Source organism: Iodobacter violaceini, from assembly GCF_011601265.1.
Classification (GTDB): Bacteria; Pseudomonadota; Gammaproteobacteria; order Burkholderiales; family Chitinibacteraceae; genus Iodobacter; species Iodobacter violaceini.
The window spans coordinates 1-115,343 of the sequence record NZ_JAAOLX010000007.1; the positions used below are offsets into that span (position 1 = coordinate 1).

The window sequence follows — 115,343 nt, forward strand, 5'->3', positions numbered from 1 at the left end:
TTACTAATGCAAGCACTTGTTTCGCTTCCGAATCAAGCACTCACACTCATCGACTGTATTTTTTTAAAGATCGTTTCGCTGCTTCTGCATCACTTCGTTTCCGTGTGTGCTGCAGCGAGAGGCCGAAATATACGGGCCTTGCCGTACCAGGTCAACCACCACCAAGCAATAAAACCGTAGTAATACGCTAAGTTATTGATTTAGATAAGAAGCAATATCAACAAAAAACGTCGCATTTTCTGCAAAACAAAAACGTCGCGCTTAGCCCGCAGCGTTTTTACTCATGACCATGGCAAACTAAACAGCCAAACGCCTTCATAAATTCAAATAGTGCCTCTTTGGTGCAGGCCTTTTTCAGCTTTTATTCTGACATTCTCACTTTTGCTTCACGTTCACATTGCCAGAATTTTGGCCGCTGCAATGAATTGATCCGGCAGATGGCGATCAATGATGCCATCGCCGATAGCTAGTCCAGCCGCTTTGAACAAGGCATGGCCACCATGATCAACGCCTATTGCCTTTAAGTGGACATATGCATCACGCACAAAATCAATGGCGCGGTTGTCTTTGCTTAGTCTTGCTGCACCATCGTCGCCAAACAAAATGATGATGGCATCGGGCATCACAGAAGGTGTACCTGCGAGTTGCCTATCAACCATAAGGGTTGAACCATCGCTTAATAACTGCCTTGCCGATTTTTTGCGCAACTACTTTTACCTTGCCCCCTGCCTTGATGACCACCTTGGCGCACGCATGGATACTCGCCTGATCTGATCCATAGTCGATAAGTCAGCCGACTCTGGAAAGTTCAAATATAAAGACCGAAGCTATATGTGCTTGCTCATAAGCACTCTGGCTGAGATAGAACTGCCGGGGCTGACAATGAATAATTCTTAAGCCCCATACCCAGGGTCAAGAAAGCTGGCGCGATATCGCAGGCTAAACTCCACTCACGTCAGATGATTCTGTGTCTGACCCGTGCGTATCCAAACCGGCGTAGCCTCGGCTGACGTATCGAATGAAACAGGGAAAGAAAAGCGACTCATGGAAGGCTCCTAAGATAAATCATGGCCAAGCGCAGAACGAGGATTAATTCTGACCATTTCAGCCCATAGGAAAGCGCAAGCATGCTCTGTACGCTTCCCAACATAGCTAAAGGCGCATTCTTTCATTGGCCAGCAATGCCGCTAGTGGATCAGCGCCACAAAGAAAGATTCTTTGTACACAAAAAAACGCCGCGAGATAGCTCGCGGCGTTTTTATTACTTTATGGACTTAAATCACAGCTGATTTAGCGTTTGATTCCATACACTTTGCCATTTGGCAGGGTGATGGTGATATCGCTTGGCACAGTCAGCGGCATAAATACGCGCATGCCGATGGTGATGGTCTTACCTGCACTAAAATCTGCTACACCCCAGCCTGATTCTTTCATCGCATAGGTCAGACGATGGAAGCCATCTGGCAGCCCCCCCACATTGCCTGTTTTTGTACCGGCGGTTGTCGCAGTCCAGGTGCCACCGCTATAGATATCCACTAAATTCTCTACGCCATTGCCTGCTGGTGGATCACTTGGCTTGAGGTATTGAACTTCAGAAGGAATCAACGGTGTAGATGGTGCAACATTAAATGAAACCTTGGCACCGGTTAAGTCGACTGTTGAGTTGTTTTTCAACTTCAGGCCAATCGCAAGTGGATAGTTATCATCCCCCTTAGGCTTATAGCCAACCATATCAACCGAGACATCCAGCAAATCTGCCGGACGAACAAACTTCTCATCACCTGCTTTTGTGCCATAAGGTGCAGCTGCACGCATCTTCGTTGCTGCCAGTTTGGTCAGTGTGCTGCCCATGGAGTAATAACCCAGACCATTTTCTGATGGCTTGCTGTAGTCCCCTGCCATTTCCCAGAACATGATACCGCCAGCGCCCTGATCAATTGCGTACTGAACTTTGGCAGCAAAAGACTGCTCGTTTTCAGTTGACAAGAACACTTTGGTGGTTGGATTCCACAACCAGGAAGCTTTAGCCACGTCGTCGTAGTTTTCCTGATATGTGCCACGCACTTTGGCTTCCGGACGGCTTTGGTCATGGCCATACTGAGTAAAGTAAGGCGCACTCAGACCATCACGCAGATTATTAACGTGCCACAGCGGGTTAACCCCTGCATACATTTCATTGCCATCCGCATCCCGGTCGAACCAGAGATTATCAATCCCCTGAGCACCTAAACCGCAAGGTGCACCTGCTTTGGCGCTCAATGCATCCGGACCTAAATTACCACCCGTGCCGAGATAACATTTTTTCTGATCGGCCAGAGCAGAGATACCCCACAGACCATTGGTGCCGCCAGCTACATTTTGCGAACCACGGGTGTAATAAGGCAGACCGATATTAATACGACCACCAGCAAGCGCGGTGCGGAAGTATTTATAAGCCCAGTCAATATTCAGATAGCCTTGCGAGTTGTAATAATGCGCATCGCCACCGGAGTAAATCTTGGCATCGGCGATCTCATTATCTTTACCTGTATCGTAGAGCGGTGCATTGTGCCCCACGAAGTGGTTCCATGCCCCGTGCAAGTCGTACGTCATCATATTGACGTAATCCAAGTATTTAACAGCCTGCATGGCTTCCATGCCACGCAATAAATAGCCAGATGATGGGGACGCAATCGTCAGCATGTAGTACTTACCTTTTGCCGCCGCCGCCTTATCCAGCTCAGTACGCAATGTTTTGGTCAGGGCCATATAGCCTTTCCACAACTCACCACGGTGAGCGTTACCGATCTTCCAGTCTTCCGGATTACCCGCATCATTCATTGAGGTTGGATATTCATAATCCAGATCAATCCCGTCAAAACCATATTTTTCCAGGAAGGCAACAGCCGACTTAGCAAAAATGTCGATCCGGTCCTGACGCACTGCGCCTGTTGCAGCATCGTTGGTCAGGGCATAGTAGCCACCGCTCACGGTACGGCCATCGGCATCGTTAAAATAACCGCCTGTTTCAGCCCAGCCACCCACTGACAGCAGCAGCTTCACCCCCTTAGGTGCGTTTTTGTGCAGCATATTAAAGTGGCCTTTGTACGGCAGGCTGTTATCCAGCGCGTATTTAGGATCACCTTTTTTATCATCGAATGTGATGCCGACTGCGGAGTTTTTAGGGTCTGCTGTGTTACCAACCGAAACTTGCCAATTGCTATCAATATGCGCAAAAGCGTAATTGACGTGGGTAATGTCATTCCACGGGATATCCGCAGCCAGATAAGAATTAGGCCCGGAATTACGCCAGTTAGTGAAGTAGCCAATAGAGCGGCGTTTCATATTGTTTGGCAGCTTCTCACGGCCATTTACATCGTACACATCGCAATAAGGCACATTTGCAACGTCAGTGACCAAACCTTCAGGCTGACAAGCAACACTTGGAGCTGGAGTAGGCACCGGGGTTGGAACTGGCGTTGGCACTGGGGTAGGAACCGGTGTTGGTACTGGCGTTGGCACCGGAGTAGGAACCGGAGTAGGAACCGGTGTTGGTACTGGCGTTGGCACCGGAGTAGGGACCGGTGTTGGTACTGGTGTAGGAACCGGAGTAGGCGTAGAACCGCAAGCTCCCAGATCCAGCCAAGGCTTACCTGCGCCTACATTGCTGGACGGCACATCGCCCTGAGTCCACCACTGCGCTTTATAGTTGCGACCTGCGTAGGTCACACTTTGGCCGCCCGAATAAGCGGTCGTTGACGACCATGCTAAGAAACAGCCAGCGGGAGTCGGTGCTGGTGTTGGAACCGGTGTTGGAACTGGCGTCGGCACTGGTGTCGGTACTGGCGTTGGCACAGGTGTTGGAACTGGTGTTGGCACCGGTGTTGGAACTGGTGTCGGTACTGGTGTTGGCACCGGTGTTGGAGCTGGCGTTGGTGTACCACCTGCAATCAACTCCCAAGGCCCCCACTGCTCAGCACCTGGCACATTGCCCTGAGTCCACCATTTAGCTTTCCAATCTTTCCCACCATAGCTTACGGTCTGCCCAGCAGTATATGTACCGGAAGCCGTCCACGCGGGTGCAGAAAACGCTTGGGCGGCAACAAAGGCGGCCGGAATGGCCGCCAGCATAAAGCGACTAAATTGCGACATAGTTTTAAGTCTCCATCCATCTTATGAATTGGCGTTATCTGTCAGTATCAAGTGGTATTGATGCTGCAAATACGGATCTATTGTTTTTGTAATAATTACGTAAGAATATCGTTCGCAGAATACTTCTGAAAACAACTAAATAATACGTAGCTGTGATTAGCCACCAGCGTATTTACCATGTCAATAGCCTCTTCTCTGCACATCAGCAGAAAAAACAAACTGCTTCTGCCCCGATATGCAGAAACTACACGACCCATCACTTTTCTTTTAATTCCATCCAACACATAGAAACGTAACAAACTGATTTTTATTAACAATTCAAACAAAAAAACCATACAACAAAGAAAATGACATTCAGTTCATGTAGTAATCAATCGACACCGTATGTAGTTTAAATCAGAAAAAAAGAGGTTTTTTTGATACAGAGCTTGCCGCAGCCAGCGTTAACCCCTGATAAAACACTTGAAATACTTTCCCAATTCTTTCGTTGGTTGTTGCTTCGGATGGGCAACACCATCCCCGCAAAACTTCTTACAAAAATCAGTAATTTCTTATGAATGGACTTAAAAAAAGTTCCTAAGTGGACCTATACAAAAAGCGATTGTGATCAATACCTTGCTGATCTGCGCTGCATCTGATAGAAACCGAACTGACTCTTTGACCTGCCATTCATTATGCTAATTCGTAAACTGTTTAAATTTGAAAACGCGCATATCGTGCGCAACTGCTCCAGCGAGCGCTGCCGCAGCTCGATTCACGGGCATAGTTACCGTGTTGAAGTACTGCTGGAGGCAAATGCACTGGATCATGGCCAGATGGTTTATGACTTTGGCCTGATGAAAGGCACGATCCGCGATGTAATCGATGCCTTTGATCACGCGGTGTGTTTTTGGGATAAAGACGACGCGGAATATATCCGCCTGTGCAAACAATTCTCCACCCGCTGGATTGCGATGCCGGTATCGCCATCTGCCGAGCAATTTTCCCGCATGTTTTTTGTGATTATTGATGCCCTGTTGCAGCAGACAGTAATGGCCAATGGTGAAGCCGATGTCACTCTCCACTCCGTCATCGCCCACGAAACCGATACCGGCTATGCGCAAGCTTTCCGAGCCGATGCCATCAATGAACGCATGGGCATTATTCGTCTGGAAGATGTGGTGTTTTCAGAGCAGTGCCAGGCTGAATGGAAAGATCCTGAAATGTATAAAAAGCTGCTCGACGGCCAGCGGTTTATTAACCCGGCAGTACCCAGACAAGTTGAAATCTGAGCATTTATGCCTCAAATCAGCAGCAAGTAAAAAGCGCGGCCCATGGGCCGCGCTTTTTTTGATCTGAGCGAGGAAAGAGCGATTAAATCTCTACCTGCATCCCCATCTCAACCACCCGGTTGGGCGGGATCTTAAAGAAGTTAGTCGCACGCGTTGCATTACGGCTCATGATGCTGAAGAGATTTCTGCGCCACCAGCTCATCGCAGGATATTTAGCCTCGACAATAGTTTCCCTCGAAAGGAAATAAGAGGTCTGCATGCTGTCAAACACCAGCTCTGGCTGTAATTGCTCTACCTGAGCCAAAATAGCCGGCACGCTTGGCTCTTCTTTAAAGCCGTATGTGGCAATAATCTGGCAGAAGCTCTCACCTAATTTACGTACCACCACCCGCTCTCTGGCTGCGACATAAGGAATATCTGTTGTCAGCACGGTCATAAACACCACGCGCTCGTGCAGCACTTTATTGTGTTTCAGATTATGCAGAAGAGCATGCGGCACCGAATCGGTACTCGCCGTCATAAAAATAGCAGTGCCTTCCACGCGCTGTGGCGGGCTTGCTTCCAGGGCTTCTACAAAACCAGCCAGAGGCAGCTCACCATCGTGCATACGCTCACTCAAGAGCTTGCGACCGTACTTCCATGTTGTCAGCAAAGCAAACACCATCAGCCCGATCATCAGCGGGAACCAGCCGCCTTCGTGCAATTTAAGTAAATTGGCAGAGAAAAAGGCGAGATCAATGACCAGCAAGAACGATAGAACAAACCAGATCAGCAAGCGATTCACTCGTGATGCATCACGCCCCAGCACAATAAATGCCAGTAACGTGGTAATGACCATTGTGCAAGTTACGGCAAAACCATAAGCCGCAGCCAGATTGCTGGAGGTGCGGAATGCCAGCACCAGCAGAATCACTGAAACCAGAAGAAACCAGTTAATTTGCGGGATATAAATCTGACCAATCTCATTCTCGGATGTATGCTGGATATCCATACGCGGGCAAAAGCCCAACTGCACAGCCTGGCTGGTCATCGAATACGCACCGGATATCACCGCTTGCGATGCAATCACTGTAGCGCAGGTTGCCAGCACCACCAGCGGCGCTAAAGCCCATGCGGGAGCCATCAGAAAAAATGGATTCTTAATAGCCTCCGGGCTGTGTAAAAGCAAAGCCCCCTGGCCAAAATAATTTAAGACCAGCGCAGGCAGCACCAGTAAGAACCATGCATAGCGGATAGCAGGCCGGCCAAAGTGCCCCATATCTGCGTACAACGCCTCAGCACCTGTCAGAGACAGCACCACAGCCCCCAGCAACACAAAAGCCAAACCGGGCTCTGCCGCAAAAAAATGTACTGCATGAATTGGATTCATCGCAGCCAGCACGTCCGGAGATTTAATGATATTCCAAATACCAAGCGCTGCAAGGATGGTAAACCAGACCAACATAATCGGGCCAAACAGCTTACCAATGCTGGCGGTGCCCCTTGCCTGCATCATAAACAATGCAATCAGAACAATAATGGTGACGGGAATAATATAGGCATCCAGCTGATGCGAAATCACACCAATCCCTTCTAAGGCTGAGAGCACCGATACCGCAGGGGTAATCATGCTGTCACCGTAGAACAGGGCGGCTCCAAAGAGGCCAAGACCCACAATGATCGCGTATTTTCTTGACCCGGGGGCTGCAGAGCGCAGTGCTAAAGCCATGAGGGACAACACGCCGCCTTCGCCACGGTTATCCGCACGCAAAATGAAAACAACGTATTTCAAAGACACGACCAGCATCAGCCCCCAAAAAATCAGGGATAAGATGCCCAGAACATTAAAAGCAGACAGAGTCAGCTCTGCGTGGTTAAAACATTCTTTAAGTGTATAGAGCGGGCTGGTACCAATATCGCCATAAACGACACCGATCGCTCCGATGGCCAAACCGGCTATTTTTTTTGGATCGCGATCCAAACTTGATGCTGAAGACATATTTTATTGTGGCCTAACAGAAGGTCGGCGGATTATAACGCTGGCTTTTGCAAAACAGCTGACTTTTTGGACAAATCTTGCGGCAGTGCAATACGACTCCAATCAAAAAAAGGCCCGGGATCGCTTTTTCTATCCGGTGCAATCTGGCTGTGCCCCAGCAAATGCTCTATTGGGTATTCTGCCGCTAAAACTTTGAGCAGCGCGTTTAGCTGCTGATACTGAGCGGCTTCAAACGGCACAAAATCAGAGCCTTCCAGCTCGATGCCTATCGAAAAATCATTACAACGCTCCCTCCCCTGCCAGCTGGAAACACCGGCATGCCAAGCTCTTTTTGAGCAGGGGACAAATTGCAACAACTCCCCATTGCGACGAATCAGAAAATGAGCTGACACCCGTAGCTCAGACAACTCACCATATGACGGATGTTTGCCAGCATCCAGGGAATTCGTAAACAAACGCTCAATATCATCCCCCCCAAAGGGCTGGCCCGGAGGCAAATGAATATTGTGAATCACCACCATATCCACGGCCATCCCGGGAGCGCGGGCATCGCAATTGGGGCTGTGCACAATACGAGCCTGATTACACCAGCCTTGCGCATCAAAATGCATGTTTTACTTCCTTATCCGGCTTACAGTCCGTAGGGCGCGCCTGGTAACGCATCAATCACTGAATTCCCAGCCGGTCTAAGCGATAACGCAGGCTGCGAAACGTGAGGCCCAGTATTTTAGCGGCCTGAGTACGATTAAAACGTGTTTTTTCAAGCGCCTCTAAAATCACCTGCTTTTCTACCCTGTCCAGGTAATCCTGCAAGGGAAATTTATCCCCCAAATCCAGCCCTTCTTCAACCTCATGATCACTCAGGCTGAGCTGTAAATCGGCTGCCGTAATCGCATGGCCATCGGCCAGCGCCAAAGCCCGCTCCAGTACGTTTTCCAGCTCGCGCACATTACCGGGAAAATCGTAACGCTGCAGTGCAGTGAGCGCATCAGGCGCAAAATCAGGTAATTTTTGCCCGTTTAATTTTGCCACCCGCGCTAAAACATGCCGGGCAATCACTAAAACATCGCTGCCCATTTCCCTTAAGGCGGGCATACGCAGCTCAATCACATTCAGCCGGTAATATAAATCCTGCCTGAAACGCCCCGCTTCCACACACTGACTCAGACTTTGATGCGTGGCAGAGATAATCCGCACATCCAGCGCCTCCTCAACGGTGGCGCCTAATTTTCTCACCTTACGTTCCTGAATAACCCGCAATAATTTAACCTGCATGGCAAGCGGAAGATCCGCCACTTCATCCAAAAACAAAGTGCCACTATTAGCGGCATGAAAGAAACCATCCCGGTCTTCATTTGCGCCAGTAAAAGCCCCTTTTTTATGCCCGAAAAACTCGCTTTCCATGAGATTTTCCGGGATAGCGCCGCAATTTACCGCCACAAAAGGCTGCTTGGCACGGCTGGAGCTGGCATGAATCAGACGTGCAGCCCGTTCTTTGCCTGAGCCGGACTCCCCTGTGACATAAACAGGAGCCTGGCTTTTGGCTAATTTAGCAATCAGCTCTAACGTATGCTGCATGGCCGCCGACTCACCCAATAAAGGACGGTCACTCGCCTGGGATGCCGGCATATCGTCAAGCGCTAAGGCAGATTTCACCAATAAACGCAGCTGATCCAGGGCAACCGGCTTAGCCAGATAATCAAATGCGCCCGCTTTGAGCGCGGCCACGGCATTATCTGTACTGCCATAGGCAGTAATCACCGCGACAGGCACATCCATTTCTTTATCCTGAATATGGCGAATAATTTCCAGACCCTCCCCATCCGGCATACGCATATCCGTCAGGCACAGGTCATACGCTACGTTATCCAGCCGGGCACAGGCATCCTTAACGCCATAGGCACAATCAACTTCTAAGCCCATTTTGATCAGCGTAAGCTCAAGCAGCTCAGCAAGATCATGCTCATCATCCACCACCAATACACGTTTACTGTTTTTATTGATTTTTTTAGCCATTACCACTCCTGACGCACAACAAGCCGCAGATTTTAGGGTACTAAAATGACTCTGGCGATCAGCCCAAGGCAGAACCCCATATTACAGAGAAGAAAAGGCCCGCCCTCCGGGGACGGGAGCACAATCCGCTTAAATCAAATTTTTTTGCCCGTAGGTATAGCCAAACACAATTCTGAAACAGGTCCCAGTTTCAGGCGATGCAACGTATTCCAGTACTGATCCATTGGCAGCACAAATTTCACGCGCAATATATAAGCCCAAACCGGTGCCCTTGGTTTCCGTGGTAAAAAAAGGCTCAAACAACTGTGTTTGCGCATCTGCCGCGACTGGCGGCCCGTCATTACGCACATCCAGAACCCAGTGCTCGTTTTCCCGCCATACTTTAAAGCTCAGGCTGCCCGCCCTTTTTTCACAATAACGCCAGCCATTGCGGGACAGATTCCACATCACCTGATGCAAATGCCCCGGATCAAAACGGATCTCAGCATGAGCCGGGCACTCTAAAGCCAGCTCAACATGAATTTCCTCCTGCATACTGAATTGCTCAATAAAAACTGCCAGCCAGTCTGCCAGCTTAATTTGTGTCATTTGCACGCGATCGCGGCGATTAAGCTCCAACACATCTTTCACCATACGCTCTAAGCGCTGGCCATTATCATCAATAATGCGGGTCAGCCGCCTGATCAGCGCATTATCCTCAGCCTCTTCACCCAATAACTGTGCCGCATGCGTAATTGCGCTCAAAGGATTTCTAATTTCATGCGCCAAATTAGCCGTTAAACGCCCCAGCGCTGCCAGCTTTAGTTGCTGAGCCTCCCGGCGCAATTTATCTAAATCTTCTAAATAAATCAGCACATTGCCATGTGAATTATTTGAAAGCGAAATAAAACGCGGCCTGAGTGTTTTACGGGTTAAAGCTGTAGTAATTAAATTGGGGCTCTCTGAGGGATTGCTCCGCCAGCGGGCAAGCGCCACTGCAATCACCGGCATTGCATGTAATAACACCCCTTCTGGCCGCATACCCGCCAAGCGAATCGCCTGCTCATTACACTGGCGGATCACACCATTTGCATCCACTACCAAAACGCCATCAGACACATCTTGCAAAATTCGCTGATTAAGCTGGCCCAGATTAGCCAGATCAACTCCACGCTGTTCAGCCAAAGCCTCGCTGGCCTGAGCAAAGCGGGCCAGGCGATGCGCCAGCCACGCCACTGCAAAAGAAGCCACACATAATAAAGCAGGCGGTAAGTAATCACTGGCGCTCGCATTCCCCTGCCAGATTTGCCAGGTTTGCTCACTTAGCAGCGCAATACTTGCCATTGCGGCATGAAATAAAGTCATCCTACCGCGCGAAATCAGCCCTGCCGCAGCCAGATAAGGCAGCAGCAAAGTGCCAATACCACTGCGCAAGCCGCCAAACAAATGCATCAGCCCCACAATAAACAGCACATCCGTGGCCACCTGAATACTCAGCTGTATTTCAAAACCAGGCCGCCGGTGGCGGATACCTAAAGCAAATAACAGAGCTAAAAAGCTATCCACACCGGCAAGGGCAAGAAATGAATACCAGCTGCTGACATCATTCAGCGGCTTATAAGCCAGCCAGAGCACGCTGCAAAAAATGCCGATATTGGAAAGCAGGCGAAAAGCATTCAGCAGCGCTAAAGAGCGCCAATGCATTTCAGTATGAAAAGCGGAGGAGGAATTGGGCATGGGAGCGGAGGGAGATACGCGGGCTAAAAAAACCTTAGCCCGCGTTGGGTAAGCACTAGTGGCCTGAAAAACGCATGGCGCGAGCCACACGCTCAGGTGCTTCTTCAAAGAAACGCGTCAGTTCAAAAAGGGCAGATTCATACACCGTACGCTTGAATTCAATCACCGAATCCAGTGGTGACCAATATTCTGTCCAGCGCCACGCATCAAATTCAGGATGCGTAGTGCGGCGCAAGCACACATCAGAATCGTGCCCTGTCAGGCGAAGCAAAAACCAAATTTGCTTCTGCCCCCGGTACGTACCGCGCCATTCGCGGCGAACCCAGTTTGTCGGCACATCGTACTTCAACCAGTCCCTTGTGCGGCCAATGATTTCAACATGCTGAGGGCCTAATCCGACTTCTTCCATCAGCTCGCGATACATCGCCTGTTCGGGTGTTTCACCCTGTTTAATACCGCCTTGCGGAAACTGCCACGAATGCTCTCGCACTCGTTTACCCCAGAACACCTGGTTTTGCCGGTTGATGATGATGATGCCGACGTTAGGCCGATAGCCATCACGATCGAGCATATCCTTACCTGCGTAAATTGCTTAGTTAACTCGATTTTTCCACATCCTACCCTGCTTGGAAACAGGTATTGCTCGCAAACTGGAAGTTAATCGCAGAATTTATATAAATAGTTTTCTGTCATTGTGCGGATTCATCCGGGCCAGATCACTCACAAACTCAGGGAACTCAAGCCCCAGCTGGGTTTCAAGCACTTTGGCACGCTCTGCCAGCTTGTCCCATGTTGGGTTGCCCTGCCCCGAACAAAATGCAAAAGCAATCACGTTTCCCTTCTGCCTTGCAGGTAAACACAGCACCCGCCCTTCAAAAACTTCTCCAAGGCGTTCTAAATAATGGTTAAAGCGACGATCGGCACCCCATAAATTCACCGCCAGCACACCATTATTGGTCAGCCTTTGCTTGCACGCATTGAAAAAATCAACCGTGGCGAGCGGCTCTGCAATGCCTGTCGCCGAGTAAGCATCCATCATAATCAAATCGCTTGAATCCTCTGCCATATTGTAGACATAGGCAGCACCATCCGTGCACAACACTTCTAAGCGATCATCATCGGGCGGCAGACAAAACATTGAGCGGGCCACCGAAATCACCTGCGGGTGCAGCTCAGCGCAAGTCAGCCTGGTATTCTCCAGCTTATGATGTACCCATTTAGCAATCGATCCGCCACCCAGGCCAATCAAAAGTGCCGTTTTAGGCAACTCGGTAAACAATAAATAACCAAACATGCAGCGCGAATACGAAAGAATCATTTCGTTCGGATCAGATACCCGCATCGCGCTTTGCGTATCATCTGCACCAAAATGCAGTTTACGAATACCTTGCGATTCGGACACATCGATCATAATTTCATCGCCACCACGGCGGGGAGTGCGTCGGCCCAGCATTATGCTTCTCCACAGGATGCTTCAACCTGGATCGGCTTGCGGCTGTCCATAATTGAAATACGCGCCGGATCGCTAAATACTTCCTTATCAAAAGCCTTATCACCATCCTCACGCGGCAGGCCGTCGGCCTTGATATTGGCAAAGTCATAACGCTTAGGATCGGCCAGATGCGAAGGCACTACATTGCACATGGCAGTAAACATGGTTTCCAGGCGACCGGGGAATCGTTTATCCCAGTCGCGCAGCATGTCGGCAATAATCTGCCGCTGCAAATTGGGCTGAGAGCCACATAAATTACACGGAATAATGGGGAATTCACGGGCATCGGCGTAGCGAATGATGTCTTTTTCTTTACAGTAAGCCAGCGGACGAATCACCACATGCTTACCATTATCCGACACCAGCTTAGGCGGCATGCCTTTTAGCTTGCCACCATAAAACATATTCAAAAACAGCGTACTGAGAATATCGTCACGATGGTGGCCAAGGGCAATCTTGGTTGCGCCTATTTCTTCCGCCACGCGATACAAGATGCCACGACGCAAGCGTGAACAGAGGCTACAGGTGGTTTTGCCCTCTTCAATCACCCGCGTCACAATGCTGTAGGTATCTTCTTCGATGATCCGGTATTCAACGCCAATGCCTGCCAGATAGGCCGGTAGAACATCCTCTGGAAAGCCTGGCTGCTTCTGATCCAAATTAACCGCAACAATGCTGAAGTTAATCGGCGCAGATTTTTGTAATCCCAGTAAGATATCCAGCATGGTATAGCTGTCTTTACCGCCAGACAGGCACACCATCACCTTATCGCCTTCCTCAATCATATTGAAATGATTGATCGCATCGCCCACATTGTGGCGTAAGCGTTTGGCGAGCTTATTAAAATTGTACTGCTGTTTTTTTTCCGCTTCGGAAAGAGTTGAATCAGTCATACGGGGCACCAATGCAGAGCAGGGCGCATCGCGCCCTGCTGTAGATTCTTGAATTAATGCGGATTTTACCCGATTCAGGCGAATTGCCGTAGATTCAGTGCTACTTTTTCTCAATAAATATCAACCGCCACCACCAATAACCGCAGCCACCCCGTCCTGTTCAGCCCCTGAAATCTGTGCTGATCCAAGGCTTCCTCTCAGCGTGAAGTGCTTACTCGCTCAAACTGCTGCTAATTTCAATCGTGCCGGTCAGCAATTTATGCACCGGGCAGGCATTGGCGATTTTCAGCAATTGCCCACGCTGCTCTTCACTTAAGTCCCCGGTCAGGGTGATCTTGCGGCTGATCACGCTGTGCTGCGGTGCAGGCTTGCCATCAGGATTAAATTGCAGCTCAACATGCACATCAGTAAGCGGCCACTGCTTACGTTCTGCATACATTTGCAAAGTAATTGCGGTACAAGACCCCAGGCTGGATAAGAGCAAATGAACCGGCGAAGGCCCGGCATTGGCCCCGCCCATTTGAACAGGCTCGTCAGCCAGCCAGTGATGGCCAGACTCGTCTGAAACTGAAATGGTGTACGGCGTTCTCCCCGTCTTGGCTGTAACGACGATCAAGCTTTCCATAGTTAACTCCCATTTTGCAGTGCGATGAAGGGGGCACGATTAAGTGCCCCCTTTTTTTAGGATTACTTAGCTGCAGCGGCCTTGCTATAGCTTGAAATCAAATTACGATAATCAGGGATATGCTTGGAGAACAAAGCACCCAAGCCATCAATATCATTACGCCAGTCACGATGTAGCTCACCTGCCACGCCAAACCATGTTGTCAGTTGCGCTCCTGCTGCAGACATCCTATCCCAAGCTGCCTGGCGGGTAATATCGTTAAATGTGCCAGACGCATCTGCCACAACAAACACCTCATAACCCTCAGCCAAGGCAGATAACACGGGAAATGCAACACAAACCTCGGTTACAACTCCTGCAATCAACAACTGTTTCTTGCCCGTAGCCTTAACCGCCTTAACAAAATCTTCGTTATCCCAAGCGTTAATCTGGCCGGGGCGGGCAATATAAGGCGCATCAGGAAAAATCTCTTTTAGCTCAGGAACAAGCGGGCCATTTGGGCCGTCTTCAAAGCTCGTGGTTAAGATAGTTGGCAGCTTGAAATACTTAGCCAGATCAGCCAAAGCCAGCACATTATTTTTAAATTTATCCGGATCAATATCGCGCACCAAAGACAATAATCCTGCTTGATGATCGATCAAAAGAACGGCAACTTGGTCTTTATCTAGGCGTGCGTAAGATGTGCTCATGGTGTTTTCCTTAAAATTGATCATATATTTTCATTAATTAAAAAAATAAGCGCTGCCGTTAAACAGGCATTTGCCCAAATTTGCCGCTATTGAAGTCAGCCATGGCCTGCATGATTTCTTCCTGTGTATTCATCACAAACGGCCCATGCCCGACTACAGGCTCATCAATCGGCTCACCACTAAGCAGCAGCACCACGGCATCGCTATTGGCCTCGATCGCCACGCTGCTGCCAGCGCGATCCAGCAGTACCATTTGTGTTTCATTCGCCACCGTATTGCCATTGACCGTTATTGAGCCATGCAGCACAAACAGCCCCGCGTTCCAGCCATCAGGAATCGCCAGTTCACTGATTCCGCCCTGATTCAGGCGTAAATCCAGCACGTTCATCGCGGTAAAGGTGTGGGCCGGGCCTTTTTGGCCATCGTACTGGCCAGCAATAATCCGCATCGTGCCTGCGGCATCCGGCAGGGCCAGCGTTGGAATCTCCTGGTTTACGATGGCCTGGTAGGCAGGATCAGTCATTTTGTCTTTGGCAGGCAGATTCACCCACAGCTGAACCATTTCCAATACGCCGCCCGAGCGGGTAAACGCTTCGGAATGAAACTCTTCATGCAAAATACCCGAGCCCGCTGTCATCCATTGCACATCTCCCGGGCCAATCACACCGCCATTGCCTGCGGAATCCCGATGCGCCACTTCGCCTTTATAAACAATCGTCACCGTTTCAAAACCACGATGAGGATGCTGGCCAACCCCTGCTGGCTTGGCAGATGCAGGAAACTCCGCAGGACCTGCGTAATCCAGCAGCAAAAAGGGGCTTAAATGTTTGCCATGATTGGCATAAGAAAACATGGAGCGCACAGGAAAACCATTACCAACCCAATGCTGACGGGGTGCGCTGTAGAGGCCGAGAATCTTTTTCATGTAAATCTCCTTGCTGGACCAAAGTTGAACGATGCAAGAAGCATAAACTGGGCAAGTTTGGCTGAATAGATAGTAAAATCTAACCTCATAGTCCTATTTTTAGAACGATAAGGCCGATATGCAGGATTTAAATGACCTTTACTACTATGTACAGGCTGTCGATCACGGTGGCTTTGCCCCTGCCGGGCGGGCACTTGGGATACCCAAATCCAAATTAAGCAGAAGGATTGCCATGCTGGAGGAGCGATTAGGAGTAAGGCTGATTCAGCGCTCCACAAGGCAATTCTCTGTAACCGAGCTGGGCCAGACTTACTATGAGCATTGCAAAGCCATGCTGGTAGAGGCAGATGCGGCGCAAGAGGTGATTGAGCAAACGCAGACCGAGCCATGCGGAGTCGTGCGGATGAGTTGCCCCATTGCGCTGCTGCAAGTAAGCGTAGCCCCGATGATTGCAGACTTTATGGCCCGGCACCGCCGTGTCAGCGTGCAGATAGAAGCCACCAACCGCCGGGTTGATCTCATTGAGGAAGGGATTGATTTAGCTATCCGGGTGCTGCCGCCCCCTATCAAAGACAGCGATCTGGTGATGCGGATACTGGGGGAGCGCAAACAGTGCTTAGTGGCCAGCCCTGCACTGCTGGCTGAAAAAGGCATACCCGCTGTTGCAGCAGACTTATCCGGCTGGCCCAGCCTTGCTCTGGGCGTGCCTCAGCAGGAATTTATCTGGCGCTTACTGGGGCCGGATGGATCAAAGGCCGAAATCCATCACCGCCCAAAGCTGATTTGCAACGATATGCTGGCTTTGAGAAACGCGGCACAAGCGGGGGTTGGTATTGTGCAGCTGCCCATGATGATGATGCGGGAACAGCTGGCAGAGGGCTCTTTGGTGCAGCTGATTCCGGGCTGGGCCCCGAAGCAGGAGATTATTCATGCCGTGTTTCCATCCCGCCGCGGATTATTGCCATCCGTTCGGGCCTTGATTGATCATCTGACGCAGTATTTTACTCAGCTGGATGAGGATTAGCAGCCCCCCTTAACTACAGCACCACACTCCTGCCGCCATCCACCGGCAGGATAACGCCGGTTAAATAGGGGGCTTCCAGCAAAAAGTGAATCGCCTGGGCCAGATCTTCGGGGCTGCCGTTGCGCTCCAAAGGAATGGTATCGATGATGCGGGCACGCTCGGCATCATCAAACACAGAATCGCCCTCCGGCCAGATATTGGCACCGGGGGCGACGGCATTCACGCGTACATCAGGGGCCAGGTCTCTGGCCAAAGACTTGGTCATAGCCACCAGCCCTGCCTTGGCAATGGTATAGATAGTGTGATTTTTATAAGGCCGGTCGGCGTGGATATCCGTAATTGAGACGATCACCCCGCCCGTTTTTCTAAGCTCGCCGGCAGCGGCCTGTGCTAAAAACAAAGGGGCTTTTAAATTAGAGCCAAGTAAATCCAGCCATGCCATTTCGCTGAATTCACCCATCGGCGTTGGGAAAAAAGATGAGGCATTATTAACCACGGCATCTAAGCGGCCAAATGCACTAATTGAAGCAGATACCAATTCTGGCAAGCGCGTGGTGTCGAGCAAATCTAATTGCACCAGCGCAACTGATGCCGGACGAGTGTCATTCAGTTCATCTGCCAGTTGCTTTGCCGCCATGGCAGAAGAACGATAGTGCAGCAGCACGTTCCAGCCACAGGCATGCAGATAGCGGGCCAGCCCCGCCCCCACCCTTTTTGCCCCGCCGGTAATTAATACGACTTTATGTTGCATACTCACCCCTTGCCCCATGCTTCATTTCCCGCACCAACGGCACTCAATACCACTTTGTGCTGCATATTCTCCCCCCGCCCCATACAATATTGTTTTTATGCCCGCGATTTTCCCGCCCTCATGACTAATCCGCAACTCCCAACGCCATCAGATGAGGCGCTGCAAGCCAGCCAGGCCTTAATCTTACATATTCGCCAACAGATCAAGGAATCAGGAGGCTGGATTTCTTTTGCCGACTATATGCGTATGGCGCTGTACACACCAGGCCTTGGCTATTACAGCGGCGGCGCGGCTAAATTTGGCGGCGCGGGCGATTTTGTTACCGCTCCGGAAATATCACCGCTGTTTGGTACCTGCATCGCCAATACACTGGCGCATGCTTTACAAGAATGCGGCGGGGATGTCTTAGAGATTGGCGCAGGAACCGGCCAGCTTGCCGCACAAATCTTACTGGAATTAGAGCGCCTTGAAGCCTTGCCCAGCGAATACCTTATTCTGGAGCTATCAGGCGAATTACGCGAGCGCCAGCGTAAAACCCTGCAAACCCTTGTCCCACATTTAGCCCATAAAGCGACATGGCTGGATGAATTGCCCAAACAGTTTATTGGCGTCATGGTGGGCAATGAAGTGCTGGATGCCATGCCTTGCGAACTAGTGCGCTTTGACGGCTATAACTGGCTGCAATGCGGTGTGGTTGAAAATGGCATCGATCTGGCATTTGAGCACCGCAGTATCGAAGACCTGCGGCTGGAAGTGGCCTGCGAACCTCTTCCGCATATCCCACAGTACACCACCGAGATTCAGCTGGAAGCGCAGGGTTTTATTAAATCGCTGGCTGCAAGCTTGCAATTTGGCATGATTTTACTTATCGATTACGGCTTTCCGGCCGCCGAGTTTTATCACCCGGAGCGCAGCATGGGCACGCTGATTGGCCATTACCGCCACCACAGCATTCACGATCCTTTCTTTTTGCCTGGCCTGACGGATATCACTTGCCACGTTGATTTCTCAGCTATTTATAATGCGGCCGATCAGGCGGGCCTCAGCCTTGAAGGCTACACCTCGCAAGCCAGCTATCTGATCGATGCAGGCATTTTAAACCGCGCCGCACAAATGGAAGTTGGCAGCGTGGAATACCTGAGAATGTCGACTGCCTTACAAAAACTGACCAGCAATGCAGAAATGGGCGAGCTGTTTAAAGTAATTGCCTTCTCAAAAGAGCTGCAGGGAAAAACAGCACCTGGACTGGGCGGGCGGGACCGCTCGGGCGAGCTTTAAGTAAAGTTTGCCCCTATATTGAGGAGAGGTAACCATGGAGCGCTCCTCATGAAAGGCATTATTTTTACTGAGTTTTTAGAGCTGGTTGAGCAAACCTGGGGCGATGCAATGGCAGATCAGTTGCTGGATGAAACTGATTTGCCATCTGGCGGCATTTATACTGCGGTGGGCACTTATCAGCACAGCGAAATCATCAGCCTGGTTAACGCGCTAAGCGAAAAATCCCAATTACCAGTCGCTAAGCTCTTACATCTATTTGGCGAACACCTCTTTGGCCGGTTTGTAGCGCTCTACCCTTCGTTTTTTACCGATGTACAAGACCCTTTGGATTTTTTACAAGGGATAGAGCAAATCATTCATGCTGAAGTGCTGAAGCTTTACCCTGATGCGGAGCTGCCCCACTTTAGCGCCGAACGATTAAGCCTCAATGCCCTCACCCTTAAATACAATTCACCTCGAAAAATGGGCGACTTTGCCCAAGGCCTGCTCACAGGCTGTATCCGCTATTTTGGCCAAGCTATTTCTTTAGATACAGAAAATCACGCTGATTACGATCTGTTTAAATTAAGCCGCCATGGATGAGCATGAATTTCAGCGGCTGCAAAAACGCAGCCAAAGAGAAAGATTAGCCCGCAAAGAAGCCGAAGCGCTGCTCGAAGCCAAAAGTCTGGAACTCTATACCGCCAACCAAGCCTTACAAAAGCTGGCCGATCAGCTGGAAGCAAGGGTTGCACAAAGAACAAAACAGCTTGAAGCCGCCCTTGATGCAAGCCAGGCAGCCACACGGGCCAAAAGCAGCTTTTTGGCCATAATGGGCCACGAAATTCGCACGCCGCTAAATGGCATTTTGGGCATTGCCCAATTATTGGAACACAGCCCGCTTAACAAAGACCAGGCCAGTATGCTGGCCACACTCAGCCGTTGTGGCGATTCCCTTTTAACGCTGATTAACGAGATTCTGGATTACTCCAAGCTTGAAGCCAGCCAAATGACGCTGGAAGCTACCCCGGTAAACCTGCCAGAATTACTGCACGATATTGTCAAGCTCTACCATCCTGTCGCCAGCAAAAAACAGCTCTCACTCACATTAGAAATCAATAGTAATGTAGAGCAGTGGGTTAAAAGCGACCCGCTGCGCCTGAGGCAAATTTTACAAAACCTCTTAGGCAACGCCATCAAATTTACCGACCACGGCTACGTTTCCATCCATGCAGAGCAATCACAACAAACGCTGACGCTTAAAGTAAGCGATAGCGGCATAGGCATCAGGCAAGAACAGCTCAGCACATTATTTAAGCCCTTCTCACAAGCAGACAGCTCAATCACCCGCCAATACGGAGGCACAGGCCTGGGGCTGGCGATTGTCGCGCGCATTATCGAGCTGATGGGCGGCGATATTCAGCTAAGCAGCGAATACGGGTCGGGCAGCGTTTTTTTAATCCATTTACCGCTGCAAAGCAGCGATCTCACCACGCCTGTCCGGCCTGAAAAAACCGCCCCCACCCAACTTCCCCCTGATTTACATGTGCTCATTGCTGAAGACAACGCCGTCAACCAATTTGTAGCCCGGCGCTGCATTGAGCAAGCTGGCGCACGCGCCACCGTGGCAGATAACGGTGAAGCGGCACTGCAAATACTAAAAATCATGCGTTTCCCGATTGTGCTGATGGATTTATCCATGCCCATCCTGGACGGACTAAGCGCCTGCCGGGCCATACGCGCCCAGCCAGAATGCTACGGCCAGCCATGGATTATCGCGCTTACCGCCAATTCACTCACCGATGATCGCGCGGCCTGCCTTGAAGCTGGCATGGATGATTTCATCGCAAAACCTTTTAATTTTGAACAAATTCAAGCAGCTATCAGCAGAGCCATCACATTTCAGCACAGTACAAAAAAATAAAATAACAAAATATCGCCAAATTCTCATAAAGGGTGTTGACAGCTCAATTAAAAGCCACCATAATGCGTCCCTCTTTAAGGCTATGTAGCTCAGTTGGTTAGAGCACAGCACTCATAATGCTGGGGTCGCAGGTTCGAGTCCCGCCATAGCCACCAGATACTTCTCTGGTTAGCGCCAGAGAGAAAAGCCCCGCAAATCTAACGATTGCGGGGCTTTTTACATTAGCCGTCATTCACACAAGTACCGGGAAAGCCAGCCACCATTGTTGGTATATTTGTTGGTATCAAATCTACCAACAATCAACGTTTGGGGCCATTCCCCCATCAAATCGCGCTGTTAGATAATCGCGTTGCATTTTAGCTTTTAATAGCCCCCCCCCCATTTACCCCAATACATAGCCTATCTCTACGTTAAGAACGACCATGTGCTTATGGTATGACCTGTATGCTTAACATATCTCACTTACTTCAGAAGCAGCCCCTCAGACGTAATGATTGCTCTCGGTTGTGCGTCCGCAACATTCACGATTGCAGGCACTCAAGCCTTCAGCAATTCTTCCGCTCCTCGGCCTTAGCGGACTATCAAAACCTCTTTGTCTCTGATCAAAATCAGTTCATCACTACATTCAGGAAAGCCTGCTTGAATTCATCAACAGTAAAACTGGTTTTCATCTCAGTTAAGTTCCATGTACATGGTAGAGGCAGTTAGCTAAGCCAGACTAACAACACAGAAACGCATGAAGAGCTATTCGCTCAACTAACTTGCTTGCGGCCTCGGATCGTTGGTTGCCGCGTTTTCATTTCGAAACCGCTCAACAGCGTCTGCAATCGCCTGTTCCGCAGACATTGTCATCATCATGTTTACGGGAATCACGACTTCACAATCCACCGGCTCATTTTCGCCGCAAGTGAGTTCGGCAATACCGTTGCTAAAGACTTTGTAGAAGAACGTGGCATACGCCTTTACATCATTCTCGGTAGGTTTACTTTCGCCATTGAGCAGTCCGCCATCTTCAAGGTTCGTGTGTATTCGCCCGCTTCGATAGTCAAGAAAGAAAACCAGCAGTATAGTTTTTCGGTCGTTGATAAGCACAATCTTGACTACACCGCTTTCAACTGCGACGGTATGCATTGTCATTCGTTCAAGACCAGGTATTGGCCCGTCTGGCCACAGTCCGATGGACACGATGTGTCCTGTAAGTGCGGACACCTGGTCTGGAGCCCCTCCGTTTTTTAGTGACTCTAATACTTCCTGTGACAGTAGCGAAGCCCAAGGCTCTAGGCGATCCCGCTCCCGATAAAGTGAACGTGAGTCAAGAACTCGAAGCTCGTCGCGTATAAAGATGCGCGCTAGTTCTTTCATGATCACAAGATCTGCGCTTAGGCGTCGTCTGTCTTCCGGAATGTCTGGATCAACAATTTCACCATCTAGCGACGCGTGAGCCACAGCGCAGCGACCACTGTCAAATAGATGACGGCTCACATCTGTACCAGCAGCTCTAAGTTCTGCCACGCGTATCGCGGCACGGTCAGTCAGTTTGTCAATGTGCGCGGTTATCCATTCTGCTTTCTTCTTGCCATTGGAAAACTGTGATTCTATGACCTTGTAAAAACTCAAAAATGCATAGCTATCGTGGATTTCATCGAGCCGCTCTCCCTCTCGCCAAAATGCCAGTGCCTTGCGCACGTTTTCCTGTTCGACGATGGGCATGTGATTGCAGTTGAACGATTTGTCGCCAGCGATTCCCATAGACGAGTAAACGGTGCGTCCGCCATAAAGGATAGGATGGCTGCCCCATATGTAGCCTGACACATCTACATACCCCCCTTCGAACCAGCTCAGTATCGAAGTGAATCTGTAAATCTTGGCAATCGCATCATCGACACCACCATCCTTGCAAGCGATGGTTATGCAAGGAGGTGAAGTATTGTCGCCGTTTTTTGTTCCGCGCAGGAAATACTCGTCGCCTGCATAAACGACGCATACGTCCAAGGATGGCCAAGGAATTGATGATGCGACACCTGCTGTGAGCCAGCCTAGGCGACTGGTCAGCTTTCGCTCTACTTCCTCTCCGAAGATGTGGGGCACATAAGGTGTTTTCATATAAGCGATTTTATTCCTGTTGCTTGGTGTGTAGTGGCTTGGTAATTTCGGGCATCAACAAAGAGGCAAACTGTTCGCAAAGGCCGAAGTGCAGAAGTGCAGAAGTGCAGAAGCTCAGCATTGGACACTGTACGGCAGCTTCACTTTCGATACCTGCAACTCATAGCAAAGCTTGCTGAGTCTCGGTAGTGGGTCGGGTACTGTCACTTAAGTCCACGGAATAAATTGATTAGAATCCGCAAAAGCAAAAAAAGGAATATAGCCTTGCTCTCTTTGAGCCGATACTAGGGAGAGTTCAGACCTCTTGGCCATAGAGTCACAAGGAAACAAGGCCTCTTATAATAAAGCACAGTGTGATACTTCTGGGGGCATGATGGCCTTGAGCGTATTACAGACCTAAAAAAACCGCTCTGCCCGGAGCGGTTTTTACGTTTATGGTCTGTATTGCATCCGTTTGCTTATTCTAAGCGTTACCCCAAAGCCCCCAGCGTCGGGAATACGGATTAAGGAATGGGCGGCTCTATCATTGCCAATGATTGGGCCGGGACCAGTTGGTAGCCCTTCGCTGTCGCCAGCACCGCCGACAAGAAGCCGAGATTTTCTATTTGGGCAAACAGAAACACGTTGTCCTCATGTGAACACGCTAAAAAGTCCGCTACGTTGTTCAGCACTTGCCGCCACATCGGCCACACGGGAAGTAAGAAAGCTGGTTTTAATTGAGCAGGTGGCAGGGCCTGAGGGGGGAGCAGACAGGAACGCTGCCAGTGCCGCAGCGCCTGCCGGTGGAATTTCACTTAAGCCGCATTCTGGCTGGGCAGAGAGGGCGTTATTCATCCTCCGCTCCCACTCCGTACAGCATGGATAGATTGACCACATACACTCCCGGCGTCAGAGCGGCCTCTGCCCGGTAAGCTACTGGACAGCATGGCCTTGCCATCTTTAGCCAGGTAAGTGCACCCATTTCAAGCAGCAGCTTATTGCCCGCTTTAAAACATGGTCTTTCAGCAAATCATTGGCCCATGATTCGCGGGAAACTTCTTGTGGCTGTTAGCGCCATTAATTCTGCGCCCCCAGAAAATGTACTTAAGTCCTCTGTATTTCATCCGATATAGCGGATGACGGTGGCTTTAATTTCGTCTTTTATATCAAAGCCATCCGGCGGGTTGATTGGGCGGTTTTCCTGATGAAAGCCAGGTAAAAACGATTCAATACGATGCTTGTTTATGCTTGCCTGATCACAACGATTGAATGGCCCTGCCCGGCTCAATGTTTGCTTAGTTTTATGCGGCATTTCACTGAGAGAATCAGGATAGGAAAATGGCGATAAGCCTGAATACCAACCTTACGGCGATCAGTACTCAGCGCAGCCTGAGTATGTCGCAAAGTGCTTTGGCTATTTCCTTAAATCGCCTTTCATCCGGCCTGCGTATCAACCATGCACAGGATGATGCTGCGGGGCTGGCAATCAGCAGCCGTATGACTTCACAAATCAATGGCACAAGCCAGGCCATCCGCAATGCCAATGATGGAATCTCGATGGTACAGACTGCAGACGGGGCGATGAGCGGAATCAGCGACAGCCTGCAGCGTATGCGTGAACTGTCTGTTCAGGCGGCCAATGCGCCTGTTTCAAGCACAGACCGCAAACTCATTAATGATGAAGTTCAGCAGCTGAGTGCAGAAATCCAGCGCATCGCCAGCTCTGCTCAATTTAATGGCATTCGTTTATTAGACGGCAGTTTTAATTCACATTCATTTTATGTGGGCGCAAATCAGGAAGATGTAATCAGCATTGCTTCGATTAGCAATATGCAAACATCGCATTTAGGCAGTACCGGCTCATCATTTGAGGCCACGCTAAAGAGCGAAACAATAAGCACCCAGCTGAATACAGGGGATTTATTACTGAATAAAATATCGGTCAGCGCGTCAACGCAAGGCGCTGCCGCAGGGCAATCTGCAGACAGTGCTTTTGCTATTGCCGCAGCAATCAATGAAACCACGGCCACCTCTGGCGTAAGTGCCAAAGCCAATGCCACAAAAATCACCACCGCCGCGCCCGGCTCATTCACAGCGATTGCCGCCTTCAGCATCAATGGCGTGGATATTGGCCCGGTCAGTGCGGGGACAGATGCAAGCAGCCAGAGCACTAATTTTGCAAATGCGATTGCCAATTTTTCGGCTCAGACAGGCGTAACCGCCACCGCCAGCGCAGGGATAGTCACAATCAGCGCAGCCGATGGCCGCAATATTAATATCGGCCTGAGTGGTACAGCGGCCAATACCGCTGCTGCTGCAGCAAATAAAGCAGCCTTTCTTAACCAGACAGGCCTGGCAGCAGGCTCAGTAGGCACGCAGGGAACAGCAGCTGTGGCGGCTCAAAACACCTTTAATATTGCGGCTAATGTTGGGGCGGGAGCGCAGTTTGCAGTGAACGGCATCAGCTTTACTGTGCGTAATTCTGCGTCAGGGTCTGCTGTAGTGGATGCCAGCCATGTTGATTTAAACATACCGGGCGCCAGCAATAATGCAGCAACGGTTTCATCTGCGCTCAGCAGCGCCATCGCGATGGCGCAGGGCAATGTGCTGACGGCTGCCGCACTCAGCGCCTTTAGTGTTTCAGATGGCGGCGGTACTGTTGTTTTAAATGACAACACGCCAGGCGCATCAGGCACCAGTATCTCCAGCACGGCAGGATCAGTAAGCCGCAATATAGCGGGGGCCGCCACCAGCAGCGGCAGTGCGGCCAGCAATCGCGGGACGATCACGATTTCCAGCTTTAGCGAAGAAGGGCTGAGCGTCGCCGGGGCAGCGCCTGAAAACGCAGGATTAAGCTCGGGCATCACGGCGGCAACAGCAATTGCCACTATCGCCGGGATTACTTCTCTGAATACTTTAACTGCAGCCAATGCACAAAAAGCCATTGCTTCACTGGATAGCGCACTGGATATCGTCAATAGTGCCCGCAGCACATTAGGTGCGTATCAAAACCGTTTTATTCAGGCTGTATCTGGCATGCAAAGCGCACTGGCAAACCTGAGCACCTCCCGAAGCCGGATATGGGATGCCGATTTTGCCGCCGAAACCGGCAACCTTACCCGTGCCCACATTTTGCAGTATGCGGGCACGGCCATGCTGGCCCAGGCAAACACTACGCCTTATATGGTGATGGCTCTGCTGAAAGGCGCACTTTAACTTAAAGCTTTAATTAGCTTTACCCACACCGATCATGGCGGTTGTATTCGTCCCAAGGCTGGTGGTTGGCAGCTGACCATTCCACTTTTCTATCCACAAAGTCTGATTTTTAAGCTGAGCTGCTTCTGCGCCATATTTCTTGATCGCCTCCCCCACCACTTCCAGGGCACGGGCATCACCCTGCGCTTCGGCAATTTTTGCATCCGCCTGCCCTTTGGCAACGGCCACGGCATTTGCAGCATCAGCAAGGTTTTTTCGCAGCATGGCTTCGGATCTTAAAGCTTCTTGTGTGGCTTGCAGCTTGGCATTGATGGCCGATTGGATATTGGATGGCAGCCGCAGCTCGTTCACAAAGCCAAATTGCTCGACCATGATGCCGTAGGTGTTCATTTCATGATTTATCTTGGCGCGTACTTCTTCGGCCAGCTTGATTTTTCCCCCGGCCAGCAAGCCCTCTGCATCGTATTTGCTGCCGTAATTATTCAGCGCATTACGGATACCATTACGGATAATCTGGCTGGTGATTTCTTCATAGCCGCGCTTGTACTTTTGATACAGAACCGGCGCTTTGCCCGAATCAATACTGTATGAAATGCTGATATCGGCATTGATCACAATGCCGGAAGCCACCTGAAAATTCATTGATTCATCCGTAGGCGAGCCTTCCGAAGCGGATTTGGTCCAGGTGTAGGTTTGAGTAAAGGTTGGAAACTCGACCACGCTGGTACCGATGCCGATCAAGTGCCAGCCACTGGAAAGCGGCACAGGCTCGACCTTGCCATCAATCCGGTTAAACTCCACCCCCACATGATTGGCCGAAACCGAGGCCACAAAAATATGTAAAGAAAAAAACACTAAAACCGCAACAGCAAACCCAATCACAATCCGAAGATGCTGCAATATACCGTTCATCATTTGCTCTTTTAAAGGAGTGATCCAACAAAAAAACCCGCCGCCGTTTATGAATACAGCATGCTTGCCGCCTTTATACGCTTACGGTTTCTTACACACAACAAACGAAATAAAAAAACAACACTAAAGACCCCAGAGTAATGTCAATTTATGCCGCCTATATACGGCGCACTAATCTGCTAAAATACAGCGCATTCATGCTATGCCACTGATAGCTGCAGCCACTTTTAATCAGGCTGCCTCATTTCTCATTAGCCCGCTCTGCCGCCCCATCTCGATCAGATTTGGGAGCCCTTACCGTAAGGCCCTTTCATGACCACTGCTTCTACTCCCCGCAAATCTGTCACCATTATTGGTGGCGGCCCTGCCGGCCTTATGGCCGCCGAAATCCTTAGCCAAGGCGGAGCAGACGTAGATATTTTCGACGCTATGCCATCGGTAGGGCGTAAATTTTTGCTGGCTGGTGTGGGTGGCTTAAATATCACTCACTCTGAAGCTGCAGAACCATTTTTAGCCCGCTATGACAAGCGCAGTAAGGAGCTGCAGCCGATACTGGCCGCCTTTGGCAACGAAGCTTTGCAAGAATGGGTTCACGGCCTTGGTATTGAAACCTTTGTAGGCAGCTCTGGCCGGGTCTTTCCAAAAGAAATGAAGGCAGCACCACTATTGCGTGCATGGATTTCCAGATTACGCAGCAGCGGCGTGCGTATTCATGTGCGCCATCGCTGGCTGGGCTGGAATGAAGCAGGACAAATGCGTTTTGCAACACCAGAGGGCGAAATCAGCCACAGCAGCGATGCCACCATTCTGGCCTTGGGCGGCGCAAGCTGGGCCAAGCTGGGGTCCGACGGCCTGTGGCAGCCGCTGCTGGCAGAAAAAGGCATCGATATCGCGCCTTTAGAGCCTGCTAATTGCGGCTTTGATATTGGCTGGAGCGATCACTTAAGCGAACGCTTTGCCGGCACGCCGCTAAAAGCCGTTGCCATTGAATTTAAAGGCGTGCGTAAACAAGGTGAATTTGTACTGACTAAGGGCGGTGTGGAGGGCAGCCTGATTTACACCTTCTCTGCGGCTTTACGTGATGAAATCAAAGCCAATGGCTGCGCCGGCATTCTGCTGGATCTGGCCCCGGGAAAATCACTGGAGCGCGTATTGGAAGACCTGAAGCGCCCGCGCGGTGCGGACTCCATGGCCAGCCATTTGCGCCGCAAATTAGGCATTGAGGGCGTAAAAGCGGGCCTGCTGCGTGAAGAAATTTCCCGCAATGATTTTAACGATATGAATAAGCTGGCCGCTGCCATTAAAGGCCTGCCGCTCAAATTGCTTGCCACGCGGCCAATAGACGAAGCCATCAGCAGCGCGGGCGGCGTGCGCTTTGAAGCAATAAACCCGGAGCTGATGCTGGAAAAAATGCCCGGCGTATTCTGTGCAGGTGAGATGCTGGACTGGGAAGCCCCCACCGGCGGCTATTTAATTACCGCCTGCCTTGCCAGCGGCAGACAGGCTGGGCTGGGTGCTTTGGCCTGGCTGAATCAAACGAAGTAAATTCAATGGGCCAGCTCAATCACCTGAGCAGCCCAGGCATTAGTCCAATCCGCCTTAATACGTCTTTTTATATTCACAGCCAACATCCTGACAATAGTCGTATTTCTTGTTTAAGATTATGATATATGCCAGATGCAATAGCGCAGAAACAGATAACTGCGCTATTGCATTACCCATTCACATATTGAGCAGGCTTAGCGTGAAGATCAGGACCATCTGCTGTGTATTTATACTCTGTTCATCAATTGCTCAGGCAGAAGAGGCAAAACAAGATGATGGGCAAATTCTTGTCGGCGGGGCAATTGCTCAATGGACAAAGTGTATCAGCAGCGAATTAACTGAAAAAATTCAATTCATTGCTTCCCCCGCCTATATTGCTGAACAAATACTTGAGCAATGCGACGGGCACTATTTAAAACTAAAGCAACTGATGCTCAGCGATATGATGGAAAGAAACCATCATCAGGACGATAAAAAAACAGAGCAAATCGTGCTCAATAGCCTGCAAGACACCAAAGATAATCACCGGGCAAAAATCATTTCTTTAGTGATCACTCATCGCAGGAACAAGTAGCAGCACTGCATTTAGCTTTTGCACTACGGCATAACCAGCGTTAATGTACGATTTAATCGAAAACGATTTAGAGGAATACTGCGGCGTTTTAAAATAGCAAAATAATAATGCTTACCGTTCATCAATAACCACAGCACTTATTTTTGGTATTGCGAGGCTGCCCGTTCAAAGACACAAGCTGCTTGTTTTTGGCTGGTGTTTGATATTTGTTATATGTAAGCTTAAGCAATAATACCTTGTGCCTAAGATGCCAGATTCAAAATACACTTCCTAGCCTAACACCACTCTATCGCATTATTTATTGAGCCAGCGCCCCAATTTACATACAAAACCAGCCTGGCCAGGGCAAAAACTCTGCTACCTGAGCTGATTTTTTGAATTTATGGCGTATTTTATGCTTACTCAATATTCAGTCTGACGGCAGCGTCCTCCACAAAACCTCTTTGCCAGATTGCTTTTTGCTGTGCAAAACAGCCTTAAAAACTTACAAAAAATCAATTTACTCAAACGGCTTATTTTTGTAAGTAAAACCTTAAAACCCAACAATGACGCCATTAAGCGCAAAAAACCTGCGTAAGGTTAATTTACGCTCTGATGACCTGCTGTCAGTAAAATAAAAATCCTGCCCTTTAGTTATCAGCGCTCAACCATAGTAAGCATGAACGGTAACCCCAAATGGTGGTGTGCAATGTCTTCCTTCCAAAAAAATCTAATGGCGTCTATCGGCTGTTTAATTACGCTCGTCATCTTGTTTGCCATCTATGTCGGCCTGCATTTGCGCGTGGACGACGCCCATTTGCAACGCTACCAATCCTATTTACTGGCCGATGAACTACGCCAGTCTTCAGATGATTTAACCCGGCTGGCACGCACCTATGTAGTTTCGCGTGATCCTGCTTACGAAAAACAATATATGGATATTTTGGCGATCCGTAATGGCGAAAAAGCACGGCCAGAAAACTACAACCGTATCTATTGGGATTTTGTGGCCGCCACAGGCAGCGCACCAAGGGCAGACTCCGCAGTAAAACGCCCTCTCTTAGAAATGATGAAAGAGCTGGGTTTCACCGATGAGGAGTTTGGCAAGCTCACTGAAGCCAAAAAGAACTCTGATGGGCTGGTAAACACCGAAGTAGAAGCAATGGGTCTCGTCAAAAAAACGGGGGAAGGTGCAGAAGAGGGCTACGCCAAGGCCCGGGCCATGATGCATGACAAGACTTATCACACCAATAAAGCCAAAATCATGCAGCCTATTGACGAGTTTTACACCCTGTTAGAGGCACGAACGGCAAAGGCAGTGCTCGATGCCAACCAACTTGCAAGCATCGCTAAAATCATCTTTATTCTGGTGGGAATCTCGACCCTATTTATGCTGTGGCGCACTTTTGTGGCCCTGCGCAATACCATTGGTGGCACGGTAGAAGAGGCAAGACAGCATATTTCCTATATGGCAGGTGGAGATTTTGCCCACCGCATAGAAATGAGCGGGCGCATTCCCGATAGTTTTCTGGCTCTCATGGGGGATATGCAACTCAAACTCAGCCATATCATGCAGCAAGTTTCACATGCAGCCCGGGAAATAGAACAAGGCGCAAATGCCATTGGCAATGCCTCTGATGAGGCGGAAGATTTAGTTAAAAACCAATCCAGCTCGATGCTCGCCATGCGGGAAACCGTGCAACAGCTGGTAGCCAGCATTAATCAAATATCGGGCAGCGCCAGCAATGCCAGTGACATGACAAAGATCTCCGGCCAAGCATTAAACCGTGGCGATCAGGTCATCCGTGAAACAGTAGACAGCATCAAAACCATTGCCGCCACCGTGCAGGAAGCCTCTGGCAGTGTTGCCATGCTCACCGGCCATGCCCAGCAAATCTCTGTGATTGTGCAAGTCATCCGGGATATTGCCGACCAAACCAATTTACTTGCCCTCAATGCGGCCATCGAGGCAGCAAGGGCGGGCGAGCAAGGACGTGGCTTTGCCGTTGTTGCAGATGAAGTAAGAAAACTGGCCGAACGCACCGCCAGCTCCACACAGGAAATTACCGAAAAAGTGCGCAAAATTCAGGAAGGCACCGAATACACAGCAGTGCATATGAATAATGGTGTAAACAAAGTAGAAACAGGCGTAGAGCTGGCCTGTCGTGCAGGCACGGCCATCGAAACCATCCGTGTTGATGCCGGGGTAATGGGGGAAGTGATTAGCGGGATCAGTAGCTCGCTGCATCAGCAATCTCAACAGGCAATTAAGGTGGTCGATAATATCGACCGTGTTTCACAGCTATCCTCTGCCAGCAGCAGTGCAGTAGAAAAAGCTGCTGGCAACGCTCGTCACCTGCGCGAGTTATCAAAAGCACTATCCGTAGAAATGCAGCAGTTTCATTTGGTTTAATGCCAAATCAATAACAACATCGGCCGCAACATACGTTTAATGTACTTGCCCCCTTTTAAAAAAAAGGGGGGTTGCAGCACTGTGGTACGACTTAATGTGTATGGATACTTATGCCCCCTACTCCACCGCCCCGCCCAAAGCTTTATAAATGGCCAGCAAATTACTCACCTGATCAAAGCGATTTTGCAGCAGGCTGGTTTGGGCGTTGCGGCGACGGGCGATGGCGTCCAGCCAGGGCTGGATATCCGTAGCCCCTGCTTCAAAACGTGCCTGAGCGATGCCATCCAGCTTAATTGCTAGCTGCAAAGATTGAGTCAACTGTTGATTTTGTTCGTCAAGACGAGACCGGGCATCCAGTGCCTGCTCCGTTTCGGCCAATGCCTTATAAAGCCCTTGCCTGAATGTAGTGAGCTGTTCTTCATACTGGCTGCGGCTGATGTCTAAATTCAGCTGATGCTTTTCCCAATCAAAAAAAGGCAGTGCCAAATTTAAGCCTGCAGATGCAACAGGGTTCTGAAATAGCTCGGCTAAGGCTGCGCTGCTGCTACCTAAGCTGGTGGTCAGCGAAAAGCTGGGGTAAAACGCAGCTCTGGCCACATCAACTTGCGCAAGGCTGGCCCTTAATCTGGCCTCCAGCGCCTGTAAATCAGGGCGGCGGCCCAGCACTTCGCCAGGAACACCTGCCGCAATCACAGGTAAATCACCCTGCGGCAAGCTGGCTCCAGCCAGAGTGAAGCTCTGCGGAGGCCGGTCAAACAATAAACTCAGGCTATAAAATGCTGCTTTTCTTTGTTGTAAAAGCTGGGTGTGATTAGCCTCTTCACTTAATAAACTTTGTTCAGCACTGAGTACCTCGCTTTTTGCCAAAGCCCCAGCCTGATTTTTAGCCCGTGCAATCGCCAACACCTGCCGCTGCTGCTGCAAATTAAGCGTGCTGGCGGCCAGTTTTTGATCCAATAGCGCAATCATCCAATATTGGCTGGCCACCGATGCAGAGATCGATAATTTAAGTGCCTGCCTGTCGGCCTCAGTGGCAATACGCTCTTCTCTGGCTGCGGCTCTGTCACCCGCCAAACGCCCCCACAGATCAAACTCATAGCTGGCCGTGCCCGACAGGTTGTAGCTCTGACGATTCACCACGGGATCAAAACTGCGATTCACACTGCCGCCACCACTACCACTCAAAACCGGCAAGGCCGCGTGCTCGCTCACACCCTCTCTAAGATGCGCACGGCGTAGCCTGATAGCCGCCACAGATAAATCGGCATTGCTTTGCAAAGCATCGTCAATCAGTTGGGTCAGCTGGGCATCGTGAAACGCCAGCCACCACGCTCCACGCTGAGGGTTTGCCTGATGATTCTGCTCTGTCCATTGGTCGGGAAGTGCAGGCAAAGGAGCACTGGGGCTTGGGCTAAGCAAAGAGCCGCAAGCACTGAGTAACACGGTGGATAATAAGATTATTTTTTTCATTTTTATTCTCGCGCCAAGGCTTCAATCGGGTTTAAACGCGCCGCATTGCGCGCAGGCATAAAGCCAAAAAACACCCCAATCAGCGTCGAGCAAATAAAGGCCGCAACAAAAGAGCCAAGAGAGAAAATCATTTTCCAATCGGGCAGGATCAAAGCCAGCAAAGTGCCAATAGCCAATGAAATTGAAACCCCAATCACACCGCCAATCAGGCAAACCAGCACCGATTCGGTTAGAAACTGCTGCATGACATCGCTTTGCCTTGCGCCCACCGCCATCCGAATACCAATTTCACGCGTTCGTTCGGTTACCGACACCAGCATAATATTCATCACACCTATCCCCCCCACTACAAGGGAAATCAGCGCAATCATAGAGAGCAGCAAAGCGAGCATCTGACTGGTTTGTTCAATCGTTTTAACAATACTATCCATATTGTTAATAAAGAAATCCTTGCTGCCATGGCGCAAAGTCAGCAGTTTCTCGATACTTTGCTCAGCAGCGGCAGAGGATTGACCATCCTTGATGCGTACCGTGATATTGTTAAAATATTGCTGCCCAAACAGGCGATTAGCCGTAGTGGTATAGGGTAGCCAAACTTGCAAAGATTGCCCGCCACCGCCAAAAGCACTCTTATTTTCTGCCGTCACACCAATCACCGTGGCCGGCAGATTGCCCACTAAAATCACCCGCCCTATGGGGTCCATCCCCTTTGGAAAAAGTTTGCGCTGGGTATTGTGATCAATCACGACCAGCTGAGCTTGAGCCGTCACGTCTTCACTATTAAAAAAGCGGCCCAGCTCCGGCTTTAAACCACTAACCCGGAAATAATATTCGCCCACCCCGCTCACACTGGCCCCAATATCCAAGGATCGATGGCGCAGCCGCAAGCTGGTGCTGGTACTTGGGGTGACACTATCTACAAAAGGCATCGCTTGCAGCGCATGAATATCCCCGGGCAACAGGGAGCGCAAACTGCCCGCTCTATCGTCCCCCCAGTCTTTTCCGGGGAAAATGCTCATCGTATTGCTGCCAATTTCGCCAATATTTTGCAGAATCTTGCGCTTAGCCCCTTCGCCAATCGCCACAATCGATACCACCGAAGAAATCCCGATCACGACCCCCAGCATGGTAAGCAGGGTGCGCATCCGATTGGCCGACATCGCCCGCCAGGCCATACTTAAAGCCGCTAGAAAACGATCTAACACAACTCTTGGCGATATGACTTCCCGCCGGTGTGGCGCAATTTTCCCTTCCACCACCACATCCACCGGCTTACTGTGATCGCTGATGATGCGGCCATCACTGATCTCTACAATACGCTCGGCGCAATCCGCCACTTTATGATCGTGGGTCACAATAATCACGGTATGGCCCTGCGCGTGCAGCTCACGCAGGATATTCATGACTTCTTCGCCGCTATGGCTATCGAGCGCACCGGTTGGCTCGTCAGCCAGAATCACTTCCCCGCCATTCATGAGCGCGCGGGCAATACTTACCCGCTGCTGCTGGCCACCGGACAACTGGCTGGGGCGGTGCTCAAATTTATCGTTTAAGCCAAGGCGGCTGAGCAAAGATTTGGCTCTGTCCTGCCGCGCATCCTTAGCCAGCCCCGAATACACCGCCGGCATTTCCACATTGCCCTGCGCCGATAAATGCGGCAATAAATGGTAGCGCTGAAAAATAAAGCCAAAACGATCCCGCCGCAGCCCCGCCAGCTCGTCACTATCAAAGCCGGATACGTCCCGGCCATTCACCAGATAAGTGCCAGACGTTGGCTTATCTAAACAGCCCAGAATATTCATCAGCGTGGATTTGCCCGAGCCAGATGCGCCCATAATGGCCACCATTTCACCGGCATGGATACACAAATTCAGCTGGTTCAGCACCACCGCCTCACCATCACCAGCTGGGAAGCTGCGTACAATATTGGCGAGTTCCAATAAGGGTTTACGCAAGGCTATGCTCCAACCGTGACTGAGGTTTCTGGTTTACTTAAGGCCGCATCACCTGTGACCACCAGATCGCCTTCTTTTAAGCCATCGAGCACTTGCACCTGCACATTATTATTCAGGCCCGTTTTAATCTGCTTATCAACCGCAATGCCATCCGCGCCCACCACCCGCACGGTGTAGCGGCCATCTTTAGCCTTTACTCCAAGCGCAATGGCAGGAATCGTTAAAACACTTTTAGCGTGATCAAGCACAATGGCTACCTGTGCCGTCATATCCTGGCGCAGGGCGTGTACCGGATTAGGCACTTCAAACAGCGCATTATAAAAAATGGCGTTGTTTACTTTCTCTGGTGTGGGCTGAATGGCACGCAGCTTGCCGTAATAACGCTTATCAGGCTGGCCCAGGGTAGTGAAATACACGGTCTGCCCGGCACGGACTTTCATCACATCCGCCTCGGAAATCTGCGCTTTCACAGTAATGGTGTCTAAATTGGCCAGGGTTAACAGATTGGGCGCTTGTTGCGCCGCAATGACGGTCTGCCCCTCTAAAGTTGTAATCGCCGCCACTTCGCCATCAATGGGCGCCAGGATGCGGGTGTAGCCAAGACGGGTTTTTGCCGAATCGAGCGTGAGCTTAGCTTTTTTAATATCGGCATTGCGTTGTGCCAAATCAGACTGCAACGTTCTGAATTTTAAACCCGCCTCTTCCAGCGCCTGCTTAGATGTTGCCTCACGGCTTAGCAGGGTTTGCTGGCGGGCATATTCTGTTTTTGCCTGCTCCAATTGCAGCTGGGTTGATTGCATTTGCGCGAGCAAGCCTTCCAAAGAAGCCTCGGCATTGAGTGCTTCGTTTTGTGCCAGCTCCGGATCAATCGTCGCCAGCAATTGGCCTTTTTTGACCCGATCACCCAGCTCGACCTCCAGCTTTTGCAGCTGGCCTGAAACCTGCGCACCCACGTCCACCTTGCGAAAAGCCTGCAAAATACCAGTGGCCAGCACTGCATTTTCAATATCGGCCTTAAGCACCTTCGCCGTGGTGTACTGGGGAGCGGCCTTACTGGGAAAGAAAATCGCCTTTACTCCCCAGCCAAGCACGAGCAGCAGCAATAAAACCATGGCGGTTTTGAACCAGGACCAACGTTTAAACTTCCAAGCCATCGCGTTTTCTTCCTGCCAGTCTGATAAAACAAGACGACTAGCATAACATTCGATGCAATCAACCTCTGTCGTAAAAAAGTAGCAAGGCTGCATACTTTTACGACAAAACACCCCCATTCAGCCGTGCATGACCAAGCTATCCTCCGGCGCCTGATCGCGCTCATTCAAACCATAATCCCGTGTCACCGCTGCCACACGCAGGCGGTAATCTGCAAAAACCTGCTGGCGGCCAAGCGACTGCGCAGCTCTGTGCTGCCCACTACAGCGCCAGGCTTTTACTGCCGCTTCATCTCGCCAGAAAGACAAAGACAACAGCTTATCCGGCTCGCTCAGGCTGCTAAAACGCTCTATCGAGATAAAGCCATCCTGCTCGGCCAATTCACTGCGTAAACCGGCAGCAATACTTAAATAATCCTGCATTTGCGCAGGCCAAACTTCAAAAATGACAGCAATCATAGGGAGTCCATTTAATAAGAAATGTTGCACAGCGACCCCCAACTCTTAAACCACTTAGGCACCAGAAAAAAGGAGGTTCACGGAGAAAAACAAGTTCGGAATGAAAGCTAAATCACATTTTCCTGATGGCTAATAAACCTGGGAATTCGCCCATTGACTGAGGCTTGGTATCTCCATTGCATGGGCCCTGCCATACCCACTTGCGCCAGGTAGTCGCTCAAAACAGCCGTGGTTATTTTGATTGCCAGCGCCTGCCCGGGGCAGCTGTGCCGGCCATAGCCGAAGCTCAGGCTGCGGTGATCGGTGCGGCCTTGTGCAAAATCATCGCCCTTTGCGTTAAAGGCAGCATCACGATTAGCCGCCGCCAGGAGCAGCAGCACAGCATCGCCTTTGCGCAGCAGCTGGCCGTTGATTTCCAGGTCTTGCACCACAAAACGCCTGGTGTTTTGCACCGATGGATCATAGCGGGCCACTTCCTCTACAAAGGAAGTCAGAGGCAAATCATCCGACATCCCTTGCTGCTGCAGCGCAATCAGGCAATTGCCAAGCAGACCCGCCGTGGCTTCATAGCTTTGTGTCAGCAGGCCAATCAAATTAGCAAGTAAAACTTGGCGATCGATGCCTTCAGAATCTTGCAAGAGATTCGCCAGCACACTGCCTTGCGGTACATCCCCCTCCAAAACTCCTGTGAAATGCGTCAATAAACACTGCGCCGCCACGCTTGCCCTGGCCAGATCTGCATCGCGGCTTAATGGGGAAAGACAAGCCACAAAATCGGCAAGCCAGCCCATTATTTCGGGCTGGGTCTCTGGCGCAAAGCCCAGCAAATCGGCCAATACGGCCACCGGCACAAAATGGCAAAGCGCGTGCAAGTCGCATTCCGCTCTGCGCCATTTTTTAACCAGCTGTGGCAAACACGCCGTATCAACCAAGGCTAAGCTGCGCCCGATAGCCTGCTTTAAAGGCAGATGCGCCTGCCCCTCATTCATCCGAATCAGCCGGGCAAATACTTCAGCCGCTGGCGTTCCAACAATTGCAGCAGGGACCGGCTCGTTTGGCGGGCGCACCACACAATGCGGACTTTGCATCAGCTGCATAATCAAATCTGCCCTGCTCACCACCCATATTTTGTGCTCCGCATCAAAGAAAACAGGAGCTTCATTTCGCAGTGCTGCGTAATAGGGATAAGGGTGTTCATGAGCTGCCGCAACCAGCGGGTTAATCCTTGCAGAGGGCATCGCATTCCATCCATGCTTGTTTAATCATGGCGATATTGTGTAGATTGCCCGCACCGCTTACTTCGCTCCGGAGCGAAATATGAAATACGCCCCACTATTCAACACGCCCTGGAGCTGACCATGGAAGACACCCGCCTGGCCAGCGTTGCCGCCGCCATTGCCGAACCAGCCCGGGCCAGAATGCTTTGCAGTTTGCTCGACGGCAAAGCCCGTACCGCAACCGAACTGGCCATCGTTGGGGAAGTGAGCGCATCCACCGCCAGTGCCCATTTAGCACGGCTAAAAGCCGAGCAACTTGTCAGCATGCTGACCCAGGGCAGGCATCGTTACTACCGCCTGCATAACCACGATGTGGCATCGGCGCTCGAAGCGCTGCTATTAATTTCAAACACGCCCAAAGCGCCATTTAGCCCCAACACGCCTCATTCTTTGCAAGCAGCGCGCACCTGCTACGACCATATGGCGGGGACGGTGGCAGTGCAATTACACGATCGCTTATTTGCTATGGGCTGGCTGCTCGCCTGCGATAACAATGCATCCCACTATGTTTTAAGCGGACAAGGCCAGCAGGCCCTCAGTAAACTGGGCATAGATTTGCCTGAGCTGGCAAAGAAACGCCGCCGTTTTGCCTGCGCCTGCCTCGACTGGAGCGAGCGCAGCCCACATCTGGGCGGCGCACTCGGCGCGGCGCTGCTGCAGCTGGCCAAAAAACGCGGCTGGGCAGAGCAGGATTTAGACAGCCGCCGCCTGCAAATCAGCCGTGCAGGCCAAAATGTGATGAAAGATATTTTTGGCATCACGATTTAAACCCCTTACCTCCAGGCCCGCTATGTCTCTGCTCAATGCCGCTCTTGCACAAGAAATCGTTAATCGCACCATGGCGATTATTGGCAGCAATGTGAATGTGATCGATGCCTCGGGCACGGTGATCGGCAGTGGTGATGCAGAGCGGCTGGGCAAGCAGCATGAAGGCGCTTTGCTGGTGTTATCTCAGCAGCGCACTGTAGAAATTGACGATGCCATGGCGCAGCAGCTGCACGGCGTGCGCCCCGGTGTGAATTTACCTTTGCGCCTTGCCGGGCAAATTGTGGGCGTGGTCGGCATCACAGGCCAGCCCGATGCGGTGCGCCACTATGGCGAGCTGGTGCGGATGACAGCTGAAATGAGCCTGGAGCAAGCAAGGCTGATTCAGGCCTTGGGGCGAGACACCCGCTACCGCGAAGAGCTGGTTTTGCAACTGATCAAAGGCGAAGCCGCACCGCATTCAGACCTGGAAGCCTGGGCGCAAAAGCTGGGCGTCGATATCCAGCGCCCGCGCGTAGTGGCGGTAATTGAAGTAGACAGCGGCACGCTGGGTATTGATGCGGCATTGGCCGAGTTACAAGAGCTGCAAACCCTGCTGAGCACACCAGAGCGCGATAATCTGGTTGCCACCGTTTCTTTAACCGAATTAGTGGTACTCAAACCAGCACTGGATCATCAGGGACGCTGGAATCCGGAAGAGCACCGGCTGCGCGTACACGATTTACTCACGCGGGTCGCCAGCAAAAGCAGGCTGGGAGTACGCATCGCACTGGGGCAATATTTTAGCGCGACCAATGCAGTGGCGCTGTCTTATCAAAGCGCCATCACCACCCTAAAAATCGGCAAAACACGCAAACCGGAGCAGGCCTGTTTTTTTTATCAGGATTTAAGCTTGCCGGTGCTGCTGGCCGGATTAAATTCAGGCTGGCAAGCCGCACAACTGCGTATTCCGCTTAAAAATCTTGAGCACCAGGATAGCAATGGCCAGCTGCGTAAAACATTACAAGCATGGTTTTCCTGCGATACCCGACACGTAGAAACAGCGCAGTTTTTGCATATTCACCGCAACACGCTGGATTACCGCCTCAGCCGGATTGAGGCCATTACCGGCCTTACCCTCAGCAAAACAGACGAGCGATTTTTGCTCTATGCCGCTTTGCAAATTGCATAGAAATAAACCATATGTAATAAAATCCAAAAATTACACTAATAACCTTAGTTATTTTTATGCATCCGCACGAAGATATCCCCTCACAGGGCGTTTATCCTGTTCAACATCCGCTATCTGCAATACCAGCCTGAACAGGAGTTTCAAGCGATGGAAGTCAGCACTTTTGGGGCGCTCAGTGCGCTCGTTGTTGCCATTTTTCTGATTTTACGAAAAGTGCCGCCCGCCTACGGCATGATCGTTGGCGCTTTAGTTGGCGGGATTGTGGGTGGCGTGGATTTATCCAGCACCGTTAATTTAATGATGGGTGGTGCAAAAGGCATCATCCCTGCCGTGATGCGGATTCTGGCCGCCGGGGTATTGGCAGGGGTATTGATCGAATCAGGCGCGGCAGCCAGTATTGCCGATACCATCGTCAAAAAAGCAGGCGAAACCCGTGCGCTCCTGGCCCTGGCAATCGCCACCATGATTTTAACCGCCGTTGGCGTATTTATTGATGTGGCGGTGATTACCGTAGCCCCGATTGCCCTCGCGATTGCGCGCCAGGCCGACCTGTCCAAAATGGCGATTCTGCTGGCCATGATCGGAGGCGGTAAGGCAGGCAATGTGATGTCGCCCAACCCGAATGCGATTGCAGCGGCCGATGCTTTTCATGTGCCGCTCACCTCGGTAATGGCGGCGGGGATAGTGCCGGGTTTGGTTGGCTTAGTGGTTGCCTATTTCATTGCCAAAAAGCTGGCCAATAAAGGCAGCAAAGTAGAGGCCAGCGAAGTAGTTGCTTTTGACCGCAAAGCCCTGCCTTCCTTTTCCACCGCAATAGTTGCCCCGCTGGTGGCGATTATCCTGCTGTCGCTTCGGCCCGTATTTGGCATTGTGATCGACCCGCTGCTCGCCCTGCCCCTTGGCGGCTTGCTCGGTGCGCTGGCGATGGGCCGCTTTAAAGACAGCAATCAATTTGCCGTAGCGGGCTTGGGCCGCATGGCTCCGGTGGCGATTATGCTGCTGGGAACGGGTACCTTGGCCGGGATTATCGGCGCGTCCAGCCTTAAAACGGTACTGATCGAAGCGCTGCAAAGCTCCGGCCTGCCAGCCTATATGCTGGCCCCGATATCAGGTGCGCTGATGTCGCTGGCTACCGCATCCACCACCGCAGGCACTGTGGTTGCGTCGCAAGTATTCAGCAGCACCCTGCTTGAGCTTGCCGTCCCTGCTCTTGCAGGAGCCGCCATGATCCACGCGGGCTCTACCGTGTTTGATCATATGCCGCACGGTAGTTTCTTCCACGCCACGGGCGGTGCGGTCAATATGAGCATCACAGAGCGCCTCAAAGTGATTCCTTACGAAACAGCAGTCGGTTTGTCGATTACGATTGTCTCTACGCTGATTTTTGGTGTGTTCAAATTTTAAGTATTGGAGTTGATGATGAAAATTGTAATAGCCCCCGACTCCTACAAAGAAAGCCTCTCCGCGCTTGAAGTGGCCACGCAGATTGAAGCCGGTTTCAAAGAAGTACTGCCCGATGCGCAATATATAAAAGTGCCGGTAGCCGATGGTGGCGAAGGCACGGTGGAAGCCATGGTCGCCGCCACGGGCGGGCGAATTATTCTGCAAACCGTCACCGGCCCGCTGGGTGAATGTGTTCCTGCATTCTTTGGCTTATCTGGCGATGGCCATACCGCGATCATCGAAATGGCGGCGGCCAGCGGCCTAAGCCTCGTGCCGCCTGCATTACGCAACCCCATGCTCACCACCAGCTACGGCACCGGCGAGCTGATTCTGGCCGCGCTGAATCACGGCGCAAGACATATTATTCTGGGCATAGGCGGCAGCGCGACGGTCGATGGCGGCACAGGCATGGTGCAGGCTTTAGGCGGGCAGTTTTTAAATGCAGCAGGCAAGCCGCTGGCTTTTGGCGGCGCAGATCTGGCCCAACTGGCAAAAATCGACCTCAGCAGCATTGATAAGCGGGTTCAGGACTGCAAATTTGAAGTGGCTTGCGATGTAGACAATCCACTTATAGGCGGGCAAGGCGCCGCCGCTATCTTTGGCCCGCAAAAAGGCGCAACACCTGAAATGGTCGCCCTGCTCGATGCAGGCCTTGCCCATTACGCCCGGCAAATCAGCCAGCATTCAGGCATTGAAGTGGCACATGCCAAAGGGGCGGGTGCTGCGGGTGGAATGGGCGCGGCGGCCCTGGCATTTTTAAATGCCAGCCTGCGTCCCGGCGTAGAAATCGTACTGGAATCGGTGCAATTTGCCGCTCTGTTGCAAGACGCAGATTTAGTCATCACCGGCGAGGGCCGCATGGACAGCCAGACCATACACGGCAAAACGCCTATGGGCGTGGCACAAATGGCCAAGGTATTTGATATCCCCGTGATTGGCATCGCAGGCTGCCTCAGCCCTGATGTAGGCGTGGTGCACCAGCATGGCATTGAGGCCGTATTCAGCGTACTCAACCGCGCCGTATCGATTGAAGAAGCACTCGCTCATGCCGCAGAAAATGTTAGGCTCTGTGCCAGAAACATCGCCGCCACCATAAAGCTGGCGCAATGCTTGCCTAAGATATAACAACCAGCGGGCAGGCACCCAACCGGGTCTGCCCGCTGAAGCGCCATGCCCTTCGTAAATCCAGCATTCCAGCCATGGTTTTGCTGCAGAAAGCCTCTTATTTACCAGCAGAAAACCCCTGATCCGCGCAATAAATCCAGTTTTCACACTCACGTAAATCAGTCTAAGCTTTCAATACGCCCGCTAGCTTGTTAGCATTGCGGGTTTTACCAGCGGGAATCCCCATGCCTAAGTTCTTGTTTTGGCTAGCGCTTGCCATCAGCAGCCAAAGTTACGCCGCTCGCATTCTGCCCAATCAAGGCCAGTTAGGGGACCTGCAAGCTGCAGCGCTGCCCGAAGTTAAAATTGATGGCAAGCTCTACCGAACCGCGCCCGGGCTAAGAATTTACGGCACCAATAATGCCCTGATCATGCAGAATCAAACCCCGCAACAAGCCCCGGTCTGGTATCAGTTTGAAGCAACTTCCGGCAATATCTGGCGAATCTGGCTGCTTACCAATGATGAAGTCGCCACCATAAAAGCCCGCCCGAAAACGACCATCTTTGAATAATGAATCTCAGGTACCCGCGACAGGGCGATTCCTGCCTTTGAGCAGTCCGATAAGCAAATGCAATACAAAGAATGAATTTGAAGTAAAACTAACAATCAGAGCATGTATCAATGAGCAAGAAAGTATTTATTAAGACCTTCGGTTGCCAGATGAACGAATACGATTCGGACAAAATGGCCGACGTATTGCACGCGTCCGAAGGCTTAACACAGACCGACAATGTTGAAGAAGCCGATGTGATTTTGTTTAACACCTGCAGCGTGCGCGAAAAAGCGCAGGAAAAGGTGTTCTCAGATCTGGGCCGCGTAAGGGAGCTCAAGCTTAAAAATCCAAATCTGCTGATTGGCGTAGGCGGCTGTGTGGCCTCGCAGGAAGGCGCGGCGATTGTGAAGCGTGCGCCCTATGTGGATATGGTGTTTGGCCCGCAAACACTGCACCGCCTGCCTGATTTAATTGCAGAACGCCGCAGCAGCGGTATCTCTCAGGTGGATATTTCTTTCCCTGAGATTGAAAAATTCGACAATATGCCGCCAGCGCGCGTTGAAGGCGCAACAGCCTTTGTATCCATCATGGAAGGTTGCAGTAAATATTGCTCGTTCTGCGTCGTGCCTTACACCCGCGGCACCGAATTCAGCCGTCCGTTTGAAGAAGTACTGGCCGAAGTGGCAGGCCTTGCCGCGCAAGGCGTAAAAGAAATCACCCTGCTGGGGCAAAACGTTAACGCCTATCGCGGGGCTGTTGAAGAAGGGGAAGATGGCGAGGTGGCCGACTTTGCTACCCTGCTTGAATACGTGCACGAAATTCCTGGCATTGAGCGCATGCGCTACACCACCAGCCATCCGCGTGAAATGACGCAGCGGATTGTGGATTGCTACCGCACCTTGCCTAAACTGGTTTCCCATTTGCATTTACCAGTGCAGGCTGGATCGGATCGCGTGCTGGTGAATATGAAGCGCGGCTACACCACGCTGGAATTCAAATCGCTGGTACGTAAGCTTAAAGAAGCCCGCCCGGATATTTGCCTCAGCTCCGACTTTATTGTGGGCTTTCCTGGCGAAACCGAAGACGATTTTGAACGCACCATGAAGCTGATTAACGATGTGGGCTTTGATGCCTCATTCAGCTTTGTTTACAGCCGCCGCCCCGGCACGCCTGCGGCCGATTTACCGGACGATGTGCCTGAAGAGCTGAAACTCACCCGCCTCAGACGCCTGCAAACACGCATCGACGAGCTGGCGCTGGACGTCAACAAAAACATGATCGGCACGGTGCAACGCGTGCTGGTAGAAGGTATGGCGCGTAAAAACCCTGAGCTGCAAGAGCTGGCAGGCCGCACAGATAACAACCGCATTGTTAACTTTGCCGGCAACCCGCGCCTGATCAATCAGTTTGTAGAAGTGCTGATTACCGAAACCTTCCCGCACAGCCTGAAAGGCGAAATTGTGGTGAAGTAATCAGGCTTTAAGCTGCCAGGCCACAGGAAGAAACAAGCGTTTCTTCCTGTCCTTCGCTTGTTTATTTTTGCTTAATCACTATGATTGGGCTGAATCAGCTTGTCAGCCCAACTAAGCCTTATAAGATATTAATTACTGCGACGATTGTCATCAACGCGCCCGCCAAAAGTATTAGGATATAGGCCTTGCCTTACCCTGATACGCATTACCCAAGGAAAACACCATGCTATCGCCAAAAGATGCTGAACTTTTTGCCGTACTAAGCGACGACGACCTCGACCTATTGGCCGATTTTTTAGAATCTGATGCCGCCCCGGAGCAAGCAATGGATTTATCCATGCTGCATGGCTTTTTAACCGCGCAACTAATTGGCCCGGAAGAAATCCCTGCAGATGAGTGGTTTGCTCAGGTTTGGGGTGAAAATGGCGAGCGCCCAAAATTTGCTTCAAATGCAGAGAAAGAAAAAATTGAAGGCCTTATTCTGCGCCTCTATAACCAGCTGATGGACGAACTGGCCGATGCTGAAAACGCCTTCAGCCCGATTGTGTATGTGGATGAAGAAAGCGGCCAGGATATCTCGCAGCAATGGTGCTACGGCTTTACGCTGGGTACATCGATGAACCCGGATGCCTGGCAGGAAATGATGGACGACGAAGAATACGCCCAGCTTGTCTATCCGATTCTGGTTTGCGCCGACGACGAAGGCCGCGCCAATCTGGAAAGCGATGGGCAAGATATGGCCGAATTCGAACACGAAGTGGCCGCATCTCTCGTCGATATTATTCCGGAAATCCGCGACTTCTGGATTGATCGCCGTGGTGTTCCAAAGCTAAAACACTAATTCCGCTATGCCAGCCGCGGGCACGGTCGTGCCCGCTTCTATCCTGATCTGCCCTCGGTGAATCGCTTTTGAATAGCCAAATCATTCATTTCACGCCTGTTGATAACCGTCGCCTTGCCAACCTGTGCGGCGCTCTTGACGAAAATCTGAAACAAATCGAAACCGCGCTCGATATCACGATCGTCAGGCGCAATGAGCAGTTTCGTGTCAGCGGCAGCGCCAAAAACTTGCAGCAAGGAATTACGCTGCTGGAGCATTTTTACGCCATGGCTGAAGAGCCGCTGGAGCGGGATGATTTACAGCTCTCCATTATCGAGCACACGCAAAACACCGCCCCGGCTTATATCGAAGAAAACACCACACCGCTGCGCACCAAGCGCCATGATTTACGCGGCAGAACACCCCGCCAGACGATCTACATCAAAGCCATTCAGGATCACGATATTACTTTTGGCATTGGCCCCGCCGGCACAGGGAAAACCTATCTGGCTGTCGCTTGCGCTGTCGATGCCCTGGAGCGGGATCTGGTTAAACGCCTGGTGCTGGTTCGCCCGGCCGTAGAAGCAGGTGAAAAGCTCGGTTTTTTACCCGGCGATTTAGTACAGAAAATCGACCCTTATCTGCGCCCGCTTTACGATGCACTCTATGATTTAATGGGCTTTGATAAAGTCACCAAGCTGTTTGAAAAAGGCATTATCGAAATCGCCCCGCTGGCTTTTATGCGCGGCAGAACGCTTAACAACAGCTTTATTATTCTGGATGAAGCTCAAAACAGCTCTCCCGAACAAATGATGATGTTTCTGACCCGTATTGGCTTTGGCTCAAAAGCGGTAATCACGGGCGACCCAACGCAGATCGACCTGCCCAAGCACCAGAAATCCGGTCTGATCGATGCACAGGATGTACTCGCCGATATCAAGGGCATCGCCCTGCACCATTTCACCAGTGAAGACGTGGTTCGCCATCCCTTAGTGCAAAAAATCGTCAACGCCTACGCAAAGAAAACTCAGGAACGTGAAGTGGCAAGGCGTAAAGAATAGCACCGGGCTTTCTCAAAGCCTGAGATTGCAAGCCGGGGAGAAATGCTGAGGAATGAATGCGCGGGATGCTTCATTTCATTCCTTAGCTCTCACAGGCCCCAGGCATCTGTAATATGGGCCCGCTTTTAGACCACCACGCTGCACATCAAGCCCGTGCCCTGCACTTTATCTCAGGTCAAAACATCAACCCTGGGATGCTGTAATGCTTACAAACGAGTGAAAGTCATCAACCGCAGCCCCTCCCCAATGGCGCGTTATATGTGAAAAATATCGGAAATTAAGCAGAAATTACAACAACTTGCCCGATACAAGCATCACAAAGCAATATAACGGGATAATTTGCTGTTAAATACACAAGTCTGAAATAGCTTGTCAGCTTGCGGCCTGCAGACAATCTGATCAATGCAACACACAAATCAACGCCCCCCCCTGGCCATGCAAGCTTTGATCCGTACCGAAACACCGTTTTCCCGGTATCTGCTTGAGTAGAGTCAAACTGCGCGCTCAAGAATATTTAAACAAAAGCCTGACTTTGGAGAATATTTCTAATGCAAACGCCCCACAAACACCACAACGTCCGCCAGCTATCTCTCAGCCTTTTTGCCAGCCTGGCACTGAGTTTGCCTGCATGGGCCAACAACCAGTCCCTGCCCAAAGCAGGGCAATACAATGCCAATAACAAACTGTTTGAACGCACCCTGGTGATTACAGAAAATGGCCAGTTTTCTCTGGAAGTTTCTGGCAAGTCAGCCGGAACAAATAACCGTTCCGGATCAGGCGAAGGTAAACTCAAAGCTGTGGGTGAAGGCTGGCTATTCAATGAAGGCAACTGTCAGATGCTCCTGACCCCGGCCAAAGATGGCTTATTAATGCAAGTTGATGGTTGTTCTGGCAATTGGGGCGATGTGATGTTTAATGGCCTCTACCAGTATGGCAGCGCCAGCGCTGCATCCAGGCCTGCGGCCAACAGCAACCCTGCAGTGAATCCCAAACTGGCGAAAACGTTCAATTGCCAAAATCTGGAATTTAACAATGCAGGGATTCCAAACTGGCTGGCGAAGATGGCCAATGTGCCGCTGAATCAGGTTTTTGGCACCGAGCTAAAAGTTGCAGCGGGCTACACCTTCCAGGGCTTACCGGTACAATCCGCGATCCTGTTTGAAAGTGAAGTGCCTTTTCTGGCCATGCTGGTAGACGCAGACAAGGCGGCATTAACGGCAGCGGTTAAGAAATCCAAACAACAGAAAAACGCCGGCGTGGCACGCTTACGCAAAAATGGCGAGTTATCGACGGAAGGTTTTGCAGGCAAGGGGCCAGAAGCGTTGTACATCAGTTGTGCCGAGCGTTAATTTACACAGGCTGATCTGAAGTCATAAGCACCAGGATCAGCCAATTTACGCAGTTATACCGCAAACCACATCAGACCAGTATCGCCAAATTTTTAAGCAACAACATTTACAAAGATCACTTATGAAGCAACGTTTAGAAATCTGCCACCAGGTAGAAAGCACCGCCACCGGGTTGCCAGACACGGCACAGTTTCAGGCATGGGCAGAAGCCGCACTGCTGCCTGATGTGGCCTTCGCAGAAATTACCTTCAGAATTGTCGACACAGAAGAAGGCCAGCAGCTGAACCGCGATTACCGCGGCAAAGATTACGCCACCAATGTGCTGACTTTTACTTTTGATGAAGATATGCCCGATGTACCTGGCCTGCCGCTGCTGGGCGATATTGTGTTCTGTGCGCAGGTAGTAGAGAAAGAAGCACGGGAACAAAATATCAGCCTGCCTGACCACTACGCCCATCTCACCATTCATGGCGTACTGCACTTGCAAGGCTATGATCATCTTGAAGAAGATGAAGCGCTTGAAATGGAAGCTCTTGAAACAAGGCTGCTGGCAGGCTTAGGCATCAGCGATCCCTATAGGGAAGAGAAGTAAGCTTACAAAGGGAAGGTGGCTTACCCGGTAAGCACCTTGCCTTGCTGCATAGCCATCTAACAGAACAATTCAGGAGCCTCACTACAACAATCCCACTATAACCAACACGGCTGTAACCCAAAAAGCACGATCTTCCGGTATCATTCGGGCATCTTTATCATTGGATCTTTACGCCATAATGGATGATTACCCCTCGGGATCACCGAAATTGAATGCCCCCAAGTCATCATGGCTTGAACGCTTGACCCATTTTTTATTACGAGAGCCTGAAGATCGGGGCCAGCTCGTAGAAATTCTCCACTCCGCTTTTGAGCGCCAGCTGCTTGATGCCGATGCATTAGGCATGATTGAGGGCGTACTGAACGTCGGCGATATGCAGGTGCGCGATGTAATGGTGCCGCGCAGCCAGATGGACATCATCGACATCAATGATGCGCCTGCCAAATTTATCCCCTATGTCATCGAAACCGCCCACTCTCGCTTTCCTGTTGTGGATGGCAGCAAAGACAAAGTGCTTGGCATTTTGCTGGCCAAAGACCTGCTGCGCTATTACGCCAGCGATGAGGAATTTGACGTACGCGATATGCTGCGCCCTGCGGTGTATATCCCCGAAGCCAAACGCCTGAATGTGCTGCTCAAAGACTTTCGCAATAACCGCAACCATATGGCGATTGTGGTCGATGAATACGGCGGCGTGGCAGGCTTAGTCACGATTGAAGATGTAATGGAGCAAATTGTTGGCGATATCGAAGACGAATTCGATTACGACGAAGCTGAAGACAATATCATCCCGGACAGGCGCGGCAACTGGCGTGTTAAAGGCCTCACCGAAATCAGCGATCTGAACAAAGAAATTGGCTCTGAGTTCTCTGATCAGGAATTTGACACGGTAGCGGGCTTAATCACCCAGCACTTTGGGCACTTGCCAAAACGCGGCGAAATTGTGGCTTTCGACGGCTACCGCTTCCAGATCCTGCGCGCAGACAGCCGCCGGATTTATTCGGTGCTGATAGAAAAATTAGCAGATACGCCTGCTGAAGAGTAATACCAAAGAGAAGTGCTTAGGTTTTTAATAACGAACCAAGGAAAAGCCTAATGCTTTCGGCACAGGGCTTTTACCCTCCCCTGAAAACACGCTTCGCTCCGAACAAGCGGGGTGGGGCCGTCGTCAATTCGTGTTTGAGCGAAGCGAGTTGACACAACGCCACTGTCCGCAGCGAGGGGCATTCGTGTTTTAGGGGTCGCCTTCTTTGGCTTCGTTTCTTAGCGACGCAAGAAAGAAAGGTCCCGCGGGACATCCGCACCAAAACCAACCTGCCGAAGGTACTAAAGAGATCTTTTTGACGTTGCTTAGCATGTGCACCCGCCCTACGCAGTCACGCCTTACTTTATACAATCCCCATCCCAAACAGGAACGGTCACAGGCCGTGTTGCAGATGCAAAAACTTAAACCTCTCCTGCCCCACCTCCTGCTGGCCCTGTTTGGCGCGATCAGCGTCTTTTCTTTTGCCCCGCTGTATTTATTCCCCCTCATGTGGCTGTCATTAGCCGCGCTGACTTTTGCCATACAAAAATCCCCTTCCCCTAAAGCCGCTGCATGGCGTGGTTTTAGTTTTGGGCTGGGATTTTTCCTCGCCAATATCCACTGGATTTTCATCAGCCTGAATACCTTTGGCGGCATGCCTGCACCCATGGCTGCAGGGGGGATTCTGGTGCTGGCCGCTTATATGGCGCTGTTTCCGGCATTGGCTGGCTGGCTGACGCTCAGGCTGCCCAGCCCTGAACAACTGCGTGTACTGCTGCTGCCTACCGTATTTATTCTGACTGAATGGCTGCGCGGCTGGCTGTTTACAGGCTTCCCATGGGCCAGCATCGGCTATTCGCAAAGCCCGATGACGCCACTTGCAGGCTACGCGCCAATCGGCGGCGTATATCTGATCGGCTGGCTGCTGTGCCTGAGTATTGCGCTGATTGTCAGCAAGCCCAAGTGGCTGAAGGGCTGGGGCATTGTGGCCAGCATCTGGATTGCAGGCTGGGGATTAAATCAGCTGGAATGGACAAAAAAAGTCGGTGCACCAGTAAGGGTGAGCCTGGTACAAGGCAATATTTCGCAAGATATCAAATGGGATAATGCTTTTTATTTGGATAGCCTGAAAAGCTATCTGGAGCTGACCCAAAAAGCCCGCGGCCAGCTGGTGGTCTTGCCCGAAACGGCCATTCCTTCATTTATCAGCGATGTGCCGGATTGGTATCCGCAATTACTGCGCGATGCCGTAGCACCACGCAAAGCGGATTTAATTCTGGGCATTCCGATTTTAGGCAAGCATGAGGCGGAGTATTACAACGCCGTCACGGTGATGTCGGACCCGGCATTACCGCTGTATAAAAAGCAGCATCTGGTACCTTTTGGCGAGTTTATTCCGCTGCCCTGGTTATTCAACTGGATCTATCAGTTTATGGATATGCCACTCTCGGGCTTTAGCCGTGGCGCAGTAAAGCAAGCTCCGTTCTCGCTGGCATCCGGCCAGATTGCTGCAAATATCTGCTACGAAGATGTGTTTGGGCGGGAAATTATCAACGCCCTGCCCGAAGCTACCATGCTGGTTAATTTATCCAACCTTGCATGGTTTGATGGCTCTTGGGCGGCAGCTCAGCACGCACAAATGAGCCAGACCCGCGCCTTAGAAACCGGCCGCTATATGCTGCGGGCGACCAATACGGGGGTGACGGCGATTATCGACGAGAAGGGACGGTTTAAAGGCGTGCTGCCAGAAAGAACAGCCGGCATTCTGGAAGGCACCGCGCAGAACCGCAGCGGCATGCCCCCCTATGCCTGGGGAGGCGATTATCCGCTGCTGATTGCTTTGGGCGCTTTATTGCTGGGATTGGGCTTACTCAGGCGGCGTGAGGCACAAGCCCGCTTTGCTCAGGCATGATGATTGCCCACGCAATCCATGACTTAAACCCTGGGTGGTGCGATCAACAGCTGAGTTCCCGCCAGCCTGTCATGCAAAAACCGGCGTTCTTTATCCAGCAGAGCCCATAAATAAGGCAGAAAGAACAAAGCCGTTAACAACCAGGCCACAATACGTAAATCCGCATGATGGCGGGCAAAAATCCAGAATGGCGCGCAAGGCAGAGTACAAATCACCACCACAGCAAAACGGATACCCACCTCACGCCAGCCAAGCGGGCTGCCATCGCTCTTTACAAGGCAGATTCTCCATGTGCGCATCGCTAAAGTCTGTCCGCCGCGCCAGCACCACGCGCAATAAGCAAAAGCCACCGACATCACCCAAGTAAAATGCAGCGCACTTGCCAAAAGATGCTCAGGCAGAGCCGTCACAGGCAAGCCCGTTAATAATTGAAATACCCCCTGGGATATTCCTCCTGCCAGCAAAACCACCGCAATAAGCAGCAAAAGCTCGTATAAAAAGGCAAACATACGCCGCCACCAGCCTGCCGGCCCCGTTGTAATCTTCACAAATCATCCTTTTACTGCATCATTTTTATAAGGCGCATCGTTTTTTTACTGACGATGCACCATGCACTTGATTGAAACCAGGCAAACGATCATCAAATGTGCAAAATATTTAACTTACATGAAACGTTTAGCTCGCTTTTCATACTATAAATAAACTAAAAAAACCCGTTTACAGCACTTAAGCAGCCCGCTCGCAATCTTATCAAGAAACGCGAAGTACCTTTACCCCAAAAAAGGGCAAGCAAAGCAATCGTGTTGTAACTTTCTTTTCAGATAGAAGAGAAAATCAAGGCTGAGATACTAACAAAGTCAATATGCAAATCACTAGAAGAACTTGCCATTTATACCGCAGTGCGGTAACTTTCTAGTGCAATATCCAGCCAATAATGCAGGCGGCACTCTACATAGTCAGCCTGCGCCGAAAGGTCTCCGCCAGCGGACACACACTGGTCGTCAAATACAGGTCACAAACCTGTTTAATGCGGCGGAAGACCCGGTAAATCATTTGCAAACGGATGGCCTGTGGCCCATCCGTTTATCTATCGTTCTGACCTAGGGAATACCCATGGAAATTTCGGGCGCAGAGATCATCACGCGCTGCTTGCAGGAAGAAGGAGTTGAATTTATTTTCGGCTACCCTGGCGGCGCAGTTCTATCTATTTACGATGCAATCTTTAAACAAGATTATTTTAAGCATGTGCTGGTTCGCCACGAACAAGCTGCCGTGCATGCTGCCGATGCTTACTCCCGCTCCAGCAAAAAAGTGGGCGTTGCGCTTGTAACATCCGGCCCTGGCGCCACCAATGCCATTACCGGCATTGCCACTGCCTATATGGATTCGATTCCTATGGTGGTGTTCTCAGGCCAGGTTGCTACCGATGCAATTGGTTTGGATGCTTTCCAGGAAGTCGACATGGTGGGCTGTTCGCGCCCTATCGTGAAACACAACTTCCTGGTGAAAGATATTCGTGAGCTTGCTCCGACCATCAAAAAAGCGTTTCACCTTGCTACTACGGGCAGACCAGGCCCGGTTGTGATTGATGTGCCTAAAGATATTGCGGCTCAAACCACCGAGTTTATTTATCCGGCATCGGTTTCGATTCGCAGCTACACCCCGCCAACTAAAGGCCATCCCGGGCAAATTAAGAAAGCGGCTCAGCTATTAGGTGAAGCCAAGCGCCCATTTATTTATGTGGGCGGCGGCGCAATCTTAAGTAATGCCAGCGCAGAAGTGACTGAGCTGGTGAAGATGCTCAACCTGCCTTGTACCAATACCCTGATGGGCCTTGGCGCACTGGACGGCACCGATCCTCATTTCCTTGGCATGCTGGGCATGCACGGCACTTACGAAGCCAATATGGCGATGCAGTATAGTGACGTGATTATTGCGATCGGCGCACGCTTTGACGACCGCGTTATTTCATCGCCCGAGCATTTCCTTTCGCAAGCTAAAAAGATTGTGCATATCGACATCGATCCATCGTCTATCGCCAAGCGAGTTCGGGTAGATGTACCGATTGTGGGCGATGTAAAACATGTATTGATCGACCTGATCAACATTCTGAAAGAAACCGGCATCAAGCCACAGGCCGAAGCTTTGGCAGACTGGTGGAAACAGATCGAAGAGTGGCGCAAACCGCAAAGCCTGTGGTACGAGCCATCTGATCTGGTGATCAAACCGCAATTTGTGGTGCAAAAACTGTGGGAAGTCACCGGTGGTGAAGCCATCATTACTTCGGATGTTGGCCAGCACCAGATGTTTGCCGCCCAGTACTACCCATTTAAACGTCCGCGTCAGTGGATTAACTCGGGTGGTCTTGGCACAATGGGCTTTGGCCTGCCTGCGGCTATGGGCGCTCAGCTGGCAAACCCGGATGCGATCGTCGCTTGCATTACCGGCGAAGGCTCTATCCAGATGAATATCCAGGAGCTTTCAACCTGCAAGCAGTACCATATTCCGACCAAAATTATTAATCTGAACAACCGCTATCTGGGCATGGTTCGCCAGTGGCAGCAGTTCTTTTACGGCAACCGCTATTCCGAATCGTATATGGATGCGCTGCCAGATTTTGTAAAACTGGCCGAAGCCTATGGCCATGTTGGTATGAAGATCGAAAAACCGTCCGACGTAGAACCAGCGCTGCGCGAAGCCTTTAGCGACAAGCTGAAAGATCGCCTGGTGTTTATGGACTTTATTACCGACAGAGAAGTAAACGTCTTCCCAATGATTCAAAACGGGAAAGGCCTGAGCCAGATGGATTTACCACCACATATGCGTGATATGCAATTGGTGCCATTTGAAAACAACCGTGATTACGGCAATCTGTGCTGAGAGGAGATAAAAATGCGACACATTCTTTCAGTACTGATCGAAAACGAAGCAGGTGCACTATCCCGTGTAACCGGCTTGTTTTCAGCACGTGGCTACAACATCGACTCGTTAACAGTGCAAACCACTGAAGACACAACGATGAGCCGGATGACCATCGTCACCCATGGCTCTGAAGACGTCATCGAACAAATCACCAAACAGCTCAACAAGCTGGTAGAAGTGGTGAAAGTGATCGACCTGAACGAGGCCGATCATATCGAGCGTGAACTGATGTTGATTAAAGTACGGGCGACCGGCAAGGAAAGAGACGAGATGAAGCGGATGGCGGATATTTTCCGTGGCCGCATTATCGACGTCACGGAAAAAGCCTATACCGTAGAGCTAACCGGAACAGGCGAAAAGCTGGATGCCTTTATCAAGGCACTGGATCCGGCCGCCATTCTGGAAACCGTACGCACCGGTGCCTCTGGCATTGGGCGCGGCGAGCGTATTTTAAAAGTTTAATGGAGCATGGCCCTTTGCCATGCTCAAATCAAAATCAAACAACAGGAATTCAGCCATGAAAGTTTCTTACGATAAAGACTGTGATCTTTCCATCATCAAATCCAAAAAAGTAGCCATCATCGGTTACGGCTCGCAAGGCCATGCTCATGCATGCAACCTGAAAGACTCCGGCGTAGATGTTGTAGTTGGCCTGCGTAAAGGCTCGGCAACCGTTGCAAAAGCTGAAGCGCACGGTTTAAAAGTAACTGACGTAGCATCTGCTGTTGCTTCTGCCGATGTAGTGATGATTCTGACTCCGGATGAATTCCAGTCAAAACTCTATAAAGACGAAATCGAACCAAACATCAAGCAAGGCGCAACCCTGGCTTTTGCTCATGGTTTTGCAATTCATTACAACCAGGTTGTGCCACGCAAAGACCTCGACGTGATTATGATCGCGCCAAAAGCACCTGGCCACACTGTACGTTCCGAATTCGTTCGTGGCGGCGGCGTACCTGATTTGGTTGCTATTTACCAGGATGCATCGGGCAAAGCCCGCGACATCGCCATGTCTTACGCTTCCGGCGTGGGTGGCGGCCGCACTGGTATTATCGAAACCACATTCAAAGACGAAACCGAAACCGACTTGTTCGGCGAGCAAGCTGTTCTGTGCGGCGGCGCGGTTGAGCTGGTTAAAATGGGTTTTGAAACGCTGGTTGAAGCCGGTTACGAGCCAGAAATGGCTTACTTCGAGTGCCTGCACGAGCTGAAACTGATTGTTGACCTGATGTTCGAAGGCGGTATCGCCAATATGAACTACTCGATCTCCAACAACGCAGAATACGGCGAATACGTAACTGGCCCTAAGGTCATCAACGAAGAATCCCGCAAAGCCATGCGCCAAGCGCTGAAAGATATTCAAACTGGCGAATACGCTAAGAAATTCATCGTTGAAGGCGCAACCAACTACCCATCCATGACCGCTTACCGCCGCAATAACGCAGCACACGGCATCGAAGTAGTGGGTAACAAACTGCGCGCCATGATGCCTTGGATTCAAGCGAATAAAATCGTAGATCAAACTAAGAACTAATTGACCTTGATTTAAAACGTAAAAAGCCAGCTTTCGAGCTGGCTTTTTTTTGGAATAATGATGCCCACACTTGAAACCCCTCGCCTGATCCTCAGCCCATTTAGCTTTGACGATGCGCCAGCAGTGCAAAGCCTCGCCAGTGACTTTGCCATTGCCGATACTACCCTCACTATTCCCCATCCGTACACCGATGGCGCAGCAGCAAGCTGGATCGCATCCTCCGCCAGCCTGTGGCTGGTACAACAAACGCTGGCCCTGGCCATACGCCGCAAAGAAGATGGGGCCTTGCTCGGAGCAATCAGCCTGTTTGATATTTTGCCCGAGCACCGGGCTGAGCTTGGTTACTGGATAGGCAAACCCTTTTGGGGAAAGGGCTACGCCAGCGAGGCGGGCCATGCCATCCTGGAATTTGGATTTAATGAACTGAAACTTCAGCGAATTTACGCAGAGCATCTGACCAGAAACCCGGCATCCGGGCGAGTAATGGAGAAAATTGGCCTCAAGCAGGAAGGTATTTTGCGACAGCACGCGATGAAATGGGGCAAGCTGGAGGATGTTGTTTACAGGGGGATTTTGAAAGATGAGCGTCAAAAAATGAATCAAACAGTGCGATAACTTAGGCATTTTTATCAGCAAAGCATTCCATAACGATGATACCCGTTGGACTGATAAGGCTCTACTTTAGCCCAAGCTACTCACTAAAACAGGTAGAAATAGTAATTATCATTCAAATTAAAAAAAATAAAACAGGGCAATACATTTTATTTATTCGCAGGATATTTAAATTAATAAATCTCCATAAATTAACGCGTATACCAGCGTAGAAATATCGAAATCACAACTGATGTAATAGCACCAGTCATCATAATTAATTTCGCATCCTGAAAGTCTGCAATCCAAAAGCCACAAACCACAGCAAATATACTTCCAGCACAACCAAGGACAAGCACATAGATAATTGCCTTAACTTTGCGTAAACGCGTTGCCAATATGCCAGTAAGAAGGGCAGGCAATCCACCCAAAAAATAAAACATCATCAATATACCCAAACAGACATAAACGATATAAGAAGCCTCCTCCCATGGCAGAGATGACCCTCTAAAACTAGTCCCATCAAATAATTTATGAACATTCATTATAAATAGAAAAACAACCCCACCCAACGGAGGGCCAAATAATAAAAACCACAACCATTCCCGTTTCAAAGTTTTTTCAGGTTTTTCTAAGCCGTCAGTACTCATGGCAATACCCTAGTTAAAATAATTTAACACCTTAAAATTTAAACAATCTATAAAGCATGCCAATAAATATAAATAATTAACATTCTTTACTTATATACAAGCTATTAACGAAATTCGAGGATAGCTAATTCAGCAGAAAACTCAACACGACAACTGGGGACATACCACAGTTAATTATTTGATTGTGGTTGATCCCATATGTTGGGCATCGCTTCGCTCAGCACCAACCTACAGCAAATGACCCACGATTTTGTAGACTATGGCTAAGCTTGCGAAGCCCTGCGCTCTGCCACAGCTACATCAAATCACCGCTCACAGCGGTAATTTTTGCTACGCGTGTTGCCCTGTAGAAAACAAGATATAGCTTAGCTCATGCCCATATTGGGCATGACAATACCCAATATGGGCATTGTCACACAGCATCAATCCCCCATCTTCTCGCCCATCTGCACCGCTTTTTCCGCTGCCCACTCAGCATTCAGCTGGCATTTTCCTTCGGGGAACAGCATCACTACGGTAGAGCCGAGCAGGAAGCGGCCCATTTCTTCGCCTTTTTTCAGCTGGATATCCTGGCCTGCATAATCCCATTTTCTGACTGTCTTGCTTCTTGGCGGGTTAACAATGCCGTGCCAGACCGTCGCCATGCTGCCAACGATGGTCGCTCCTACTAATACCAAGGCAAAGGGGCCGAAGTCGGATTCAAACATACAGACCACCCGCTCATTGCGGGCGAATAAGCCATCCACGCCACGGGCGGTCACGGGGTTTACCGAGAACAGCTCGCCGGGCACGTAAATCATTTGCGTCAGGCGCCCATCGCAAGGCATGTGGATGCGGTGGTAATCACGCGGGCTAAGGTAGATATTGGCAAAGCTACCATTAATAAAGGGCCTGGCCAAGTTGCTATCGCCGCCCAGCAGTGCCGTGGCACTGAATTCCTTACCCTTGGCCTGGAAAATTTGCTCTGCTTTAATCGGCCCCAGCTGGCTAATCTTGCCATCCACCGGGCTGACAAAACGCGCGGAGTGAATGGGCCGGGCTCCGGGCTTTAATGCCCGGGTAAAGAATTCATTGAATGTGGCAAATGCAGCAGGATCGGCCTCTGCGGCCTCGCTCATATTGACTTTATATTTGCCAATAAACCAGCGAATCACCGCTTGAGTCAGCCATCCCGCTTTAAAACCTGCAAACACTCCTGATAGCTGCGTCAGCAAGCGCTTAGGTAAAAGGTGTTGCATAAGAACGAACAGACGTTCTGACACGTAGAGCCCCTGTAATCATCAAACCCGGAATTATAACTCAGACCCTGTTGCACGCGGCCGGCATGCTGCATGGAAGCCTCAATTTAAAAGCCTGTTTTTCTATATTTTGATGCTTTTTTTGCAGCCACAGCCTTTAGATTTATGCGGTTTTTAAATTGAAACAGATATTGTGATGTCGTCCCGGCATGTTGCTGCGGCCCAAGTTAACAATAACTTATCAATACCTTAGATGGAGGCTCCCATGTTCGAGATGGGGAAGTCATATAGCCGTGAAGATATTCACGCAGAGTGCGGTGGCAATAAACACTCCTATTTACCACGCAAGAATGGCCGTGTTGTAGCCGCTTGCTTAAGGCCAGATCTTAATCCCGGCGCTCCTAATATTATTCTTTGCAACCCCAAGCTGCCTGAAAAAGCAGCCGCAGATCAATTGGCCATTCAAGGCGGGGTTATCCCGGTTTTTCTGAAACAAACCAGCAGTAGCTGGGTTTATCAGGGGCTTTTCCGGGTTGTATCCTGCTCCAGCCATCCTGATGATTGCGCCCCTTATGCAGCGCAAAGCGCCTGGACAAAAGGCCAAATTAAACGGGTATTAAAGCTGGAACAACAAATTAAATTCTGAAAAGAACACGCTCTTTGGCAAAGGCATAACTTAAATGCCTTTGCCTCTTTTGCATCCCCAAATCATTCCCACCTGCAAATGTGAATCTTCAAGCAAGCTATCGACCGGGCAAGTCGTCAGCTACAATTGCTACTCACTGTCTTCAGGACTTTTGTGTATGCAAGCTAAACGCCCGATCAATTTCCGCCGCCAGGGTATTTATTTGTTGCCCAATCTGTTCACCCTTGCCGCGCTGTTTGCAGGCTTTTATGCCATTGTGCAGGCGATGAATAAGAATTTTGATCAGGCAGCAGTCGCTATTTTTATTGCCATGGTGCTCGATGGCCTGGATGGGCGGGTTGCACGTTTAACGCATACCCAATCTGAATTTGGCGCACAGTTTGATTCGCTATCCGATATGGTGAGCTTTGGCGTGGCCCCGGCGCTGGTGGCCTATGAATGGATGTTGCGTGATTTTGGCAAGCTGGGGTGGATAACGGCGTTTATCTATTGTGCAGGCGCTGCAATGAGGCTGGCGCGCTTTAATGCCAATATTGAAGTCATTGATAAGCGCTGGTTCCAGGGCCTGCCATCCCCTGCTGCAGCGGCCATGGTGGCGGGGCTGGTATGGATCAGCCATGAATACGCAGAAGAGCTCACCCCCATCAGCGGCGCCCTGCCCTATCTCGCCCTGATTTTTACCCTGTTTGCCGGGCTGACCATGGTTTCTAATGTGCGCTTCTGGAGCTTTAAAGAGCTGCATATGCGTAAAACCGTGCCTTTCTTTGCACTACTCATTACCACGCTGATTTTATTGGTGATTGTCGCCAAGCCACCACTGATGCTGTTTTGTGTTTTTATTGGCTATGGCATCTCCGGCTATGTGTATTGGCTTTATCGCTGGATTAAGCCGCTTAAACCAGATACAGACCCAAACCAACCCTAAGCCTTGCCGGGGGCTTCGCCCCCTTCTAATTACAAATCAGCGCCTGCCTGCTCTCCTCTTTAACCCATAAAATCAGACAAAATGTCTAGTTTTTGTGTTTTTGTCTACAGAAATACATCTACCTTAAAAATTAAGTGCAAACTATTTGACACCCCGTCCTCTGGAAGCTACTCTTGAGTACATAAACCTTGAGGAGATTGCCGTGGAATTAGACATTGAACGTCTAATCGCCGATTTTGGTGGACCAAGCGTGTTAAGTGAGGCGCTCAATAATCTGTTTCCGAATGATGTTATCTCACGCGCGGCCATCTACAAATGGCGTGAACGCGGCAGCATTCCGCTTAGTGCCACCAATAAGCTGGCACAACTGGCAGCTCATCAAGGTAAAAGCTTCAACATTCAGTATTACTTTTCAGCCACAGCACCCAAACCTGAGAGAAATGGCATGAGCGATCGTTTGTATATTTTCGACACCACCTTGCGTGACGGCGAGCAATCGCCAGGCGCTTCGATGACTAAAGAAGAGAAAATCCGTATCGCCCGCCAGCTGGAAAAACTCGGTGTAGATATTATTGAAGCGGGCTTTGCCGCAGCCAGCCCAGGTGATGCAGACGCCATTAAAGCCATCGCCAGCATTATCGAAAACTCCACCGTCTGTTCTTTGGCACGCGCCAATGAAAAAGACGTGCGTGCCGCAGGTGAAGCCATCAAGCCCGCCAAGCGTGGCCGCATCCATACCTTTATTGCTACCAGCCCCATTCATATGGAGCACAAATTACGCATGACGCCTGATCAGGTGGTCGATGCTGCAGTAAAAGCCGTGAAAATTGCTCTGGAATACACTGACGATGTGGAGTTCTCTGCCGAAGATGCCGTGCGCTCGGATATGGATTTCCTGATCCGTATTTTTGATGCGGTGATTCAGGCCGGTGCCAAAACCATCAACGTGCCAGATACCGTGGGCTACAGCATTCCATCTGTATGGGCAGAACGCATGCGGGAACTGATTGCCCGCGTGCCGAATTCCAACAAAGTGATCTGGTCGACTCACTGCCATAACGATTTGGGCATGGCAGTGGCGAATTCTTTGGCAGCGGTGCAAGCCGGGGCACGCCAGGTGGAATGCACCATCAACGGCCTTGGTGAGCGTGCAGGTAATGCCAGCTTAGAAGAAGTGGTGATGGCAGTGCGTACCCGCAAGGATTTATTCAATCTGCAAACCCAGATTGACCCGATCCAGATTGTGCCGACTTCCAAACTGGTTTCCACCATTACCGGCTACCCGGTGCAGCCCAATAAAGCCATTGTGGGCGCGAATGCCTTTGCTCACGAATCCGGCATCCATCAGGATGGCATGCTGAAAAACCGCGAAACATATGAAATCATGAGCGCGGAATCAGTGGGCTGGAGCACCAACCGCCTGACTTTAGGCAAGTTGTCTGGCCGCAACGCCTTCAAAACCAAATTGCACGAATTGGGTATCGATTTGGCCAGCGAAGAAGCGCTTAACGCAGCCTTTGCCCGCTTTAAAGAATTGGCCGATCGTAAACGTGAGATTTTTGACGAAGACTTGCACGCACTGGTTTCGGACGAAATGATCGCCATTGAGCAGGAACATTTCAAATTTACATCGCTGAAAGTGATTTCTGAAACTGGTGAAATGCCTTCTGCTCATATTGCCATGAGCGAAGATGGCCATGAGAAACACGGCGAATCAAGCGGCTCCGGCCCGGTAGATGCTGTATTTAAAGCCATTGAAAGCATGGCTAACAGCGGTGCAGAGCTGCAGCTTTACTCGGTAAACGCCATTACCCAGGGCACAGACAGCCAGGGCGAAGTAACGGTGCGCTTGGAAAAATCCGGCCGCATCGTCAATGGCCAGGGCGCAGACACCGACATTATCGCGGCCAGTGCCAAAGCGTATATCTCGGCGCTGAACAAATTGCATAACAAGGAAACGCGCATTAACGCGCAGGGACCAGTTTAAAGATAAGAATTTAAGACCGGGATACGGCGGGCCAATCAGCCCTGCCGTCGGGGACGCTTCACTCAAGCCATCCCCAATCTGTTACAACAGGGCCACAAGTCTTGTGACGGGCAGACACTCAAGCCAAATGGCCAGAAACCAGAGCTAAAGATAAGCCTCTGGTTTTTGGCCTTTTTGTATTTATGCCGTAGCGTTTCCTAAAGACGGCCGCGTCAGCCATGCAAAAGCAGCAAAACCTGTAAAGCACAGCGTGGCCAGCGCGACTTCTGCCCCAGCTAAAATTTGCGACAAGCCTTGATCACCCCATGCACGCATCACGCCTTCTACAAACCAGATCAGGATATACATCGATCCCCATTGGTAGGTGTAACGGCGGCCTTTTAAAACCCCCATCAGCATCGGCAACAAAAGTACCGCCTTCAATGCCAGCCATGAGCCGCCCTCTTTCATCGGTGCAAGCCACAGCTCCCAGGAAATACACAACACAATCAGCGCAACAAGGCTGGCCACAGACAACCAATGCGAAAAAGTAATCAATCGTTGATTTTTCATTCTGCTGCCACCAGTTTTAGTGCAATTTGTGCAAGCCGCTTACCCTGAGCAAGACACAACTGTTTCTCTGCTGCAGACAAGGGCTGATCAGATTCGCTGCCCGCCACATGGCTTGGACCATAGGGCGTACCACCGCTGGTGGTGGTACTCAGAGTGGTTTCAGAATAAGGCGTGCCCACAATCAACATACCGTGGTGAAGCAGTGGCAGCATCATGGTGAGCAAGGTTGATTCATTGCCACCGTGCATTGAGCCAGAGCTGGTAAACACGCAGGCAGGCTTGCCAATTAACGATCCCTTCAGCCAATCGCCTACCGTGCCATCCCAAAAGTACTTCATTGGCGCGGCCATATTACCAAAACGGGTAGGGCTGCCCAGCGCAAGAGCGATACATTCTTGTAAATCGGCCAGCTCCGCATAGGGTGCGCCAGCATCCGGCACACTGGCTTCTACAGCCTCGCAAACCGTGGAAATACGCGGCACGGTGCGGATTCGGGCCGTTGCACCCTCTGATTCAATCCCGCGCGCGATCAGCTGCGCCATCTGACGGGTAGCACCATGTGTGCTGTAATAAAGTACAAGGATCTCTGGCATTGCAATTCCAAAATAGTGGGGCTGCGGTATTATAAAGCTCATCCTTCATTTAATCGCACAACCGTGACTCTTAGCCCTCTATTTAACCTCGGTGTTTTGCAACGGCTCTTCGGGTTTTCCCGCTTTGTGGGCCGCAGGCTGGTTGCCGATCGCTGCCTGCAAACAGCAGGCAGCCTGACTTACACCACGCTGCTGGCACTGATCCCTCTGCTGACGATTGCGCTCTCGCTTTTTTCTGCTTTCCCCATGTTTGGCGACTACAGTAGTAAATTTAAAATTTTCCTGCTGACCAATTTAGTACCGGATGCATCGGGCAAAGTCATCAGCGTGTATATGCGGCAGTTTTCAGACAATGCCGAGCGACTGACCGCCATGGGGATGATTGGTCTTTTGGTAACAGCTTTGCTGCTGATTTTTACGATTGAGAAAACATTTAACGAAGTATGGGGCGTGAAGCGCCCCAGAAAGCTATTACAAAGAACCATCATTTACTGGGCCGCACTCACTCTTGGGCCTCTGATTATCGGCATTAGTATCTCGCTCACCTCATGGCTCTATGCCCAGACTGGTTTACACAGCGATGCCAGCCTGATGAACCTGATCCTGCTCAAGCTTGGCCCTATGCTATTGATGTTGGGCTCGCTCACCCTGCTTTACCTGGCCGTGCCTAATTGCTATGTGCCCCGCAGCCACGCCTTTATTTCAGCCCTTGTTGTAGCAGCAGCTTTGGAGCTGATGAAGCGTGGCTTTGGGCTGTATATCCAGCAATTTGGCACGTTTAAGCTGATTTACGGCGCATTCGCCAGCTTCCCCATCTTTTTGATGTGGCTCTATGTAAGCTGGGTGATTATTTTAGGTGGTGCAGTGCTCTCCGCCTGCCTTTCCTACTGGCATGCCTCTGCATGGCGCTGGGAAGGTAATCAGGGCACCCGATTAGAACAATCCATCCGCCTGTTGCTGGTTTTAGCAGAAGCGCATAGCCGGGGCGAAATCCTGCATATCGATAAACTGCGGCGTAAAACCGAGCTGGGCTTAGACACCAGCTACTCTCTGCTGGAAGAAATGGCGCTAAAAAACTGGGTGGAATCAACGCGTGACGGGGAATGGATTTTAGCAGTAGACCTGCAACGCATCACCTTGCGCGATGTGTTTGAAACCATGGTCACCCCCCTCTCCGCCAGGCTGGAAGCGGGCTTAAGCACGATCCATGAAGAGCTGAAGGGCGTATTAGAAATGTCGCTGGCTGAATATGCCACAAAAAAAGCAGAAACAATATTGTCTTGATTCAAAATAACAAAGGGCAGGTTAATCCTGCCCTCCGTTATTTAAGCAGGGTTACAGCCCGCATCCAGAGCCGCAATCACATTTTCGCGGCTGAGCTCGCCAATATAAGATTCACCAAGGCAGCGCATCAGTACAAACTTAATTTTACCCGCATCAACCTTCTTATCCTGCGCCATTAAATCTAAATAACGATCATTACCCAACTGCGGGGCTTGCACCGGCAGGCCTGCTTTTTTCAGCAGGGATTCAATCCGGGCAATATCATCATCGCTGATCTGATCCAGCTCACGCGATGCGAAAGCTGCCAGCATCATGCCTGCCGCAACCGCCTCACCGTGCAGCCAAACACCGTAGCCAAGCCCTGATTCAATGGCATGGCCAAAGGTGTGCCCAAGATTTAACAAGGCACGCTGGCCCTGCTCCTTTTCATCGCCAGCCACAATGCGTGCTTTATTCTGGCAGCAACGCTCCACCGCATAGGTCAGCGCTTCGGTTTCACGCGCCATCAGGCGTTCAATATTGGCTTCCAGCCATTCAAAGAAAGCCAGGTCATCAATCAAACCATATTTGATCACCTCTGCCATGCCTGCGGATAACTCACGCAGCGGCAGGGTATCCAGCGTCGCCAGATCAGCCAGAACCAGCTTAGGCTGATAAAACGCACCGATCATATTCTTACCCAGAGGATGATTAATCCCCGTTTTACCCCCAACCGATGAATCAACTTGCGCCAAAAGGGTTGTCGGGATCTGAATAAACGGCACGCCGCGCTGATACACCGCAGCAGCAAAGCCGGTCATATCGCCAATCACGCCGCCGCCCAGGGCAATCAGCGTTGTTTTACGCTCGCAACGCTCAGTAAGCAGCTCATCAAAAATCAGGTTAAGCGTTTCAGATGTTTTATAGGCTTCACCATCTGGCAAGATAATGCTGTGGCATTGAATATCTGCGCTTTCTAAAGCATCCTGCAGCGATTTTAAATAGAGTGGCGCCACCGTTGCATTGCTCACAATCACCACACGGGGCTGAAGCAATAAGGGTTTAATGAGCTCAGCCTGAGTCAGTAAATTACGGGCGATATGAATATCGTAGGGGGCGTGGGCAAGGTCTAGTTTAACGGTCTGCATGGCGCTCCAGCTTGATAGGTTGGCAAGTGATTTACCCGCACATGATTAAAAACTGCGCAGGCATTGTTCGCCAGTTAACGATCGGCGTGCAGTTCCAGCTCTTTCATCAAAAGCTGCAATAAAGAATGAACGGTCTGCCGGCTGGTATCAATCACCAGATCAGCAACTTCACAATAAAGGGGGTCACGAATTTCGTAGAATTCTTGCAAACGTTGTTTAGGATTTTCAGTTTGCAATAGCGGGCGGTTTTTATCGTGGCAGGTACGTAAATACAGCTCGTCCACGCTGGCCCGCAAATAAATCACAAAGCCTTCACGCCTCAGTATCGCGCGGTTGGCCGGGTTCAACACAGCCCCTCCGCCCGTTGCCAGGACGATATTTTTTTGCGCGGAAAGCTCTTTGATCATGGCCACCTCACGACGGCGAAACCCTGCCTCACCTTCTACTTCAAAGATGATAGGAATCTTCGCGCCGGTACGTGATTCGATCTCGTGATCCGTATCATAGAAAACCTTACCGCTGACTTTAGCAAGCGCTCGTCCAACGGTGGTTTTGCCGGCACCCATCATGCCGACCAGAAAAAAATTGCCTGGCAGTTTCATGCCAAGCATTGTATCGGAAAGCAGAGCGGGGCGCGATTTGCGCCCCGCTTATCTGACTAAAAAATTTACAAAATCAGCGTAATGACAGGTCTGACTGAATCACTTTTGGTGAAATGAAAATCAACAACTCACGGCGAATGTCTTTTTCCAAGGTATTTTTAAATAAATGCCCCAGATATGGAATATCACCAAGCAAAGGCACTTTGGTCACATCCGAGCCAGCTTCTTGAGTGTAGATACCACCAATCACCACCGTACCACCATTTTCAACCAGAACTGTTGTATTAATCTGCTTGGTATTAATCGATGGAATACCCAAAGTCACCGTGCCACGGCTGTCTTTAGTTACGTTCAGCTTCATGATGACATTGCCATCAGGCGTAATTTGCGGTGTAACCTTTAATGACAGCGTCGCTTTCTTGAAAGAAATCGTTGTTGCACCATTTTGCGAGCTTTCCTGGTAAGGAATCTCTTCCCCGCTTTCAATAGAAGCTTCTACCTGGTCAGCCGTCACAAGGCGAGGACTGGAGATAATCTTACCTTTATTATCCGCAGCCAGAGCACTGATTTCCAGGCCCAACAACCAATTCGCGTTTGCAGCAATCAGAGCAAATGTACCCGGAGCACCAACACCAGAACCAATGGCAGGCAAGTTCACATTATTGCCCATCGTCAGAACATTATTTACAGGTGTGGTCGCTGTGCCGGTCGCAGTACTTGGAATAACACCAATCCCTTTACCGGCATTGTCTAAATTATTACCCAGGCCCAAATCGGTATTGCCCAAGTGGCCTTTAGAACCCCAGCCCAGCTTCACACCTAACTCACGGCTAAAGCCATCATTCGCTTCAACAATACGGGCTTCAATTTGTACCTGACGCACAGCCACATCGATTTTGCCAATGACCGAACGCACTTGCTCTAATTTGCTGGAAATATCCTGCACAAACAGTGTGTTAGTACGGGCATCAATCACAATACTGCCACGCTTAGACAGCATCTGCTGCTTATCATCAGTCAGCATTTTCTTTAAGTCTTCTGCCTTTTGATAACGCAACTGAAATGCTTCAGTGCGGGTAGGCTCTAACTCATCAATTTGCTTTCTGGATTCCAGCTCTTGCTTTTCCTTGCTGGCCAGCTCTTCACGCGGAGCCACCCAAAGCACGCTGCCATTCTTACGTTGATCAAGACCCTTAGCCTGCAGAATCATATCCAGCGCCTGATCCCATGGCACATCTTTAAGGCGCAGCGTTAAATTGCCTGTTACCGTATCACTGGTAATGATATTCAAGCCGGTGAATTCGGCAATCACTTGTAATACGGTGCGAATTTCAACATTCTGGAAATTCAGCGACAGCTTTTCACCCTTAAATGCAGGCTTGATACCCGCTTGCTTATTGCGCTCGTCATTCACTTCACGAACTTCAATAATAAAGCGATTTTCAGTCTGATAAGCCGAGTATTCCCAGTTACCCTTAGGCTCAATCACCATTTTGGTGGTTTCGCCCTGAGTATAGGAATCAACCTTTTGAATGGGCGTACCAAAGTCGGTGACATCCATACGGCGTTCCAGCTTTTTAGGCAAGGCCGCTTTATTGAAATCCACCAGAAGCATTTTTCCCTGCTGGCGGATATCAATACCCACATTCGGACTGGAAAGATCGATTACAACCTTACCTTCGCCATCTTTACCACGGCGAAAGTCGATGTTCTCAATACTATCCCGCTTGTTTTTACTCGCCACTTCCGGGGCTTTGCTCTCAGCAAAGTGAGTGGTACGCGCCTGGGCAGTTACCGCACTGCTTGTACCATCCACCGTGATATAAAAATCATTGCCTTCGGCCCTGGTTTGATAAGCCGCCTGCTTTTGCATATTCAGCACAACACGCGTACGGCCGGAGCCTTCGGCAAGGCTGATTAACCTGAGTGCAGCACCATTAACCTGCACCGAGCTTTTACCGGCCTGATTGCTGGTATCTGCAAAATCAAAAGCCACGCGGGGTGGTGTATTTACAGAAAAACTGGTGGGCACGGGTGCTGGCCCGGCAAAACTTAAACGAATAATTTGTTTATCCGCCGAAACATTGCTGATATCGATCGCAGTAATGCTACTTGCAGCCAGGGCAGCAAAACTCGCCAGGCTTAAAATAGCCGACGTGATGACATTGAGTATTTTCATTTTTTTTGCTCCGCTTCATCAAGGGATAAACTGGTAGTACGCTCCACCCAATCACCCCCGCTGTCCTCAACAATTTCTTTTAATTGAATTTCGGTATCCTTCACCGCAGTGACCATGCCGAAATTCTGCCCCATATAGCTACCGACTTTTACCCGATACAAATTGCCATCAGGTGCATGGATTAAACCGTTAATGGTTTTACCCTGAGTTAAAGTCCCCACCATACGTAATTTCTCTAAATCGTAGTTTTCCAAAATCTCTTTGGCACGATTCGTATTCGGAGCAAGACCACCACCCGTACCTTTTTTAGCTAATTCCATTTTAGCGGCACGAAATGGATCGCTTAAATCAAAGGCTTTATATTCAAACGAAACATAGGGCTTGGCCTCGGGCAAAGCTTCCACCTTGCCACGCAAGCCTTCGCTGCTTTCTTTCATCCAGCTTTTCAGATCACTGTTTTCCTCTCCAAAACATGCAGTTAAGGATGCAGTAGCGATCGTCATCAGCAGAATAGACTTAATTGATCCAGGACGGATTTTCATTTCTGTTTCTTCTTAGCGTCGAGAGCTGCCTGATGCATAGCTTGCAATTCTGCCTCATCAAGCGAGCGGTACGTTTTAGCAATCGCCTGCATGGAAATCACTTCAGGGTCTTTGGTCGATACAAGCTGCAGATTGCTCAAAGTAACAATGCGGGAAAGCTGAGCCACATCGCTGACAAAAGCCGCTAAATCGTGGTAATTACCAGAGATGCGAATATCAATCGGCAACTCAGCAAATTCAGCAGTTTTTACTTCCGAGCCAGGTTTAAATAACTCAAAAAACAAACCCCGGCCAACCCCTGCCTGATTGATTTCAGTCAGCAGGGATTCCATTTCAGATTTATTCGGCAATTGCCTGAGCAATGCACCAAAAGACTGCTGAATCTCCTGCAACTGCTGGCGATAGGCTTCTAAGTTAATCGCCTTGCTTTTCTTATCAATAAAATCTTTCTTTAATTGCTCTTCCTTCGCCCGTCCTGTTTCGAGCTCTTCCATCTGGCCGCCCCAAACATAAAAGTAGCCTCCGGAAATGAGCACAACAAAGACCAGAATAATCAAACCGATTTGTGCTGCCATCGGCCAGTTGCCAACATCTTTAGGATCTAAATTCCGTAGTTCGTCGAGTGTCATTCTAGCCACCCTGCTGTTTACGTTTGCCAGGAGCGGAGGCATTTACCGCTTCTTCTGTTGTACGGGTCACTTTAACGGTAAGCATAAATTCTGATAGTTTTTGATTCCCAACCTGAGCGGCTTTTACTTCAATAAGCACCGGCTGCTCAAAGATGTCTGAATCGTTTAAATTACGCATTAAAGTAGAAACGCGTGCATTAGATTGCGCATAACCAATCAGCGTGACCTGATCATTCACGGCTTTCACTTCTTTCAGATAAATGCCTTCCGGTGTTTGCCGGACAAGCTGATCCATCGCCAGAACGGTTTCTGAACGGCCGGATTGCAAGCGCTCTACAATCTTTTTACGATCCAATAAAGACTGTTTTTCGGCTTTTAATTTCTCAATTTCAGAAATTTCACGATCCAGCTTTGTGTTTTCATCCGTCAGGAATTGATTGCGCTGATTTTGTGTTTCGATACGCGCAGAATAAAAGAGATAGCCCGCAACAATAACGGCCACGGCAGCCAGGCACGCCATACCAAGCAGTACAAAATAGCGATTTTGGCGTGCAACACGTTTTTGCTCACGGTGAGGAAGCAGATTAATCCGAATCATGAAGGGTCAAACCTCCGCATTGCCAGTCCGCAGGCAATCAACAGCGAAGGTGCATCAAGCTGCACCTGCTTACCACGTACTTTACCGGTTGCCATTCCCTGGAAAGGGTTGGCCCGCATTGCGCTACTCACATTAGTGCGGCTCGAAACCGCATCGTCCAAACCATAGATCGCACTACAACCACCCGCCAGCAAGATATGATCAACCGAGTTGTAGTTACTGGATGTATAGAAGAACTGCAATGAGCGCGAGATTTCCAGAGCCAGCGTATCAATAAAAGGCTGCAACACTTCTGGTTCGTAGTTTTCCGGCAAACCGCCGTGCTTTTTAGCCTGCTCAGCCTCATCGCTGGACATATTAAACTTACGCTGAATTTCTTGCGTAAGCTGATTGCCCGCATAAGCCTGATCACGGCTGTAAATAGACTGGCCGTCTTTAAAAATATTCATATGCATGGCTGTTGCACCAATATCCACCACGGCCACAATCTGGTTTTCACCATTATTGGGCAATTGTGGCTGCATCAGCTCAAACGCGGCCTGTGTGGCATAGGACTCAACATCCAGCACCACTGCGCGTAAGCCTGCGGCCTCAATCACCGCAACACGCTCATCCACCTTTTCTTTCTTGGCAGCCGCGATCAGAACTTCCTCTTCGTCAGGGGCGACCGGAGACACGCCCAACACTTGGAAATCCAGATTCACTTCATCGAGGGAAAAAGGAATGTACTGATTGGCTTCGGTTTCAACCTGCATCTCGAGCTCGCGCTCGGTCAGCCCGGATGGCACCAGAATTTTTTTAGTAATCACCGCTGCTGCTGGCAGGGCAACCGATACATTCTTGATTTTAGAGCCCATTTGCCGCCATGCCCGCCGCACAGCCTCCACCACCACATCCATATTGGCGATATTACCGTCGGTTACGGCATCTTTTGGCAAGAGCTCAATCACATAGCGATCAAGGCTGTAGGTTGTTCCTGATAGGCTCAGCTCGACCATTTTTACGGACGAAGAGCTAATATCAACCCCAATCAGCGCAGGTGCTTTGGGCTTGAGGAAATCGAGATTCAACTCATTTTCCTTTTTTAAATAAAACACTTAAAAACAACTGTTACGAATCTGCTTTAGATCGTAGCAGCGCGACTTATCCCTGTAAAGAAAGAACCGTGTAGCTTATTCTTATACAAGCGTATTACTAACATTAGTGCTTTTTCAATTATTTGATGCCAGAAAATAAATGCCAAACATACATGCTCAGAATCGCGTAAATTAGCATCACTTCCAATCTTCTACCCTTAGCGATGAGCAAACGCCTTCTACTTATTTTTTGCGGCATTTTAATTAGCCTGATGATCCTTGTTGCTGGCCTTGGCGCTTTTGCGCTGGTGATTACCTATCCGCGCCTGCCTTCCTTAGAAGCACTCACAGACTACCGCCCTAAAATTCCACTTCGTATTTACACCAGCGACAATGTGCTCATTGGTGAATTTGGCGAAGAGCGCCGGGCATTTACGTCTATAGAGCAAGTTCCTCTGCTCATGAAGCAAGCCATTTTAGCGGCTGAAGATGAGCGCTTTTATGAGCATGGCGGGATTGATTATCTGGGCGTTTTAAGAGCAATGATCGGCAATATCACATCAGGGCAATCAAAATCGGGTGCGAGTACCATCACAATGCAGGTCGCCCGCAACTTCTATTTGTCTAACGAAAAAACATTTACCCGAAAATTTAACGAAGCCCTCCTTTCATTTAAGATTGAACACAATCTATCGAAAGATCAAATTCTTGAACTGTACTTTAATCAAATTTATCTGGGTCAGCGCGCTTATGGCTTTGCCTCTGCAGCACAGACTTATTACGGTAAAGAGCTAAAACAGCTTAGCCCGGCTGAAATGGCCATGCTGGCTGGCTTACCTAAAGCCCCTTCCGCTTACAATCCAGTTGTAAACCCTAAACGTGCGCAGCTCAGACAACAATACGTTTTACGCCGTATGCACGAATTAAAGTTCATTAACGACAGTGATTATGCAACCGCTCAAAACGCGCCATTAGTCCTGAAACGCACGCAGCAGGAGTACGCCGTTCATGCCGAATATCTGGCCGAGATGGTGCGGCAAATGATGGTTGAGCGCTATAAGGAATCTACTTACACCGAAGGTTTTAAAGTTTACACAACCCTTCGGAGCGACAGTCAGGAAACTGCGTATCAATCTTTACGGCAAGGCTTGGTTGACTACGACGTTCGCCACGGCTACCGCGGTCCAGAAGGGTTTGTTGCCCCTGAAGTGCTTATTCCAGGCAAAGAAGAGCTGCTGGACGAAGCACTTGCAGAGCAAAAAGACTCGGGAGATTTACAACCAGCCATCGTATTAAGTGCCAGCCTTCAGTCAGTAAAAGTTTATAAAAAAGGCGGCGAGCAAATTGAAATTAATGCCGAGGGCTTACGTTTTGCCCGCGCCATGTTGTCAGAAAAAATCGCACCGGCAACCCGAATCCGCCCGGGTGCAATTGTACGGATTAAGCAAACAGAAAAAGGCTGGAGCCTGACTCAGCTTCCTCAGGTTGAGGGTGCATTTGTTGCATTAGATCCACAAAATGGTGCAATCAGAGCGCTGGCTGGCGGCTTTGATTTTAACCGCAGCAGCTTTAACCATGTGACGCAGGCATGGCGCCAGCCCGGCTCCAGCTTCAAACCATTTATTTATTCTGCAGCCCTGGAGCGCGGTGTTACACCTGCCACACAAATCAACGACGCGCCACTGGTGATTGATCCTGCTCAGGTGGGAGGACAAAGCTGGGAGCCTAAAAATAGTGACGGTAAGTTTGAAGGCATGATGAGTGTGCGTACCGCTTTAACCCGCTCCAGAAACTTAGTGACTATTCGCGTGCTGCAAGCAATTGGCGTGGATTATGCCCAGGCCCATATCAGCCGCTTTGGCTTCAACCCTAAGCAGCATCCTGCTTATCTCACGATGGCACTGGGCGCAGGCAGCGTTACTCCACTACAAATGGCTGAAGCCTATGCGGTTTTTGCCAACACAGGCTATCGCGTGCGTTCATATTTTGTAGACCGGATTGAAGACAGCCGTGGCCGTGTCCTTGCAAAAACCCAGCCTGAAGTAGCAGGAGAAAATGCACAGCGCACACTGGACGCCAGAAACGCCTTTGTCATGAACAGCCTGCTGCATGATGTGGCCACACAGGGTACGGGAGCCAAAACCAACATCCTGGGCAGAAGTGACTTAGCGGGTAAAACCGGCACAACCAATGATGCCAATGATGCCTGGTTTGCAGGCTATCAGCCTGGCCTCGTGGCGATCTCATGGGTAGGTTTTGATCAGCCCCGCTCCCTGGGCGCAAAGGAATACGGCGGAGTAGCAGCCCTGCCCATCTGGATTAACTACATGAATAAGGCGCTTAAAGGCGTAGACAATGTGAGCTATCCGGTGCCTGAAGGGGTTACGCCGCAAACCATTCAGACAGAGCGTGGCTCGTATACTGAATATTTCTTCAGCGAATATCTGCAAACCAATCCAGAATTAGGTTTAGGAGGCGGAGCGGGCAGCGCTCAACCACTGGATGAGATCAAGGAATTACTCTTTTAGGGGCACCTAAACTATGAGCAAACCGCACGTTCTCGACCGTCAGTCTTCTGTCTTGCGCGCCCGGATAGCCGAACGTGCGGCGCGCTTAATTGCTGAAGATCTTTTGCATGATTTTGCACTTGCCAAAAAAAAGGCCGCCAGACAATTAGGGATTAGCGAAGGGCGCATGATGCCCTCGAATCAGGAAATAGAAACCGCCCTGGCCAATTACAGGGCGGTTTACCACCCGGAACACAGCAATCACCTCAATAATCTGAGACACAAAGCACTAAAAGTAATGCGGATTCTGGCGCATTTCCGCCCCTGCCTGACGGGATCGGTTTTATCCGGCGTTGCTGGCGCAAACTCCGACATAAATCTGATCATCTTTTTAGATGACCCTAAATCTGCTGAGATTTTCTTACTCAACCAACAAATTGATTACGATATTTTGCCGCCAGCGAACGGCCGCCAGCTTGCAGATTACCCTTCATTTTCTTTTTGGTTTGACGATAGCCCAATCAGCTTACATGTACGCCCCCGCGATGCAGAGCGGCAAAAAGAAGAACGGATGCGGCTGGATGAACTGGAAGCCTTGCTGTCTATCGCAAACTAAAGTGTTCAGGCCTTGTAATTTATGGCCTGAATAATAGTCAATCCATAGAATGACTTACACTATATTAATTAAAGCGCATGGTAAAGCAAGCTAGGATTAAGTCCCTGCCAATGATATAAAGTAGCTTATCTTTTCTTTAACTGATTAACACAATGCAACAACCTCCCACGCTGGAGCCCGTTTTTGTATCGGATACGGGGCCCTATCTCGTCAGCGCCAGCATAGAAATAAAGTATTTGCTAAAGCAACTACTGGATAACGGTGAAATTATTTGCCTTTACCCTGCAGGTAAACGTGAGCCATTTGCAATCAGCACCCTGCTCAGCATTACTGACAATGAATTATTGTTTGATGCCAGTAACGATATTGTCACCAATGCCGCGCTGATTAAAGAAGGCCGGATGCTGCTGGTGGGCGTTGTAAATAAAGTGAAAGTGCAATTTGAGCTGCCCGATGCAGTGCTAGTCGCCTATGAAGGGCGCACAGCAATACGCAGCAGTGGCCCGGTACAAACACTGCGTATGCAAAGGCGTGACTTTTATCGGCTTGATATCCCCATGTCGCAAAAAGTGGCCTGTGTTATCCCATTTGACGGAGGGCATACAGAGCTGTCGGTCACAGATATCAGCCTTGGCGGCTTAAGCCTGCTTGGGGTTTCACCGGACCTGCCTATGCAGGTAGGCGACACCTTGCATAATTGCCGGATTCAGCTGCTTGATATCGGCGTCATTGAAGTCGATATGCAAGTTTGCATTGTGATTGATGTAACACTGCGAAATGGCATTAAAACACAGCGGGTAGGCTGCCGTTTTTTTGACTTATCCGGGAAAATGCAAACGCTTATTCAGCGTTTTATTAACAAAATTGAACGCCAGCGAATCTCACGCGAATGATCAATTCCCCGCTCTTCTTTAGCCAAAAACTAAGACAAACCGAAAGCGCTGCAGCCGGTTTATCGCTGATGCACAGAGCGGGTGAGGCCAGCGCCAGCTGGATCTTAAAACACTATCCTGCAGCACAAATTATTTATGTGCTGGCAGGGCCGGGCAATAATGGTGGCGATGCTCTAATCACCGCCAGCCTGCTTCAGCAAGCAGGCAAAACCATTTTGCTCAGGCTGACCAGCCCTTGCCTGACTGCAGATGCCAAAGATGCTTTTGCCAAATGGCAGGCAACTGGCGGCCAAACCCTTGTTGCCACACCGGATCATGCCGATCTCGCCATTGACGGGCTCTTTGGGCTTGGGCTGAACCGCGCACCATCTGAAGCAGATAGCCAGATTATGGCCGGCTTGCAAGCACTGGGCTGCCCGATTATTGCATTAGATATCCCAAGTGGCCTGATGGCAGATAGCGGGGCAGCCCCCGGAGCCGTCATTCACGCCACTCACACCCTGAGCTTTATCAGCCACAAACCCGGCCAGTTTACAGCCAGGGGCTGCGATGTATGCGGTGAAATCAGCCTGCACGATTTGCAAATCCCAGCCCATCTCTATCCCGCCGCCGACGGGTATTTACAAAACCATGCACCCGCCAGCCTGAGCCGGCTATTACGCAGCCCAGACAGCCACAAAGGCAGTTATGGCACCGTTGGCGTAATGGGCGGGGCCAGCGGCATGTCAGGTGCAGCACTGCTTGCCGGGCGTGCCGCTCTGCATATGGGCGCAGGCCGCGTTGTACTGGGGTTGCTGGATAAAACCCTGAGCGCAGACCCAGTACAGCCCGAGCTGATGCTGCACTCCGCTGAAGAAGCCCTGCAGCACCCTGCCCTCAGCTTTATTCTTACCGGCCCCGGGCTTGGAAATAGCGCAACTGCCCTTGCAATACTCCAGCAAAGCATTGCCAGCCCACTGCCGCTGCTGCTGGATGCTGATGCACTCAATTTACTCGCCGGCTCAGAAGCGCTGACTGCCGCCATGCAAGAGCGCAGCTCCCCCAGCATAATCACACCACACCCAGCCGAAGCAGCAAGACTGCTGCACATCGGCACTCAGGCCGTGCAAGCAAATAGAATCGAATCCGCCCTTACCCTCGCACAGCGCTATAAAGCCACCGTGCTGCTCAAAGGAGCGGGCTCGGTATGCAGCGACGGGCAAAGCTGGAGCATCAACGCCAGCGGCAATGCAGCCCTTGCCAGCGCAGGGCAAGGCGACGTGCTCTCAGGTATCATTGCTGCACTTGCCGCACAAGGCCTTAAACCGCTGGATGCAGTGCAAAGCGGCTGCTGGCTGCACGGCCGCGCAGCAGACGACTGGCGCAGAATACATCCCAATGGAATTGGCTTAACTGCAAGCGAAACAGTTAGCTACGCCAGAGCAGCATTGAATCAGGTTTTGGGGGCGTATTAGATCTTCGATATTTCGTTGCAAAAGCCAAATCTTGAAACACGGAGACCACAGAGAACGCGGGGTTTCACGGAGGAAAACAGGGTTTGAATCTCCCCTTGAAACACGCCGAAGCGAGGAATAAACAGGGCGGGGTTTCAGCAAGGGAGCAAGGAACGAGCCAATTCCGCCCGCCGCCGACTCGATTGTCCACTGAGTAGATGCTTTTGGGGTCGCCTTTTTTAGCCTCCTTTCTTGGCGAAGGAAGGCCACGTGGTGGCTAAGCGCTTCAAAATCAACGAGCCGAAGGCACTAATAAGCATTGTTTTTGATGTTGCCTGGCACGCAAAATAATCCCTTACCACGCAAACAGCATTGCACCGTTTTGCTTCAGCCATAAGCGATGCGTTTTCCAATCAGGGCAGGCACTGGCGACGATGGCCCAAAAACGCGCAGAATGATTCAATTCCGCCAAATGCGCCAGCTCGTGGATCACCACATAATCAATCACTTGTGGCGGGGCCTGCATTAATCGCCAGTTCAGGCGAATATCCCCCAAGGCTGTGCAACTTCCCCAGCGGCTTTTCGCCGAGCTTAAGAACAGCTGCCGCGGCTGAAGGCCCATTACCCCGCTCCAGTACGCCAGCCTTTGTAAGAAATAAGGCTTGGCGCTGCGCTGATAAAAGCGTGTGATTGTGACGGGCAAGGGGCTTTGCTCTGATACATACAGCACATCTTCTTCCAGCCGGGTTCGGCCAGCACAGTGCTGCACAAATTTAGCCTGGCCCTGCCACAGAACGCTGCTGCCAACCGCCAGAGCAGCAGGAGCCGCGACCGGCGTAGCCAGCCTGGCCAGTATCCACTTTAATTTGCTCTCGATGGCCCGCTCGGCTTCTTTTAAAGGCGCGCGGGCAGGCAGAATCACGGTTAAACCATTGGCGGTGATTTTTAAACCAATCGAGCGCCTGCGGCTGCTGCGCTCCAGCTGATAAGGCAGCTCACGATCAGCCAGACGCAGCGAATGCGCTGTCATTTTTTAGGCGAGTAACAAGGGCCAACGCCGCCAAAACGCTGGATTTCATTTTCGATCCAGGTTTCAACTTCTTGCGTAAGCTCTAGCGGGCTGCGGCCAGCTGGTTCTATCGGCTTGCCAACCACCATGGTGATTTCACCCGGCCATTTAAGAAATGAATTTTTCGGCCAGAATTCGCCCGAATTAAGCGCCACCGGCACAATAGGCACTTCCAGATCAACGGCCAAACGCGCGCCACCCTGCTTATACGGCTTGTAGCCACCCGATGGAACACGGGTGCCTTCCGGGAAGATCACAATCCAGAAGCCTTTAGCCAGGCGATCCTTACCCTGGGCAATCAACTGCTTTTGCGCCTCGGCACGGTTCGATCTGTCAATCGCAATCGGCGATAAAGTTGCTAAGCCCCAGCCAAAAATCGGCAATTTCAGCAGTTCTTTTTTCAATACCCAAACTTGCGGCGGAAACACATGCTGCAAAGCCAGCGTTTCCCATGCTGATTGATGCTTGCACATCACCACGGCAGGGTCTGCAGGCAGGTTTTCAATGCCTTCTACGCGATAAGTCAGGCCACAGGTGAATTTCAGCCACTTGAGCATTGTCCACGACCAGCCACGAATAATCCGGTAACGCAGCACAGGAGGCAGCGGCAGAATCAAAATCGCAATCACACAAAAAATGGGAGTTACTACAGGAACAGCAAGCCAATACAGAATGGAGCGCAACCAAATCATTTAATCTTCACCCTCTGGTGCCAGTAGTTAGTCCTGATGAATAAAGCGGGTATAAATCGCGTTTTTCCGCCTGGCTGCGTTGTTCGTGATTGCATAGCTTGCTATGCGGCTTCCTCACGTCTTGCCAGACGAAAAACCCATTTATTTCTACCCCACCAATCCAGCAGGGCTAACTACAAGTAAATGCGCGGCAAATGCCGCCAAATCGTCAAATACCTGCGTGCCCTCGGGCATCAGGCCTTTCTGCTCAGTTTTTATGCCATTACCGGTGCGAACCAGTACAGGCTTACCGCCTACAGCCGCAATGGCTTGTAAATCACGCTGCGAATCGCCCACCATCGTCAATTGTGGGCATGGTATGTGAAAACGACTGGAAATATCTAAAATCATGCCGGGATTAGGCTTACGGCAAACGCAACCTGCATCGGGTCCATGCGGACAGAAAAACACCGCATCCACATGCCCTCCCTGCCCGGCAATAGCCCGGTGCATCTTGGCATGAATGCGGTTGAGCGCGTCCACCGCAATCATTTTTCGGCCAATCGCGCTTTGATTAGTCGCCACCACAATTGTCCACCCCGAGCGGGATAACTCGCCGATGGCTTCTAAACTGCCTGCAATCGGCTGCCATTCTTCCGGCGTTTTGATGTAATCCGGGCTGTCTTCATTGATTACGCCGTCGCGGTCGAGAATCAATAACTTCATACGCGACTCCGTTTTAAACCTGTTTCAAAAAAGCTCAAAGAGCCACAGACACAGAGGACAACACCGGGTACACAGAAAATACCTAAGCTCTGTGTGCCCGCTTTATTCACTTCATACTCTTAGTGTCTGCAGATCTTTTGAGCGTTTTTTGCGTTTACTCAGCCAATAAAGACAACTCAGCCACGCGGTTCATCAGGCTGGCCAGCGCGGCGAGCAGCGCCTGGCGATTGCCACGCACAGCTAAATCGTCGGCCATGACCATCACCGAATCAAAGAAAGCATCGACTGGCTCTTTTAAAGCGCTCAGTGCTTTCAGTGCACCGGTGAAATCCTGGCTAGCCAGAGCACTGCTCACCACTGGCTGCAGCTTTAATAACTCAGCATGCAGGGCAATTTCAGCTGCATCGCTCAGCAGCGCTGCATTCAGCTCTGGCAAATCGCCTTCGACTTTTTTCAGAATATTGCGAATACGCTTATTTGCTGCGGCCAATGCTGTGGCTTCTGGCAGTGCTTTAAATGCCGCAACAGCCTGCAGGCGAATCACCATCTCGTTCAGCAGCGTCGGGTTCAGTGCCAAAACAGCATCGATATCTGCGGCCGGGTAATCTGCAGCCAGATAGTTTTTCAGGCGATCTTGCATAAAGCCATACACGCCCTCAACAGTACCATCTGCAACCACACCCTCAGGGAAAGCATCGCTGGTAATACTGAGCAATTCTTTCAGGTCCAGCGGTAAATCCAGCACCATACGTAATACGCCAAGCGCGGCGCGGCGTAAGGCAAACGGGTCTTTATCGCCTGTTGGGATCAGGCCAATGCCGTAAATACCAACAATGGATTCCAGCTTATCCGCCAGCGAAACAGCCTGAGCCACAGCACCTTCCGGCAAGGTGTCACCTGCAAAACGCGGGTGGTAATGGCCTTCAATCGCATTAGCAACCGCGTCGTTTTCCCCATCGATGCGGGCGTAATACATGCCCATCACGCCTTGCAGCTCAGGAAATTCTCCCACCATATCGGCGATCAGATCGGCCTTGGCTAAGTATGCAGCGCGTTTGCAATCAGCCACATCGGCATTCAGCTTCACCGCAATGGCACCGGCAATTTTTTGCAGGCGCTCTACGCGCTCAAGCTGGCTGCCGATCTTGTTGTGATAAACCACATTGGCAAGCTGCGGCACGCGGGATTCAAGCTTCTTCTTTTTATCCTGCTCAAAGAAGAACTCGGCATCCGAAAGACGCGCACGTAATACGCGCTCATTACCATGAATAATATGGCTTGGATCGGCAGTTTCCAGATTAGAAACCACTAAGAATTTAGGCAGTAATTTGCCATTCTGATCCAGCAGCGGGAAGTATTTCTGATGCTGCTGCATCGATAAAATCAGGCACTCTTGCGGCACTTGCAGGAATTTCTCGTCGAAGTTTCCGGTGTAAATCACAGGCCATTCAACCAGCGCAGTGACTTCATCCAGCAAACCATCCGATGGCGCAATCTGAGCATTCAGCTCAAGGCAGGCATTATTGAGCTGATCAGCAATCAACGCACGGCGTGCATCAAAGCTTGCCTCTACAAAACCATCATCAAAGAGGCGGGCTGCGTATTCATCGGCGTTTGCCAGCTCAATCGCACCACTGGATAAGAAACGATGACCCAGCGTGCTGCGGCCCGCTTCCAGATGCAAGACCTGAGCAGGCACGATATCACTGCCATGCAGTGCAACCAGGCCATGCACAGGGCGAATAAACTGGCCATCCCGGTCGCCCCAGCGCATCATTTTTGGCGCAGGCAGTTTTTTAAGTGTGCCGGCAATAATGCCTGACAACACTTTAGTCAGCGCTTCACCAGTTTTTACGGATGAAAAAATATACACATCCTGCTTGCCATCCGAGCCTTGCGAAAGCTGCGAGACATCCACACCACAGCTGCGCGCAAAGCCAGCAAGGGCTGGCGTTGGCACACCATCTTTCAAACCAGAAGCAACCGCCGGACCACGGCGCTCGATGGCCTGATCCGGCTGCACAGCCAGCACGTCAGCGATCGATACAGCAAGGCGGCGCGGGCTGGCAAACGATTCAACTTCGGCGTCTTTTGCCACAAAGCCCAGCTTGGCTAATTCATCAAAAATACCACTCGCAAACACTGCGCCTAATTTTGGCAGTGCTTTGGGTGGCAATTCTTCGGTAAAAATTTCAATCAGCAGTGTTTGAGATATAGGATTGGACATGGGGATTAATTCTCTTCTAATTTAGCTTTAGCTTCTTTCTCGGCCATGATTTTACAAACTTGGCGAACAAAATCACCGCCAAAGCTATTGGCTGGCGGCTCATCGAATTCCCACTGAAAGCCCGGAATATCGTAGCGGGCCACCTGCTCGTTTTCCGCATCGCGCAAATCGCTTAATACACCCGCCATTTTTTTAGACGGGCAATCAATGGCATGGCGCGAATACTTCAGGCGATATTTCTTTTTGGTCGTTTCATCAATCTGATCCTGATTAAACTTCTGCTGCAACCAGACATAGGTGTATTTGGTTGGCGCGTAATCATCGTCATGGGTAATCGATTTCACATCGACCAGCATTTCATAATCCGCCATCGTGCCGTAACTGCGCCAGTCGCCTTCTTTTGGAACTTCAAGCGGGCCGTAAACCTCATCTTCAAATTTTCCACAGCCAGCCAGGAGAGTAATCAACAACAGATAGCGGATCATCATGCCCCCTAAGCCGGCGTAACTTGGCACATAGGGAAGCCCAACGCTTCGCGCGAATCGTAATAAGCCCGGGCCACAAGGCGTGAAAGCGTACGCACACGGCCGATATAAGCGGCACGTTCAGTCACCGAAATCGCACCACGGGCATCCAGCAGATTAAACACATGCGAGCACTTCATAACCATTTCGTAGCCAGGCAGCGCCAAATTGGCTTCCATCAGGCGTGCGGCTTCGCTTTCAAATTTATTAAATAAATCGAGCAACAAGGGCACATTGGCGTGTTCAAAATTGTAAGTCGATTGTTCTACTTCATTCTGATGATAGATATCGCCGTAAGTAACCTTCTGGCCGTTCGGATAAACTGTCCAGACCAGGTCGTAAACGTTTTCCACGCCTTGCAAATACATGGCCAGACGTTCAACACCGTAAGTGATCTCGCCCAATACCGGCTTGCAATCAATCCCGCCAACCTGTTGGAAATAGGTGAACTGAGTGACTTCCATCCCGTTCAGCCACACTTCCCAGCCCAGGCCCCATGCGCCCAGGCTCGGGCTTTCCCAATCGTCTTCTACAAAGCGGATATCGTGCACGCTGGTATCAATACCCAGCTCGCGCAGGCTGCCCAGATACAGATCCTGGATATTGTCTGGCGATGGCTTTAAAGCCACCTGGAACTGATAATAGTGTTGCAAACGGTTCGGATTTTCACCATAACGGCCGTCTTTAGGGCGGCGTGAAGGCTGCACATAGGCCGCATTCCAAGGCTCCGGGCCCAGGGAGCGCAGAAAAGTAGCGGTATGAAATGTACCGGCACCTACTTCAATATCGTACGGCTGCAACAGTGCGCAGCCATTACGGCCCCAATAGTTTTGCAGCGTGAGCAGAATTTCTTGGAAAGTCAGCATATTCCCATTCTCAGTTCTTTATTCTTAAACGCCCTGATTCTACTTGCTTTTAGCCTGTCCCGGGAGAAAGGGATTGAGCAAATCAGGCATGATTAATCACTCTGCCAGGCTGCACCCACAGTCTGAGCGCCTGCTCTGCCTGCCTTTACAGCGGTGATTTACGCCTTATTTTAGATGAGGAACAAATTGATTTGCATCTGATCATCACTTTAAAGCACATTTCAATTGATACGATGGAATCACCCGCTCTGTTTACACAAAACATCCCGGCAATACTGCCAAAAATAATACTGTATTTTCTTTCAATAATTTTGCACTGTCAGCATCTGCGTTTTACAAAGGATCAGGTAAAGCGCTGCGGTTTATCTTCAAATAATCAGCGGCCAGCACTAATTGCCCGCATATTTTAAAACCACAGGAACATCAGACTTAAGCAGCCAAACTAAGAAGCAATCACATGCCCTCCTTAATACAAGGCAAAAACGTGTTTATATAGCCAAGCTGCGCCCAACTCTTGCTTTGACAGGTAAAAAAAACAAATATTTTCCTGTTTTACAATTACTGACCTACGAATACCCGCAAGCCTCAGTTATGCTTGAAGTCGTGCTTGCCTGCCCCATACCTATGAAAAAAATATGAAAAAACTTTTATTGATTGCTTCGCTATCTCTTTCCGCCAGCGCACATGCACGTCTGGATTTGTCTTCCCTGCGTGAGGCCGCCCGCAGCCGTGATCTGCCTGCTATCGCAAAAATGGCCGATGCAAGCAATGGCGAAGCGTTAGAAATGTATCCGCGTTATTACTGGTTAAGCAGCCAGCTCACCACAATCAGCGAAAGCGATGCACAAAGCTTTTTAAAAAACTACGATAACAGCCCTCTGGCAGAGCGCTTTCGTGGTGAATGGTTAAAAGAGCTGGGTCGCCGTAAAAGCTGGGCAAGTTTTAATCAGGAATATGCAAAAACAGACGCTCCAAGCAACGAATTGCAGTGTTTGCGTGCGCAATCAGCCATCGCCAGCAATGAAGCAGCGCCGCTATCGGCCGCCAAACCGCTCTGGTTTTCTGCCAGACCACAGAGTGAAGCGTGCAACCCGGTCTTTGACGCCTTATTTAGCAATGAAGAACTAAGCCAGGCCGATGCATGGGCGCGCATTCGCCTGGCATTGGCCGACAATCGCACAGATCTTGCCCGCCAATTGGGCGCGCGTGCAGGCAACCCTGCCGAATTCACCGCAAGAAATATCAGCGCGCTCGCCGCCAACCCTGAGAACCAATTTGCAAAGCAATCCTTATCCACTCAGGCAGGCCGCGAATTAGCCATCTATGCCCTGGGACGAATTGCACGAACGAACCCGGATCGCGCAGCCAGCCTGCTCAATGGCATAGAAAAGCAATTACCAGCAGCGGATCAACGCTATGCATGGCAGCAAATCGGCTTAATTGCCGCTAAAAAACAACATGAACAAGCCTCTGCATGGTTAAGCAAGGGCGATACGCTGGGCATGGATAGCGAGGACAGAGCATGGGCCATTCGCGCCGCGCTGCGTTTCTCTGATTGGGAAACCACGCTGGCCCGCATCGAAGCCCTGCCAGTCCAGGAGCAACAGACCAGCACCTGGCTTTACTGGAAAGCGCGCATTCTGAAAAACCAGAATAAAACCATTGAAGCCAATCAGCTTTGGGCCGCCGCCGCAGAAAACCATGATTTTTACGGCCTGCTCGCCAGAGAAGAGCTCGGCCCAAGCATGGAGCCCGCCAACATCCGCTACAAGGCCAGCGATGCAGAAATCAAGCAAATCCGAGCCATGCCGGGTGTGCAGCGCGCTTTAGCCCTGATCGATCAGGACTGGCGTATCGAAGCCATCCGCGAATGGAATTGGGCCATGAAAGGGCTGACAGACCAGCAGCTGCTGGCCGCTGCCGAATTAGCGCGAAAGCAAAACTGGTACGACCGCTCGATTTATTCAGCCGAGCGCACCCGCCAGCTGCATGATTTTACCCTGCGCTACCCTACACCTTATTTAGATTTGATCGGGCCCGCAGCCAAAAACGAAGGCATTGATCCGGCCTGGGTTTACGGCCTGATGCGGCAAGAAAGCCGTTTTATCAGCATTGCCCGCTCAGGAGTTGGGGCCAGCGGCCTGATGCAACTGATGCCTGGCACCGCCAAATGGGTAGCCGGCAAAATGGGCAAAAAACACTTTAATCCGGCAGAAGTTAATGACTTAACGACCAATATCAGCTTTGGCACCTTCTATTTGCGCTATATATGGGAGCGGCTGGACGATAACCAAATTTTAGCCACTGCCGGCTATAACGCGGGCCCGGGCCGGGCAAGGGCCTGGCAATCAAGCCAGGCGATGGATGGGGTAATCTATATCGAAACCATCCCATTTAACGAAACACGCGACTACGTTAAAAAAGTAATGGCCAACGCCATCCACTACGCCCACGCCTTTGAAGGCCAGGGCCTGCCTCTGAAGCAACGCATCGCCAAAGTCGCTGGGCGGGGCCAGGCAGTAGACGCACCTTAATACTCAGTACGGGTGAGCCACGGCAGGCTTCACCCGCACTGCAACTTCAAAGAAGACTCGCATGTCAAAAATCTTATTAATCGGTGGCAGCGGATTTATTGGTAAACAACTGGCCGCCAGGCTGGCAAAAGCCGGGCATGCGGTCACCCTGCCCACCCGCCATAAAGAAAACAAACGTGAGGATTTGCTGCCCCTGCCCTTTCTCCGCTTAGTCAGCGCAGATATCAATGAAGATGCCACACTCACGCGCTTAATTGCCGGGCAGGATGTGGTGATTAATCTGGTGGGTATTTTGCAGGGCAATGAGGCAAGTTTTAAAAAAGCCCATGTCACGCTTACTGAAAGAATTATCGCTGAGTGCACCGCTCAAAATGTAAACCGCTATTTACATATGAGCGCCTTAGGGGCAGATATTTATGGCCCGTCCATGTATCAGCGCAGCAAAGGCGAGGCCGAAACCCGTGTTAAAGCCAGCGTACTCGACTGGACAATCTATCGCCCTTCGGTGGTATTTGGCCAGGAAGACCAGTTTCTTAACCTTTTTGCCTCGCTGCTGAAGATGGCCCCCTTTGTGCCATTAGCAGGTGCAGAGACACGCTTTCAGCCAGTATGGGTGCAGGATGTCACCCGGGCTTTTGCCGCAGGTGTTACAGATAAAACACTGATTGGCAAAACGCTCAGCCTTGTTGGCCCCAAAATCTACACACTTAAAGAGCTGGTCGCTTATACAGCACAAACCATAGGCATTTGTCGCCCAATTATTTCCTTACCCAACTTTCTGGCCCGGGTACAAGCTAGTGTAATGAGCCTGCTGCCCAATCCTCCGTTAAGCCACGACAATCTGGATTCACTGCGGGTTGATAATATTGATGCCGCGGGCTTTGCCCCGGAATTAGGCTGGCAGCCAACAGCACTGGAAGCGATTGCGCCTCTCTATTTAGCAGGAAAACAGCAACGCTATAATCAATTGCGCAGCCAGGCTCATAGAAATTAAGTCCATTTTTGTCCATCGTTTAAAGGGTAAAAACCATGCAAATTGTAATCGGCAACCTTCCTCCGGACACCTCTGCTGAAGACGTACGCAGCCTGCTGACTGATGACATTGGCCTGAACGACTTTGGCTCAATCACGATCACCGACAGCAATAGCGAAAGTGTCCTTGCGCTCGTGCAGCTTCTTACCGATAGTGCCGCTGCGGCCGATGTACTCACCGCCAAAATCACCGATTTCCACTGGAAAGGCCGCAACCTGACCAGCAGTCATACCCATATGTTTAAAGAAGGCTGAGCCTGGCTGATTGCATAGCCGCAACACCAGCTCATTTCACGATGAAACACGGGGGTAAAATCAGCCCCTGTTCTTCTTCTCAGCTCATGGGATCTCCCCAAAGATGACGGGGCTTTGCTTCTTGCCCAAGCAATCGCTTCGCATCAATGATGCACAACATAATCAAAGTGCCGCAGGCACTACAACTATTGAACAAGCAGGTTTCCCATGCGCATTGCCGTTTTTGACAGCAAACGATACGACCGGGCCACGCTCAGCCAGGCCAACGAACACCATGGCCATGAGCTGGTGTTTTTTGAAGACCGCTTAAATATCCAGACCGCCGCACTGGCATCCGGTTTTGAAGTGGTTTGCCCTTTTGTAAATGACCGGGTTGACGCCCCTACTCTGACACAGCTGGCAAAACTGGGAGTCCAACTGGTCGCGCTTCGTTGTGCAGGCTTTAATGGCGTCGATTTAGCCGCCGCAGCAAAACATGGCATCAGCGTCACGCGCGTACCGGCTTATTCACCCGAAGCCGTGGCCGAGCACGTTTTTGCCCTGCTGCTCACCCTCACCCGCAAAACACACCGCGCTTATAACCGCATTCGCGAAGGCAATTTCTCGCTGGATGGCCTGGTTGGATTTAACTTACATGGTCGCACTTTTGGCGTGGTTGGCGCAGGTAAAATTGGCGCAGCCACCATTGCCATTGCCCGTGGCTTTGGCTGCAAAGTACTGGCGTTTGATCGCAGCCCCTCCCCTGAGCGGGCAGAAACATTAGGCTGCACCTTTGTTTCACTGCCTGAGCTGCTGGCACAATCGGATATCATCTCGCTGCACACCCCGCTCACCAATGAAACCAAGCATATGATCAATGCCGAAACGCTGGCGGGCATGAAGCCAGGCGCGGTGATTATCAATACCAGCCGCGGCGGGCTGATCGACAGCAGCGCCCTGCTCGACGCACTAAAAAGCGGCCAGGCAGGGGGTGTGGGGCTGGATGTTTACGAATACGAAGAAGGCGTATTTTTTGAAGACCTGTCCGGCTCAGCATTAGAAGACGACGTTCTGGCAAGGCTCACCACCTTCCCCAATGTCATGATCACCTCGCATCAGGGCTTTTTAACCGCTGAAGCGCTGGAAAACATCGCCGATACAGTACTGTGCGAAGTCAGCGCCTTTGCCCGGGGCGAGCCGCTGATTAATCCGGTGCAGCAATAAGCATCACCTCAAACGGCCACCTATTAAAAGGTGCTCTGTGCAAAAAGTTTACTTTATTACCCACCCAGAAGTGCTGATTGCCCCAGATGTTCCGGTTACCCGGTGGTCCTTATCTGAAAAAGGGCGGGAGCGTATGACCGCCTTTCTTCAGCAAGCATTTATCCCTTCCTTGACGGCGATTTATAGCAGCGAAGAAAGCAAAGCGATTGAAGCGGCAGAAATACTGGCGGCTGCAAATAATATAAAAACAGAAAAACTAAGTAATCTCGGGGAAAACGATAGGACGGCCACCGGCTTTTTACAAAAAGAGCAATTTGAAGCGGCAGCAGATGAGTTTTTTGCCCACCCGGAAAACTCTTTTCAGGGCTGGGAACGTGCTTGCGATGCGCAACAACGCATTATCAAGGCGGTAGAACACATCATTCAAAAAAGTGCAGGCAAAAACATTGCCATTGTGGCCCACGGCGCAGTAGGCACGCTCTATAAATGCCATCTCAAAAACATAGCCATCAACCGCAGCGAAGATCAGCCATCGCAGGGGCACTACTATTGTTTTGATGTAAAACACCGCCAGCTGGAGCACGATTGGCTTTCGATTTCAGCAAACTGATTTGAGTTTTATCGGTGTGTACAAGGACGTAGTCGTTGCGCGCCAAGAGCGGTGCGCAAGAAAAACGACTTGCACACCCTAAGCAAAACCAAGCTTTGTTCTGTTAAGTGAATAGGATTGGGAATAAACCCGCGAGCGATGCTGAAAAATACGCGGGTTGCACCCGCCCTGCGATGATTCAATGCTTGTCATTGTCGGCAGCATCTAGCTACGTTGATAGGATTAAGCTGCTGCCCCACACACATAAGCAGCCAAAACCTAAGCTATCCTGGACAATTACTGACATCCGTGGATAATTAACCTTTCATTAGGTTACCCGACCTTTTCGGGTCGACTCCCTGGCTTATCAGATTGACTCTGCACCCTATCACCTTGTCTCCCCGTCTTGGCCGCTGGCTTCAACTGCTGCCCGGCCTGATTGCAGCGCTGTTTACGCTGGCTTTTGCCAGCTGGCTGCTGCTTACCACTGATGCCGATCAAAAACAGCGCAGTAACCAGCTGGAGCAGGATTTGCTCTGGCAAAAGCAGGCGATTCAGCAACAAATTACCGCCAATACCGATGCCATCAATGCCCTTGCGGTGACCGATTACAACAAGCAATCGGCGCTGTTTCAGGCACGCGCTTTTTCTTTAATTCAAAACAGCCCGGAAATTGTCAGCCTGGTGGTCAGAAATCAGGATGATTTCAAAGTCTGGTGGTCCGCCCCCCAGCAAAAAGTGCGGGCATTTAATGGGGAAAGCGGCTGGAGCACGCTGCCAGCAAAACATGATCAGCCCCCACTGGCCCAATATGCGGTGCCCAGCGCAGACGGGCACAACTTTATTATTGCTACTTTTTCTTTTGACCGGCTTTTGCAGCAGCAAGTGCCGTGGTGGATTGCCCAGCGCTATCAGGTTTTACTGCTTAACCATAATTATGTGACGCTGGCAGCCAAATCCAGCCGACAGCTTGATCCAAGCGGCCTGAGCACGCGCATTGCTCTCGATACCCCGCCTCTGGGGCTGTCGATACAGGCCGAGCTTTACCATGTGCCCCGCCACCGGCTGACTGAATCGCTGCCCTGGGTGCTGCTCTTTTTAGCCATCGGCATGCTGGCTTCTACCGCGCTATTACACCGAGTGATGCGGGTTCGCTCTCAGGCAGAAATGCAATTACGCGCCGAAACCGCGCTGCGCCAGGCGATGGAAGACTCGCTGGTCAGCGGTATGCGGGCGATGGATAAGGATGGCCGCCTGATCTATGTAAACCGGGCTTTTTGTGAAATGACCGGCTTTAGTGCCGACGAGCTGCTGGGCCAGCAACCGCCGCTGCCCTACTGGCCCCCGGAAGAGCTGGAGCGCTGTCAGGCTGCATTTGATGCGATCCGTTTAGGCCGGGCCGATCCCAATGGGCAGGCGGTGCGCTTTATGCGCAAAAATGGCGAACGTTTTGATGTCAGCCTGCATGGCTCCAGCCTGATCGATGGCGCCGGGCGGCATATTGGCTGGATGGGCTCTCTCTACGATATTACCGAGCTAAAACGCGAGCGCGAAGTGCTGCAGGCCTCGCATCAGCGTTTTGTCACCGTACTGGATGGTCTGGATACGGCGGTTGCCGTGAGCGATGCCGACAGTGGCGAGCTGCTGATGAGCAATCGTCAGTTTGATCGCTCGTTTAACCTGCCCGACTGGCGTGGCCGCTGCTGTATCGTGCCTTTCAGCGCCCGCCGCTTTGATACCCCCGTCGATTCAGAATGGTACGATCCGATTAAAAAACGCTGGTTTCAGATCAAAAGCCGCCACAGCCTGTGGGTGGATGATTCGGATGTCTGGCTGGAAGTAGCCACGGATATTACCGCGCTCAAATCTGCGGCCGAGCGCGAGCGCCTGCAAAATGAAAAACTACAACAAACCAGCCGGCTGATCTCGATGGGCGAAATGGCCTCCAGCCTGGCCCACGAGCTGAACCAGCCCCTGGGCGCGATTGCCAGCTATGCATCAGGCTGCCGCAATATTCTGGCCAATCCCCAGCCTAATTTGCAGCAATTATCCCAAGCCATCGAAAAAATGGGCGAACAGGCCCGCAGAGCCGGGCAGATTATTCGTGGTATTCGTGAATTTGTGCAGCGCCGGGCACCACACCGCCGCCGCTGCACCATTACCGGCCTGCTGGATACCGTGCTGGATTTACAATCGCACGAGGCAGTACGGCGCGGGGTAGAGATCAGTATTTCAGAATCGGGAGACTTACCGCCTTTATATGTCGATCCGATTATGCTGGAACAGGTATTATTCAATTTAATCCGCAATGCCATGGAAGCCATGAACGATACGCCTGCATCGCAGCGTACTCTGGCCATTATGCTGAGTAGGGAGCATGATTACTTACAAGTTATCATTGCGGATCGTGGCACTGGTATTAGTTCTGAACAAATGGAACAATTGTTTAAACCGTTTTACACCACCAAAGACACCGGAATGGGAATGGGGCTGAATATTTGCCGCTCTATTATCGAATATCACCAGGGCCGTCTTTGGGCAGAAAATAATCCTGGCGGCGGTTGCCGCTTTATCTTCACCGTACCGTTTTCCGAGGAAACCCAGGCTAATGAACCCTGATCGCCGCATTGCAATCGTTGATGACGATGACGCCATTCGCGATGCCCTCGTCTGGCTTTTTTCCACCCGCAATCACCGTGCTGACAGCTATGCCAGCGCTGAAGCGCTGCTTGCTGATTACACGCCCGAGCGCTACGGCTGCCTGCTGCTTGATGTGCGTATGCCCGGCATGGGTGGCTTAGAGCTGTTTGACCGAATCAAAGAGCATCCTTATTGCCCGCCCGTGGTGTTTTTAACCGGCCACGGCGATGTACCCATGGCAGTGGGAGCTTTAAAACAAGGCGCAACTGATTTCGTTGAAAAGCCATTTAACGATAACGATATCGTGGATCTGGTAGAGCGCTGCCTCGCCAACGACGCCACCAAGCGCGGCGTTTGGCAAGTAAAGATGCAAATCACCAAACGCCTTGGCACCCTCACCCCGCGCGAGCGCGAAGTGATGAAGCTGATCCTGACCGGCCGTTTAAACAAACAAATTGCAGATGATTTGTCCATCTCAATGAAAACCGTCGAAGTACACCGCGCACGGATTTTAGAAAAGATGCAGGTCAAAACCGCCATGGAACTCGCAGCCCTGCTGCGCGGATCCGGGGTAGAGCCTTAATTAGCCTGAAATAAAACCTAAGGTCTGCAGACACAGAGAAAACATACTCAATGAGTTGAAGTTTTTCTCTGTGCGCCCGCCAGTCTCTGTGTCTGCAGATCTTTTGCTTTCCGCTTATTCAACGATCATCCCGCAATCAAAGTCCGCCATGCTTATGCTGCTCTCTCCAGCCAAAACGCTGGATTACACCACTGCTCCCATCACCAAAGAATTCAGCCAGCCTGATTTTCTGGATCATTCTGCCAGGCTGATTGCTTTGCTCAGGCAGCAGACGCCTGCGCAAATTGCCGTCCTGATGAAATTATCCGATCCGCTGGCAGTGCTGAATGTAGGGCGCTATCAGGCCTGGCATCCTGATTTCACGCCGGAAAACGCCAAGCAAGCCGTGCTGGCCTTTATGGGCGATGTGTACGAGGGGCTGAATGCAGGGCAAATGACGCCGCAAGAGCTGGCCTATATCAGCCAGCATCTGCGCATTTTATCCGGCCTTTACGGCCTGCTGCGCCCGCTGGATCTGATTCAGCCCTATCGCCTGGAAATGGGCACATCCCTGCCCAATGCAGCAGGCAATAATCTCTACGCTTTCTGGGGCGAAACCATCACTGCCGCGATTAACGCCACAAAGCCCAAAGTGCTCGTTAATTTAGCCTCAACCGAATACTTTAAATCCGTCAAACCCAAACTCTTAAACTGCCCGCTGATTACGCCGGTATTTGAAGACTGGAAAAACGGCAAATACAAAATCATCAGCTTCTACGCCAAACGCGCCCGTGGCCTGATGGTGCGCTGGGCGGCAGAGCACAACATTACTCAGGCAAGCGATTTAAAAGCGTTTAATGCCGAAGGCTATGCCTTTGATGCCAATGCGTCCAATGACGTGAGCTGGGTATTCAGACGGCAGCTGGCGGATTGATAAGGGTTTTATTTCAATCCTATTAACTGTCCCCAAGACATGAGCTTTTGTAGATTGGGTTATGCAATATATCGTTGAGTGAGGTAAACCTCACACGCAGACTTCTAACCCAAGCTACAAATTCCCCATTAGTTAATAGGATGGGGTTTTACTTCCCCTGCTGCCAATCCGCCAATTTACGAAACACCCAGCTTTGCGGTTCGGTCTTACCGGTGCGGGCAAAATCCAGCAGATGCGTGGCTTCCTGCATGGCTTCATGGGCACTTTGGGCTTCGTGATTACCCGCAAACAGCAGCTGATCGCCAAAAGTCAGCTGCGTATCTAACGAAGGCCATGCCTGCAGCTCGTCACCGTGCACGCGCAGCAAAGGCAAGCATTGCAGCTTGTAGCCATGATCAAAAGGGTTATTAATCCAGTGGGCAAGGCGTAAAGGCGGCGAAGGGCTGGCTAAAAAGGCGTGCACGGCTGCGGTGTTTTTGGCATCCAGAGTAATGCTCCAGATCTCCGGCACTGTGTGATCGCATAACAAAGCCAATTGATCAGACAATGCCTTTGCCCATGCTTCATCTTCTTGTTTAATTAAATCCAGAAATTGCGCCAATAATGGCGTTTCAATCGCGCGTAAACATTCATGCGCCACAATCTCGCTGCGGATTGAGGTGATATCAGGCTTAAAAGCTTCAAATAATAAGTGGTTATCGCGCAGATTCTGCCTTGCCACAATAAACAATTTGGGATTAATCGCCCGAGCCGTTGCCAGCGCAGACAGATTATTAATATCATGATCATGGCAAACTAATAGCCCCGAAGCGTGCTCAATACCTGCGGCAATTAATGAATCGGCATTCACACCCAGCGCCTGCACAAATTGCTCCGGCAATAAATCAGGCTGCGGCTCCGGATCAATCACCGTTACCGTAGCACCCTCTTTAAGCAGCGCGGCCCGCATCGAAATGCCAAATCGCCCATATCCGACCACCACCCAATGCCCGCAAGGCGGGCGCACTAAGGCCGCAATAGGCTGGCCAGGAAAATCAGAAAGCAAATTCCATAAGCGATAGCTATGCGGCGCATGCAGCAGCATCTGAAAACGCTGCCCCACCGCATTAAACATATTAATCACTTTATTCGCGCCAAACGACTGCATATTATCGGCCACAGCCTTATTTTTGCAGCGGCACACCGATACCAGATTAGGCTGCAAAACAAAAGCCGCCATTGCAATCGCCAGATTCACATTTTCATCGCCGGTAATGGCCAACACGCCCCGGCAGAGCGGATGGGTAATTCCGGCAATTTTTAATAATTCAGGATTAGAAGCATCCCCCGCATAAAAAACCGGATCAGAATGAAAATCAGCTAAAGCCAAATTATTAACGCGCTCTTCTCTGAGCTCTATCACCACGAAGCGAATATTGATCCGATCAAGCACTTTACAGAGCAAACGCCCCGTTTGCCCATATCCACAAATTAAATAAAAGGGTTCACGCAGGCGTCTGACTTTATTATTAAACCGCACATACTGAATGGCTTTTTTTAAAGCCTGATCATTAAATAAAGTAAAAATAGCCCCTAAATTATAAGCCCAGCCGGTTACTGATAAATAAATACAGCATAAAACCCATAAGCGCTGAGAATAAGAAAACGCATAGGGCGTTTCGCCAAAACCAATTGAGGTAGCGGTATAGCTGATAAAATAAAAAGCGTGAAAAAACCCCATTTGATAGGGGCGGCCCTGATCATCCACACCGGGAATCAGCACCAGGCCCAGAACGGCAATTGAATAAATAAGAATCAGCGTGATAATCGGCGCACGCATGCGCCGCATCACCATAAAAAAGATATTCGGCATAATCAGCGGCGATGTTGTAAGGTTTCACCAATCAGCAATACCACCGAAACCACATTGGCGGCCAGAGCACCGGCAGAAAAAGATACCACCATTGATGTCACCCCCGGGGTCATTCCTATTTGGCTTACATACATGGCATGGCCCCAAACCAGAGCCGCTGCAATTAATTGCAAATCAGCAACCAAACTGGTTGCCAAGTGCAGTGCCCCCACTTGTGTGCGGTCACCAAACTTAATCACCGTAGCAATAAAACTGACCACCATGGCAGAAAATAGCTCAAAAACATCATGCTGGTGTGCAACATCAATCTGGCCCATTACAAAACCAAAATTAAGCGTAAATGCCAGCAGGATAAAAAACCCAAAAACTACTTTTTCGATATTCATACAACATTTAATCCCTGGCAATAATCAAGGCATGATAAATCATAGAAGAGATATCACAATGTATATCTTTACCTTTTAATAAATCTTGATATCTAGTTCACAATTATTCAGTAATAAACACCCGGAAAACTGATTCGTAAGAAAAATACCGGCACGCTCTGTAAACAATGCCTTGTTTTTCGGATCATGTAAAACTCAGTCCGTTTTCCCAGCATAGCACCAACACGCCTTTATTTCTGAAACAATAAAAAAACTTACATACAATCACTACGCCCGGACACAATTACCATTTTGCAACGATTAAATTAAATTCCGAGACAATCAAGCTCTGATATTTTATCATCTGTAATTGTATTTTAATAAGATTCAGCTACAGTCTGTGCATTATTTTATAATCGATAAGCCACTATCAGGCTTTATCTCCGATATAAAACATACTCAATAAAGGCCCACCATGTCTGTGGAATTGGCGTATATAGATAATAAGCATATAAACAGTGAATCCCCCCTTTTAAAATCACCGGTTTTCCAGCAATTTTTATATATGGCACTCCCCACTATTGTGGGCCTGGTCATTAATGGCATGTATATCGTTGTAAATGGTCTTTTTATCTCCCGCGGCATTGGCCCCCATGCAATGGGTGCCGTTTCTGCCGTTTTTCCTATTCAAATGTTTCTGCTTGCAATCAGTACCATGCAAGGCAGCGGAATGGCCTCAATTATTTCAAGGCACTTAGGGGCAAAACACCAAGAAGAAGCTTCCCGTGTTTTTTCTGCATCGCTACTGCTTGCCGTCAGCAGCGCCATCATTATTTCGGCCCTGTTTTTAATCTTCAGGCCTGCCATTTATGCATTACTGGCGGTGCCCAATGAATTTATACAAGAAGCCGACAGCTATCTGGTTCCGGTACTTATTTTCTCTGTGATTGGATTTATCAGCAATCAGATCACCGAAAGTTTCCGTGCATCAGGCAATCCAAAAGCAATGATGCAGGTATTATCCACCGGATCTGTTTTAAATATTGTTTTTGATGCGCTCTTTATTTTTGTATTTAAATGGGGTGTTGCCGGAGCGGCATGGGCCACAGCTTGCGCCATGGCTTTAGCACTGCTTTTAGCATTACAACTGCAAAGCAAAGGTGAAAATGCAGCACAATTCAAACCGCAATATCTTGTATCTAAATTTAAGGTTTATACAGATATCATTAGTTTCGGCATGCCTGTTTTGCTCTCGCACGGTGGTTTTTCAATCATCATGGCCATATCGGTTTATTCTATTTCTATCGTCATACCAGAGCAATCCGCCACACTAATAAGTGCGCACGGTATTTTAATGCGCTGCTATATGTTTTTATTTCTTCCTATTATTGGCATGATGATTGCGCTGCAAACCCTGTCTGCATTTAACTACGGTGCGCGGCAATATCAAAGAGTACAGAAGGCGTATATTTCTGCTCTTATTTGCAGTACCGCATGGGGGCTTATTGTAACGGCGCTTCTTTGCTTTAATCCTGAAGTGCTGTTACAGCTATTTACGCAAAACCATGAAATTATTACGGAAGGCAAAAAGATCGCCGCAATTTGCTTTCTTGGTATTCTTGCTTCCGGAATATGCATGATGTCCAGCGGCTTATTTCAGGGAATGGGAAAAGCACTGCCCGCAATGCTGCTTGATGCTGCCAGAACCTATATTCTGCTTATTCCGCTTATTTTTGTTCTGCCCATGTTTTTTCACAGCACAGGTATCTGGATATCTTTCCCTATTGCTGATTTTATTGGCGGAACCATAGCACTTACATTTTCAAGCCGCTATTTAATGAAACTGACAAAAACACACATGCACTGATTCAGTTCATTCATCGCGGCAGACATGCTGGGCATGCATACAGCAATAGCTGATGCCCTTTGATCCAATAAAAAAAGGCAGGGCAATCATTGCCCTGCCTTTTTATTCATGAATCCCGTTTATACCCGGCCTGAAAATATTTCACCGGCAATAGCATGCGTTGTAAAATTGGGAAAATCACGAACAGAAGCATGTACCTCAGGATCCCCCGTCACCATCCTGATCAATTGGTTAGTACCTTTTACAAAATAATAGGTTGAAGGTCCTTTGCCTGGCTTGGTAAATGTCCACGCTTCGGTTTCTCTGCCCAGCAAATTCTGACTTCCTGCGTAGCTGGCCTGATATTGCAGTAAAACATCCTGCGTTAATAAAACTTCATGGCAAGCTTCTGAATCATCCTCAAGCACAACGGCTTCATACTCCGTTACCCCCTCAGACGGCTCACGATAGTAAGCAATTTTAGACTTCTTTGTTTTCCCCTCGCTGGCAGTCACAATTTCTGACATCCAAAGGCGATGGCCTGTTTTTTCCTCAGACCATGGATTAAACAAGCCATCAATCCGGCAGCGGTTTTGCTCGTAATCAAACCAGCAGATGCCGGAAGTAATCTGGTCATCTTTCAGCATGGGCTGCCAGTAAGAAATGTAACTGCTGCTCCATTGCCCGGGTAAGCATGGCGGAACAATTTTTTCTGAGATCATTTAAGCTTCCTTACGCGATAACGCAGCACCCAGCGCCTGCGCCAGAGCAGCAGGCAAAGGAGGCAGCTGCTCGCGGCGCTCAGCAAAACTCTTTGCCAATTCGCCAGCGCTTAAATCCATTCTTTCTGCTGCCGTTTCAAACCAGGTACGGCTGATACCAGCGTGCCCGCTGAATAATTGCATAAGCGGAATAACCTTCTCATTAAAATCTTCTAAGGCAGAATCAAGCACATCGTGATCATATAAAGCTTTGACCAGCATTTGCGCTGCAACCACCGCCATTGTAGTGCCATGGCCAATAGAAAAATGGCCTGTTTGCAATGCATCACCAATCAGCACTAAATGACCTTCATATGCTTTTTTATGGCTAAGCGTTACAAAATTCCGCCATTGCAAACCAGGCTGAACAAGGACCGGCTGCTGATCAAGCTCTGCGCTGAAAATATTGGCAATAAATACTTTTGCTTCTTCATCAGATAAAGATTCAATACCCGCTGCGTGATAAGTTTCTTCACTGCACTCAACCACAAAAGTACTCATCGTGCTGGAATACTTATATGCATGGGCAATAAATACGCCGTGCACTGTTGCTTTAAAAATCAGATTCATTGAATCAAAAATTTGTGGTGTGCCGTACCACATATAGCGATTCTTACCAAACTCAACATCAGGCGCTAATACTTCATTAAAATGATTAGAGATATTATTAATGCCATTGGCAATGACGATTAAATCATAGGCCTCTGTATCAAGGCCTTCTCCATCAAATAATGGCGAAGAATAGCTGATTGGAATATGTAAATCGCTGCAAAGTGCTCTTAATGCCCCGACTAAAGCGCGTCTTTCTGCACCACACAGCGTAATACCTGTACTTGCCTTTGCATGCTCCCCCTGATGCACAAGACAAAACTCATCAATATACTGCGCATCAATCTCTTCATGATTTGGCAAATAACTTAATGGATTGGCAGGATGGTGCGGTGCCCTGCCGGGTAAAACCACTCCCCAGCCTGTAATTTCATCCACTGTATTTTTTTCTACAATGGCAATATCCCAGTCTTGTTTAATTTTCTTTAACTGACTGGCAAACATGAGGCCCGCTGGCCCGGCTCCAACAACTAAAATTTTCATTAGTTTACTCTCCCTAGTTTGTACCAAACATTTTGCTTCTGCTGAATATCTCTTAGCTCGCTATAAGCCATCGAGGTGAAATAAAGCTTTTCAGCCATATCCGGTGGATAGCTGGCAGGGAATTTAGTGCTCATATAACGGGTATATCTTGAGCGCATAAAGAAAATAGGGTCAGACTTACTCAGCACTTCATAATTATTAATGGCCATATCCTGCATTGCATCGGCCTCTGCTTTTCTTAACTGCGTAAATTCAGGCAGCATTTTTGCAAAATCTTCACCATATTTTTCAAATAATCCATCCAGAATATAAGCGTCTTCCAGCGCCATATTCATTCCCTGCCCCAGAAAAGGCGCAGTAGCATGGGCAGAATCTCCTAATATCAGCGCATTCTGCTTATAATGAAAAACAGAAGATTTAACATTAATTAAATCATTACTCGGTTTTTCCATAAACTGCGATAACATTTCTTTTCTGGTTTCTTCAGGCAGCATTGCATAATACTTATCAAAAAAACGCCCCATTGTTGCCGGGTCTTTTGCTTGTAAACTAATATCCCCCTGGTAAGGCAGGCACACTGCAAAGCTGATACTGCCATCAGGAATAGTGGCCGCCCGCCCTGCAAACAATCCGCCTGAATCCATACCAAAAAAATAGATTAAATCTTTTCTTAAATTTAACTTGCTGGCATCAGGAATCACCAGTGTTTTATAGCCGTGCTTAAAAAATGATTGCTGGTATTCAAATCTGCGGCAATTATTTTGCATGGCTTGCCGAACGGCAGAACGGGCACCATCTGCACCAATCAGCAAATCTCCTTTGTGCTCAACAATCAAGCCATCATTATCTTTTGTAGTGATTGTTTTATCGTCTAAATTTACTTCCAGGCAGCGCTGTCCATAGTGATAATGCACATTATTGATAGCCGCATATTTATTCAGTAATTTCTGGAAGTCTGCCCTGCTTAATGAAAGCGGAGATAATGAATCTACAGGGGCTAATTCTCTGGTTTTAAATTTACCCGCAATACAAAATGACATTCCAGAAATAGGGATGCCGCATAAATCCAGCTCTTCCTTAGGAATACCTGCATTTAAAACGGCCTGAATACCGCGCACCGTCATACTTACACCAATGGCCCGCGAGCTGACCTGATCTATATAATCTGAATAAGCCAAAAATGGATCACCGCGTTTTTCAAAAACATGCACATCGTGACCGCGTTTGGCTAAATAAATGGCAGCTAAACCACCCGCTAAGCCACCTCCCACAATAATGATCTTTTTCATTTGTCAGCCTTCCCGTGAAAGTTTTCCGGTTGCAAGTTCCATCATTTGCTTATCATAAAACTCAAGTAATTCAATTAGCGCCGCTGCTGGTTTAATCCCTTTAATTTCTCTGGCGTATTGAGCAAGGGCCCGGCATTGCTTGGCGAGAGCCTCACAAGCGGCCTGAAAATCAGCAATTTGATTAAATTGAATTGCCTGCGGCACAGGTGGCCCGGCATTGCGGCCAGGAATACCTGAGGGTATTGACATAATTTGCACCGACAATGGTCTTAATATGCCAGCCATAATATCAATGGCCGCATTCATTACCCTTGAGCGGCGCAAGCTGCCTGAAGGTTTTTGTCCAAAGTGTTGAATCATCATATGAAAGGTAAGCTCATGACATCCCTTATATAAAAGCATAAGTTGTCTGGCTTCCTGATTTAATACCGTATTGCAGCCCGGAGTCGGATCTAATACAGGATTCTTTAAAACCGGAATGGCCGGCTCAAATGGCGTTTCACTGGCGAGCAGCGTGCGCGATATTTCTCTCAGCCGCTTAAAATGGCTTTGGGCATAATGAGGTGAATCTGCGGCAGCCCCTTCTCCCTGCTCAGTAACAAAATCAATAGCAAATAACGCTGTTTCACGATTATTTACTTCTAATTGATAAGCAGGGAATTTCCGGTTCGTCAGCTCATTAAGAAACAAATGATGCTCACCGCTTGTTTTAGCTGATTCGCTGCTAAATAAATCAGGGATATTTGTAAATGCCCGGCGAATTAAGGCATAAAAATCGGCTATCGATTTTCCTGCAGAAGGAAAATAATGAGGCCATTCAAAGCGGACAAACCTTGCCAGCACATTTTCAGAAAATGGCTCAAAAGAAAATTCAGTATCGAGACCAAATTCTTCAGCTGCCTTTAAGCCAAATAAAGGCGTACCGGGGAAAAATGGCTCGCCCAAAGACATCAGTAAATTATTCACAATCAGATAATGAATCATTTCTTCGTGGGCAATTTCTAAAATAGTGCCCCGCCAGCCAGAATTTTGTCTTCGGTCGGCTGTACCGCAAACCAGAGCTAATTGTTCTTCGCTCCATTTTTTACCCGCCACTAATTGCTCGCCAGCAGCATAGTTTGGTAAGGAATAGGCGGCATAAATATACTGCAGCATAATAGACAGTTCTAAATTTACAGCCTGCTTTAACACCTTAACCAATTCTTCTTTACTGCTCACTTCACCATTTTTTATATTTTTTGTTGCAGGTAATTTTTTCTGATCATTTAAAGCAGACGCCTCAACATTACTTAAATATTTGAGAAACAGCATCGATTTTGCATAAGACATTTCTCTGGTGCTTGGCATGTAATAGCTTTTATCACGGTTCAGCGGATCACACATTTGCCACATTAATCGTGCATAGGTTTCACATTTACACTGATCAGCCATGCTGAACACTTTATCTGCCATAAACGGGTAAATAAGCTCGTAATAGCTCATCACCTGCTCATAAAGCAAAGTGTAATCCACCTGATGATCAGGAATATCCAAAAGCGCCCAATCATCAGAAAGCACGCGGACTAATATTTTTCCTCTGTAATCACCAATGAAAACCTCACTGACACCTGGTTTCAGACTGGTAAGGGTCAGCGCAGCCACACCGCTTTCATTGCTGCTGATGGTGAGCTGATAAGTACTGACAATCGATTTATTTTCAATAAATACACTGATATCTTTTTTCTGTCTGGGCTGGCCACGGTAATAGCTGAATATTTTCAGCTCTTTAGAGAAAAAAGTATTATTTCTTTTGTCCGGGGCTTCTAAAGAAATAATATTTTCCTCAGCCTGAATCAGCCAGTCCGATTCTTCCCATTGATTCCCCTCACCACGCAGTATTAATGAATCATCTGCGGCAGAATTTATTAGAGGAACATCAATCACTCCGGCCGTTTTCCAATAAGGCAGATAAACCGATTCGGGAATTCTGGCCAGAAGCACTCCGGATTTTGCTCTTAGCTCTAATGTGCCCAATGAGTATTTTGGCCCAAGGGCATGGGTGAGCTGTGGCCCGGGACATTGAGCCTCCCGGCTGGTAAATGGAATACTGCAAGGCATGCTGATACTTGCCCATTCACCCTGAATTTTAATTGCGACTGGCCCAAAGCCCTGATGCTGATCGGGATATAAAATCCTGTCATTGGCAAACGTGGCCATATCCTGCTTCAACCATAAGCCAATTGTGCCGCTTAAATCATAAAATACCGGTGTATCAGGCTGCTGAGGTGCAGACATATTAAAAACGCTGTACTGAATACTCAGCCCTAGTACATCATCTCTTTTTAACGCCTGCTGCAAGCACTCAATAAACTCTGATTTAAGTGATAGTTGCTTAAGATTAAAATGCTCTGAGTCTTTGCTTATAGAAAATTGAAATACCCTGGTTTTAGAAAACTCCGGCTCTAAGAAATGAGGCTGTTTTTGCAGAATATGATTCTCACCATAGCTGCGTACAGAGTGCACACAATCAATATCTGAAGAAAATAAGCAAGGAGCATTTGCCGGAGCAGCGGCCTCTTTAATGCATAGCTGTCCGGCATAAATTTGCGATGAATCATTGCGGCTTGGGTCTATATCCACCCACCTGGCCCGGTTAAATGTTGTACGTAAATATTCGTTGTAATGCCCCCATAGCTCCAGCTTGCAGCCGAGCAATGAATCCTTTTCCAGTAACTGTCCTGGCTCTGTTTGCAGCGAGGTAATCTGTGTGTTTTCCCATGAGAAATGATTATTTCCCATAAAATTATGCCCGGCGGCCTGATTAAAAGCCCCCTCATCATCCGGCTGGCCCTGCAGATTAAATCTTGGTGGCAATTGCCTTAAATACTGATGAAACTCACTTGGGTGCTTTTTTAAATCAAACAGCACTCCATCCTGATACACACGATTGTTTGCAATATCTAAAGTTCCGGCAATATTTCTATTCCCCGTTGGCACATTAAGCCGTGCAACACCTTTAAAGTGGATGCGTGGAAAATTCAAAATGCTCATTAAATATATATACCAGTCAGGATTTAAAATGAAATATTTTCAGGCAATTGCGGTTAAATTAATTTATTTCCGTCTCAGCCACAGCTGATTTTTCTAATTGCCTTAAAATGTAATCCGCTGCATTCCGGCCCGCAATAATTCCACCTTCCATCCAGCCACAATGAGGTGTATATGCATCTGATGTGGCAATAATAGTGCCATTATTTTTTGATAAAACCGGAGGGTGTTCAGGTGATGTTTCAATGGCAAATTCAACGCCACTGGGCCAGTATTTAAATTTATTTTGCACCGGCCATGGAAGTTCATTAATTGGAATATTTAATGCCATGCTGATTAAATTCATAACCGTGTTTATATATTCAGCCTCACCTTTTTTTGTTTCTTCATACCAGAAATCGGCACAGGCACTGTCTGTGTAAAAGAATATATATTTATCGCTTTTGAAATATAATTTTCTTAATGGATTATCTACAATTGTAACTTTGTTCTCTAAATTGTAATCCTGCCACCAGGGGTGATCAAAAAATATAAAACCTTTAAATAAGGGAATAGATCCATAGGTGAAATCACTCCAGCTGCCTGGAAAATCCAGATTAAGCGAGGCCATAGCCGTAGGCGGGAGCGCCAATACTGTGTAGCTGCTGTTATGCCAGATTTCCTGCTGATCACAGCCAGAAAATTCAAGCAAAGTGCTGTTTGATTTGGTCTGAAGACCGACTAATTGATGTTCGAAATAAAATTCAACTCCCAGTACTGCGGCTCTTTCATATAAGCTTTTTACCAGTGCAGAAAAACCATCGACAAGATTAAACCATTCATAACCTGCATTTTCTGAAAAGCACTGAATTTCCGGGTGTTTTTCAATAATATCATATGCAATTTCGGGTGAGATTTGGGGCAAATACAGCGAGTCATAGCCCAGGCCATTAATCATGGCATGAGATTTTTCATTTCCCAAATGATTGCACAGGAATTGAAAAAAGGATTCATTGTAACTGCTGACAATTTTTGGCTTTAATTGTGCGAGTATTTCTTTTAATCCAGCATGCTGCGGGTGCGGGCATACAATTTTGGTAAAAGGAAAAACTTCTGTTTTCTCTGCCAGTTCACTCACAATTTTTGAAACATTCGGATGTAAAGCAGGCGAAAACCGCCCTGCTCCAAGGTCTATGCTGAAATCATTCATTTTAATTGAATGAGCCCGGCCTCCTGTTCTTTCTCCATTTTCAAAAATACGTATCGTATAACCTTTGCTTAGCTTTGAACCCGCCAATTTTAAAGCGCAGCTTAGCCCTGATATCCCGGCACCTACTATAGAGATTACTTTGTTGTTTAACACAGTAAAATACCTCAATGTAAATCAAAAGGAATATTTATCTTTCGTATTTAATAAAATACTCAGAGCTGTGCCACAAAAGAAAAATGTTAAAGCTCAATTATGTTATCTGTATAAGATCCAATGATCCGGATCATTCATATTCTGGCAACAATAATTGCAATAACATCAGGCGCAGCAATACCACTTGACCACAAAACATTGCGGACTTTTTCTACCCTATATTGGGTTGTGGTTTATTTCATTTGACTTTGCATCTTGGTGCAAATGTGTAAATTTCAGGGTAAAGCTTCACTTTTATTACGTTAGGAAAAAATAATATTGTGAGAATGTAGAGCAACAACGCGGCGATTGTAAACACATGACAGGCAGCTGTTGTAAATACAACGAAAACTTAATAAAAGTTTAACAAAAGAAAAAGTAATTATTACGTAAGCATTTACTTTAAAAAGAGTACAAACTGCCCAAAAAATAGGCTTGTACGCCAGTTTATAAACTGAAGAACAGCCTTTGCTCCATTCTCAAGCTATATACAGCTCACTTCTGCCAGTTAGACAGAGGGCCAATTTTTCAGTCTGTAACGTTTTCAATTTGCACACAGTATTTGCGCAGCTGGCGAAATATTGTGCTCATATACAGTATTGAGCAGCCCCCTCCCCACCCTGTTTACGTCTGCAACCCCACCTCACTGCAACAGACCTGGCTCAAAATCAGCCCTTGCAGCAGGTATTTTTCAAGGCTTGTACGCCTGTCAAATACTTACAAAAATCAACTTTTTTATTGCCGACTAAAGACATAAAACTGTCAGTAAACACAAATAATTGCCTCTGTCTGCCCCGGAGACACAACGTGCTGCCTTTCTTTTTTTGTATGACAATTACGTAGCCAGCATCATCAAACTACAAAATAAGTATTAACAATGTAAAAGTACCTTTATCAGCATTCGCTTAAATATTGTTTATTCTCAAAGATAAGCACCATCAATAATTACAACACTGTATTGCGTGGGGGTATTTGAAACACCCCGGATGAAAAATTTAATATGAAAAACAAAAAATACCGCACAACACATTGTTTATATGCATTTTTTTAAAAACGGACCATCAGGTTTAATTCAATGCTTTAAGCAAAAATATAAAGAGAAAGTTTTTTTTCATCTTAATAAAAACACTTCATAACCGCTAAGACCATGATTGCAATGTGTTTTGTTTTTCCTGAAAAACCATCAATCCGGCTAAGGGTATCAATGTTGTTTTTCATCAAAAAACACGTAGTCGATAAGGATCAAACTACAAACACCTACTGCTGTGAACCACGCTCCATCTAAATAAGTAAAGCTTACAACGAGTAAATAGCACTATTACTTTTGCTTCTTATTGCTTACATAAAAATGGAAAACAGTAAGAGTAGCGTTTAACTTATTCCGTACCGAGGGCTCTAATCATGACGCAATCGTCCCATAAGCTAAGACTGACCGCGCTCACCGCGATGGTGGTCGGATCAATGATAGGCGGGGGGATTTTTTCTCTGCCACAGAACATGGCGCAAAGCGCCGGAGCGGGGGCCACGCTGATTGGTTGGGCAATCACGGCGGTGGGGATGCTGATGCTGGCCTTTGTGTTTCAGACCCTTGCCAACCAAAAACCAGAATTAGATGCCGGTGTGTATGCCTATGCCAAAGCAGGCTTTGGTAATTACATGGGGTTTTCATCGGCCTGGGGCTATTGGATCAGCGCCTTTCTGGGCAATGTCAGCTACTTTGTATTGCTGTTTGGCACACTAGGCTATTTTTTCCCCATATTTGGCGATGGTAATACCGTACCCGCCATCATCGGCGCATCTGTTTTGCTGTGGTCGGTACACTTTTTAGTATTACGCGGGGTTAAGGAGGCTGCGTTTATTAATCAGGTCACGACCGTAGCCAAGATTGTGCCGCTGGTGATGTTTATTATTCTGGCCGCCGTGGCTTTCAAGCTGGATGTGTTCACCGCCGATTTTTGGGGCAAGGGCAATCTTAAGCTGGGCAGCGTGATGGATCAGGTACGCAACATGATGCTGGTCACCGTTTGGGTGTTTATCGGTATTGAAGGCGCAAGTGTTTACTCTGCCCGTGCAGAGAAACGCGCTGATGTGGGCCGCGCTACCGTGATTGGTTTTCTCAGCACCCTGCTGCTTCTGGTGCTGGTGAATGTATTGTCACTTGGGGTAATGAGCCAGCCAGAATTAGCAGGCTTAAAGAACCCATCAATGGCCTATGTGCTGGAGCATATTGTGGGCCACTGGGGTGCGGTGTTTATCTCTGTCGGGCTGGTGATTTCGCTGCTGGGTGCTTTGCTTTCATGGACATTGCTTTGCGCCGAGATTCTGTTTTCAGCTTCCCGCGATCAGACCATGCCCAGCTTTTTACATAAAGAAAACGCCAATGGCGTACCGGCTAATGCGCTTTGGTTATCAAACAGCGCGGTGCAGGTTTTCCTCATCATTACTCTCTTTGCCGCCAGCACTTACACCAGCCTGCTGCTGCTCGCCACCTCGATGATTTTAGTGCCCTATTTCTTATCTACTGCTTATGGCGTGATGGTGGCTTATAAGGGCGACGGCTATGCAGAGCATGGTGGCAATCGCACAAAAGATTTAGGTATTGCTGTGATTGCCACCCTGTACAGCGCATGGCTGATCTATGCGGCAGGCGTGCAATTTTTACTGCTGTCCGCCCTGCTGTATGCACCTGGCGCCATTCTTTATACCAAGGCGCGTAAAGAAAGCGGGCAGATTGTTTTTACCACCATTGAAAAGTTCATTTTTGCAGCCGCTGTAATTGGGGCCATTGCGGCAAGTTACGGCCTTTACACCGGTTTTCTAAAGCTTTAACTGGAGCTATGTGATGAGTACCGAAAATCTAAAACTAGGCGTTCACTCTGAAGTTGGCATGTTAAGACGGGTTATGGTTTGCTCGCCTGGGCTGGCTCATATGCGGCTGACCCCCAACAACTGTGATTCCTTATTATTTGACGATGTGCTGTGGGTAAGCCAGGCCAAACGCGATCACTTTGATTTTGTCTCCAAGATGCGGGAACGTGGTGTAGATGTCATTGAAATGCACAATCTGCTGACCGCTACCGTGGCGATGCCTGAAGCTAAAAAGTGGATACTCGATCGTAAAATCACTGCAGATTTGGTCGGCATTGGTTTACTGGATGAAGTACGCAGCTGGCTGGATTCACTAGAACCCCGCCATCTGGCCGAATACTTAATGGGCGGTGTGGTTGCTCCTGATTTGCCGGTAGAAACCCCGTCCGAAGTGCTGAGCATCTTCCGCGAAAACTTTGGCAATGCCAGCTTTATCCTGCCACCGCTGCCCAACACCCAATTTACCCGCGATACCACCTGCTGGATTTACGGCGGCGTAACGCTCAACCCGATGTATTGGCCGGCACGACGACAAGAAACACTGTTAGTCACCGCTATTTATAAGTTTCACCCCGATTTTGCCGCCGCCGATGTCAAAGTCTGGTGGGGCGATCCCGATATCGATCATGGCAGCGCCACGCTGGAAGGCGGCGATGTCATGCCAATTGGCAATGGTGTGGTCCTGATTGGTATGGGCGAGCGTACCTCGCATCAAGCCATCGGCCAGGTTGCGATGTCTTTATTTAAAGCCGGAGCCGCCGAAAGAGTAATTGTGGCCGCCCTGCCAAAATCCCGCTCTGCCATGCACTTAGATACCGTCTTCAGTTTTTGCGATCGGGATTTAGTCACCATCTTCCCTGAAGTAGTCAAACAAATTGTCGCCTTCAGCCTGCGCCCGGACGAAAGCAAACCCAACGGCATCGACCTGCGTCGTGAAAACAAACCCTTCCTGGATGTTGTTGCCGAAGCACTCAAATTGCCTGCCCTGCGCGTAGTGCAAACCGGCGGCAATTCATTCGAAGCCGAACGCGAGCAATGGGACGACGGCAACAACGTCGTCGCCCTGCAACCTGGCGTGGTCTTAGCTTACGACCGCAATATCCACACCAACACTCTGCTGCGTAAAGCCGGTGTGGAAGTCATCACCATCAGCTCCGCCGAACTGGGCCGGGGCCGGGGCGGTGGCCACTGCATGACCTGCCCGATTATCCGCGACCCGGTTGATTACTGATTAGCTGAACGCTATTAGAAAAACCAAATTCTGAAGCACGGAGGGCACAGAGAACACGGAGTTTCACGGAGAAAACCTTCTGTGAATTTCAAACTCCACAGTGTGAATTTATAGCGCGGCTCGTAGCACGGGGCTTTTACCCTCCCCTTGAAGCACGCCGCAAAGAGGAACAAGCGGGCGGGGTTTCGCCAAGGGAGCGTGGAACGAGCTGAACCCGCCCGCCGCCGACTCGATTGGACCGCAGAAGGGGCCTTCGTGCTTTTGAAGTTGCGGCTTTGCTTCCTTTCCTGGACGTTCAAGAAAAGGAGCCCATGCGGGGGAATCCCGCAACTGAATCAACTTGCCGAAAGCACTTAAACGATCTTTTTTGCTTTACTCACAGGAAATCAGCGGAATCCGAATACCGCCAGGTTCATTTGTATTTCTTTCGTTTACCGGAGAATCATCATGTCCTTCAATATGCATAACCGTAATCTGCTTAGCCTGATGCATCACACCCAACGTGAACTGCGCTATCTGCTGGATTTATCCCGGGATCTGAAGCGCGCTAAATACACCGGTACCGAGCAGCAACATTTAAAACGCAAAAACATCGCACTGATTTTTGAAAAAACCTCCACCCGCACCCGCTGCTCGTTTGAAGTAGCCGCCTACGATCAGGGCGCAAACGTCACTTATATCGACCCAAGCTCATCACAGATTGGTCACAAAGAAAGCATGAAAGACACCGCCCGCGTGCTGGGGCGGCTGTACGATGCCATCGAATATCGCGGCTATAGCCAGGAAATTGTTGAAGAGCTGGCCGCCTTTGCCGATGTGCCGGTATTTAATGGCCTGACCGACGAATATCACCCCACCCAAATGCTGGCCGATGTACTGACCATGCGCGAACACAGCGACAAGCCGCTGCACGATATCAGCTACGCCTATCTGGGTGACGCCCGTAATAATATGGGTAATTCGCTGCTCTTGATTGGCGCAAAACTGGGCATGGATGTACGCGTTGCCGCCCCCAAAGCACTCTGGCCACACGAAGATTTCGTCGCCCAGTGCCAGCAATTTGCAACTGAATCCGGCGCGCGTATCACACTAACCGAAGACCCGCTGGAAGCCGTAAAAGACGTCGATTTTATCCACACCGATGTCTGGGTATCGATGGGCGAGCCTGTTGAAGCATGGGCCGGGCGTATCAAACAACTGCTGCCCTATCAGGTTAACAGCGCCATGATGAAAGCATCCGGCAATCCGCGCACCAAATTTATGCACTGCCTGCCCGCTTTTCACAATAGCGAAACCAAAATGGGCAAACAAATCGCCGAACAATACCCCTTCCTCGCCAACGGCGTAGAAGTCACCGAAGAAGTGTTCGAATCCCCGGCCAACATCGCATTCGAGCAGGCAGAAAACCGCATGCACACGATCAAAGCCATTCTGGTTTCAACCCTGGGGGATATCTGATTCTGCCTGACGCGGGCATAGCAAAACCCAAATATTGAACCACGGAGGACACTGAGAACACGGAGGAAAACAGGTTTGAAGTACGCCTGTTTTCCTTGAGTGTTGAGCGTGTTCAAACTCAGCAATCTGGCGTTTTTCCGCCGCTCATAGCACGGGGCTTAAATCTCCCCTTTGAAGCACGCCGAAGCGAGGAACAAGCGGGGTGGGGCAGTCGTCAATTCGTGTTTGAGCGAAGCGAGTTGACACAACGCCACTGTCCGCAGTGAGGGGCCTTCGTGCTGGTCGGGGCGGCCTTCTTTGCTTCCTTTCTTGGCCGTTCAAGAAAGGGAGTCCCCTGCGGGGGATTCCCGCACCTAAATCAACGTGCCGAAGGCACTAAAAGGATTCATTATGCGTATCGTCATCGCCCTGGGCGGCAATGCTCTGCTTCGTCGAGGCGAAGCCATGAGTGCAGATAATCAGCGTGAAAACGTCATCATCGCCGCCAGACAAATCGCCTGTGTTGCCCCAAATAATGAGCTGGTTATCGCCCACGGCAATGGCCCGCAAGTAGGGCTGCTCGCTTTACAAAATGCCGCCTACAGCCAGGTCAGCCCCTATCCGCTGGATGTATTAGGTGCCGAAACCGAAGGCATGATCGGCTATATGATTGAGCAGGAGCTGGGTAATCTGCTGCCCGTCGAAACGCCTTTCGCCACCATTCTGACCCAGGTAGAAGTCGACGCTGCCGACCCTGCTTTTAAAAACCCAACCAAACCCATAGGCCCGGTTTACAGCAAGGAAGACGCCAACAGACTGGCCAGCGAAAAAGGCTGGTCAATTGCGCCAGATGGCGACAAATTCCGCCGCGTTGTGGCCAGCCCAAGGCCTAAACGAATTTTTGAAATTCGCCCGGTAAAATGGCTGCTGGAACAAGGCACCATCGTAATTTGCGCGGGCGGCGGCGGGATTCCGACTTGCTACGATAAAGAAGGAAAATTGCATGGCATTGAGGCGGTTATCGACAAAGACCTCTGCTCCGCCTTACTGGCAGAAGAGCTAAGCGCCGATTTACTGGTCATTGCCACCGATGTCAGCGCCACATTTATCGACTATGGCAAACCCACCCAAAAAGCCATCGCCAGCGCCCATCCTGATGAATTAGAACGCCTCGGCTTTGCCGCAGGCTCGATGGGCCCCAAGGTACAAGCCGCCTGCGAATTTGCCCGCAATACCGGTAAAGTAGCGGTCATCGGTTCGCTCAATGATATTGAAGCCATTGTGCAAGGTACTGCTGGCACGCGGGTTTCAATACAGGCAACCGAACTAAGTTACCGTTAAGATTGATGCTTTTAACCCCCAGCCGTAGCGCAATGCGCTACGGCATCTCAATCCCCGCTGGTAAACGAGCCAACATCTCATCTGATTTTTGAAACTCCTGCCTTAGCCAATTCAAAAATACCAAGCGCCTTTCATCTTGGGCAAAGGGCTCTGCGGACAAAACAACATAGCTGGAGCCATCGGGCAGCAAGCCATAGGGGGCAATCAGGCGGCCATTTTTTAGCTCTTCTTCTATCATATAGGCCGAAGCAATCGCCACGCCCAAGCCTGCCGTTGCAGCCTGCAGGCTTAAATAAAAATGCTCAAAATATGAATTTTGATGGCTCGTCACCCCTTGCTGCGCCAGCTCACCCCAACGAGCCCAAGCATCCGGGCGGGTACGGGTATGCAAAAGACGGCTTTGTTCAAGATGAATCTGCCCATCTTGCAGCTGCTCAGGCACGCACACCGGCCCCACTTTCTCCTGCCCTATTTCTTCCGGGTAACAATCTTTTCCCCAGTTGAAATCATTGCGCCTGATCGCTAAATCAATATGGCCGCCCTGAAAGTCAACCACGCCGCCCGCCGTAAATAAATGCAGCTGAATCGCCGGATAACGGGCATAGAAATCGCTTAAACGAGGAATCAGCCAGCGCATGGCAATGGTCGGCTCACACGACACCACCAGCGGCCGGTCGTAAGGATTTCCCTTGAGTTTTTGCAATGTAAGTGTCAGCTGTGCCAGCATCTCCTGGCAGGTATTTTTTAATAGCTCACCTTCTCTGGTCAAAAAAATCGCCCGATTACGCCGTTCAAACAAGAGCAAGCCAAGGCTTTCTTCCAGTTGCTTAATCTGGCGGCTTACCGCTCCCTGCGTCACAAAAAGTTCTTCCGAAGCGCGAATCAGGCTGAGATGACGCGCTGCGGCCTCAAAGACTCGCAAGGCATTAAGTGAAGGGATTCTGACGCTCATAGTTGACTTTTTCTCATGCATTTTCATGAGCATAAATCGATTTTACTGAAACAACAAGACAGCCAAAATAGAGAAATAAAACACAAAACTAACTTTCAACTTTCTTTAGGCCTAGTCTATGAATGAAATTTTTGCCGTCGCTCTTATCACCATTCTGGCCGTTATCAGCCCCGGCGCTGATTTTGCAATGGTTACCCGCAATAGCTATCTTTACGGCCGCAAAGCTGGCTTATTAGCCGCACTAGGGATCGCTTTGGGGGTACAAATCCATGTGATGTACACCATGCTGGGTGTAGGGCTGATCATTTCACAATCACCAGCGTTGTTTACGGTGATCAAAATAGCCGGTGCTCTTTATTTGATCTATATCGGCTACAAAACCTTTACCAGCAAAAGTAAGCTCGATATAGACCTGAGCGCAGGTTCAACTGTAAGCCCTGCATTCAGAAATGGCTTTTTATGCAATGTGCTTAATCCTAAAACCACACTTTTCGTGGTAAGCACCTACACCCAAGTAGTCAACCCAAATACTCCGCTGGCGCAGCAAATTGCCTATGGCTTGTTTATGTCTCTGGCACACGGGCTGTGGTTTGCGCTGGTGGCGCTGTTTTTCTCTCACCCAACCTTAAGATCCGCCATGATTAGCGGGCAAAGCCTGCTCAATAAAATCATCGGCAGCGCCCTGCTTGGGCTGGGAGTATCGCTAGCCTTTGCACCGCATTAATATCGCACAACAGCACAAGCATTTAATTAAAAGTAACGCCCCAGGCTTACGGAAAAACACCGCGTTATCCGTGGTTCAAACCTTGGGTTTTGCTACATAACACCCGTCAATTAAAACGAACCCGGTGTATTGGCGCTGATCACCTCGGCAGCGCAATCGCCGGTATTGCGAAAACGATGCGGTAAGTTGCTGGGGAAATAATAGCCATCCCCAGCCTGCAAAAGATGCACCTGCCCGTCTATGGTCAGCTCCATCTGGCCGCTAACCAGCACACCGCACTCCTGCCCCTCATGCTGCAGCATCTCACTGCCGGTATCGGCCCCCGGCTGATATTGCTCGCGCAGCAGGCCAATTTGCCTGTCCGTAACCCCCGAGCCAATTAAATGCATTTGCACCGCCGCGTTGCCTAAATCAGGCTGCGTGCCGGCAGGGAAAATATAGCTGGGCAAGGTGTTTTCTTGCTCAAAAGTAAAAAACTCAGCAAGAGACATCGGAAACCCTTCCAACAGCTTTTTTAATGAGCTAATCGACGGGCTAACCCGGTTTTGCTCGATCAAAGACACAGTGGCATTGGTCATCCCCGCCCGCTTGGCTAATTCGCGCTGAGATAAAGCAAACCGGCCCCGCACTACTTTAAGCCTTGCCCCTACATCCATTGGCTTTGCCCGTTCAAAATAATCAACACGCTCTTAAAATATGCCATGCCCGGCCAATTAGCCAGAAAGGCCTCTGACTTTTTGCTGCAGCACCACAAAACAGACCCGCCAGGCCTTATACCGCATACAGGAAAATCATTACCGCCTGAATTTGCGCAAAAACTTGTCAAATATAATTAACGAACTAAGCTTAAAGCTATCCAGGGCGGGCATCGTTTGTGCCCGCTCTGTGCATCACATGCAAACCGGGGCCTGTTATGACTCAGCCTGTTATCGGGATTCCATGCTGTCGCTGGTGGTTAAAAGACAGCCATTTTTTTCACCTTGCCGGTGAAAAATATATTCATGCTGCGCTGGCCGCGGGTGGTATTCCACTGCTTATTCCTGCCCTTGGCGACGCCAGCCAGATTGCGCAAATATTAGGCACCATTGATGGCCTGCTGCTGACCGGCAGCCAATCCAATATTGAGCCGCAGCACTACCATGGCAAGCTTTTAGAAGATGATTTTAACGACCCGCAAAGGGACGCCACCACCCTGCCGCTGATTCGTGCTGCGGTGGCTTCAGACATCCCCGTATTTGGAATATGCCGTGGTGCACAGGAAATGAATGTGGCCTTTGGCGGCACGCTGGAGCAAGCCGTCCATCAGCAGACAGGCATGCTGGATCACCGCGAAAAAGACGGCAGCACCGATGAAATGTACGAGGAAGCACACGATATTCAATTGGTGGCTGGTGGCCTGCTGGAGCAGCTATACGGCCAGAGCACAGCCAGAGTAAATTCACTGCACCACCAGGGCGTGGCAAAACTTGCCGACAAACTGCATGCCGAAGCCCTCGCACCCGATGGTCTGATCGAAGCCTTCAGCGTCAAAAACGCCGCCTTCGCAATTGCAGTGCAATGGCACCCGGAGTGGAAATTCCAAAACAACCCGCTGTCCCTCGCCCTGCTGGCAGGCTTCGGCGCCGCCTGCAAAAAACGCCACCTGGCGAGGATGCTGAATCAATAGCAGATATTTAAAAAAGCATATTGAACCACCGCAAAATGATTTTGTAGGGCGGGTGAAATTCCATATGAACTAACCACTTTATTTTTTATATGCAAACAACCAAAAAATGTAATAACCCCGCTTTCAGCACAGGGCTTTTACTCACCCTTGAAAATACGCCGAGTGTGGAACAAGCGGGGCGGGATAGTCGTCAATTCGTGTTTGAGCGAAGCGAGTTGACACAAAGCCGCTGTCCGCAACGAAGGGGCTTTCGTATTTCCTGGGGTCACCTTCTTTGCGTACCAGGATTTCTGGCGAAGCAGAAATCACAAACTTCGCGGGGACTCCTGCACCTAAACACTGTGCCGAAGGCACTAAAAATAACGGTTTTAACGTTTTCTTGATGCAATAAAACACCCAACACAACAAAGCCACCACCATGCCTCAATCCACAAACCTAACGCTTCAAAGCTTCCGACCAGCCAGCGCCACCATGAGGACGTTTTGGCAGGCGAAAGTGCGCGTGCAACACGCCAGAAATACCACACAACCACTGCTCATAAACATGATCAGCAGTCTGATGCAGAGCCGCTACTTTTTCATCCAGATGATGCAGAATCTGCGCCTCGCTTTGCACCGAGCTTTGCCCCTGCCACTGCTGCAGCACCTGTCTGTCCTCAGCGCACCACTGGCGAATACTTTGCGCGGTCACTTCCAGATGCGATTGCAAGCCCAGATGCGGGCCCAGCGCAAAGCCTTTATTCATGCAGTAATAGCCAAACAGCGTGCGCTTAGCACCGCGCGGCACTTCAAAGGTATCGAAGTGCCAGTGAAACATATCCAGCTCACGCTTCTCGCCCATCCATTGGCGCGACTCATCAAACTTGGTCACCAGCACCTTGCCCCAGCCGATTTGCGGCACCGTATTACGACGTACCTGGCCACCCAGGCTTTTGGATAACAGCTGCCCGCCAAAGCAATGACCAAGAATCGGGCGCTCCAGCCTTAAAGCATCCTTAAGCAGAGCCTCCTCTCTTTTAATCCAGGCCAGGCCATCGTTCACCCCCGCATTGGAGCCTAAAACCACCACACCGCTAAATTCGGCAGCACAACGAGGAGGTGTATCCCCTGCATCAATCGCAAAAACACGATAGGGAATGGCATGCTTTTCTAAAAAAGCCTGTAAATAACCCGGCCCTTGAATAGCTTCATGACGACAGATTGCAATGGGTTTCACGGCGGATTTCCAAAGGAGTAATCGACACATCAAGCCTAAGCAATCCCAAAGAAAGAAACCGTAAAAACACACAGAGCTGTTATTAAATTTCTATAAAAATGCCCGCTTAACGAAGTGCTAAAACACGGAGTCAACCATGAGCTTAATCAGCGACTGGCTGCGAGAACGTCGAATCACTGAAGTTGAATGTGTCACGCCCGATTTCACCGGCATTGCCCGCGGCAAAATCGTGCCCAAAGAAAAATTCAGCGAAGACGAAGGCATGCGCCTGCCCGTTACCGTACTGGTGCAAACCGTAACCGGTGAATACGCCGAACACATCACCCCCATCACCGATCCCGATATGC

Annotated in this window: 98 protein-coding genes, 1 tRNA gene and 1 pseudogene (1 of these 100 running past the window's edge); 50 read left to right on the forward strand and 50 right to left on the reverse strand. The window is 49.8% G+C overall.

All coding sequences use genetic code 11. The features are described from left to right. Nucleotides 1-392: 392 nt before the first annotated feature. Nucleotides 393-659: a type 1 glutamine amidotransferase family protein gene (locus HA050_RS13790; protein WP_166827210.1), complete on the reverse strand. Its 267-nt coding sequence runs from the start codon at nt 657-659 to the stop codon at nt 393-395. A gap of 631 nt (nt 660-1,290) precedes the next feature. Beyond that, nucleotides 1,291-4,131 carry a glycosyl hydrolase family 18 protein gene (locus HA050_RS13795; RefSeq protein WP_166827212.1) on the reverse strand — a complete coding sequence of 947 codons (2,841 nt, stop codon included), beginning with the start codon at nt 4,129-4,131 and terminating at the stop codon, nt 1,291-1,293. 674 nt (nt 4,132-4,805) lie between these two features. On the opposite strand from HA050_RS13795, the gene HA050_RS13800 reads away from it, so the two are divergent. After that, the gene (locus HA050_RS13800) at nt 4,806-5,402 is read left to right on the forward strand and encodes a 6-pyruvoyl trahydropterin synthase family protein (protein ID WP_166827214.1); all 597 of its coding nucleotides are present in this window, start codon (nt 4,806-4,808) and stop codon (nt 5,400-5,402) included. A gap of 82 nt (nt 5,403-5,484) precedes the next feature. Here the strand turns inward: HA050_RS13800 and HA050_RS13805 are convergent, their stop codons facing one another. From HA050_RS13805 to HA050_RS13850, 10 genes are all read right to left on the reverse strand, one after another. After that, nucleotides 5,485-7,380, reverse strand: coding sequence for a potassium transporter Kup (locus HA050_RS13805; RefSeq protein ID WP_166827217.1), 1,896 nt, complete (start codon nt 7,378-7,380; stop codon nt 5,485-5,487). A gap of 32 nt (nt 7,381-7,412) precedes the next feature. Continuing rightward, nucleotides 7,413-7,991, reverse strand: a complete 579-nt coding sequence (gene ampD / locus HA050_RS13810) for a 1,6-anhydro-N-acetylmuramyl-L-alanine amidase AmpD (RefSeq protein WP_166827219.1) — start codon at nt 7,989-7,991, stop codon at nt 7,413-7,415. Nucleotides 7,992-8,046: 55 nt separating this feature from the next. Next, nucleotides 8,047-9,396: a sigma-54-dependent transcriptional regulator gene (locus HA050_RS13815; protein ID WP_166827222.1), complete on the reverse strand. Its 1,350-nt coding sequence runs from the start codon at nt 9,394-9,396 to the stop codon at nt 8,047-8,049. A 129-nt stretch (nt 9,397-9,525) separates the two neighbouring features. Further along, nucleotides 9,526-11,112 (reverse strand): sensor histidine kinase, encoded by a 1,587-nt coding sequence (locus HA050_RS13820; RefSeq protein WP_166827224.1) that lies wholly within the window; start codon nt 11,110-11,112, stop codon nt 9,526-9,528. A gap of 55 nt (nt 11,113-11,167) precedes the next feature. Next, the gene (locus HA050_RS13825; protein WP_099399856.1) at nt 11,168-11,683 is read right to left on the reverse strand and encodes an RNA pyrophosphohydrolase; all 516 of its coding nucleotides are present in this window, start codon (nt 11,681-11,683) and stop codon (nt 11,168-11,170) included. Between the two features lie 99 nt (nt 11,684-11,782). Beyond that, a complete protein-coding gene (locus tag HA050_RS13830) occupies nt 11,783-12,565 on the reverse strand; it encodes a fused MFS/spermidine synthase (RefSeq protein ID WP_166827226.1) in 783 nt (260 codons plus the stop codon). Further along, nucleotides 12,565-13,497, reverse strand: a complete 933-nt coding sequence (gene ttcA, locus HA050_RS13835) for a tRNA 2-thiocytidine(32) synthetase TtcA (RefSeq protein ID WP_166827229.1) — start codon at nt 13,495-13,497, stop codon at nt 12,565-12,567. Before ttcA ends, HA050_RS13830 begins: the two co-directional genes overlap by 1 nt. Nucleotides 13,498-13,708: 211 nt before the next feature. Beyond that, complete coding sequence (locus HA050_RS13840; protein WP_166827231.1) at nt 13,709-14,122, reverse strand: OsmC family protein; 414 nt, start codon at nt 14,120-14,122, stop codon at nt 13,709-13,711. Nucleotides 14,123-14,184: 62 nt separating this feature from the next. Further along, nucleotides 14,185-14,811: an isochorismate family cysteine hydrolase YcaC gene (ycaC, locus tag HA050_RS13845; protein ID WP_099399861.1), complete on the reverse strand. Its 627-nt coding sequence runs from the start codon at nt 14,809-14,811 to the stop codon at nt 14,185-14,187. Nucleotides 14,812-14,869: 58 nt separating this feature from the next. Then, nucleotides 14,870-15,736: a pirin family protein gene (locus HA050_RS13850; RefSeq protein WP_166827234.1), complete on the reverse strand. Its 867-nt coding sequence runs from the start codon at nt 15,734-15,736 to the stop codon at nt 14,870-14,872. Between the two features lie 118 nt (nt 15,737-15,854). Here HA050_RS13850 and HA050_RS13855 point away from each other — a divergent pair, with 118 nt between their 5' ends. Continuing rightward, entirely contained in the window at nt 15,855-16,760 is a 906-nt protein-coding gene (locus HA050_RS13855; RefSeq protein WP_166827236.1) for a LysR family transcriptional regulator, read from the forward strand. Nucleotides 16,761-16,773: 13 nt separating this feature from the next. Here the strand turns inward: HA050_RS13855 and HA050_RS13860 are convergent, their stop codons facing one another. Further along, nucleotides 16,774-17,511, reverse strand: coding sequence for a pteridine reductase (locus tag HA050_RS13860; RefSeq protein ID WP_166827239.1), 738 nt, complete (start codon nt 17,509-17,511; stop codon nt 16,774-16,776). Nucleotides 17,512-17,631: 120 nt separating this feature from the next. On the opposite strand from HA050_RS13860, the gene HA050_RS13865 reads away from it, so the two are divergent. The 4 genes from HA050_RS13865 to HA050_RS13880 all read left to right on the forward strand — a co-directional run bounded on the left by HA050_RS13865 (nt 17,632) and on the right by HA050_RS13880 (nt 20,847). Further along, on the forward strand, nt 17,632-18,789 hold the full coding sequence (locus tag HA050_RS13865) for a class I SAM-dependent methyltransferase (RefSeq protein ID WP_166827241.1): 1,158 nt from the start codon (nt 17,632-17,634) through the stop codon (nt 18,787-18,789). Nucleotides 18,790-18,837: 48 nt separating this feature from the next. After that, a complete protein-coding gene (locus HA050_RS13870) occupies nt 18,838-19,371 on the forward strand; it encodes a heme NO-binding domain-containing protein (RefSeq protein WP_166827244.1) in 534 nt (177 codons plus the stop codon). Continuing rightward, complete coding sequence (locus tag HA050_RS13875) at nt 19,364-20,692, forward strand: ATP-binding protein (protein ID WP_166827247.1); 1,329 nt, start codon at nt 19,364-19,366, stop codon at nt 20,690-20,692. Before HA050_RS13870 ends, HA050_RS13875 begins: the two co-directional genes overlap by 8 nt. Nucleotides 20,693-20,770: 78 nt before the next feature. Continuing rightward, nucleotides 20,771-20,847, forward strand: a tRNA-Met gene (locus HA050_RS13880). A gap of 601 nt (nt 20,848-21,448) precedes the next feature. On the opposite strand, the gene mauJ is transcribed toward HA050_RS13880, so the two are convergent. From mauJ to HA050_RS13895, 3 genes are all read right to left on the reverse strand, one after another. After that, on the reverse strand, nt 21,449-22,795 hold the full coding sequence (gene mauJ, locus HA050_RS13885) for a methylamine utilization protein MauJ (protein WP_166827249.1): 1,347 nt from the start codon (nt 22,793-22,795) through the stop codon (nt 21,449-21,451). Between the two features lie 630 nt (nt 22,796-23,425). Beyond that, nucleotides 23,426-23,629, reverse strand: a complete 204-nt coding sequence (locus tag HA050_RS13890; protein WP_166827252.1) for a hypothetical protein — start codon at nt 23,627-23,629, stop codon at nt 23,426-23,428. 265 nt (nt 23,630-23,894) lie between these two features. Continuing rightward, on the reverse strand, nt 23,895-24,086 hold the full coding sequence (locus HA050_RS13895; protein WP_166827254.1) for a hypothetical protein: 192 nt from the start codon (nt 24,084-24,086) through the stop codon (nt 23,895-23,897). A 26-nt stretch (nt 24,087-24,112) separates the two neighbouring features. On the opposite strand from HA050_RS13895, the gene HA050_RS13900 reads away from it, so the two are divergent. Next, a complete protein-coding gene (locus HA050_RS13900; protein WP_166827257.1) occupies nt 24,113-25,990 on the forward strand; it encodes a flagellin N-terminal helical domain-containing protein in 1,878 nt (625 codons plus the stop codon). Nucleotides 25,991-25,999: 9 nt separating this feature from the next. Here HA050_RS13900 and HA050_RS13905 read toward each other — a convergent pair whose 3' ends face one another. Further along, entirely contained in the window at nt 26,000-26,902 is a 903-nt protein-coding gene (locus HA050_RS13905) for an SPFH domain-containing protein (RefSeq protein ID WP_166827259.1), read from the reverse strand. A 312-nt stretch (nt 26,903-27,214) separates the two neighbouring features. Here HA050_RS13905 and HA050_RS13910 point away from each other — a divergent pair, with 312 nt between their 5' ends. The 3 genes from HA050_RS13910 to HA050_RS13920 all read left to right on the forward strand — a co-directional run bounded on the left by HA050_RS13910 (nt 27,215) and on the right by HA050_RS13920 (nt 31,413). After that, nucleotides 27,215-28,447 carry a TIGR03862 family flavoprotein gene (locus tag HA050_RS13910; RefSeq protein ID WP_166827261.1) on the forward strand — a complete coding sequence of 411 codons (1,233 nt, stop codon included), beginning with the start codon at nt 27,215-27,217 and terminating at the stop codon, nt 28,445-28,447. A 106-nt stretch (nt 28,448-28,553) separates the two neighbouring features. Continuing rightward, nucleotides 28,554-29,021: a hypothetical protein gene (locus HA050_RS13915; RefSeq protein ID WP_166827264.1), complete on the forward strand. Its 468-nt coding sequence runs from the start codon at nt 28,554-28,556 to the stop codon at nt 29,019-29,021. 688 nt (nt 29,022-29,709) lie between these two features. Beyond that, nucleotides 29,710-31,413: a methyl-accepting chemotaxis protein gene (locus HA050_RS13920; protein ID WP_205836438.1), complete on the forward strand. Its 1,704-nt coding sequence runs from the start codon at nt 29,710-29,712 to the stop codon at nt 31,411-31,413. Between the two features lie 117 nt (nt 31,414-31,530). Here the strand turns inward: HA050_RS13920 and HA050_RS13925 are convergent, their stop codons facing one another. From HA050_RS13925 to HA050_RS13945, 5 genes are all read right to left on the reverse strand, one after another. Beyond that, nucleotides 31,531-32,883 carry an efflux transporter outer membrane subunit gene (locus HA050_RS13925; protein WP_166827265.1) on the reverse strand — a complete coding sequence of 451 codons (1,353 nt, stop codon included), beginning with the start codon at nt 32,881-32,883 and terminating at the stop codon, nt 31,531-31,533. Nucleotides 32,884-32,885: 2 nt separating this feature from the next. Then, entirely contained in the window at nt 32,886-34,838 is a 1,953-nt protein-coding gene (gene macB, locus HA050_RS13930) for a macrolide ABC transporter ATP-binding protein/permease MacB (protein WP_166827268.1), read from the reverse strand. A gap of 2 nt (nt 34,839-34,840) precedes the next feature. After that, nucleotides 34,841-35,992, reverse strand: coding sequence for a macrolide transporter subunit MacA (gene macA, locus HA050_RS13935; protein ID WP_166827270.1), 1,152 nt, complete (start codon nt 35,990-35,992; stop codon nt 34,841-34,843). A 117-nt stretch (nt 35,993-36,109) separates the two neighbouring features. Continuing rightward, a complete protein-coding gene (locus HA050_RS13940; RefSeq protein WP_166827273.1) occupies nt 36,110-36,448 on the reverse strand; it encodes an antibiotic biosynthesis monooxygenase family protein in 339 nt (112 codons plus the stop codon). A 107-nt stretch (nt 36,449-36,555) separates the two neighbouring features. Continuing rightward, nucleotides 36,556-37,686 (reverse strand): cytochrome P450, encoded by a 1,131-nt coding sequence (locus HA050_RS13945; RefSeq protein ID WP_166827276.1) that lies wholly within the window; start codon nt 37,684-37,686, stop codon nt 36,556-36,558. 120 nt (nt 37,687-37,806) lie between these two features. Between HA050_RS13945 and HA050_RS13950 the strand changes: the two genes are divergently transcribed. The 12 genes from HA050_RS13950 to lnt all read left to right on the forward strand — a co-directional run bounded on the left by HA050_RS13950 (nt 37,807) and on the right by lnt (nt 50,992). Next, nucleotides 37,807-38,493 carry an ArsR/SmtB family transcription factor gene (locus tag HA050_RS13950; protein WP_166827279.1) on the forward strand — a complete coding sequence of 229 codons (687 nt, stop codon included), beginning with the start codon at nt 37,807-37,809 and terminating at the stop codon, nt 38,491-38,493. Between the two features lie 22 nt (nt 38,494-38,515). Continuing rightward, nucleotides 38,516-39,661, forward strand: a complete 1,146-nt coding sequence (locus tag HA050_RS13955; protein WP_166827282.1) for a sugar diacid recognition domain-containing protein — start codon at nt 38,516-38,518, stop codon at nt 39,659-39,661. 147 nt (nt 39,662-39,808) lie between these two features. Then, nucleotides 39,809-41,065, forward strand: coding sequence for a GntP family permease (locus HA050_RS13960; protein WP_166827285.1), 1,257 nt, complete (start codon nt 39,809-39,811; stop codon nt 41,063-41,065). A gap of 15 nt (nt 41,066-41,080) precedes the next feature. After that, entirely contained in the window at nt 41,081-42,229 is a 1,149-nt protein-coding gene (locus HA050_RS13965; protein ID WP_166827288.1) for a glycerate kinase, read from the forward strand. A gap of 224 nt (nt 42,230-42,453) precedes the next feature. After that, the gene (locus HA050_RS13970) at nt 42,454-42,780 is read left to right on the forward strand and encodes a hypothetical protein (protein ID WP_166827291.1); all 327 of its coding nucleotides are present in this window, start codon (nt 42,454-42,456) and stop codon (nt 42,778-42,780) included. Between the two features lie 110 nt (nt 42,781-42,890). After that, nucleotides 42,891-44,234: a tRNA (N6-isopentenyl adenosine(37)-C2)-methylthiotransferase MiaB gene (miaB, locus tag HA050_RS13975; RefSeq protein ID WP_166827294.1), complete on the forward strand. Its 1,344-nt coding sequence runs from the start codon at nt 42,891-42,893 to the stop codon at nt 44,232-44,234. Nucleotides 44,235-44,457: 223 nt separating this feature from the next. After that, complete coding sequence (locus HA050_RS13980) at nt 44,458-45,075, forward strand: UPF0149 family protein (RefSeq protein WP_166827297.1); 618 nt, start codon at nt 44,458-44,460, stop codon at nt 45,073-45,075. A gap of 68 nt (nt 45,076-45,143) precedes the next feature. After that, a complete protein-coding gene (locus tag HA050_RS13985) occupies nt 45,144-46,115 on the forward strand; it encodes a PhoH family protein (RefSeq protein WP_166827300.1) in 972 nt (323 codons plus the stop codon). Between the two features lie 548 nt (nt 46,116-46,663). After that, the gene (locus HA050_RS13990; protein ID WP_166827303.1) at nt 46,664-47,464 is read left to right on the forward strand and encodes a hypothetical protein; all 801 of its coding nucleotides are present in this window, start codon (nt 46,664-46,666) and stop codon (nt 47,462-47,464) included. A gap of 121 nt (nt 47,465-47,585) precedes the next feature. Beyond that, the gene (gene ybeY / locus HA050_RS13995; protein ID WP_166827306.1) at nt 47,586-48,056 is read left to right on the forward strand and encodes an rRNA maturation RNase YbeY; all 471 of its coding nucleotides are present in this window, start codon (nt 47,586-47,588) and stop codon (nt 48,054-48,056) included. A 178-nt stretch (nt 48,057-48,234) separates the two neighbouring features. After that, entirely contained in the window at nt 48,235-49,101 is an 867-nt protein-coding gene (locus tag HA050_RS14000) for a CorC family transporter (RefSeq protein ID WP_166827309.1), read from the forward strand. 391 nt (nt 49,102-49,492) lie between these two features. Beyond that, nucleotides 49,493-50,992: an apolipoprotein N-acyltransferase gene (gene lnt, locus HA050_RS14005; protein WP_166827312.1), complete on the forward strand. Its 1,500-nt coding sequence runs from the start codon at nt 49,493-49,495 to the stop codon at nt 50,990-50,992. A 23-nt stretch (nt 50,993-51,015) separates the two neighbouring features. Here the strand turns inward: lnt and HA050_RS14010 are convergent, their stop codons facing one another. Continuing rightward, nucleotides 51,016-51,540: an RDD family protein gene (locus tag HA050_RS14010; RefSeq protein ID WP_099398863.1), complete on the reverse strand. Its 525-nt coding sequence runs from the start codon at nt 51,538-51,540 to the stop codon at nt 51,016-51,018. Between the two features lie 565 nt (nt 51,541-52,105). On the opposite strand from HA050_RS14010, the gene ilvB reads away from it, so the two are divergent. Genes ilvB through HA050_RS14030 form a run of 4 tightly spaced genes read left to right on the forward strand, consistent with a single transcriptional unit; the run spans nt 52,106 to nt 56,063 of the window. Next, complete coding sequence (gene ilvB, locus HA050_RS14015; protein WP_166827315.1) at nt 52,106-53,872, forward strand: biosynthetic-type acetolactate synthase large subunit; 1,767 nt, start codon at nt 52,106-52,108, stop codon at nt 53,870-53,872. Between the two features lie 12 nt (nt 53,873-53,884). Beyond that, nucleotides 53,885-54,376: an acetolactate synthase small subunit gene (gene ilvN / locus HA050_RS14020; RefSeq protein ID WP_046351917.1), complete on the forward strand. Its 492-nt coding sequence runs from the start codon at nt 53,885-53,887 to the stop codon at nt 54,374-54,376. Nucleotides 54,377-54,431: 55 nt separating this feature from the next. After that, the gene (gene ilvC / locus HA050_RS14025; RefSeq protein ID WP_166827318.1) at nt 54,432-55,448 is read left to right on the forward strand and encodes a ketol-acid reductoisomerase; all 1,017 of its coding nucleotides are present in this window, start codon (nt 54,432-54,434) and stop codon (nt 55,446-55,448) included. 60 nt (nt 55,449-55,508) lie between these two features. After that, nucleotides 55,509-56,063 carry a GNAT family N-acetyltransferase gene (locus HA050_RS14030; RefSeq protein ID WP_166827321.1) on the forward strand — a complete coding sequence of 185 codons (555 nt, stop codon included), beginning with the start codon at nt 55,509-55,511 and terminating at the stop codon, nt 56,061-56,063. A 188-nt stretch (nt 56,064-56,251) separates the two neighbouring features. On the opposite strand, the gene HA050_RS14035 is transcribed toward HA050_RS14030, so the two are convergent. Both HA050_RS14035 and asd read right to left on the reverse strand, forming a co-directional pair. Then, nucleotides 56,252-56,689, reverse strand: coding sequence for a hypothetical protein (locus tag HA050_RS14035; protein WP_166827324.1), 438 nt, complete (start codon nt 56,687-56,689; stop codon nt 56,252-56,254). Between the two features lie 422 nt (nt 56,690-57,111). Further along, nucleotides 57,112-57,951 carry an archaetidylserine decarboxylase gene (gene asd / locus HA050_RS14040; RefSeq protein WP_166827327.1) on the reverse strand — a complete coding sequence of 280 codons (840 nt, stop codon included), beginning with the start codon at nt 57,949-57,951 and terminating at the stop codon, nt 57,112-57,114. A gap of 241 nt (nt 57,952-58,192) precedes the next feature. Here asd and HA050_RS14045 point away from each other — a divergent pair, with 241 nt between their 5' ends. The 3 genes from HA050_RS14045 (at nt 58,193) to HA050_RS14055 (ending at nt 61,485) form a co-directional block, all read left to right on the forward strand. Further along, nucleotides 58,193-58,573: a hypothetical protein gene (locus HA050_RS14045; protein ID WP_166827330.1), complete on the forward strand. Its 381-nt coding sequence runs from the start codon at nt 58,193-58,195 to the stop codon at nt 58,571-58,573. Between the two features lie 157 nt (nt 58,574-58,730). After that, a complete protein-coding gene (pssA, locus tag HA050_RS14050) occupies nt 58,731-59,498 on the forward strand; it encodes a CDP-diacylglycerol--serine O-phosphatidyltransferase (protein ID WP_166827333.1) in 768 nt (255 codons plus the stop codon). A gap of 202 nt (nt 59,499-59,700) precedes the next feature. After that, entirely contained in the window at nt 59,701-61,485 is a 1,785-nt protein-coding gene (locus HA050_RS14055) for a 2-isopropylmalate synthase (protein ID WP_166827336.1), read from the forward strand. A 180-nt stretch (nt 61,486-61,665) separates the two neighbouring features. Here the strand turns inward: HA050_RS14055 and HA050_RS14060 are convergent, their stop codons facing one another. Both HA050_RS14060 and wrbA read right to left on the reverse strand, forming a co-directional pair. Beyond that, entirely contained in the window at nt 61,666-62,037 is a 372-nt protein-coding gene (locus tag HA050_RS14060) for a DUF2069 domain-containing protein (protein ID WP_166827338.1), read from the reverse strand. Beyond that, the gene (gene wrbA / locus HA050_RS14065) at nt 62,034-62,630 is read right to left on the reverse strand and encodes an NAD(P)H:quinone oxidoreductase (RefSeq protein WP_166827341.1); all 597 of its coding nucleotides are present in this window, start codon (nt 62,628-62,630) and stop codon (nt 62,034-62,036) included. The genes HA050_RS14060 and wrbA overlap by 4 nt, the downstream gene beginning before the upstream one ends. Before the next feature lie 63 nt (nt 62,631-62,693). Between wrbA and HA050_RS14070 the strand changes: the two genes are divergently transcribed. Then, nucleotides 62,694-63,914: a YihY family inner membrane protein gene (locus HA050_RS14070; RefSeq protein WP_166827343.1), complete on the forward strand. Its 1,221-nt coding sequence runs from the start codon at nt 62,694-62,696 to the stop codon at nt 63,912-63,914. A 41-nt stretch (nt 63,915-63,955) separates the two neighbouring features. On the opposite strand, the gene aroB is transcribed toward HA050_RS14070, so the two are convergent. The 7 genes and pseudogenes from aroB to HA050_RS14105 form a co-directional block, all read right to left on the reverse strand. Beyond that, nucleotides 63,956-65,041, reverse strand: coding sequence for a 3-dehydroquinate synthase (aroB, locus tag HA050_RS14075; protein ID WP_166827346.1), 1,086 nt, complete (start codon nt 65,039-65,041; stop codon nt 63,956-63,958). A gap of 74 nt (nt 65,042-65,115) precedes the next feature. After that, nucleotides 65,116-65,652, reverse strand: a complete 537-nt coding sequence (locus tag HA050_RS14080) for a shikimate kinase (RefSeq protein WP_099399397.1) — start codon at nt 65,650-65,652, stop codon at nt 65,116-65,118. 64 nt (nt 65,653-65,716) lie between these two features. After that, on the reverse strand, nt 65,717-67,822 hold the full coding sequence (locus HA050_RS14085) for a type IV pilus secretin PilQ (protein WP_166827349.1): 2,106 nt from the start codon (nt 67,820-67,822) through the stop codon (nt 65,717-65,719). Next, a complete protein-coding gene (locus tag HA050_RS14090) occupies nt 67,819-68,364 on the reverse strand; it encodes a pilus assembly protein PilP (RefSeq protein WP_240929078.1) in 546 nt (181 codons plus the stop codon). The genes HA050_RS14085 and HA050_RS14090 overlap by 4 nt, the downstream gene beginning before the upstream one ends. Beyond that, complete coding sequence (locus HA050_RS14095) at nt 68,361-68,993, reverse strand: type IV pilus inner membrane component PilO (RefSeq protein WP_166827352.1); 633 nt, start codon at nt 68,991-68,993, stop codon at nt 68,361-68,363. The genes HA050_RS14090 and HA050_RS14095 overlap by 4 nt, the downstream gene beginning before the upstream one ends. Before the next feature lies 1 nt (nt 68,994). Then, nucleotides 68,995-69,591 (reverse strand): PilN domain-containing protein, encoded by a 597-nt coding sequence (locus HA050_RS14100; protein ID WP_166827355.1) that lies wholly within the window; start codon nt 69,589-69,591, stop codon nt 68,995-68,997. A gap of 68 nt (nt 69,592-69,659) precedes the next feature. Beyond that, nucleotides 69,660-70,589, reverse strand: a pseudogene (locus HA050_RS14105) (pilus assembly protein PilM); the annotation flags it as partial. A gap of 302 nt (nt 70,590-70,891) precedes the next feature. On the opposite strand from HA050_RS14105, the gene HA050_RS14110 reads away from it, so the two are divergent. The 4 genes from HA050_RS14110 to HA050_RS14125 all read left to right on the forward strand — a co-directional run bounded on the left by HA050_RS14110 (nt 70,892) and on the right by HA050_RS14125 (nt 76,137). Then, nucleotides 70,892-73,195 carry a penicillin-binding protein 1A gene (locus HA050_RS14110; protein ID WP_166827358.1) on the forward strand — a complete coding sequence of 768 codons (2,304 nt, stop codon included), beginning with the start codon at nt 70,892-70,894 and terminating at the stop codon, nt 73,193-73,195. A gap of 13 nt (nt 73,196-73,208) precedes the next feature. Beyond that, nucleotides 73,209-73,790: a nucleotidyltransferase family protein gene (locus HA050_RS14115; protein WP_166827361.1), complete on the forward strand. Its 582-nt coding sequence runs from the start codon at nt 73,209-73,211 to the stop codon at nt 73,788-73,790. Between the two features lie 152 nt (nt 73,791-73,942). Continuing rightward, entirely contained in the window at nt 73,943-74,683 is a 741-nt protein-coding gene (locus HA050_RS14120) for a flagellar brake protein (protein ID WP_166827364.1), read from the forward strand. Further along, entirely contained in the window at nt 74,680-76,137 is a 1,458-nt protein-coding gene (locus tag HA050_RS14125; protein WP_166827367.1) for an NAD(P)H-hydrate dehydratase, read from the forward strand. Before HA050_RS14120 ends, HA050_RS14125 begins: the two co-directional genes overlap by 4 nt. Nucleotides 76,138-76,471: 334 nt before the next feature. Here HA050_RS14125 and HA050_RS14130 read toward each other — a convergent pair whose 3' ends face one another. From HA050_RS14130 to glyQ, 6 genes are all read right to left on the reverse strand, one after another. Continuing rightward, the gene (locus HA050_RS14130; protein WP_166827370.1) at nt 76,472-77,146 is read right to left on the reverse strand and encodes a M48 family metallopeptidase; all 675 of its coding nucleotides are present in this window, start codon (nt 77,144-77,146) and stop codon (nt 76,472-76,474) included. After that, nucleotides 77,143-77,877, reverse strand: coding sequence for a lysophospholipid acyltransferase family protein (locus HA050_RS14135; RefSeq protein ID WP_166827372.1), 735 nt, complete (start codon nt 77,875-77,877; stop codon nt 77,143-77,145). The genes HA050_RS14130 and HA050_RS14135 overlap by 4 nt, the downstream gene beginning before the upstream one ends. A gap of 147 nt (nt 77,878-78,024) precedes the next feature. Beyond that, the gene (gene gmhB, locus HA050_RS14140) at nt 78,025-78,582 is read right to left on the reverse strand and encodes a D-glycero-beta-D-manno-heptose 1,7-bisphosphate 7-phosphatase (RefSeq protein ID WP_166827375.1); all 558 of its coding nucleotides are present in this window, start codon (nt 78,580-78,582) and stop codon (nt 78,025-78,027) included. A 154-nt stretch (nt 78,583-78,736) separates the two neighbouring features. After that, nucleotides 78,737-80,809 (reverse strand): glycine--tRNA ligase subunit beta, encoded by a 2,073-nt coding sequence (gene glyS / locus HA050_RS14145; protein WP_205836439.1) that lies wholly within the window; start codon nt 80,807-80,809, stop codon nt 78,737-78,739. Nucleotides 80,810-80,814: 5 nt separating this feature from the next. Beyond that, complete coding sequence (locus HA050_RS14150; RefSeq protein ID WP_132038732.1) at nt 80,815-81,297, reverse strand: surface-adhesin E family protein; 483 nt, start codon at nt 81,295-81,297, stop codon at nt 80,815-80,817. 5 nt (nt 81,298-81,302) lie between these two features. Next, complete coding sequence (gene glyQ, locus HA050_RS14155; protein WP_099399385.1) at nt 81,303-82,199, reverse strand: glycine--tRNA ligase subunit alpha; 897 nt, start codon at nt 82,197-82,199, stop codon at nt 81,303-81,305. Between the two features lie 635 nt (nt 82,200-82,834). Between glyQ and HA050_RS14160 the strand changes: the two genes are divergently transcribed. The 8 genes from HA050_RS14160 to yaaA all read left to right on the forward strand — a co-directional run bounded on the left by HA050_RS14160 (nt 82,835) and on the right by yaaA (nt 91,948). Continuing rightward, nucleotides 82,835-84,733 carry a lytic transglycosylase domain-containing protein gene (locus tag HA050_RS14160; RefSeq protein ID WP_166827378.1) on the forward strand — a complete coding sequence of 633 codons (1,899 nt, stop codon included), beginning with the start codon at nt 82,835-82,837 and terminating at the stop codon, nt 84,731-84,733. Nucleotides 84,734-84,794: 61 nt separating this feature from the next. After that, nucleotides 84,795-85,727: a complex I NDUFA9 subunit family protein gene (locus HA050_RS14165; RefSeq protein WP_166827381.1), complete on the forward strand. Its 933-nt coding sequence runs from the start codon at nt 84,795-84,797 to the stop codon at nt 85,725-85,727. 35 nt (nt 85,728-85,762) lie between these two features. Next, the gene (locus tag HA050_RS14170; RefSeq protein WP_166827384.1) at nt 85,763-86,020 is read left to right on the forward strand and encodes an RNA recognition motif domain-containing protein; all 258 of its coding nucleotides are present in this window, start codon (nt 85,763-85,765) and stop codon (nt 86,018-86,020) included. A gap of 207 nt (nt 86,021-86,227) precedes the next feature. Continuing rightward, a complete protein-coding gene (locus tag HA050_RS14175) occupies nt 86,228-87,223 on the forward strand; it encodes a 2-hydroxyacid dehydrogenase (protein ID WP_166827387.1) in 996 nt (331 codons plus the stop codon). Between the two features lie 70 nt (nt 87,224-87,293). Next, on the forward strand, nt 87,294-87,833 hold the full coding sequence (locus HA050_RS14180) for a histidine phosphatase family protein (RefSeq protein WP_308418907.1): 540 nt from the start codon (nt 87,294-87,296) through the stop codon (nt 87,831-87,833). A gap of 351 nt (nt 87,834-88,184) precedes the next feature. Then, nucleotides 88,185-90,431: a PAS domain-containing sensor histidine kinase gene (locus HA050_RS14185; RefSeq protein ID WP_166827392.1), complete on the forward strand. Its 2,247-nt coding sequence runs from the start codon at nt 88,185-88,187 to the stop codon at nt 90,429-90,431. After that, nucleotides 90,421-91,035: a response regulator transcription factor gene (locus HA050_RS14190; protein WP_099397985.1), complete on the forward strand. Its 615-nt coding sequence runs from the start codon at nt 90,421-90,423 to the stop codon at nt 91,033-91,035. The genes HA050_RS14185 and HA050_RS14190 overlap by 11 nt, the downstream gene beginning before the upstream one ends. A 148-nt stretch (nt 91,036-91,183) precedes the next feature. Further along, nucleotides 91,184-91,948, forward strand: coding sequence for a peroxide stress protein YaaA (gene yaaA, locus HA050_RS14195; protein ID WP_166827902.1), 765 nt, complete (start codon nt 91,184-91,186; stop codon nt 91,946-91,948). A gap of 148 nt (nt 91,949-92,096) precedes the next feature. On the opposite strand, the gene HA050_RS14200 is transcribed toward yaaA, so the two are convergent. Both HA050_RS14200 and HA050_RS14205 read right to left on the reverse strand, forming a co-directional pair. Further along, entirely contained in the window at nt 92,097-93,800 is a 1,704-nt protein-coding gene (locus HA050_RS14200) for a potassium channel family protein (protein WP_166827394.1), read from the reverse strand. 2 nt (nt 93,801-93,802) lie between these two features. After that, nucleotides 93,803-94,186: a DUF6394 family protein gene (locus tag HA050_RS14205; protein ID WP_099397988.1), complete on the reverse strand. Its 384-nt coding sequence runs from the start codon at nt 94,184-94,186 to the stop codon at nt 93,803-93,805. Nucleotides 94,187-94,730: 544 nt separating this feature from the next. On the opposite strand from HA050_RS14205, the gene HA050_RS14210 reads away from it, so the two are divergent. After that, nucleotides 94,731-96,032, forward strand: coding sequence for an MATE family efflux transporter (locus HA050_RS14210; protein WP_205836441.1), 1,302 nt, complete (start codon nt 94,731-94,733; stop codon nt 96,030-96,032). A gap of 119 nt (nt 96,033-96,151) precedes the next feature. Here HA050_RS14210 and vioE read toward each other — a convergent pair whose 3' ends face one another. Genes vioE through vioA form a run of 5 tightly spaced genes read right to left on the reverse strand, consistent with a single transcriptional unit; the run spans nt 96,152 to nt 103,522 of the window. Beyond that, the gene (gene vioE / locus HA050_RS14215) at nt 96,152-96,733 is read right to left on the reverse strand and encodes a violacein biosynthesis enzyme VioE (RefSeq protein ID WP_166827400.1); all 582 of its coding nucleotides are present in this window, start codon (nt 96,731-96,733) and stop codon (nt 96,152-96,154) included. Beyond that, nucleotides 96,734-97,864: a flavin-dependent violacein biosynthesis monooxygenase VioD gene (vioD, locus tag HA050_RS14220; protein ID WP_166827403.1), complete on the reverse strand. Its 1,131-nt coding sequence runs from the start codon at nt 97,862-97,864 to the stop codon at nt 96,734-96,736. Continuing rightward, nucleotides 97,864-99,153 (reverse strand): NADP-dependent violacein biosynthesis oxygenase VioC, encoded by a 1,290-nt coding sequence (gene vioC / locus HA050_RS14225; RefSeq protein WP_166827406.1) that lies wholly within the window; start codon nt 99,151-99,153, stop codon nt 97,864-97,866. Before vioC ends, vioD begins: the two co-directional genes overlap by 1 nt. A 3-nt stretch (nt 99,154-99,156) precedes the next feature. After that, nucleotides 99,157-102,183 carry an iminophenyl-pyruvate dimer synthase VioB gene (gene vioB / locus HA050_RS14230; protein WP_166827409.1) on the reverse strand — a complete coding sequence of 1,009 codons (3,027 nt, stop codon included), beginning with the start codon at nt 102,181-102,183 and terminating at the stop codon, nt 99,157-99,159. Nucleotides 102,184-102,241: 58 nt separating this feature from the next. Next, entirely contained in the window at nt 102,242-103,522 is a 1,281-nt protein-coding gene (gene vioA / locus HA050_RS14235) for a flavin-dependent violacein biosynthesis tryptophan-2 monooxygenase VioA (RefSeq protein WP_166827412.1), read from the reverse strand. Nucleotides 103,523-104,962: 1,440 nt separating this feature from the next. On the opposite strand from vioA, the gene arcD reads away from it, so the two are divergent. From arcD to arcC, 4 genes are all read left to right on the forward strand, one after another. Next, on the forward strand, nt 104,963-106,390 hold the full coding sequence (gene arcD, locus HA050_RS14240) for an arginine-ornithine antiporter (RefSeq protein WP_166827415.1): 1,428 nt from the start codon (nt 104,963-104,965) through the stop codon (nt 106,388-106,390). 13 nt (nt 106,391-106,403) lie between these two features. Further along, on the forward strand, nt 106,404-107,660 hold the full coding sequence (gene arcA, locus HA050_RS14245; protein ID WP_166827418.1) for an arginine deiminase: 1,257 nt from the start codon (nt 106,404-106,406) through the stop codon (nt 107,658-107,660). Nucleotides 107,661-108,107: 447 nt separating this feature from the next. Beyond that, nucleotides 108,108-109,118, forward strand: coding sequence for an ornithine carbamoyltransferase (locus tag HA050_RS14250; protein ID WP_166827421.1), 1,011 nt, complete (start codon nt 108,108-108,110; stop codon nt 109,116-109,118). Between the two features lie 390 nt (nt 109,119-109,508). Then, nucleotides 109,509-110,438, forward strand: coding sequence for a carbamate kinase (gene arcC / locus HA050_RS14255; RefSeq protein WP_166827424.1), 930 nt, complete (start codon nt 109,509-109,511; stop codon nt 110,436-110,438). Nucleotides 110,439-110,475: 37 nt separating this feature from the next. Here arcC and HA050_RS14260 read toward each other — a convergent pair whose 3' ends face one another. Then, nucleotides 110,476-111,390, reverse strand: coding sequence for a LysR substrate-binding domain-containing protein (locus tag HA050_RS14260; protein ID WP_166827427.1), 915 nt, complete (start codon nt 111,388-111,390; stop codon nt 110,476-110,478). A 118-nt stretch (nt 111,391-111,508) separates the two neighbouring features. Between HA050_RS14260 and HA050_RS14265 the strand changes: the two genes are divergently transcribed. Next, nucleotides 111,509-112,114, forward strand: coding sequence for a LysE family transporter (locus HA050_RS14265; RefSeq protein ID WP_166827430.1), 606 nt, complete (start codon nt 111,509-111,511; stop codon nt 112,112-112,114). A 110-nt stretch (nt 112,115-112,224) separates the two neighbouring features. Here HA050_RS14265 and HA050_RS14270 read toward each other — a convergent pair whose 3' ends face one another. Further along, nucleotides 112,225-112,770 carry a cupin domain-containing protein gene (locus HA050_RS14270; RefSeq protein ID WP_166827433.1) on the reverse strand — a complete coding sequence of 182 codons (546 nt, stop codon included), beginning with the start codon at nt 112,768-112,770 and terminating at the stop codon, nt 112,225-112,227. Between the two features lie 257 nt (nt 112,771-113,027). On the opposite strand from HA050_RS14270, the gene HA050_RS14275 reads away from it, so the two are divergent. Then, nucleotides 113,028-113,780, forward strand: coding sequence for a gamma-glutamyl-gamma-aminobutyrate hydrolase family protein (locus tag HA050_RS14275; protein ID WP_166827435.1), 753 nt, complete (start codon nt 113,028-113,030; stop codon nt 113,778-113,780). 436 nt (nt 113,781-114,216) lie between these two features. Here the strand turns inward: HA050_RS14275 and HA050_RS14280 are convergent, their stop codons facing one another. After that, nucleotides 114,217-114,996 carry a type 1 glutamine amidotransferase gene (locus HA050_RS14280; RefSeq protein WP_166827438.1) on the reverse strand — a complete coding sequence of 260 codons (780 nt, stop codon included), beginning with the start codon at nt 114,994-114,996 and terminating at the stop codon, nt 114,217-114,219. A gap of 136 nt (nt 114,997-115,132) precedes the next feature. On the opposite strand from HA050_RS14280, the gene HA050_RS14285 reads away from it, so the two are divergent. Further along, nucleotides 115,133-115,343, forward strand: partial view of a glutamine synthetase family protein gene (locus HA050_RS14285; RefSeq protein ID WP_166827441.1) — the 5' portion only. Its footprint extends 1,118 nt past the window's final position; the window shows 211 of its 1,329 coding nt (coding positions 1-211); its start codon is at nt 115,133-115,135; its stop codon lies off the right edge, out of view.

Bases quoted from the DNA above. Each gene is read 5' to 3' on its own strand.
- HA050_RS13790 (WP_166827210.1), bottom strand. From the start codon at position 659: ATGGTTGATAGGCAACTCGCAGGTACACCTTCTGTGATGCCCGATGCC.
- HA050_RS13795 (WP_166827212.1), bottom strand. From the start codon at position 4,131: ATGTCGCAATTTAGTCGCTTTATGCTGGCGGCCATTCCGGCCGCCTTT.
- HA050_RS13800 (WP_166827214.1), top strand. From the start codon at position 4,806: ATGCTAATTCGTAAACTGTTTAAATTTGAAAACGCGCATATCGTGCGC.
- HA050_RS13805 (WP_166827217.1), bottom strand. From the start codon at position 7,380: ATGTCTTCAGCATCAAGTTTGGATCGCGATCCAAAAAAAATAGCCGGT.
- ampD (WP_166827219.1), bottom strand. From the start codon at position 7,991: ATGCATTTTGATGCGCAAGGCTGGTGTAATCAGGCTCGTATTGTGCAC.
- HA050_RS13815 (WP_166827222.1), bottom strand. From the start codon at position 9,396: ATGGCTAAAAAAATCAATAAAAACAGTAAACGTGTATTGGTGGTGGAT.
- HA050_RS13820 (WP_166827224.1), bottom strand. From the start codon at position 11,112: ATGCCCAATTCCTCCTCCGCTTTTCATACTGAAATGCATTGGCGCTCT.
- HA050_RS13825 (WP_099399856.1), bottom strand. From the start codon at position 11,683: ATGCTCGATCGTGATGGCTATCGGCCTAACGTCGGCATCATCATCATC.
- HA050_RS13830 (WP_166827226.1), bottom strand. From the start codon at position 12,565: ATGCTGGGCCGACGCACTCCCCGCCGTGGTGGCGATGAAATTATGATC.
- ttcA (WP_166827229.1), bottom strand. From the start codon at position 13,497: ATGACTGATTCAACTCTTTCCGAAGCGGAAAAAAAACAGCAGTACAAT.
- HA050_RS13840 (WP_166827231.1), bottom strand. From the start codon at position 14,122: ATGGAAAGCTTGATCGTCGTTACAGCCAAGACGGGGAGAACGCCGTAC.
- ycaC (WP_099399861.1), bottom strand. From the start codon at position 14,811: ATGAGCACATCTTACGCACGCCTAGATAAAGACCAAGTTGCCGTTCTT.
- HA050_RS13850 (WP_166827234.1), bottom strand. From the start codon at position 15,736: ATGAAAAAGATTCTCGGCCTCTACAGCGCACCCCGTCAGCATTGGGTT.
- HA050_RS13855 (WP_166827236.1), top strand. From the start codon at position 15,855: ATGCAGGATTTAAATGACCTTTACTACTATGTACAGGCTGTCGATCAC.
- HA050_RS13860 (WP_166827239.1), bottom strand. From the start codon at position 17,511: ATGCAACATAAAGTCGTATTAATTACCGGCGGGGCAAAAAGGGTGGGG.
- HA050_RS13865 (WP_166827241.1), top strand. From the start codon at position 17,632: ATGACTAATCCGCAACTCCCAACGCCATCAGATGAGGCGCTGCAAGCC.
- HA050_RS13870 (WP_166827244.1), top strand. From the start codon at position 18,838: ATGAAAGGCATTATTTTTACTGAGTTTTTAGAGCTGGTTGAGCAAACC.
- HA050_RS13875 (WP_166827247.1), top strand. From the start codon at position 19,364: ATGGATGAGCATGAATTTCAGCGGCTGCAAAAACGCAGCCAAAGAGAA.
- mauJ (WP_166827249.1), bottom strand. From the start codon at position 22,795: ATGAAAACACCTTATGTGCCCCACATCTTCGGAGAGGAAGTAGAGCGA.
- HA050_RS13890 (WP_166827252.1), bottom strand. From the start codon at position 23,629: ATGAATAACGCCCTCTCTGCCCAGCCAGAATGCGGCTTAAGTGAAATT.
- HA050_RS13895 (WP_166827254.1), bottom strand. From the start codon at position 24,086: ATGCCGCATAAAACTAAGCAAACATTGAGCCGGGCAGGGCCATTCAAT.
- HA050_RS13900 (WP_166827257.1), top strand. From the start codon at position 24,113: ATGGCGATAAGCCTGAATACCAACCTTACGGCGATCAGTACTCAGCGC.
- HA050_RS13905 (WP_166827259.1), bottom strand. From the start codon at position 26,902: ATGAACGGTATATTGCAGCATCTTCGGATTGTGATTGGGTTTGCTGTT.
- HA050_RS13910 (WP_166827261.1), top strand. From the start codon at position 27,215: ATGACCACTGCTTCTACTCCCCGCAAATCTGTCACCATTATTGGTGGC.
- HA050_RS13920 (WP_205836438.1), top strand. From the start codon at position 29,710: ATGTCTTCCTTCCAAAAAAATCTAATGGCGTCTATCGGCTGTTTAATT.
- HA050_RS13925 (WP_166827265.1), bottom strand. From the start codon at position 32,883: ATGAAAAAAATAATCTTATTATCCACCGTGTTACTCAGTGCTTGCGGC.
- macA (WP_166827270.1), bottom strand. From the start codon at position 35,992: ATGGCTTGGAAGTTTAAACGTTGGTCCTGGTTCAAAACCGCCATGGTT.
- HA050_RS13940 (WP_166827273.1), bottom strand. From the start codon at position 36,448: ATGATTGCTGTCATTTTTGAAGTTTGGCCTGCGCAAATGCAGGATTAT.
- HA050_RS13945 (WP_166827276.1), bottom strand. From the start codon at position 37,686: ATGCCCTCTGCAAGGATTAACCCGCTGGTTGCGGCAGCTCATGAACAC.
- HA050_RS13950 (WP_166827279.1), top strand. From the start codon at position 37,807: ATGGAAGACACCCGCCTGGCCAGCGTTGCCGCCGCCATTGCCGAACCA.
- HA050_RS13955 (WP_166827282.1), top strand. From the start codon at position 38,516: ATGTCTCTGCTCAATGCCGCTCTTGCACAAGAAATCGTTAATCGCACC.
- HA050_RS13960 (WP_166827285.1), top strand. From the start codon at position 39,809: ATGGAAGTCAGCACTTTTGGGGCGCTCAGTGCGCTCGTTGTTGCCATT.
- HA050_RS13965 (WP_166827288.1), top strand. From the start codon at position 41,081: ATGAAAATTGTAATAGCCCCCGACTCCTACAAAGAAAGCCTCTCCGCG.
- HA050_RS13970 (WP_166827291.1), top strand. From the start codon at position 42,454: ATGCCTAAGTTCTTGTTTTGGCTAGCGCTTGCCATCAGCAGCCAAAGT.
- miaB (WP_166827294.1), top strand. From the start codon at position 42,891: ATGAGCAAGAAAGTATTTATTAAGACCTTCGGTTGCCAGATGAACGAA.
- HA050_RS13980 (WP_166827297.1), top strand. From the start codon at position 44,458: ATGCTATCGCCAAAAGATGCTGAACTTTTTGCCGTACTAAGCGACGAC.
- HA050_RS13990 (WP_166827303.1), top strand. From the start codon at position 46,664: ATGCAAACGCCCCACAAACACCACAACGTCCGCCAGCTATCTCTCAGC.
- ybeY (WP_166827306.1), top strand. From the start codon at position 47,586: ATGAAGCAACGTTTAGAAATCTGCCACCAGGTAGAAAGCACCGCCACC.
- HA050_RS14000 (WP_166827309.1), top strand. From the start codon at position 48,235: ATGGATGATTACCCCTCGGGATCACCGAAATTGAATGCCCCCAAGTCA.
- lnt (WP_166827312.1), top strand. From the start codon at position 49,493: ATGCAAAAACTTAAACCTCTCCTGCCCCACCTCCTGCTGGCCCTGTTT.
- ilvB (WP_166827315.1), top strand. From the start codon at position 52,106: ATGGAAATTTCGGGCGCAGAGATCATCACGCGCTGCTTGCAGGAAGAA.
- ilvN (WP_046351917.1), top strand. From the start codon at position 53,885: ATGCGACACATTCTTTCAGTACTGATCGAAAACGAAGCAGGTGCACTA.
- ilvC (WP_166827318.1), top strand. From the start codon at position 54,432: ATGAAAGTTTCTTACGATAAAGACTGTGATCTTTCCATCATCAAATCC.
- HA050_RS14030 (WP_166827321.1), top strand. From the start codon at position 55,509: ATGCCCACACTTGAAACCCCTCGCCTGATCCTCAGCCCATTTAGCTTT.
- HA050_RS14035 (WP_166827324.1), bottom strand. From the start codon at position 56,689: ATGAGTACTGACGGCTTAGAAAAACCTGAAAAAACTTTGAAACGGGAA.
- HA050_RS14045 (WP_166827330.1), top strand. From the start codon at position 58,193: ATGTTCGAGATGGGGAAGTCATATAGCCGTGAAGATATTCACGCAGAG.
- pssA (WP_166827333.1), top strand. From the start codon at position 58,731: ATGCAAGCTAAACGCCCGATCAATTTCCGCCGCCAGGGTATTTATTTG.
- HA050_RS14060 (WP_166827338.1), bottom strand. From the start codon at position 62,037: ATGAAAAATCAACGATTGATTACTTTTTCGCATTGGTTGTCTGTGGCC.
- wrbA (WP_166827341.1), bottom strand. From the start codon at position 62,630: ATGCCAGAGATCCTTGTACTTTATTACAGCACACATGGTGCTACCCGT.
- aroB (WP_166827346.1), bottom strand. From the start codon at position 65,041: ATGCAGACCGTTAAACTAGACCTTGCCCACGCCCCCTACGATATTCAT.
- HA050_RS14080 (WP_099399397.1), bottom strand. From the start codon at position 65,652: ATGCTTGGCATGAAACTGCCAGGCAATTTTTTTCTGGTCGGCATGATG.
- HA050_RS14085 (WP_166827349.1), bottom strand. From the start codon at position 67,822: ATGAAAATACTCAATGTCATCACGTCGGCTATTTTAAGCCTGGCGAGT.
- HA050_RS14090 (WP_240929078.1), bottom strand. From the start codon at position 68,364: ATGAAAATCCGTCCTGGATCAATTAAGTCTATTCTGCTGATGACGATC.
- HA050_RS14095 (WP_166827352.1), bottom strand. From the start codon at position 68,993: ATGACACTCGACGAACTACGGAATTTAGATCCTAAAGATGTTGGCAAC.
- HA050_RS14100 (WP_166827355.1), bottom strand. From the start codon at position 69,591: ATGATTCGGATTAATCTGCTTCCTCACCGTGAGCAAAAACGTGTTGCA.
- HA050_RS14110 (WP_166827358.1), top strand. From the start codon at position 70,892: ATGAGCAAACGCCTTCTACTTATTTTTTGCGGCATTTTAATTAGCCTG.
- HA050_RS14115 (WP_166827361.1), top strand. From the start codon at position 73,209: ATGAGCAAACCGCACGTTCTCGACCGTCAGTCTTCTGTCTTGCGCGCC.
- HA050_RS14120 (WP_166827364.1), top strand. From the start codon at position 73,943: ATGCAACAACCTCCCACGCTGGAGCCCGTTTTTGTATCGGATACGGGG.
- HA050_RS14125 (WP_166827367.1), top strand. From the start codon at position 74,680: ATGATCAATTCCCCGCTCTTCTTTAGCCAAAAACTAAGACAAACCGAA.
- HA050_RS14130 (WP_166827370.1), bottom strand. From the start codon at position 77,146: ATGACAGCGCATTCGCTGCGTCTGGCTGATCGTGAGCTGCCTTATCAG.
- HA050_RS14135 (WP_166827372.1), bottom strand. From the start codon at position 77,877: ATGATTTGGTTGCGCTCCATTCTGTATTGGCTTGCTGTTCCTGTAGTA.
- gmhB (WP_166827375.1), bottom strand. From the start codon at position 78,582: ATGAAGTTATTGATTCTCGACCGCGACGGCGTAATCAATGAAGACAGC.
- glyS (WP_205836439.1), bottom strand. From the start codon at position 80,809: ATGTCCAATCCTATATCTCAAACACTGCTGATTGAAATTTTTACCGAA.
- HA050_RS14150 (WP_132038732.1), bottom strand. From the start codon at position 81,297: ATGATGATCCGCTATCTGTTGTTGATTACTCTCCTGGCTGGCTGTGGA.
- glyQ (WP_099399385.1), bottom strand. From the start codon at position 82,199: ATGCTGACTTTCCAAGAAATTCTGCTCACGCTGCAAAACTATTGGGGC.
- HA050_RS14160 (WP_166827378.1), top strand. From the start codon at position 82,835: ATGAAAAAACTTTTATTGATTGCTTCGCTATCTCTTTCCGCCAGCGCA.
- HA050_RS14165 (WP_166827381.1), top strand. From the start codon at position 84,795: ATGTCAAAAATCTTATTAATCGGTGGCAGCGGATTTATTGGTAAACAA.
- HA050_RS14170 (WP_166827384.1), top strand. From the start codon at position 85,763: ATGCAAATTGTAATCGGCAACCTTCCTCCGGACACCTCTGCTGAAGAC.
- HA050_RS14175 (WP_166827387.1), top strand. From the start codon at position 86,228: ATGCGCATTGCCGTTTTTGACAGCAAACGATACGACCGGGCCACGCTC.
- HA050_RS14190 (WP_099397985.1), top strand. From the start codon at position 90,421: ATGAACCCTGATCGCCGCATTGCAATCGTTGATGACGATGACGCCATT.
- yaaA (WP_166827902.1), top strand. From the start codon at position 91,184: ATGCTTATGCTGCTCTCTCCAGCCAAAACGCTGGATTACACCACTGCT.
- HA050_RS14200 (WP_166827394.1), bottom strand. From the start codon at position 93,800: ATGCCGAATATCTTTTTTATGGTGATGCGGCGCATGCGTGCGCCGATT.
- HA050_RS14205 (WP_099397988.1), bottom strand. From the start codon at position 94,186: ATGAATATCGAAAAAGTAGTTTTTGGGTTTTTTATCCTGCTGGCATTT.
- HA050_RS14210 (WP_205836441.1), top strand. From the start codon at position 94,731: ATGGCACTCCCCACTATTGTGGGCCTGGTCATTAATGGCATGTATATC.
- vioE (WP_166827400.1), bottom strand. From the start codon at position 96,733: ATGATCTCAGAAAAAATTGTTCCGCCATGCTTACCCGGGCAATGGAGC.
- vioD (WP_166827403.1), bottom strand. From the start codon at position 97,864: ATGAAAATTTTAGTTGTTGGAGCCGGGCCAGCGGGCCTCATGTTTGCC.
- vioC (WP_166827406.1), bottom strand. From the start codon at position 99,153: ATGAAAAAGATCATTATTGTGGGAGGTGGCTTAGCGGGTGGTTTAGCT.
- vioB (WP_166827409.1), bottom strand. From the start codon at position 102,183: ATGAGCATTTTGAATTTTCCACGCATCCACTTTAAAGGTGTTGCACGG.
- arcD (WP_166827415.1), top strand. From the start codon at position 104,963: ATGACGCAATCGTCCCATAAGCTAAGACTGACCGCGCTCACCGCGATG.
- arcA (WP_166827418.1), top strand. From the start codon at position 106,404: ATGAGTACCGAAAATCTAAAACTAGGCGTTCACTCTGAAGTTGGCATG.
- HA050_RS14250 (WP_166827421.1), top strand. From the start codon at position 108,108: ATGTCCTTCAATATGCATAACCGTAATCTGCTTAGCCTGATGCATCAC.
- arcC (WP_166827424.1), top strand. From the start codon at position 109,509: ATGCGTATCGTCATCGCCCTGGGCGGCAATGCTCTGCTTCGTCGAGGC.
- HA050_RS14260 (WP_166827427.1), bottom strand. From the start codon at position 111,390: ATGAGCGTCAGAATCCCTTCACTTAATGCCTTGCGAGTCTTTGAGGCC.
- HA050_RS14265 (WP_166827430.1), top strand. From the start codon at position 111,509: ATGAATGAAATTTTTGCCGTCGCTCTTATCACCATTCTGGCCGTTATC.
- HA050_RS14270 (WP_166827433.1), bottom strand. From the start codon at position 112,770: ATGGATGTAGGGGCAAGGCTTAAAGTAGTGCGGGGCCGGTTTGCTTTA.
- HA050_RS14275 (WP_166827435.1), top strand. From the start codon at position 113,028: ATGACTCAGCCTGTTATCGGGATTCCATGCTGTCGCTGGTGGTTAAAA.